A 112,770-nucleotide genomic window follows, 5' to 3' on the forward strand; every position below is an offset into this window, starting at 1 on the left:
TTCCTCGGCCGGCCGCATATCCATAGCCTGCCCGAGGACTGGGCCCGGCAGCTGCATCGCAGCCAACGCACCTTCAATCGGCTGTTCCGTCAGCAGACCGGTCTGTCGTTCGCGGTGTGGCGCCAGCAGGCTGCCTGATGGCAGCCCTCCCCAGGCTGCTGGCCGGTAGCTCCGTTACCCGAACCGCGCTGGAACTCGGCTACGAGAGTCCGGGCGCCTTCTCCAGCATGTTTCGCAAGGTGCTCGGTCAATCCCCGACCGCCTTCGTGAGGGCTGCTACCCGCCAAGCGATAGAAATTGCTCAACCGTAGCTGGTGCAAGGCCTGGTCCTGGGGTCAGGTATCCCGTGGTAAAGGGTTCCCCCGCTCGCGTGTCCGCGCTTGACTTCCTTCCCGATCGGCCCATTATACCATCCATATGGATGGTATATGGATTCTTTATGGATGGTTCAATAAGCAAGTCAACGAGGCATGGACACATGAGCGTGCATGAACTGCGCCGCAAGACCGGCGACTCCAGCGAGAAGATCACCATCAACCTGGGGGTCGTCGACCTGGGGCAGATCGATCTGCTGGTCCAGGAAGGGTTCTATTCCAATCGCACCGACCTGATCCGCACGGCCATCCGCAACCAGCTGGCGACCCATGCCGAGGCGGTCAGGGAGACCGTGACCCGCAAGGCCTTCGTGCTGGGGCTGGAGCACTACAGCCGCCAGGATCTGGAAGCCCTGCAGGCGTCGGGCGAGACGTTGCAGATCCAGGTCCTGGGGATGGCCAGCATTGCCGACGACGTATCACCGGAGCTTGCCCGCGCCACCATCGAGTCGGTGGTCGTGCTGGGTGCCCTGCATGCCAGCAAGGCGGTCAAGGCCGCCCTGGCGGATCGAATCCACTGAATTATTGAATAGGGATATTGACGATGATCGACGCCGCCATGACGAAGCGAATCGAAGAAGCGACGCGGCTGACCCGCGCCGGAAAGCTGCACGAGGCCATGGCCGTCCTGCAGGGCGCGATGCCCAGGGACCCGTGCCGCAACGGCGAGGCCTTCGAGGGGACTACCTTCGAGGGGAATACCTTCGAGGGGAGCTGCCAGGTCGTCGACGAGGAGATGACGGCCTCGAAACCTGATTCGGAATCGCGCCGGACAGATGAAACGAGAACGCAAACGGACACTCTGTCCGCAGCTGGCCCTGCCAATCAGGCTTCAAATTGGGGAGTCCCGAGCGGCGATATTGGCGTGCCCGCCGCATGGCGCGACAAGTGGCTCAAGTTTCGCGGCGCCATAGCGCAGCCCGAGAGCGCGCAGCCCGAGCATGCACGGGGAACCATCGAGGAGGCACGGCCCGGCGCGTTCACTGCCGGTCGATTCACCAACCCGGTCGGCACCCGCGATTACAAGCTGTATATCCCCAGCGGCCATCACGGCCAGGCACTCCCGCTGGTGGTCATGCTGCATGGTTGCACGCAGGACCCCGACGACTTCGCCGCCGGAACCGACATGAATCGGCTGGCCGAGGAGCAGCTGTTCTGCGTGCTCTACCCGGCCCAGCCGATGACCGCCAACAGCTCGAAGTGCTGGAACTGGTTCAAGGCCGAAGACCAGCAGCGCGAGGGCGGCGAGCCGGCGATCATCGCCGGCATGGCCCGTCGGGTGATCGACACGCACGGGCTCGATGCCAGCCGGGTCTATGTCGCCGGGCTGTCGGCTGGCGGGGCCATGGCGACGACCCTGGCGATGACCTATCCGGATCTCTTCGCGGCGGTGGGCGTGCATTCCGGGCTGCCCCACGGCGTGGCGCGAAGTCTTCCCGATGCCCTGGGGGCGATGCAGGGCGGCACGGGCCCCCTGGGAGGTGGTGGCGCGGCGCAAGCAAGCGGGTGGGCGTCGGAGGTGCCGGCCATCATCTTTCATGGCGATCGCGACACCACCGTGCACCCCAGCAATGCGGATCGTGTTGCCGCCCAGTACGCCGCCGCGCGCAAACAGGTCGAGACGGCCAGCGAGCGCGAGGGCAACGCCAGGGTCGCGGTGGAAAAAGGTCAGGTGGCCAATGGCCATGCCTATACGCGCACCACGCATCATGATGCCAGGGGCGACCCGCGTCTGGAGCAGTGGCGGGTACAGGGCGCGGGCCACGCCTGGTCGGGAGGCAGCGCAAAGGGAAGCTATACCGATCCCAAGGGCCCCGATGCCGCCCGGGCAATGCTGCGCTTCTTCCATCGCCATCAGCAGGGCAAACGCAGCGCGAGCTAAGGCGCCACCTGGCGGACGTTGAGTACGTCAGGGGCAAGCCGCTAGCAGTCACGTCAGACCGTGCATCCGGGCCATTTGGTGACCGTCGTGAACGACCTGGCGTGCGCGCCCATACGGCGTTAAAAATCGGCTCGGGCGCGAGTCCGATCAAAATGCTCATTTACACCCCGTAAACTCGCGTGCGAGCCCAGTCCGCTTTTTCGCCAATTTTTTCCTTGTCTTGCCTTCGCTCGCCGACTTTTCGTACAAACCCTAGCCCGCGAAGAACCAAAATTATTATTTGCAAAATAGTGGTGCCTTCTACACTGGGTAGTGACCGTAAGGTTCTCTGGCATAAATCGACAAACAGGAATCGATAGCAAAAAACGGTGGCCGTTGTCGGCAGCATGGTGCGGACGACAAGGAGCTTGAAGTCTTAATCTCATAGACGACAACAGACTTCATTAAAAGCTGATGTTAGCAAGGAGTATCATCATGAATGTTTTTGTAAATTCTTCTCTCCCCGTGCTGGTTGGGGCTTCTCTTCTGTTTGCCTCCTCTGCCATGGCCCAAGAGATAGGCCCGCAGACGGGTGACAGGGAGTTCTCCCTCTCCGGTACCGGTAGCAGCAGCAAGGACTTCGACAACGGCAGCTTCGGCATTTCCGGCGACTACGGCTGGTACCTGTCGGATCGCACGCTGATGGGTATTCGTCAGAGCGTCAATTTTGCTGACGTGGAAGGCGATGACAACGTCTGGAATGGTAGCACTCGGGGCTTTGCCGATTACCACTTCGGCCGAGGCGCGGCCCGGCCTTTCGTGGGTGCCTCACTCGGTGGCATTTATGGTGACGCCGTGAAGGACACCGGCATCGCCGGCCTGGAAACTGGCCTCAAGTACTATATGCTGCCCACCACCTTCGTGCAGGCAAGAGCCGAGTACCAGTTCTTGTTCGATAGCAGCGACAGTGCCGAAGACAACTACGACGACGGCGCCTGGGCCTATACCTTCGGCATGGGTATCAACTTCTGAGGATCAGCACTGATCCCATGCTTGTGAAGTGATCCACTTGGAGCGGACACCCCAGGCGATAGGGGTGTTCGTGGCCAATTCGTGACCGAGAAGCCACGACATCCGTTTCCGATGCTCCGTTCATCGCCGAGTGTATTGCACAGCAGAATGCCCTACCCCCGCCGCTGCGCCGCTTCCTGGATGCCGCCAATCACCCGGGCAAAGAAAGGTGTTGGCGATGGTCGGCACCAGCACCACCAGGTTGCGGGTGCGTTGCGACCGGAACTGCACCGCCATGAGATTCGGCCGGTAACCAGCCTGCTCGACGGCGGCCAGCACCCTGGCGCGCGTTCCCGGCGACACGATGTCAGGGGTCTTCAAGGTGCGCGACACCGTCGCCACCGACACACCGACCAACTCGGCCACCTTACGAATATTGGTCATCCCTGGCTGTGAACCTCCTCGTCTCGTCGCCTACCTCGGCACCCTCATGCGCGCCAGTCTACTGCATCATTGCCCCTGGCTCATCGGTACACCCGCTCGCGCCCCTGCGACCTAGTAGAGCGTTCCAACAATACGCTTACGTATTATGCGCCCTCCAAGTCGAACTGCTTCCAGCGGAAGACAACCGGGGCCGCGTTCATTTCACCGATGCCCTTCAGGATGCGCGCCTTGAGTTCGGCGATCCAATCGATGAATACGCGCAGCTTCGCGCTGACATGCCGGTTTGGCGGAAACGCCAGGTACAACGGCATCGGGTCGAGCTGCCAATCCTCGAAAAGGGCCACCAACTCCCCCGAGGCGAGATGGTCCCTGGCCATGTAGTCCGGCAGCCACAGGATGCCCAAGCCGGCCAGGCCCGCCGCAAGATAGCTATTGCCATCGTCCGTCGACAGGACGTAGCGGCCCTGCACCTTGATGCTCTCCTGATCGCGATGCATGGCGAAGGGCTTGCCGAGACGGGACCCCAGGAAGCCCACGATTCGGTGCTGGGTATTTTCCAGTTCCCGAGGGTGCGAGGGCGAACCGGCACGCTCCAGGTAGCTCGGCGCTGCATAGACCCCCAGCCGCAGGTCGCCGATGCGCCGCGCCATCAGCGATTGATCGGTCAGCTCGCCACCGCGCACCACGCAATCCACCTTCTCGTCGATGATGTCCACCATGCGATCGCTGACGCCCAGGTCCAGCTGGATTTCCGGGTAACGGGCATGGAAGGCAGGCAGTGCCGGTATAAGAATCATGCGAGCCAGTGGACTGGGGACATCCACCCGCAACCGCCCCCTGGGTACGCTCGAGGCGCCAGACAGGCTGGTCTCGGCATCATCCAGGTCAGCCAGCAAGCCTAGCACCCGCTCATAGTAGGCGGCGCCGTCGGCGGTCACGTTGACCTTGCGCGTGGTGCGGTTCAGCAGGCGAACGCGCAAGCGTGCCTCCAACTGCTGCACGAGCTGCGTGACGCTGGTCTTGCTCATGTGAAGGGTGTCGGCGGCCTTGGTGAAGCTGCCGGTTTCCACCACCCGCGCAAACGCCTGCATTGCATCGAAACGGTCCATGGCTTCCCTAAATAGTGACCCAGGGCTCTTCGTGATTGTTCGTGATCTGCAAACAGTGATGGCCAGGCTTGCTCGTTTATCCGCGCCCCCACGGCTCCTAAATTATCACCATCGTTGACACGGGTCGCTTCGGCCCGCTGATGGAGACAAGACCATGACCAAGCGTGACGTCGTTTTCCCGGCCGGGCGCCAGGCGCTCTACGAGCGGAACCGCTATTCGCCGGCGATTCGATCCAATGGGTTCCTGTTCGTCTCGGGCCAGGTGGGTAGTCGGGAAGACGGCTCCCCCGAGCCGGACCTGGAGGCACAAGTCCGGCTCGCCTTCGACAATCTGGTGGCGATCCTGAAAGCAGCGGGATGCACCTTCGACGACGTGGTCGATGTCACCGTGTTCATGGTCGATCCCCAATCGACCTTCGAGACGGCCTGGAAGGTGGTGCCAGAGTTCTGGGGGAGCGCGCCGCACCCGACACTGACCGCCGTGGGTGTCACCTGGCTCTATGGCTTCGATTTTGAAATCAAGGTGATAGCGAAGCTGCCGGAATCGGCCACCGAATGAGCCCGGCATTGCGGGTAGCCTTCGTTGACTATCCTGCACCGTGTCGGATCGACTACCCAGTAGTTTCTCCGCGAGCAATATCGTGCTCGCTAATGACCGTCACCACTCTCGGCCACCACTCGTGCCCCAGGGGTAAAGATGTCGCGCCCGGCAAGGATCTTCGTAGCTCGCTCGCGCAGCGTATCGCTCTCGATCAGTTCGAGACGAAACAGCGAGGTGGACGCCCGGAAGGAGAAGGTCGATGGCTACACGTCGATCGCCGCCTATCTGGGCAATGAAGGCTGGTGCCAGGGCCTGGAGCTGCGTCCCGGCAAGCGGCGCCGGATACGCACCGTATTGCAGGAACTGGTCCATCGTGCCGCCGTGGTAGTCCACAAGGCCCGTCAGATCATCCTCGATGTCGGGCAGGACATTGGCCGCATGAGGGTGTTGAACACCCTGCGGAGCCGGCTGCGTTACCCGCGAGGGTCGCCCTGCTGATCGCCTGTGGGGGAATGTCACTTGGAAGAGGGCTGATGGTCACCAGCAGCCAGCATCGCCATGCCCGGCGGGTAGAAATGCATGACAAAACGGATCATCGTCGCCGGCCGACGCGGCAATGGTTGGCCATCGCAGACATGCGTTCGGCGATTGAGACGGGATCGGAGGTCAAAAAATGCTCGCTGGCGGTGACAGGGAAAGTGCCGATGCCGGCTTCACGGATTCACGGATTCAGGAATACTATTGCTAGTATTTTTCCCCGCCCTATCGACTTGGCTCCCTGATTTTTTCCGATGAGCTGATACCTACGAGTCCTGCATGCCCTGATCAGGGCCCAGGCTGCCGGAGATGGTAATCTAAGCTGGGAGTCAACTGGGCCGGCATTCTCCGGCAGGCGCCACGCCTTCCAAGACCAAGGCCGCGCGCCGCGATGCGACTTGACTGCCACCCGTGGCGGTAGTGTGATGAGGCCCTCTGTCATATCGCCCCGAGGCCTCAATGCGAAAGATTCTGCTCGTCGACAACGGCTCGCTGCGCCCCCAGGCCACGCTCAACCTGCGTCGCCTTGCACATGCCCTGAGCCAGGCCACCGGCGAGGCGGTCGAGGCCACGTCGCTGCTGCATTCGTACAAGATCCCCCCGGAGGAGCTCGGCGGCCACAAGGCCGTGACACTGGGGCCGCTGGCCGAACGGGCCGCCGCCCAGGGCGTGACCGAGCTGGTCATTCTGCCGTTCTTCTTCGGCCCCAGCCGGGCGTTGACCACTTATATGCCGGAGCGCCTGGCCGAGGTACAGGCCAACTACCCGCAACTCGGCGTCAAGGTCGCCCTGCCGCTGGTCGACAGCCAGGCAACGCCGGATCTGCGCCTGGCGCAGCTGTTGGCGGGCAATGTGCGCGAGCGCCTGGCGGGGCTGACGCACCCCAGGGTGGTGCTGGTCGATCACGGCAGCCCGATCCCCGAGGTCACGGCGGTGCGCAACTATCTGGCCGGCCAGTTGAGCGCGCTGCTCGCCGATGAAGCCGGCTGCGTGACATTCGCCTCGATGGAGCGGCGCGAAGGCGAGGCCTACCGCTTCAACGAACCACTGCTGGAAGACCTGCTGGCCTCGCCGGCGCTGGCCGGCAGCGAGGTAATCCTGGCCATGCTGTTCCTGTCGCCGGGCCGCCACGCCGGCGAAGGCGGCGACATCGCGGAAATCTGCGAGCAGGCGATGGCGCGCTCCCCCGGCCTGAGCGTCACCCCGACGCGGCTGGTGGGCGAGAACGACGCCATCGTCGACATTCTCGCCAGCCGCCTGCACCAGGCGCTTGCCGGCGAGCCGCTGCTGCTGGCGATGCCGTCTAAAGGCGCCGCCACCCCCTGATACCATCGCATTATTCAAGCCATTGGCCGGTACACCGGCCAATGCGTTCACCGCCTATTGCTCGCTACGCTCGTTGCGCTCATTACTTGCGCTACTGGCCACGGCCGCCCGCTGGGCCACTGGGCGCGGGCGGCCGACGGGGTTCGGTGGTTATTGGGCGCTACGGTAGTCGTTCAGGGCACCGGAGACGATGTCGCGCGCTTCGCTGGCGTCGCCAAAGCCATTGAGTTCGATGTTGCCGCCGTCGGGCAGATTCTTGTAGACGCGGAAGAAGGCGTTCAATCGCTCTACGTCCATTTTCGGCAGGTCGTCCATCTCGTCGATGTCGGCGTAGGTGGGGTCCACGTCGTCGGCCGGTACGGCGATGATCTTGTCGTCGCTCTCCCCGTCATCGATCATGCGCAGCACCCCGATGGCCTTGGCCTTGATGACCGCGCCCGGGTAAATGGCATCACGGGTCAGCACCAGGGCATCGAGCGGGTCGCCGTCTCCACCCGCCGAGCTGGTGATGGAGCCGTAATTGGCCGGGTAACGCACCGGCATCGAGACGTAGCGATCGACGATCAGCTGGCCGTTCTCGGTATTGATCTCGTACTTGGTAAAGCTGCCAGCAGGGATTTCGTTGACCACATGAAAGGTTGCCGGGGCGTCCTCGGTCTGCGGGTAGTCGAACACATTTTGGGCCTGGGCGGTGGCGGATGCCAGCAGGCTACCGGCGATCAATGTCATTGCGAGTGATTTCAAGTCGAATCTCCTGAGTCTGGGGCGAGGCCCTGAGGCTAGGAGATTTCCATGACAGCCCCATGACAGCCGCCACAGCTACAGCCGAGTCGCTGGCTCGGCGCCCGGCTCACAGCACGAGCGCGAGCATTGCCGCTCGCAGGTCCCAGGCGCCCGCTTGTCGCTCATCGGGTAAGCTGTCATCGTCGGTCGGATCGACTACCCAGCGACCATAAGGACAGTGCCCCGTGTTCATCGCCATGAATCGTTTCCGGGTGAATCCCGAGAGAGTTGATGAGTTCGAACAGATATGGCTCGAGCGGGAGACCCACCTGCAGGGCCTGCCCGGCTTCATCGAGTTTCACATGCTACGCGGCCCCAAGGAGGAAGACCACGTGCTCTACGCCTCGCATACCCTCTGGCGTTCGCGCGAGGATTTCGAGGCCTGGACGCACTCCGAGGCGTTTCGCGCCGCACATGCCAATGCCGGCCAGAGCCGCCGTGAGGGGCTTTATCTCGGCCCGCCGAAGTTCGAGGGCTTCGAGGTCATCCAGACCATCGCCAAGAACAACGATGCCTGAACTCGCCCATGACTGAGCTCCACGATCGGCCGCCGCTGGCGGTCGTCACCGGCGCCAACACCGGGCTGGGTCTTGAAACCGCCAAGGGCCTGCTGAGCGAGGGCTACCGCGTCATCGTGGCGGCGCGCAACCCGGACAAGGGCCACGCGGCGGTCGGTGCGCTTCGCGGTGAAAGCCCGGGAGTCGACGTTCGCTTCGAGCCGCTCGACCTGGACAGTCTGGCCTCGGTGCGTGACTTCGCGGCCACGTTGCGCGCCAGCGAAACCTCGCTGGCGCTGCTGATCAACAATGCGGGCATCATGGCGTTGCCGCTGCGAAAGCTGACCCAGGATGGCTTCGAGCGCCAGCTCGGCGTCAACTATCTGGGCCATTTCCTGCTGACCAGCCTGCTGTTGCCCCTGCTGGTGTCGGCCCCGGCACCCCGCGTCGTGCAACTCTCGAGCCTGGCGCACCGCGGCGGACAGATCGATTTCGACGATCTCCAGGGCGAGCGCCGCTACGACCCCTGGCGTGCCTATCGCCAGTCCAAGCTCGCCATGCTGCTGTTCAGCCAGGCTTTGCAACGCCACAGCGACGATGAAGGCTGGGGGCTGACCAGCCTGGCGGCTCACCCCGGTCTCGCGCGTACGGCGCTGTTCGATCATGGCGTCAAAAGCCGCGCGGTGGTGGGTAGTCTCTTCAAGGTGTTGATGCCGTGGATCAGCCAGACCGCCGCCGCGGGTGAGTAATGACAACCCGTTCAGCGAAAGCCAGTTCAAGACCAGCAAGTACCAGCCCGACTATCCCGGGCGCTTCGAAAGCATTGTCCATGCCCGGCAGTGGTACCGCGCCTATGTCGACTGGTACAACCTGCAGCACCCTCACAGCGGGCTGGCTTCACCCCGGAGCAGGTCTTCACCGGCCGATATCGCGAGATTGCGGAGGTCCGTCGACAGCTTCGAGGCGCACCCCGAGCGGTTCCTACGCGGACGCCCCAAGGTGGCGATGCCACCGGCCAGTGTCTCGATCAATCCGGTACAGCCCGATGACGACGACCCGGCCCCTACAGCGCGGTGAACTTCCCGACACTGGCGGCGGCAAGCGGCACCGCGACGAAATCGACACTAATTTTTAACGATCTGTCCGAATCAGGTTGACAGGTTCCGACTCGGTCGAGAACTGACGACGGGTGCGCTTCTCCAGCTTGGGGTTCGGCGTGACCTGATGGTCGGGCAGCTCGGTTGGCGGTTTAGGCATGATACGGGCTCCTGAACCTCGGGCTCTGATATTGAGCTTAACTCACTGAGCCGGTGTATGGATTCAGGTTGACACACAGGGTCATCAGATGTTGGGTTATAGGCTTAACTGACTGGCATTAGCCAGTAAAGGCAGGCTTTCGTATGAGACGGGCGATGCAGCGGGGCTAGGCGGCTCTCGTCTGCCCTACTCGGCCATTACTCCCACTCGATCGTCGCTGGCGGCTTGCTGCTCACGTCGTACGTCACCCGCGATACACCGCTGATTTCGTTGATGATCCTATTGGAGACTTTCTCCAGCAGCTCGTACGGCAGGTGCGCCCAGCGGGCAGTCATAAAGTCGATGGTTTCCACGGCGCGCAGGGCGATGACCCATTCGTAGCGGCGGCCGTCGCCGACCACGCCGACGGATCTCACCGGCAGGAACACGGCGAAGGCCTGGCTGGTCTTGTGGTACCAGTCGGCGTTGTGCAGTTCCTCGATGAAGATGGCGTCGGCTTCGCGCAGGATGTCGGCGTATTCCTTCTTCACTTCGCCGAGAATGCGCACGCCCAGGCCCGGCCCCGGGAAGGGGTGGCGGTAGACCATGTCGTAGGGCAGGCCGAGTTCCAGGCCGAGCTTGCGCACCTCGTCCTTGAACAGCTCGCGCAGCGGTTCGACCAGCTTGAGCTTCATGGTCTCGGGCAGGCCGCCGACGTTGTGATGCGACTTGATCACATGCGCCTTGCCAGTCTTGCTGGCGGCGGATTCGATCACGTCCGGGTAGATGGTGCCCTGGGCGAGGAAGTCCACACCCTCGATTTTGGCGGCCTCGCGGTCGAACACGTCGATGAAGGTGTTGCCGATCGCCTTGCGCTTGGCCTCGGGGTCGTCCACGCCCTTGAGCTTGTTGAGAAACTCGTCCTCGGCGTCGACGCGGATCACCCGCACGCCCATGTGCCGGGCGAAGGTTTCCATCACCTGTTCGCCCTCGTCCTTGCGCAGCAGGCCGTTGTCGACGAACACGCAGGTCAGCTGGTCGCCGATCGCCTTGTGCAGCAGCGCGGCGACCACCGAGGAGTCCACTCCGCCGGAGAGGCCGAGCAGCACGTGGCGGTCGCCGACCTGGTCGCGCACGCGGGCGGAAAGGTCCTCGATGATCTTGGCCGGGGTCCACAGCTGTTCGGCGCCACAGATGCCCAGCACGAAGCGCTCGAGCAGGCGCTGGCCCTGCAGGGTGTGGGTTACTTCGGGGTGGAACTGTACGCCGTAGAAGCGCTTTTCCGGCCAGGTCATGGCGGCGATCGGGCAGCTCGGGGTACTGGCGGTAATGTTGAACGCCTCGGGCGCCTGGGCGACCTTGTCGCCGTGGCTCATCCACACGTCGAGCAGTGCGCTGCCGTCGTGGTCGACGTGGTCCTTGATGCCGCCGAGCAGGTCGTCGTCGCCGTCGACCTTGACCTGGGCGTAACCGAATTCATGCTTGTTGGAGCCCTCGACCCGGCCGCCCAGCTGCATGGCCATGGTCTGCATGCCGTAGCAGATGCCCAGCACCGGCAGGCCGAGTTCGAACACGCACTCGGGGGCGCGCGGCGAGCCATTGGCGACGGTGGATTCCGGCCCGCCGGAGAGGATGATGCCGTTGGGCGCGTACGCGCGGATCTCTTCCTCGGTGATGTCGAAGGCGCGCACTTCGGAATACACGCCGATCTCGCGCACGCGCCGCGCGATCAGTTGAGTGTACTGGGAGCCGAAGTCGAGGATCAGGATCTTGTGGGCATGAATGTCGGTCATGGAGGGGGCCACCGCCAGAGAAACGAGAAGGGACAAAAGGTAGAAGAAGGAAGGATGAAGGGGGAGAAGCCGTTTCTTCCCTCTTACCTCTTCCTTCTTCTTTATCTATTTTCGGGGCTGGTCAGCCAGCTCTGTAATTAGGAGCCTCTTTGGTGATCTGCACGTCGTGCACGTGGGACTCGGCGAAGCCGGCACCGGTGATCTGCACGAACTCGGGCTTGGTGCGCATCTCGTCGACGGTGCGGCAGCCGGTGTAGCCCATCGAGGCGCGCAGCCCGCCCATCAGCTGGTGGACGATGGCGCTCATCATGCCCTTGTAGGGCACGCGGCCTTCGATGCCTTCCGGCACCAGCTTCTCGGCGCCTTCGGACTTGTCCTGGAAGTAGCGGTCGGCGCTGCCCTGGCTCTGCGACATCGCGCCCATCGAGCCCATGCCGCGGTAGGCCTTGTAGGTACGCCCCTGGTAGAGCTCGACCTCGCCCGGGGCTTCCTCGGTGCCGGCCAGCAGGCCGCCGATCATCACTGTGCTGGCGCCGGCGGCGACGGCCTTGGCCAGATCGCCGGAGAAACGCACGCCGCCATCGGCGATCAGCGGGATATCGTAGGGCTTGAGCGCCTCGGCGACGTTGGAGACGGCGGTGATCTGCGGCACGCCGACGCCGGCGACGATGCGCGTGGTGCAGATCGAGCCGGGGCCGATGCCCACCTTGACGGCGTCCACGCCGGCTTCGGCCAGCGCTTTCGCCGCGTCCGCGGTGGCGATGTTGCCGCCGATCACCTGGATGTCGGGGAAGTGCTCCTTGACCCAGCGCACCCGCTCGATGACCCCGCGCGAGTGGCCGTGGGCGGTATCGACCACCACCGCATCGACGCCGGCCTCGGCCAGCGCGGCGATGCGCTCGGCGGTCTCCGCGCCGGTGCCCACCGCGGCGCCGACCAGCAAGCGGCCGTCGGCATCCTTGGCGGCGTTGGGGTAGGTGCGCGCCTTCTCGATGTCGCGCACCGTGACCAGCCCGCGCAGGCGGAAGGCGTCATCGACGATCAGGATCTTCTCGATGCGGTTTTCCTGCAGCTTGGCCTTGATGGCGTCCAGCGGCGTGCCCTCGGGCACCGTGACCAGCTTGTCGCGAGGCGTCATGATCGCCTCGACGTGATCGCTGTGGTCGGGCTGGAAGCGCATGTCGCGGCCGGTGACGATGCCCACCAGCGTCTCGCCCTCGACCACCGGGAAGCCGGAGTAGCCGTACTCGTCGGCCATCGCCAGCAGGTCGGTGAGCTTGGCCTGCGGGGCGACGGTCACCGGGTCCTTGACGATCACGCTCTCGTGCTTCTTGACCTTGCGCACTTCGGCGGCCTGGGCGGTGATCGACATGTTCTTGTGGATGATGCCGATGCCGCCTTCCTGGGCCATGGCGATCGCCAGCCGGGCTTCGGTCACGGTATCCATGGCGGAGGAGACGAGCGGGATGTTGAGCGTGAGGTTGCGGGTCAGGCGGGACTTGAGGCTGACGTCCTTGGGCAGGACATCCGAGTAGCCGGGAACGAGTAATACGTCGTCGAACGTAAGAGCTTCTTGCGCCATACGTAGCATATCGGAAACACCCAATGAGCAGATGGTGGGAGACGGGGCGTTGGAGAGTTAATCAACCATTATAAACCTCGGCCGTTTTTCACTCAATGCAACCGTCGATCGGCTACGGGCGGGCATCAGCTCAGTCAGCTACACAGATTCCTTCCGAGCCGCGTACATTACTCTGCTGCTATTGCTGCATAGGCGACCATCTCCACCCGCATCTCCTCGCGGGCGAAACCGGAAACGATGATCGCCGCACGGTTGGGATACGGTTCCTGCACATACTCGGCATAGACCCGGTTGACCGTAGCCAGATCGTCGCGGCGGGTCACGTAGATCAGCACCTGGGTCAGGGCGTGCATGCCGGCGCCAGCCTTCCTCAACGTGTGCTCAAGGTTGTCGAGGGTCTGGCGCACCTGGGCCTCGATACCGCCTTCGACCACCTGGCCATCGGCGTCGATCGGAATCTGGGCGGTGAACAGGAGACCGTTGCCGATCACGGCCCACTCTAAAGGGGCCTGGGAGGCAAAAAGATTGGTCTTGACTGGGGTAATCACGATAAGAGGTCTCGTTGGAATACTCGTAGGCTGTGACATGCGCGGGGATAGCCGCACCGCTAATCGTTATCGCTAGTGCCGGCTCCAGCGCCACTGCGAGAGGCATCGCTAGGTTCAACCAGGATCCGCGTGGCCAGCTGCTTCAGACGCGACCAGTGCGCCTCATCCACGGAGATGCCTTCGGCGAAGGCCTGGTCGCGGCAGGCGAGCAGGTCGGATTCCTCGTGTCGAGCCAGCAAGTCAAAGCGAAAGTCCGAGCGCATGGAGGGCAGGAGATCGACATGGTTGGCCATCACCAAGGTGACACCGTCGTTGGGTTCGTTCTCCTCGGGCACGTCGTGCACGGCGTAGACGCGGATTTCCGGCACCGGGCTACCGGCGCGAAAGCCGACAACCTGTTCGGTGAGCGGCATCTGCGCGTTGCGCCAGAATGCTGTGACGTTCATTCCACGGCCTGCCAGTCGCGCGAGATAGCCCATGATCAGCTGGCGGTTGTGACAGTGGCAAATCTTGACCACGGCCAAGCCTCGTGCACGCGCCTTGGCGAATCCCAGTTCCATGGCCAGGCTCGAACTGCGCAAGACGCTGTGACCATGGCCGTCGAGCACCGCCAGGTCGCCGTCCTGATACAAAACGCTGGGTAACGTTTCGGGGTCCTCGCCGAGCAGAAAATCCAGCCCGCGGTTCAGCGCTTCGAGCCCACCCAGGCCATAGCACTGCATCCAGGCCACCATATCCGCGGCATCCGCGGCATCGCCCTCGTCGAAGCCCATCCCTGTGAACGCCTTGCGGCATAGTCCCTGTAGCTCATTGTAAGACACCTTCATCGTTCACCTCCCTGATCACTGGTCCGCTCGGGCTCAACACGGCTCGGTTCCAGCGGAAAACTCCAGTCATCGAAACCGGCTAGATCCGCCGGCTCGGCATTGAGTTCCTCAACCAGCGGCGCGCCCTGAAACAACGTGATGCGTACCCAGCGATCGGACTTGGGGTCGAAGCGACTGGCACCGAAAAACGCCAGCTTGGCGCGTAATAGATGCATGGGTTTCATGTCGTGGTGCCACAGATTGGCGCGAATTTCCCCATAGGGCGTTTCCGCCATGCTCTGGATACGTCGCAGAATGTCCTTGTACCGCGGGCGGGCGATCAGGAACTCCACCACCAGCGCTCGGGGGTTGGCTTCCAGAAAAGCGCACACCGCGTCATACGCCTGGCGCACCCGAGGGGCGATCGCCAGCGGCATCTCTTTCTCGGCCCCGGGCTCGGCATGCCGTACGCCGAGACGCGGCTCCTCCTTCTCCGCCGAGCGATACCAGAACCAATAACAGGCGTCCGGGTCGTTGAAATCCTCGTCCAGCGCCCAGTCGTAATGGGTATCGATGAGCTGCTTCAAGCGTACCAGCGGCATGTCGGGGGTCAGTTCCAGCCCCTCATCGATGCCCATGCGCTCTTCAAGTGGATCCACCAGGCTCGGATAGAGCTCGATCAGCAGGGTATTGATCAACTCCTGGGCTTCCAGCGGCAAGGTACGTTCAGCCCAAGCCACCAGCTGTTGCCAAAGGTCCGGCTCCAGCGCCACTTCCTGCAGCCAGACCAGCACCTCTGGCAAAGCGTTAACGGTCGCCGTGTTGCGCTCACTCTGCTCGGCATCGGCGCTGACGGTTTGTTGCATGTGTCGCATGGCACGCCGGGTCAACTCGATCAATCGCTCGCGCTGTGCTTCGTCGGGCACTTGCTCAAGAGCCAGGGCCAGCGCGGTCTCGCGGCATGTCACCCACTGCTGGACCAGTTGGGGATGGTTGATCAAGAACGGCGCCATCCCCAAGCCGGTGGAATTACCGATGCCCAGATAGCGGCGCAGTTCGCGGCACAACGGCACGGCGGTTAGCGGCGCGCGGGCGCTGGCGATATGCTCCACCTGCTCGATGGAAAAATGCCGCAATAGATACACCGCCAGCATCTGGGCCGAGAACGGGCGACTGAAGTCGGGATTGCGCCGCAGGCGCACGAAATCGGCGATACCGAACTTGCCGTTGCCGTAGACGGCGGTGGTGCGATACAGATAGCCGACTCGGGTCAGCCAGTCCGGCTCCGGCTGTCGCCCCTCCCCCAGGGCTTCCACAAAATGGGCGAAGTTGCGCAGGCTCTTGTTAGCACGCGACAGCACCAGTAGGCGGGGATGCTGACGACCCGCCTCCTGCAACGGCACATTAGCCGCCATCTGCTCGAGCAATACCTCGTCGACATCCCCTTCGACCACGCCGAAGGTGGTGTCCCAGGCCTCGGCAATCACCCGGTCGGAACGGGCGCCCCCCCCCCGGCCCTGGGGCGTCTGCAATCGATAGATGGCGGTACCATAGCCCTCCTCGTCCAGCGCAAAGCGAACACGACTGATCTGCCAGCGCTCCCGCGCCATCTGGCGTACCAGACTACGCACGAAGCTCAGGCGGCTGGCGTGCAGACTCCCCAGACGTTCGAGGTCCATGACCCGCTCGGCGGGTCGATAGTGCAGTTGACGGTCAGTCTGGGGAACGCGTTCAGCCATGTTTTCTCTCCTTGGGTCCGACTATCAGCCCTTGCTCGCGGGCCATGGCATAGGCCGCCTGAGGGCCAGTCCAAAGTGATGGCAGCAATACCAGGGATACCGGGATCGCCGTGATCACGATGAACTGCTGCAGGACACTGATCTGCCCTGACCCCATGTACAGAAGAATCGCCGCCATCAAGGCCATGACGATTCCCCAGAAGGCGCGGATCAGCGGACTGGGATCATCGTGACCGGTGCCGACGACAGCGATGGCATAGCTCATCGAATCGCCGGTGGTGGCGACGAAGATGGTGGTCAACAGCAGAATCGCCAGCGCCATCAGCGTACCGCCCGGCAAGGCCTGAGCCACGGTCAACGTCGCCATGTCGAACTGGAAGTTGTTGAGCGCCTCGGTGAGGTCGATCGCCCCGGTCAACTGATAGTAGATGCCCGAGCCGCCCAGCAGGGTGAACCAGACCGTGGTAGCGAGGGGCGCCATCACCGCCACGCTCAGGATCGTCTGACGGATGGTGCGACCACGGGAAATGCGCGCCACGAAGATCGCCATCAACGGGCCATAGCCGATGAACCAGGCGAAGAAGAACACCGTCCACCACTGCATCCACCAGGCGGGGGCGGTCTCGGCGGTCATGGTCGCCATGCGGAAAAACGACGACAGATATTCACCGAAGCCTTGTGTGTAGGAGTTGGTCAGGAACAGGGTTGGCCCGAAGACGAAGATCACCGCCGCGATCGCCAGCGCCAGAAACACATTGAAGCGGCTGAGCATCTGGATACCACGGTCGATACCAGTCACCGCCGAGGTCACATAGACGGCGCCCAGCACTACCAGGATAACGAGTTGCGTGCCGTAGCCTTGCGAGAAACCGAACAGCTCGTGCAGGCCGAAGCTGACCTGGGTGGCCAGGAAGCCGATCGGCCCGACGGTGCCTGCGACGACCGCGATCACGCACAACGCATCGACGACTCCGCCGAGCCAGCCTTGCATCAGACGCTCGCCAAGCACCGGGATCAGCAGCGTGCGCGGTTGCAGCGGCTGGCCTTTATCGTAGTGGGCGTGCGCCAGGACCACGGCGGTCAGCGAGCCGAGAATCGCCCAGGCGAGAAAGCCCCAATGCATGAACGACTGGGCCAGCGCTCCAGGCACGGCTTCGGCGGTGCCCGCCCCGGTGGAGAATGCCGGTGGCGTGACCACGAAGTGATACACCGGCTCGCCGGCGGCGAAGAACACGCCCCCACCGGCGAGCAGGGTGCACATGATGATCGACAGCCACTTGAAGGTGCTCATTTCGGGCGTATCGCGGTTGCCGATCCGGGCGTTCGCCGCCGGGGTGACGGCCAGCCCCATGCCGATGAAAAACGTCAGCAACAGTAACAGCTGAAAATAGGAACCCAGTGTTCGCGCGGTCCAGGCGAAACCGGCGCCGATGCCGTCCGCCACCATGTCGATATTGTAGAGCGACAGAATCACGAACAGCAGCACAAAGCCAATACTCAGGCCGAGTACCACAGGATCCCCCAAGCGCGAGGTCTTCGCCTGGGAGGACAAAGAAAGTGATGAGCTATCATCTTTCATAAGTAAAAGCCTTTTTGTTGTTGGCGTTATGTCCTGCGCGAGTTCGCTACTGGGCCGGCGTTGCTCAATGCGTGATCGGCGAGGCGGCACGCTCCAGCAGGCCAACCCAGTTACGGCCCATGATGCGAGCCACCTCGGCATCATCGAACCCGCGTTGACGCAAGCCGCCAACTAGAGTGGGAAAGTCTCGATTGTCTCGGAACCAGGCCAGCGGAGGCGGCCATCCCGCGTTCGACGGGCTGCCCTCGCCATAGTCCATTTCCTTGGACCAACGGCCGTTGCGCATCCACTCCAGAACCGAGGGCGGCTGAGCCTGACACAGGTCGGTACCGATGGCGATATGCTCGATACCCATCAGGTCGGCGGTATTGGCGATCATGTCGCAGTAGTCTTCCAGCGTGCAGTCGGGGCCGTTCTTGAGATGAAACGGATAGGCCGAAAAGCCCAGCAGACCTCCGGATTCGGCAATAGCCCGCAGTACCCGGTCCGACTTGTTGCGCTTGGCGGCATGGAAGGAGCTTGGGTTGGCATGCGAGATGATCACGGGGCGTGCGGAGAGCTCGATCGCCTCCAGTGTCGAGCGTTCGGCGCTGTGCGACATGTCGATGACCATGCCGACGCGGTTCATCTCGCGGATCACCTGGCGGCCGAAGCGAGTAATACCGCTGTCCTCGGCCTCGTAGCAGCCACACGCCAGCAGGCTCTGATTGTTGTAGGTCAGCTGCATGATCAACAGCCCCAGCTCGCGCATCACCGCGACCATGTCGATGTCATCCTCGATCGGCGAGCAATTCTGGGCGCCGAGGAAGATCCCGACCTTGCCGGCCTGGCGAGCGCGCTCGATATCCGCCGCCTGCCGGACCGGCATAATCAGGTCATGGTGGGCCTCAAAGCGCCGATTCCACTCCCCCAGGCGCGACAACGTCTCACGGGTCGTTTCGTGATAGACCAGCGTCGCATGCACGGCATCGACGCCGCCCTCGTGCATCTGCTCGAAGATCTCCCGCGACCAGTTGGAATACTGCAGACCGTCGACGATCAGCATCTCTTTAGTCATGATGACGCTCCTCGGGCCTGGGATCAGTGGGCTTTGACATAACAGGTCTTGACCACGGTGTAGAACTCGCGGGCGTAGCGGCCTTGCTCGCGGGGGCCGAAGCTCGAGTCCTTGCGGCCGCCGAAGGGCACGTGATAATCGGTGCCGGCGGTGGCCAGATTGACCATCACGCAGCCGGTCTCGGCACGTGCCTTGAAGTCGTTGGCGAGCTTGAGCGACGCGGTAATGATCCCTGCGGTAAGACCGAAGTTGGTGTCGTTGAGGGTGGCGATGGCCTCCTCGTAGTCTTGCACCTTGATCACGCAGGCGATCGGACCGAAGACCTCCTCGCGATTGATGGCCATGGCATTGGTAGTGTCGGTGAACAGTGCCGGCGCCATGAAATAGCCGTCGGTATCGCGCTCAAGGCGCTCGCCGCCATGGGCCAGCGTTGCGCCGTCGGCCTGGGCGCGCTCGATCCATGCCAGGTTGGATTCCAGCTGGCGAGAGTCCACAACCGGGCCAATGTGCACGCCCTCTTCGAGGGCATGGCCAACCCGGATGCTCTCGAGCTTGGCAATCAGCTTGGCAACGAAGGCATCGTGCACTGCCTCGGTGACGATCAACCGCGACGACGCCGTGCATTTCTGGCCTGTGCCGGAGTAGGCGCCGGCGAAGGCGGCTTCTACGGCCAGCTCCAGATCGGCATCATCGGCCACGATCAACGCATTCTTGGAACCCATCTCGAGCTGACACTTGACCAGGTTTCCGGCGGTTGCCGCCGCCACCCGGCGCCCCACCTCCAGCGAGCCGGTAAAACTCACGGCTTGAATGTCGGGGCTCGCGACCAGCGCATCGCCGACGCTGCCGCCGGGGCCCATCAGCAGGTTGAATGTCCCGGCGGGCAGCTCCTGGCGGCTGATAATCTCGGCCAGAGCCCAAGCGCTGGCCGGCACCAGGTTGGCCGGCTTGAAGACCACCGCGTTACCGAAGGCCAGCGCCGGAGCGATCTTCCATACCGCCGTGGCCAGCGGGAAATTCCAGGGGCTGATGACTCCCACCACACCCACCGGCTCGCGGCGCGTATCGACCTCGACCCCCGGACGCACGGAATCGACGCGCTCGTCAATCTGGCGAAGCACTTCGGCAGCGTAATAGTGGAAGAACTGCCCGGAGCGGTGGACTTCGCCCATGCCCTCGGCCAGGGTCTTGCCCTCTTCGCGAGACAGCAGCCGGCCTAGCTCCTCCTTGCGCGCGATCAACTCGTCGCCGATCGCCATCAGCACGCCGTAGCGCACCTCTAGGCCGCTGTGGCGCCACTGCGCCGCGCCGCGCCTGGCAGCGTCAATGGCTTGGCGTACCTGATCGGCATCGGCCTGGGCAAACTCACCAACCACATCACTGACATCCGACGGATTGACGTTGGCCAGGCTGTTGCAGCCGTCGACCCAGGCACCGTCGATATAAAGGGAATGAACACGGGACATGAAAACCTCCTGAATGACATTACCGCCATCCTAAGAGAGGCTCTTTGATAAATATAATCAATAATAAAAATACTATGATAATATTTATTTACCACCTTTACGGATCGAGAGCGAGATGCTTGCCGAACTCAAGATTCATCAGTTGCGCTACGTTCTGGCCATCGTCGATGACGGCGGGTTTCACGCCGCCGCACGACGCCTGCACCGCACCCAACCGGCACTGTCCATGGCGATCAAGGAATTGGAACAGCGCCTGGGGCAGCGACTTTTCGAGAAAGGCGCGACCCTCACTCCCTTCGGCGAATACTGCGTACCCCGCTTTCGCGAGCTGATGTCCCAGCATGACCGCTTGAGCCGTGATATCGCTGCTCAGGCCGACGTTCAGGCCGGGCATATCGATATCGCCACTGTGCCGTCAGTTGCCAGCCGCGTGATTCCTCGCCTGCTCACCGAATTCATCGCTGCGTATCCCAATATTCAAGTCAGCCTGCATGATGGCAATTCGGACTTCGTGCGCCAGTTGGTCGGCAACGGCGAGGTCGACCTGGGCATCACCAGCCTATGGCAGGACGACGATGCGCTGGACTTCACCCCCCTGATGCACGATGCGATCGGTGTCGTGTGCCGTGAGGATCATCGCTTCGCCGAGCGCAAGACCTTGTCCTGGCAAGACTTGCAAGGGGAATCATTTATTCGCAACGGCACGTCGCGCCTGCTGGAAGATACCGCTGCGGCGCCTCTGCTGGCGCAGAGCGCCTTCTTCATTTCAAACATGATTTCGCTGACAGCCATGCTCGAGGCCGGCATCGGCATTACCACGCTACCGCGCCTGGCCTTTGCCGAGGAACACCGGCAGCTACGCTTCATCCCACTCGAAGTGCCCCGCGTGGAGCGCGAGATCGGCTTGCTGAAACTTGCCAGGCGCAGCCTGTCGCCGGCGGCCCAGGCAATGAAAGGATTTATTCTGGAGAGATTGGTGAATCCCGAGGTCAGAACTGACCCAACATGCCCTCACACTATCAATTGACGCGTGAAGCACTGCAGAAGCTCATGGCACGCCATCATGCACTGGAGAGAATTTATTGCCGATGGCGCTGGCCCGCCAGGCGAGATACCCCAAACAAAAAAACGCCCCGATCTTCGGACCGGGGCGCTGCCACTTCTAGGTGTCTTCGTTGCTACGCAGCGTTATTGCTCGGCAGTGTCTCGTGCTGGGCACCTGATCAGGATTGTTCCTCGATCATCTTCTCGCGCTCGAGCCGCGCCTGCTCTTCCGCGTAGGTGGGGAAGTCCACGTAGCCACGAGCATCGCCGCCATAGAAGGTATTCGGATCGAAATCCGCCAGCGGCCAGCCGTTTTTCATGCGCTCCACCAGATCCGGATTGGACGTGAACGGGCGACCGAACACCGGCAGGTCGATGACTCCTTCTTCGATCAGCTTCTGCGCCTCGGCCTGGTCGAGGTTGCCGGCGAGCAGCAACGTGCCATCGTAGACGTCGCGGAACTGGCGCAGATAATCGCGCGGCATCGGTGCCATGCCCTGGCCGCCCTGATCGTGCAGGTGCACGTAGGCAAGGCCGCGCTTGTTGAACTCACGCGCCAGGTGGAGGTAGGTCTCGCCGTTATCGTCGTACTCCGGCATGTCGAACAGCGTGCCATGCGGCGAGAGACGCACACCGACGCGGCGAGCACCGATCATCTTGCTGACCTCGTCGACCACCTCCAGCAGCAGTCGGCAGCGGTTTTCCCGCGAGCCGCCGTATTCGTCGTCGCGGTCGTTGACGCCGGGATTCAGGAACTGCTCGAACAGGTAGCCGTTGGCGCCATGGATCTCGACGCCGTCGAAGCCCACCTCGCGTGAATTGACCGCCGCCTGGGCGAAATCGCGCACGATGTCTTTGACTTCCCGGGTTTCGAGCCGGCGGGGCCGGCTTGCCTTGAGCATGTCGGGCTGGCCGTTTTCGTTGTAGCCAAAGGCCATGCCGCCGGGCTTGTCGCTGGGGCCGACCGGCGCGGCGCCGGCAACCTGCACGGTAGTGTGCGAAACCCGCCCGACATGCCAGATCTGGGCGAAGAACACGCCGCCGCGCTCATGCACCGCGCGGGTCGCCTTGGCCCAGCCGGCGAGCTGGTCGGGGCCGAAGATACCCGGGTTGTAGAGATACCCCTGCCCCTGGCGCGAGATCGGCGTGCCTTCGGAGATGATCAGCCCGGCACTGGCGCGCTGGCGATAGTAGAGCGCCCCCAGCTCCGTGGGGATGTCCTCCGGGGCGCGGGAGCGGGTCATCGGCGCCATGACGATGCGGTTGTTCAGGCGGGTACCGGCAAGATCGAACGGTTCGAATAACGAAGCCACGTAGCGAACTCCTTTTAACGATGGGGTCTGGCCAAAACGAAAGCGAGCCACGGTGGCTCGCCGATGTAGACCAAAGTCTAGGAACTAATTAGCCAGTTAACAATGAATCTTGCCGACCGCCGCGATGCAGGAAAGCTATGGCCAGGAAAGCGATGGCCAGGAAAGCGATGGCCAGGAAAGCGATGAACACCCTGGAACGGCATGCCGACCGGGTCATTCGGCGCTGGCTATCGGCGCTGACCAATGCACGACTGGAAGGGATGAACAGCTTGTTCCAAGCCGCCCGATCACGGGCTCGCGGGTACCGCAACGAGGGCTACTTCATCACCATGATCTATCTGATTGGCAGCCCGGTGGGGAGCCTGCTGGATCAGGCCAAATCCACATGAAACGACGAAGAGCCCTCAGGCCGTCTCGCCGATGGCCGTGACTTGCTCGGTTTTCTCGGCCTTTTCGATTTCCTCGACGCCGAGCATGCTGACGCCTGTCGCGTCGAGATCCGCCGCATCGGCGACTGCCGGCAACTGCCAGTGATTGGCGCTGAAGCCGCTATCGATCTGGATGCGCTCGGCGACCATATCGACGAAGCTGCGCACCTTGGGCGAGATCAGCTTGCCGCTGGGAAACACCGCGTTGAGCTCGGTTTCCTGCCCCGACCAGCCTTCCAGCACGCGATGCAGCTGTTCCCCTTCCGGGCCCCAGCACGCCACGATCTCGCTGGCCAGCATTAGTCCATGGCCCTCGACGAGCAGGCGACGCAGCACGAAGGGATCGTTGGCCACGGCGATGGGCTCGACCGCGACCTCTTCGTGGTGCGAACCGTTGTGCAATTGCCAGAAGTAACGCTGGTTGCGCCGGTCGCTGCTCTTCGCCAGGACCGGATGCCGGGCCAGCTCGTCGGGAGTGCGCGGCGCGCCGTGCCGGTCGATATAGCGCTCGCTGGCATACACGAACGAGCGGTAGCGGGCCAGCGGCCGGGCGACCAGGCTGGAATCCGGCAGGTTGCCGACCCGCAGCGCCACGTCGATCTGATGGGCGACCAGGTCCAGGTGCTCGTTCGACAGCACCAGGTCGATCCTGACCTCGGGATAGAGCTCGCGAAAATCGCGAACCAGCGTCGAGGTGAATTCCGTGCACATCGTGAACGGCGCGGTGACCCGCAGCCAGCCACGAGGGCTGCCCTCGAGCTGGTGCACGGCGCTTTCCGCCTCGCTCAAGTCCTGGGTAATCCGGCTGCAGTATTCGTAGTAGACGCCACCGGCCTCGGTGAGGCTCAGCCGACGCGTAGTGCGCTGCAGCAGGCGGGCACCCAGGCGCTGTTCGAGCCCCTGGATCTTGCGACTGACCGTGGTCTTGGGGATGCCCAGCAGCCTAGAAGCGGCGGTGAAGCTGCCCTGTTCCACGACCTTGGCGAAGATCAAGGCGTCGTTGAGATCCTGCACCATAGCGTTGTCCTTGCCGTGCGTGGACTTGAGGATACCGCGGGGCAACGGGGGCACGAAGACTATCCCGCCGCTGGAACAGTATTTCCCTCCAAACCCGACTAATCAAGTCGGGTTAATCTGTTTAATCTTTCCGCTCAACCAACACCGACTGTCGATTTTCTCCGCCCCGCAACGACTGTTGCGAAACCCGGGCACGACAACTATTACCCGCCACAAGCTGGCTGGCGTTGGTGCCGATAAGCGACTGGCTACAGAGGCCCACCCATGAACGTCCACAAGATGTTCCGTTCGTTGCGCCATCCGCGCGCGACGCTGACGATTCCCGCCCTGCTGGGGCTGGCCCTGCTCGCGGGTTGCGACACCCAGGCGGAAAGCCCCCAGCAGGCTCCGCCGCCGCCCCAGGTCAGCGTGGCCGAGGTGCTGGTGCAGGACGTGCGTTACTGGGACGAATTCACCGGCCATGTCGAGGCGGTGGAATCGGTCGACCTGCGTCCGCGTGTCGGCGGCTATATCGAGCGCATCAACTACACCGAAGGCCAGCTCGTCGAGGCAGGCGACGTGCTGTTTGTCATCGACCAGCGCCCCTACCAAGCGGAGTTGTCCCGGGCCCAGGCCGAGCTCAAGCGCGCCGAGGCGAATGCCGAGCTCACCCGCGCCCAGGCGGCCAGGGCCGAGACCCTGGCCAAGAGCCGCGCCATCGCCCGCGAGGAACTCGACCAGCGTCGCGCGGCGAGCGCCCAGGCGGCCGCCGACGTGCTGGCCTCGCGGGCCGGTGTCGCAAGGGCCAGCCTGGACATGGCCTACACCGAGGTACGCGCGCCGATCGCCGGGCGCACTGGCCGCGCGCTGGTCACCACCGGCAACCTGGTCTCCGAAGCCTCGCCGCTGACGACCATCGTGTCGATGGATCGGGCCTATGTGTATTTCTACGCCGATGAGCAGAGCTATTTGCGCTACGACGCGATGGCCCGTTCCGGCGAACGTCCCAGCTCCCGCGAGGAGCGCACCCCGGTACGGATCGGCCTGGCCTCGGACAGTGGCTATCCCTACGCGGGGCAAGTGGACTTCGTCGACAACCAATTGAATGCGGCGGCCGGCACCATCCTGATGCGCGCCGTGCTCGACAATCGCGACGGCCACTTCGCCCCGGGCATGTTCGCCCGCGTGCAGTTGCGCGGCGGCAGCAAAGATCGCGCGGTGCTGATCGACGACAAGGCGGTGCTGACCGATCAGGATCGCAAGTTCGTCTACATCGTCGACGCGCAGGGGCTCGCGGTGCGCAAGGACATCCAGCTCGGCCGCAAGGTCGATGGTCTGCGGGTGGTGGAGTCCGGGCTCGAAAGCGGCGATCGCGTCGTGGTGCGCGGCACGCAGCGGATCTTCTTCCCCGGCATGCCGGTGGCCGCGCAAAGCGTCGCCATGCGCGATTCCACGCCCTCGATGGAGCTCTCAGCGGCTCATTGACGAGCGCCTGACCTGTCTCTCCGGCTCGGGGCAAGGCCCGGGCCGACGATGGAGTAATGCCCATGGACTTCGCCAAGTTTTTCGTCGACCGGCCGATCTTCGCCGCGGTGCTGTCGCTCGTCATCTTCATCTCCGGTCTGATTGCGTTGCCGCTGTTGCCGATCAGCGAATATCCCGAGGTAGTGCCTCCATCGGTGGTCGTGCGCACCATGTATCCCGGCGCCAACCCCAAGGTGATCGCCGAGACCGTGGCGACGCCCCTCGAGGAAGCCATCAACGGCGTCGAGGACATGATGTACATCAAGTCCGTCGCCGGCTCCGACGGCGTGCTACAGGTCACTGCGACGTTCAAGCCAGGTACCGACGCCGACGATGCCGCGGTGCGGGTGCAGAACCGGGTCGCCCAGGCCCAGGCGCGGCTGCCCGAGGACGTGCGCCGCCAAGGCATCACCACGCAGAAGCAGTCGCCGGTGTTCCTGATGGTCGTGCACCTGACCTCCAGCGACGGCCGTTACGACTCGCTGTACCTGCGCAACTACATGCGGCTGAACGTGAAGGACGAACTGGCGAAGATCAACGGCGTCGGCGACGCGCAGCTGTTCGGCGGCGGCGACTACGCGATGCGCCTGTGGCTGGACCCCGAGCGCATCGCCGCGCGCGGCATGACAGCGAGCGACGTGCTGCGGGCGGTGCGCGAGCAGAACGTCCAGGTCTCCGCCGGCCAGCTCGGGGCCGAGCCGATGGCGAACGGGAGCGACTTCCTGCTGCCGATCAACACCAAGGGCCGGCTGGAGAGCGTCGAGGAATTCGGCGATATCGTGCTGAAAGCCGGTGCCAACGGCGAACTGGTGCGCCTGGCCGATGTTGCCCGCATCGAGCTCGCCGCCGGCGACTACACCCTGCGCGCGCGCCTCGACGGCAAGAACGCCGCCGCCATCGGCATCTTCCAGGCGCCGGGCGCGAACGCGCTGGAGATCCGCGACAGCGTCGTCGCCAAGATGAAGGAGCTGCGTCCTACGCTCCCGCCCGGGGTCGAGATCCAGTCGATCTACGACACAACGATCTTCGTTCGCGACTCGATCGAGTCGGTCGTCACCACGTTGCTGGAAGCCACGCTGCTGGTGGTGCTGGTGGTGATCCTGTTCCTGCAGACCTGGCGGGCGTCGATCATCCCGCTGCTGGCGGTGCCGGTCTCGGTGGTGGGGACATTCGCGGTACTTTACCTGCTGGGCTTCTCGATCAATACGCTGACGCTGTTCGGTCTGGTGCTGGCGATCGGCATCGTCGTCGACGACGCCATCGTGGTGGTCGAGAACGTCGAGCGCCACATCGAGCTGGGCGCCACGCCACTGGCCGCCGCGCACCTGGCAATGAAGGAAGTCAGCGGGCCGATCATCGCGATCGCGCTGGTGCTGTGCGCGGTGTTCGTGCCGATGGCGTTTTTGACCGGCGTCACCGGCCAGTTCTACAAGCAGTTCGCCGTCACCATCGCGATTTCCACGGTGATCTCGGCAATCAACTCGCTGACGCTGTCGCCGGCCCTGGCGGCCATCCTGCTCAAGTCTCACGATGCGCCCAGGGACCGGGCCTCGCGGCTGATCGACCGGCTGTTCGGTTGGCTGTTCCGTCCGTTCAATAGATTCTTCAGCGCCAGCTCCTCACGCTACGAGAACGCCGTGTCGCGCACGCTCGGCCGTCGCGGCGTCGTGTTCCTGGTCTACGCGGTACTGCTGGTGGGCGCGGGCCTGATGTTCAAGACCGTGCCCGCGGGCTTCATCCCGGTACAGGACAAGCTGTACGTGATTGCCGGCGTAAAGATGCCTGAAGGCGCCTCGATCGAGCGCACCGATGCAGTACTCAAGAAGATGGCGGCGCTGGCCGACGAGACCGATGGCGTCGCCAGCGAGATCGCCTTCCCGGGCCTCAACCCGCTGCAGTTCACCAACACGCCGAATAACGGCGTGATCTTCTTTACCCTCGAACCCTTCAGCGAGCGCTCGCGCACGGCCGAGGAGATCACCGCCGAGCTCAATCGGAAGTTCGCGACGATCCAGGAAGGCTTCACCTTCGCGTTCATGCCGCCACCGATCCAGGGGCTGGGCAACGGCTCGGGCTGGTCACTGTTCGTCGAGGATCGCACACGGCTGGGCTACGGCGAGTTGCAGAGCGCGGTGCAGGCGTTCCAGGGCGCGGCGGCGCAGACCCCTGGGCTCGGCTATCCGATCAGCAGCTATCAGGCCAACGTGCCGCAGCTCGACGTCGACGTCGACCGCGCCAAGGCCAAGGCGCAGGGCGTGCCCTTGACCGAGCTGTTCGACACCCTGCAGACCTACCTCGGCTCCGCCTACGTCAACGATTTCAACATGTTCGGTCGCACCTGGCAGGTCATCGCGCAGGCCGACGGTGCGTTCCGCGACGAGGTGTCGGACATCACCAACCTGCGTACGCGCAACGCCGCGGGCGAGATGGTGCCGGTGGGCTCCATGGTCGAGGTGCGCCAGAGCTATGGCCCGGACCCGGTGATCCGCTTCAACGGCTACCCGGCCGCGGACCTGCTGGGCGATGCCGACCCGCGCGTGATGTCCTCGGGCGAAGCGATGGCCGTGGTCACGGCACTCGCCGAACAGACTCTGCCGGCGGGGATGGGAATCGGCTGGAGCGACCTGAGCTACCAGCAGTCCACCCAGGGCGGCACGGCACTGGTGGTGTTCACGCTGGCGGTGCTGCTGGCGTTCCTGGTGCTGGCCGCGCTCTATGAAAGCTGGACACTGCCGTTGGCGGTGATCCTGATCGTGCCGATGAGCATGCTTTCGGCGCTATTCGGAGTCTGGCTGGCCAGTGGCGACAACAACGTGTTCGTGCAGGTCGGGCTGGTGGTGCTGATGGGCTTGGCGTGCAAGAACGCTATCCTGATCGTCGAGTTCGCCCGCGAACTGGAGATGCAAGGCAGGACGATCGCGGGGGCGGCGCTGGAAGCCAGCCGTCTGCGCCTGCGGCCGATCGTCATGACTTCGGTCGCCTTCATCGCCGGCACCGTGCCGCTCGTGCTGTCGTCCGGCGCCGGTGCGGAGGTGCGCTCGATCACCGGCATCACGGTGTTCGCCGGCATGCTCGGGGTGACCCTGTTCGGGCTGTTCCTGACCCCGGTGTTCTACGTGGCGCTGCGCAAGCTGGTCGAACGCGACCAGCGCGAACCGCAGGCGAGCGATCTGCCGGCTAGCGATCTGCCGGCGAGCGGCGAATACCGGGCTTGACGGGGCATGGTGCCGCGCTTGAGACATCGGGCCGATGCCCGATGTCTCAAGCGCGTGTCGCCGGTTACCCCTGCCGGGTCAGGCGCTCCACCCTCGACGCCCCTCGGTCATCGCTTGAAGGGTCGCTCCTCCAGCGTGATCTGCACGGCCCGCCCGCTCTCCCAGCTGTTCGCGCCGGGCGCCACCACCGGAGTGGCGATGTCGCCACGTTGCCGGCGTCGCTCGGCACTCGAGATGCCCAGCCGCCGGTCGCGGGCCGCGACCAGCTCGGGATCGGCCTGATCATCGTCGGTGAAGCCCATCATCAGTTGCGGCACGCCGTAGGGGAAATCGTCGCGGTCGTACTGCCAGGTATGGAAGGTCTTGCCGTAGGTGGTGACGAGGTCCTCGAAATAGGCATGCTCGGCCATTTCGGGGATGCCCGGCGCCACCAGCAGACCCGATTTCACCTCATAGTGATGGCTGTGGCAGAGCCGCTTCTCCTCCTCCGGCAGCGCGCGAAAGCGCGCTTCGCTGATGATGTACTCGATGCCGATCAACCGGGCGTCGGGTCGGTTGGAGTCGAAGATCACGCACTGATGGAGATCCGGCTCGAGGTGGATGCAGAAGTGCGAGGCCTCGACCTGTCGCCCCATCTCGTCGGCGTACATGTGAAAGCCGTTGAGATAGGTGCTCATCGCTTCCAGCGGGACCTTGCGTTGCAGGGCGCCGGAAGCCACGTCGAGCATGCGGTGCTTGAGCGGGTGGCCCTTGCCCAGCCGCGCCGAGGTGGTGGCCTTGCGGCCCACCAGGACGCCCGCCGCCGCGGCCACGCCGGCCACCAGGCCCAGACCGACGGCCCCGGCCGTACCGATTCCCGAGCAGCGTACGCACTCCCTGTCGTGACGAATTGACATGGTTGGCTCCTTGTCGCCGATGAAGGTCTTCCCTGAAGAGGCAGTTTCGTGATGACGTCTTTCGCCGCTATTTCGCGTTCGCGGCTATCTCACAGGGTAGCCGTTCACACGCTCGTTGCCCGGACAATCCCGTCCGGCCGCCGACTGGCGATCTCCCCCCTTTTCGGGTTATTCATGTCGGTCCATTCAGAGTCCGGGAGCCTCACATGAGCCGCGACGCCGTTCGCACCTTCCTCGCCGCTACTGCCTCCGCTCCCGAGATCATCGAGTTGGTAAGCAGTACCGCGACGGTGGCGCTGGCCGCCGAGGCGCACGGGGTCGAACCCGGGCAGATCGCCAAGACGCTGGCCTTTCGCGTCGGCGAGCGGCACGCCCGTCACGATACCCAGGGCCGATAGACATGCTCGTAGCCGATCGAGAGCGCCACGCCGGCCAGCAGGATAGCCATCGCCAGGTTGAAGCCCCGAAAGACGCGGGGATCGGCGACCCGCCGCCCCACCAGGGACCCCACCAGCGCATAACTGCCGGGCGCGCCGACCGCCAACACGGCCAGGCCCAGCGACCAGAGCACCAGGCTGACGCCGTGGATGCCCACGGCGGGGAACTGCAGGGTGGCGATCGGCAATGTCGCGACCACCCCCTTGGGGTTGCACAGTTGCATGACCAGGCCATCGCGAAAGCGCATCGTCCGCGGCGCCTGACGCACGGCCCCCAGGTCGATGCTCGAGCGGGCGATCTTGATGGCCAGGTAGAGGATGTATCCGCAGCCCAGCGCGCCCACCATGGCGAGCATGTCGTCCTGCACCCAGGCGGCGCCGGCCCAGCCGAACAGCAGGAACAGGATCAGCATGGCCAGCCCCACCCCGAGGTAGAACCCCAGCGAGGCCCTGGCCTGGCCTTGGAGCCCGGCATTCAGGCCGAGCAGATTCACGGGCCCAGGCGTGTACATGACGCCCAGGGCATAGGCGACGATCGCTAACATGGCGGGCTCTCGGTTAGGGGGTGACGCTGCGCTGGTACTGGTACGGCGTCATGCCGTAGATGCGCTTGAAGCGGCGATTGAAGTGGCTGAGGTCGGCGAAGCCGTAACGGAACGCCACCTCGCTGGGCGGCGCGCCGGTTTCCAGGGCATGACGCGCGGCGTTGATGCGGCAGTTGATGACGTACTGGTGCGGCGTCATGCCGAACTGCTGCCGGAACAACCGCAGGAAATGGTATTTCGAGAGATGCGCGGCCTGGCTGAGGTCATCAAGCGACATATCCTCCTCCAGGTGAGTGAGCACATAGTCCTTGGCGCGTTTGAGCAGCGCATCGGGCCGGCCGGCGGTAGCACCCGGCTGGAACCGGCCGGCACGCTGGACGAGGCGTCCGGCGATTCGGTAGAGGGCATATTCCTGATCGATACGGCTGCCGACCTGCTGGGTGACCAGACGCACCAGTTCCAGAATGGCGTCGCGTAACGCGGGGTCCTGTATCAGGGTGTCGCGGCTTCTGAAACGGCCGGCACTCGCGCGCCCCGCCGCATCGGCAAATACCGCCTCGAGCTGGGCGGGCGATACATAGGCCATCACGTAGCCCAGCGTGCTGTCGCCGCCCGGCTGGCCGTCGTGCACCTCGCCGGGATTGAACTGGATGACGTTGCCGGGCGGGCTGCGATGAAACCGGCCGCCGCTGAAGAAATCCTGGCGCCCGGCGAGAGTGACGCCGAAGGCGTACTCGTCATGGGCGTGGGGATCGTAGCGAAAATCGCTCATCGCCGCCCGCAGCACGGTAAGCTCGGGCACGTGCCGACTCTTGAAGAACCGAAACTGGCTGGTCTGCTTCGCCATGCCCCACCTCCCTGAATGCTGACCTGCCTAGCTTGGGCCGACCGACATGCCGGCGGCTTGGACATTATTGCGCAAATGGCATACGGACAGGATAAGTGCCTCCACGGTGCGTATGCTGAATAAACCACACGACGCAGGGAGCGGGAGCGCACATGGCCACTTCTTCATACCAAACTCGGCCGCGCGGAGGGCGCTGGCCAAGGCTTCTGGCCTGGCTGAGCGTGCTGGTGGCGATCTCTTCGGCGCTATTGCTCGGCGTCACGGGGCCGGCCCACCGGCTGGAACTGATCGACCTGGGCGCGGCTTTCGGACTGTTGCGCCAGGGGGCGTACCTGGCCCTCGGCGCGGCGGTTCTGGGGCTGACGACGCTGCTGGTGGCAAGCCTGTGCAGGCGGCTCAAGCCGGCGCTGGTGGGCGCCCTGGTGCTCGTCGCGGTGACAGCGATGATGATCGTGCCCTGGCAGATGCAGCAGCGCGCCCGAGAGGTACCGCCGATCCACGACATCACCACCGACATGCAAGACCCGCCCGCCTTCGTCGCCCTGGCGCCGGCGCGCAAAGCCGCGCCCAACGCCGTGGCCTACCCCGGCGACGCGACCGCGCGCCAGCAGCGCGAGGCCTATCCGGACATCCAGCCGATCACCCTGGATCTGCCGCTGGCCGAGGCGATGGACGCCGCCGAGGCGACCGCGCGGAATCAGGGCTGGGAGGTGATCAGGGTCGGCGATACCACGCTCGAGGCCACCGCGACCACCCGCTGGTTCGGCTTCAAGGACGACGTGGCGATCCGCCTGAGCGAGGTCGCGGACGGCGTGCGGGTGGACGTACGCTCGGCCTCGCGGGTCGGACGCAGCGACGTCGGCACCAACGCCGCGCGGATTCGCGCGTATCTGGCGGCGCTGAACCGACGCACTGAATAGGGACGCACTTCGGCTCACGAGACAACGCCCGGCTCCTGCAGCGCGGCGGCCTGGGCCACCATGCTCGTCACCGTGGCGCCGACCACGCGGATGGCCTCGGCCACCTCGGCGGTCATCGGCGAGGCGTAATTCAGACGCAGGCAGTGGCGGTACTTGCCGGAGGCGGAGAACAGCGAGCCCGGTGCGATGCGAATCCGCGAGACCGCCAGCCGCTCGTTGAGGCGCACGCAATCGACGCCGGCCGGCAACTCCAGCCACAGCAGGAAGCCACCCTGGGGGTAGCTGACGCCGGTCCCGGCGGCACGTAGCGTTCGCCGATGATCTCGACGTTGTGAGCGCGCTGGAATACCCGCCCGCCGCAGCGCTCCCAGCCTCAGACATAGTTCGAGCCGACCAGGTAGGCCCGCTTCAGCTCCTGCGTCTTGTCAGCTTGGCCGCATGTCAGTTCTTCTTGCCCTCCGCGGCTTCATCCTACTCCTCGATCTTGTCGCCGGAGGGCGCCACCAGGTACCACTCGGCGCCAAAGCTGTCGACGTCCTGGCCATTTGTGTCGCCCGGGTTCTGGTCCTTATTATAATAATATACCGGCCAGCCGCCATAGGTGACCTGCATGGTGCCGTCGTCGCGCTCGACCGTGCCAATCCTGTCGGCCTGCACCTTGTCGCCGCCGGCCTGCGCTGGGTCCTGGACGATCAGGGGCGGCCAAACCGTGGCGCAATAGCCCTTGCATGTCGACTTCGCCTGCGAGCTGCCCCCACCCTGGGAATCGGCTTCGAACATGTAAAGGGACATGCCCTTGCCGTCCGTGACGTAGTCGCCGTACTCGGAACTGTTCTTCATCATGAGCTTGGTCTGGTCCTGCGCCCAGGATGGCGCGGCGGACAAGACGCCGAGCGCCAAGGCGGCGACAGAAATGAACATCGTGGTGCGCATGGGTGACTCCTTGGATTGGAACGGAGCAGGAACAGCTAGAATAAAGTATAAGAAGGATAAGCGCCCTTTTCCAACCCGGGTCAACAGACAATTCACGGGCGACGAAGGATCCTGCTGCTGCCACAAAATCTTGCTCGGCTCAGTCTCCGTATCGAAATTCCCCCTTGCCAGCACCGCTTTCCAGTCCAACCCAGACATCGAGCCAAAGGCTCTCCTGCCGTGCCCTGAGATGACAGCGTCAGAAGCATCGACACCTCGAATGAGCGTTACAACCCTTCGACGGCCAGCGCCAGGTTGGGCGTCAAGGGCAGTCGCGGCAGCAACGTGGCCTGGTAGGCGTGGTAGAGATCGGGCTTGACGTCGCTTTCGGCCGGATCGATCGCCAGCTGGCTATCGAGTTCCTGCTGCCAGCCGCCCCGCGCGCGATCGATGAACGTCGTGGCGATGAAATCCCACAATTGCCGATACCAGCGTTCGTAATGGGCCTCGTTGGTGCGCCTCAGGAACGCGGCCGCGGCGGTCAGTGCCTCGGCATGAGTCCAGTGGCGCCGCCGACGGGAATTCGGCCGGCCCTGCCAGTCCACGGTATAGGCCAGCCCCGACGCGCCGTCGCTAGCCCAGCCATCGCGCAGGCTGGCGTCGAACAGCTCCGCGGCGTCGGCAAACAGCCAGGGCGGTGCCGCCCGGCCGCGAGACTCCAGCGCCGCTTCCAGGTGCAGCATCAACCGCGACCACTCGAAGCCGTGCCCCGGCGTGGCGCCATAGGGGTAGAAGCCGTCGTCGGGCCGGTCGACGTTATAGTCCGGCCACTCGGACCAGTCGCCATGGAAATGTTCGAGAATCCGGTAGTCGCGGGCGGCGGCGTGACGATGAATCAGCCGCTCGACGATGGCCAGCGCCCGGTCGAGCCACGCCAGCTCGTCGCGCACATCGGCCAGCGCCAGGCACAACTCGACGCCGTGCATGTTGCTGTTGCCGCCGCGGTAGTCGGAGAGCTCGCTCCAGTCCTGGCTGTAACGCTCGACGAAAGCCTGCTCGTGGGCCGACCAGAAGCGGGTCTCGATCACCTCGACGACCTCGTCGAGCAGCGCGGCCGCGCCGGGGATGACGGCGTGGGCCGCGGTAGCGGCGCCGAGAGCGACAAAATGGTGGAGATAGCACTGCTTGGTGCGGTCCTCGGTGACGGCGGGATCGGCCGCGAACCAGCCGCCGTGACGCTCGTCGCGCAGCACCCCGCGAAGCGCGCGGATGGCGTGCTCGGCCAGCGCCGCGGCTCCCGGGACGCCCTGCAACGCCGCCAGGGCGTAGCTGTGCGCCATGCGCCCGGTGATCAGGGTGTCCGCCCCGGCGCCAGCGGGAATGCGCCCGTTGCCGTCGAGCGCCGCAAAGCCGCCGGACGCCAGCCGCGCCTGGCGGTGAAAGTCGAGCAGCGCCAGCCCTTCGCGGGTCAGCCAGTGGTGATGGATGGCGCTATCGAGCCAGCGTCGGGGCTGTTGAGTAATCTTGTGGTTCATCGCAATCATGCCTTGTGCAACGAGCGGAACTCGGCCTCGTCTCGGCCGTTGACCACACTACCACCGTTGGAGTGAGGCGTCTGGCCGCGGTGAACGAGGCATCCTGGCTCGCCAGGAACACGAACACCGGAATGCCCTCCAGATGCGCCTCGCGATTGGCCAGGCGCCGCTCGAGCGTCTCATCGTCGGTGTAGTCGTAAGCCACCACGGCGTATTGCTTCATCTCGCGCCCCGTTCTTGCATCGTGAATGTATCGGCTAGCATAGCGCTCCAGGCTGGCGCCAGCCTAAGCGCGCTTTTCATCTTCGCCACGTCGCGGCTCACGTTATAGTCTTGGCTCGTCTTTCACTGGCCGCTTGATTAGGGGAGCACATGGCGGATCTGTTGTGGTACCAGTACGCGCTGATCGGCTTGATCTTCGCCTGGAGCGGTTTCGTGCGCACCAGCCTGGGGTTCGGTGGCGCGGTACTCGCCCTGCCCTTCCTGCTGCTGGTCGTCGATGAGCCGCTGTTATTCCTGCCGATCATTGCCATTCAACTGCTGATCTTCTCGAGCTGGATCGCCTGGCGCGGTCATCGCCAGCTGCGTGCCGCCAGCGGATCGACCGCGCCCGAAAGCAACATCGACTGGCGCTATCTGACCAAGGCACTGAAGATCATGATCGTGCCCAAGCTGATCGGGGTGGTGGGCCTGCTGACGCTGCCAGGCAACATCATGACCACGGTGATCTTCGTGATCGTCATCGTCTACGGGGCGAGCTATGCGCTGAACAAGCCGTTTCGCAGCCAGAGCAAGACCCTGGATTGCGTATTGCTGGCCCTCGGCGGCTACGTCAGCGGCACCTCGCTGATCGGCGCGCCGCTGATCGTCTCGGTCTTCGCCAGTCATGTCGCCAAGCATCAATTGCGCGATACGCTGTTCGTTTTGTGGTTCATCCTGGTGGTGATCAAGATGGTGTCGTTCGTGATCGCCGGCGTGGACCTGCAGTTGATCCATCAGCTATGGCTGCTGCCCTGCGCGCTGGTCGGCCACCTGCTCGGCGAGCGCGTTCACCGCTACATGCTCTCGGCCGACGCCTCGCTGTTCTTCCGCGTGCTCGGGGTGGTGCTGATTCTGGTCAGCGTGGTGGGGCTAATCACCGGTATGGGGTGAGAGCCGATCGCAATGCCCGGGGCCGCAGAACAGGAACGGTGAGCCGCACAAGTGCTCCGCGTGACACGCCAGGCCGGCGCCGGGGCATCTCGATAAGATCCGCTTACTCGATCAGCCGGAACAGGGCGTCGATGACCTTCTGCCTGACATCGTCGTGCAGCCGGTAGCGCGGCACGCTCATGCTGATCCCGCCGGCGAGCGTCCCGTCGGCGGCGCGGATGGCACGCCCGAAGCAGATGATGCCCTGTTCGTTCTCCTCGTCATCGATGGCGTAGCCGCGCTCCCGAGTGATGGCGAGTTCGTCGCGCAGCGCGTCCAGTGAGGTGAGCGTGCGCTCGGTGATCGACTCCAGGCGCAGCTTCTCCAGGTACTGCTCGCATTCAGCGTCGCCCAGCGCGGCGAGATACGCCTTGCCCACCGAGGTCGAATGCATGGGGATGGGCATACCGACATAGGAGGCCATGCGCACCATGTCGGTGGATTCGACCTTGTCGATGAACGTCATGTGGCAGCCGTACGGCACGCCGAGGTGAACGGTCTCGCCGGTGGCCTTGCCGATCGCCTGCAGCGTGGGCCGAAAGCGCGCCTGCAGGCTGCCCTGCGTCATCGATTGCCGGGCCAGCCGCAGGATTTCCCGCCCCAGCACGTACTCGCCACCCAGCGGATTGCGCTCGATGAAGCCTTCCTGCTCCAGCGTGTTCAGCAGCCGGTAGACGGTCGGCCTGGGCATTTCCAGGCGCTGCTGGATGGCCCGGGCGCTGGCCGCCTCACCCAGTTCGGGGATCACCTGCAAGAGTCGCAACCCCTTGGTCACGGCCGCTGCGCCCTGCACCTGGGCCGGCCGCGATGGCTCGTTTCTATCCGCGCTCATGTGGAGTCCTACTACAAATGTCTAGGTCACGAAGCCTCGAGACGAATTGACGGGCTGATGGTCCCCGCTTACCTTGATTCCACATTGTCCATATTGTGATCTAATGTCCATATAGTGGACGGAGGAAACATGCCTGTCAACTACGACCAACACAAGCGCATGCCCTATCAGTATCCGCAGCCGGCAGAGGCCTCTGCCGACATCGTGGTGCCGAACGCGCTGCCCGACGACGAACGGATCTGGGTGCCACAGGCGGAGAACGTCGATTTCCGCCCGCTGTGTCTCAACGTCTCCCAGGGCTACTGGGTAAATCTGCTGCGCGTTCGCAAGTCGGGCGTGCTGAGCCGCCATCGCCACCCCAACCCCGTCCACGGCATGGTGCTCAGAGGCAAGTGGCGTTACCTGGAACACGACTGGGTCGCTAGCGAAGGAAGCTATGTCTACGAGCCCCCCGGCGAAACCCATACCTTGGTCGTGGACGAGGACGTGGAAGAGATGATCACCCTCTTCCAGGTCAACGGCGTGATGTATTACGTCGACCCCTGGGGCGAGCATCTGGGCTTCGAGGACGTCTTCACCAAGGTCGACATGTGCCGCAAGCACTACGAGGCGTGCGGACTGGGGCGGGAATACGTCGACCAGTTCATTCGCTGAATGCACGGTACAGGCACTCTCCCTTCGGGGAATACAACAAGTACTCAAGGAGACTCTCTGATGACCTTCAAGATAACCCCGCTCGCACTCTCCGCCGGACTGATCGCCCTGGGTCTGTCGATCGGCGCCGCCCATGCCGACTATCCCGAAAAGCCCATCCAGTTGATCGTGCCCTGGTCCGCCGGCGGCGGCACCGACGCAGTCGCCCGGCAACTGGCCAACGGTCTGCAGGAGCAGCTCGGCCAGCCGGTCAACGTGCTCAACCGCACCGGCGGAGGCGGTATCGTCGGGCATACCACCATGACCATGGCCGAACCCGACGGCTATACCCTGGGGCTGGTGACGGCCGAAATCAGCACCTATCGCAATATAGGCACCTCCAACATCTCGTATGAGGACCTGACGCCCATCGCCATGATTAATTTCGACTCGGCGGCGTTCAATGTCAGCGCCGACTCCGAGTGGGATACGCTGGATCAGGCCTTGGCCGACATCAAGGCGAATCCCGGTGAGTACACAGTTTCCGGCTCCGGTCCGGGAGCGGCTTATCATCTCGCCTTCGCCGGCTTTCTGGACCAGCAGGGCATCGACCCCAACAGCGTCGCCCTGGTACCCAGCGAGGGTGCTGCGCCGGGCTTTCAGGAACTGGCCGCCGGCGGCGTGGATATCGTCTTCTCCTCTCTGCCGGAAGCCGAGTCAATGCGTAAGGCCGACCGCGTCGAGGCCTTGGCGGTGTTCGCCGACGAGCGTCTCGAGGCTTTCCCCGACGTGCCCACCGCCGAGGAACTGACCGGCCAGGCCTGGGCCGCCGGTACCTGGCGCGGGGTCGTGGGGCCGGAAGGCCTGCCCGAGGACGTCGTCGAGACCCTCGCCGAGGCGACCCACAAGGTCTGGGAGTCCGACGACTTCCAGTCGTTCATGGCCAAGCGCGGCTTCGGCACCGAGTGGAAAGGGCCGCAGGAATTCGCCGACTTCATGGCCGAGCAGGACGAGCAGAACGGCAAGATCATCGACAAGCTGGGGCTGGCCCAGTAACCCCCGCCACCGTATGAGACAGGAGTCGTCATGCGCGTCAATGATCTCCTGCTCGGTGTGGTGATGGCACTGCTGGGTGCCATCACCATCTGGGCCTCGCGAGACTTTCCCGCACTCCCGCGCCAGGACTATGGCGCGGGGACCTTTCCCACCCTGATCGGCGGCCTGTTGATCGCGCTCGGCGCCCTCCTGACGTTACGCGGCTGGCGCCTCGGCGGCGCCCTGCTCAGTTGGCAGGGCGAACTCTCGGCACGCCGTGTCATGACCTGCATCGCGGTGCTCATCGCCGCCGTCGCCGGTTATGTCCTGCTGACTCCGGTGCTGGGCTTTCCGATCATGTCGTTGGTGATGCTGACCCTGATGATCGGTTGGCTCACTGCGGGCCGCTGGCTTCTCGCCATGTTCATGGCAGCGGTGACAACCGCCCTGGTGTGGCTGTCATTCGCCGAACTACTCCACGTACCACTGGCGCTGGGTGTTCTGGAGAAGGTGATCTACTGATGGCAGAACTTCAACAAGCCCTGTCGATGGTCTTCTCCTGGGACGTGCTAGCGGTGATCCTGGGCGCCTCGCTGTTCGGCCTTTTCATCGGCGCCATCCCCGGGCTGACGGCGACGATGGGAACCGCGCTACTGGTGCCAGTGACGTTCTTCATGGACCCGCTACCGGCGATCAGCGCCATCGTCTCGGCCACGGCGATGGCGATCGTGGCGGGTGACATTCCCGGCGCGCTGTTGCGCATTCCCGGTACGCCGGCCTCAGCCGCCTACACCGACGAGGCCTACCTGATGGGTCGCCAAGGCAAGGTCGGCCAAGCGCTGGGAATCAACCTCACCTGCTCAGTGGTGGGCGGCGTGATCGGGGTGATCATACTGGCCTTCTTTTCGCCGCTGATCGCCGAGTTCGCGCTGCAGTTCACCAGCGACGAGTACTTCTGGCTGGCCCTGCTGGGGCTGTCCTGCGCGGTGCTAGTCTCCGGCGGCGATGCCCTGAAGGGGGCGATCTCGATGCTGCTGGGCCTGTTGATCTCGATGGTGGGCATGAGTTCGGTATCGGGCCAGGCCCGATTCACCTTCGGCGTTCCCGACCTGCTGGGCGGCATCTCGATCCTGCCGGTGCTGATCGGGCTGTTCGCGGTGGCCGAGTTGATGCGCCGGATCCCGGAAGTCGGCCGGATCTCGATCCCTCGCCCGCCGCCGGTGAAGAAGCCGTTCGCCGGCGTGGGCGAGGCAATGTGGCGCTACAAGGGCGGCGTAATGCGCAGCGGTTTTTTGGGCACGCTGATCGGCGCGCTGCCCGGCGCCGGCGCGGACATCGCCTCGTGGATCTGCTATGCCTTGTCGCGCAAGCTCTCGCGCACGCCCGAGAAGTTCGGCACCGGGCACCCCGAGGGGCTGGTCGCGGCCAGCGCGGCCAACAATGCGGCGCTTTCCGGCGCCTACATCCCGGCACTGGTGTTCGGCATTCCCGGCGACACCATCACCGCGATCATCATTGGGGTGCTGATGATGAAGGGGATCACCCCGGGCCCTGACGTCTTTACCAACGACGCGGCCCTGGTCAACGCCATCTTCATCGTCTTCCTGCTGGCCAACCTGTTGCTGCTGCCGCTGGGCCTGCTGGCGGTGCGCGGCGCCCGGCACATCCTGTCGATCCCGTCGGGGGTGCTCTACCCTCTCATTCTGCTGTTCTGCATCGTTGGCGCCTACGCCACCAACAACAGCATGCTGGACGTGTGGATCATGCTCGGGCTGGGGGTGCTGGCCTACTTCATGGTGGAAAACGACTTCCCCATCGGCCCCATGATCTTGGCAGTGATCCTTGGCCCAATCATCGAGAGCAACTTCCTGCGCTCGATGATCAAGGCCCAGGGCGACCTGCTGACCCTCTTCGACCGGCCCATCGCTGCCACCCTGGGCTGTCTGGCCTTGCTGGTCTGGGCGGGCATCCTGCTCTCCAGCGTCTGGGGCATGCGCAAGGCACGTCACGAAACCTCTTCCACCTGAAGCCGGTACAAGGAAACGTCTATGAGAAACGTTATCGTAGTCGGCGGCAGCACGGGCATCGGCCGCGCGATCGCTCAGGCGTTCGTCGCCCAGGGTGCCGACGTGCACATCACCGGAATCGAAGCGCCCGAGGCGATGTCCCTCGACGCCGTCGCCGGCAAGCACCAGCTCGACGTCCGCGATCCAGGCGCGGTGGAGGCGTTCTTCGCCGGCTTCGCGCGGATCGACGTGCTGGTCAACTGCGCCGGGGTGATCCGCCGCGGCGGCGAGGAGTTCTCCCCACAGGGCTTCGCCGATGTCGTCGACATCAACCTCAACGGCACCCAGCGCTGCTGCCAGGCGGCCTACCCCGCGCTCAAGGCCGCCCGCGGTTGCATCATCAACACGGCCTCGATGCTGTCGTTCTTCGGCAGCGGCTTCGTGCCCGCCTACTCCGCCTCCAAGGGCGGCGTCGCCCAGCTGACCCGCTCGCTGGCGATCGCCTGGGCCGACGACGGCATTCGCGTCAACGCCCTGGCGCCCGGCTGGATCGCCACCGAGTTGACTTCGGCGCTTACCGCCAACGAGGAGCGCTCGGCCGAACTCGTCGGGCGCACGCCGCTGGGCCGCTGGGGCACGCCGGAGGATCTGGCCGGCCCGGCGCTGTTCCTCGCCTCCAACGACGCCCTCTTCGTGACCGGCAGTGTCCTGCCGGTGGACGGCGGCTACTCGGCCCGCTGATTGCACGCAACTTGCCGAACGGACCCTGAAACGATGACAACCTCAATTCCCGACGACGCGATCTATGAGTCCCGCCTGCCGCGCTACGACTTCCACGGCAAGGTCGCTGCGGTGACCGGCGGCAGCCGAGGCATGGGCCGGGCCATAGTAGAGCGGCTAAGCCGCGACGGCGCCACGGTGTGGGTGCTGGACATCGCCCCCGACGACACGCCGCGCCAGCTAGCGGTGGACGTCACCCGTCCAGAGACGCTCGCGCGCGCCGCCGAGACGCTGATCGCCGAGAGTGAACGCCTCGATATTCTGGTACACAACGCCGGCCTCTCCGGGCCGACCCTGGCGCTGGTCGACTACCCGCCGGGGACTTGGCGGCAGATCATCGATGTCAACCTGACCGGCACCTACGAGGTGTGCAGGCATTTTGTGCCGCTGCTTGTGCACCAGCCGCGCAGCTGGCTGGTCAACATGGCCTCGCTAGCCGGCAAAGAGGGCACACCCAGCGCCTCGGCCTACAGCGCCGCCAAGGCGGGCGTGATGGCGCTGACCAAGTCTCTGGCCAAGGAGTGCGCGGCGACGGGCCTGCGCGTCAATGCGCTGGCGCCGGCCGCCATCGACACCGAGCTGCTCAAGCAGATGAGCCGCGAGCATGTCAAGACGATGATCGGCAAGTCGCCCCAGGGCCGGCTCGGACGTCCCGACGAGGTCGCCGAGATGGTCGCCTGGATGGTCTCCGACGCCTGCACCTTTCAGTCGGGAGCGACCTTCGATCTCTCCGGTGGGCGCGCTACTTACTGACGCTCATGGCTTTAACAATGCAGCAGACTAATCCAGCCACATCGACACAATCGACAACTCACTAACTCGGGAGATTTCAAAATGGATCTGGGAATCGCCGGCCGCTGGGCCGTGATCGGTGCCGCAAGCCGCGGCTTGGGCCAGGGATGCGCCAGAGCGCTGGCCCGAGAAGGTGTCAATCTGGTGATCAATTCGCGCAGTGCCGAGGCCCTCGAGGAGACGGCCCGTTCGCTGCGCGAGATCAATGCCGGGATCGCGGTCCGCGCCGTCGCCGGCGACATCGGCGACGATGCTATCCGCGCGGCCATTCTCGAGGCCTGCCCGCAGGTCGACATTCTCGTCACCAACAACGGCGGGCCACCGCCCGGCGACTTTCGCGACTGGACGCGGGACGATTGGCTGCAAGCCGTGGAGGCCAACATGCTCACGCCGATCGAGCTGATCAAGGCGACGGTGGACGCCATGGCTGCGCGCGGCTTCGGCCGGGTGGTGAACATCACCTCGGGCGCGGTCAAGGCGCCGATCGACGTACTCGGGCTTTCCAACGGCGCGCGCAGCGGACTGACGGGCTTCGTCGCGGGCCTAGCCCGCCAGCCGCAACTGGCGAGCCTCAACGTCACCATCAACAACCTGCTGCCCGGCGCCTTCGATACCGAGCGCCTGCGCGGCGGACTCGATGCGGCATCGAAGGCCTCAGGAGAGGACGTGGCGCGGATCCGTGAGCAGCGCCTGGCGGGCATCCCGGCCCGGCGCTTTGGATCGGCCGAGGAGTTCGGCGAGGTCTGCGCCTTCCTGTGCAGCCAGCAGGCCGGTTATCTGACGGGACAGAACATCCTGCTCGACGGAGGCAGCTATCCGGGCACCTTCTGAGTTCCGCTCGACACGCTCGTAGCCATCACTTCGCCAAAGGAGCGACCATGATTGCCGATGACGACACGACGCTATTGGTGCAGGTGAGGGAACGGCTGACGTCGTCCCTGATCGGCGATATCCTCGACAACCTCGGCTACCGACAGCAATTCCTGCCGCCGCGGATTCGCGCGCTGGATCCCGACAAGCCCCTGGCCGGCCGGGCGATGCCGGTGCTGGAGAGCGATTACCTGACGCCCGAGGACGCTTCAAGCGTCAATCCGCTGGGCCTGAAACCGTTCGGCCTGATGCTCGAGGCCCTGGACGACCTGCGCCCCGACGAGGTGTACATCGCCTCCGGCAGCTCGCCCCGCTACGCCCTGTGGGGCGGTCTGATGACGTTGCGCGCCCTGCAGCTCGGCGCCGCCGGTGCGGTGCTCAACGGCTATTCCCGCGATACCCGGGAGATTCTCCCGACGGCGTTTCCGGTCTTCTCCTACGGCAGCTACGGACAGGATCAGGGGCCGCGGGGCAAGGTCATCGATTACCGGGTACCGATCGAGATCGAAGGGGTCCGGGTCGACCCGGGCGATCTTCTCTTCGGCGATGTCGACGGGGTCGTCGTCATTCCGCAGGCCATCGAGCAGGAGACCATCGCCCGGGCCCTGCAGAAGAGCGACGCCGAGGATCAGGTCAGGGACGCCATTCTTCAGGGCATGAGCACGGTCGAAGCGTTCAGGACCTTCGGCGTCATGTAATCCATCCGCTCCGACTTCCCGGAGCGTGGCACACGACAGCGGGGGCGTTGAGTGCCCCGCCCCGTCACAGGTATTGATTCAGGCGCGGGAAGACGCGCCGCGCGTTGCCCTCGAAAATCGCCTGCTTCTGCCCGGCATCCAGGTCCTGGTTGGCATCGATGTAGCGCTTGGTGTCGTCGAAGTAATGGCCGGTCTGGGGATCGACACCGCGTACCGCGCCGATCATCTCCGAGGCGAACAGGATGTTCTTGTCGGGGATCACCTCGAGCAGCAGATCGATGCCCGCCTGATGGTAGACGCAGGTATCGAAGTAAATGTTGTCGAGCACCCGCTGCTCGAGATCGCCGAGCTTCATGTCCTGGGCCATGCCGCGGAAGCGCCCCCAGTGGTAGGGCACGGCGCCGCCGCCGTGGGGGATGATGAAGCGCAGCTCGGGGAAGTCCTTGAACAGGTCGGACATCATCAGTTGCACGAAGGCGGTGGTATCGGCGCTCAGGTAGTAGGAGCTGGTGGTATGGAAGGCCTCGTGGCAGGCGCCGCTGACGTGGATCATCGCCGGTATGTCCAGTTCGACCATCTTTTCATAGATGGGGTACCAGAACCGGTCGTGCAGCGGCTTGTCCTTCCAATAGCCGCCGGACGGGTCGGGGTTGAGGTTACAGCCGACGAAGCCCATCTGGTTGACGGTGCGCTCGAGTTCGGCGACGCACGCCTCGGGCGTCACCAGCGGGCTCTGGGGCAACTGGCAGACCGGCGCGAAATTCTCGGGGAACAGCCCCACCACCCGCTTGATCAGGTCGTTGCAATGCTCCGTCCAGGCGAGGCTGGTGCTCTCGTTGCCCAGGTGGTGGCCCATCCAACTGCCGCGCGGCGAGAAAATCGTCATGTCGGTGCCGCGCTCGCGCTGCAACCGCAGTTGGTTGTTCTCGATGCTTTCGCGGATCTGGTCGTCGGAGATGGCCAGCTGCCCTTTCACGGAGCGATGGTCCGGGTCCGCCGCAAGTGCCTGACGCTGCTGTTCGCGATAGTCGCCCAGGCTCTGGGGCGCGGTGGTGTAGTGGCCGTGACAATCGATGATCATGGGAAATCCCTTGTTGATGGCGGACGGGCGAGCCGCCCCGTTGACCTCGTTGATGTCGCCGGGCGACGCTAGCCAGCGTCGCTCCAGTAAAGGCGCATCGGGTTGTCGACCAACAGGCACTGCTGGAGCTCGGCGGTGACGGCAATCCGCGGAATCACCTCCACCAGCTCGCCGTCGTCGGGCATGTGGCTCTTCATGTTGGGATGCGGCCAGTCGGTGCCCCACAGCACGCGCCCGGGAAACGCCTCGACGAGCGCGCAGGCGAAGGGCACCACGTCGGTGTAATCCGGCCCCTGACGAGTCAGCCGCTCGGGACAGCTGACCTTGGTCCAGATATTGTCGTGCTCGCCGAGCAGCGCCATGAACGCCTGGAAATCGGGGTGATCGACGCCCTTGGCGACATCGGGTCGGCCCATGTGATCGATGACCACGATGGTCTCCAGGCGCCGCAGCAGCGGCTTGATCTCCTCGAGATCGTCGGCCTCGAAATACACCACCACGTGCCAGCCCAGCGGCTTGATCTTGTCGACGATGCGCAGGCAGTCATCCCACGAGGTGTTGTCGACCAGGCGCTTGACGAAGTTGAAGCGCACCGCCCGCACCCCGGCGGCGTGCATCGCCTCGAGCTCGTCCGCGCCGATGCACGAATCGACCACCGCCACGCCGCGCGCCCGATCGCCGGAAGCGGTCAGCGCATCGAGCAACGCCCGGTTGTCGGTACCATGACAGGAGGCCTGGACGATGACGTTGCGCGCAAAGCCGAGATGATCGCGCAGGGCGAATAGCTCGTCCTTGCCGGCGTCGCAGGGCGTGTATTTGCGGGCGGGCGAAAACGGGAACTCCGACGCGGGGCCGAAGACATGACAGTGGGCGTCCACCGCCCCGGCCGGCGGCTGAAAAGCCGGCTTTTTGGGATTGGCGTGAAACGCCAGGTAATCGGTATCCATAACGACTCCAACGATCAGTGCGCAAAGACCACGCCATCAAAGAGTTTGCGCGCCGTGCGCAACACCGCCGCGGACGCCACCTGGCCGGCGGCGTCCCGCGTCAGCACGATCTCGGTGCGCCCGCTGGGCTGCTCGATGTACAGCGGCTTGGCGTCATCGCCATTCATGACGGCCAGGTCGTAAGCCACCGAGCCCGGAATGGCACAGGCCATGGCCACCGAGACCGCGCACAGCACGCCGATGGAGGCGTGGCAACGGTGCGGAATGAAGGTTCGCGTGCACAACGTGCCGTCCGTCCCGTTGGGCGGACTGACGATGACCATCTTGGGCACGGTCGTTTCATGCACCTCGCCCAGGTTCATCAGCGGCCCGGCCTTGAGGCGGATCGCTTCCAGGCGCGCTTTCAGCGCCTCGTCGGCATCGAGCGTTGCGCGCTCCTCCCGCCCGCTGATGCCCAGATCCTCGGCGCGCAACAGCACGCTGGGCATGCCATTGTCGATGCAGGTGACCGGCGTGGCGTCGATTTCGTCCCGGGCATTGCCGGTGGGCAGCAGGGCTCCGCAGCTGGAGCCGGCGGTGTCCTCGAAGGTGATGAGTATCGGGCTCGCCGTGCCGGGCACACCGTCGATCGCGGTGTCGCCGGTGTAGGCAATCTTGCCGCCCCGCGTCTGCACCCGGCTGGTCGCGACCTGGCCGGTATTCTTCATGTGGACGCGCACATCGGTCGTTTCGCCCTGCACCGAGACCAGCCCTCGTTCGATGGCGAACGGAGCGACGGCGGCAAGCATGTTGCCGCAGTTCTGGGCGTCGGAGACGAGGGCCCGGTCGACATGGACCTGTAGAAAAAGGTACTCGACGTCCGCATCGGGGCGATTGGAAGGCGCCACCACGGCGACCTTCGAAGTGAGCGGATCGGCGCCACCCATGCCGTCGATCTGGCGCGGGTCGGGCGAGCCCATGATGCGCAACAGGCAGGCATCGCGGGCGTCGCTGTCGGCGGGCAGATCGCTCGCCAGGAAGAAGCCGCCCTTCGAGGTGCCGCCGCGCATCCATAGGCAGGCAATACCGTCAGACATACTTGAGCCCCCTCTCCTTCAAGCGTGCGCGCATGGCGTAGATATCCAGTCCCAATTCGCCGGCGGCAAGTCGCTGACGCATCTCCTCCTCGCGGGCCAGGCGCTCGCGGGCCTTTTCCAGTACCTCCACCGCTTCTTCACGACGCACGACACAGACGCCGTCGTCGTCGGCGACAATGATGTCGCCGGGGTTGACCAGCGCGCCGGCACAGACGACCGGTACATTGACCGAGCCCAGCGTTTCTTTCACCGTGCCCTGGGCGAAGATCGCCTTCGACCAAACGGGAAAGCGCATCTCGGTGAGATCGCGGATATCGCGAACCCCGGCATCGATGATCAACCCGACGCCGCCGCGCGCCTGCATCGAGGTCGCCAGCAGGTCGCCGAAGTAGCCGGCGCTCGATGGCGAGGTCGGCGCCAGCACCAGAATGTCCCCCGGACGTACCTGCTCGATGGCGACGTGAACCATCCAGTTGTCCGCTGGCGCGGCGGAGATCGTCACCGCCGAAGCCGCCACTTGCGCGCCCGAGTAGAGGGGACGCAGATACTCCGCCAGCAATCCCTTGCGGCCCTGAGCCTCATGCACTGTGGCGACGCCGCATTCGGTGAGCCCCTTGATAACCTCGGAATCGGCCCTTTCGATATTCTGCACAACTACATTCATGACTCTTTCCTCAGTGAGGTCTTGTCGAGCGCTCCCACCGGCGATACCTGCGACGACTTTGTCGCCGTGTGGGCCAGGTAGATTCTTGCCAGCACCACGACCAGCACGACCAGCCCGGCGCCACGGATCGCCAGAATCAGCGGGTCGAAGTCCGTGGCCGGAACCGGCCAGGCCACCGCGATCGAAGCGGCGAGCAACAAGAGCCGCTCCACCGCGGCCAGCGGCCGCGACAGCCAGCCGGCGAAGGCGATGGTGATGCCGATCACCGCGGGGAACGACAGGGCGACGGCGACGCCGATATCCAGCGGCTCACCGAGCATCAGAAGCCCCGGCATGTTGACGAACAGGAAAGGCACCAGCAGCTTGACGAAGCCCAGCCGCATGGACTCCACGGCGGTGGCATTGGCCGGCGAACCGGCGATGCTCGCGGCCGCGTAGGCGGCCAGTGCCACCGGCGGAGTGATCGCCGACACCAGGCCGAAGTAGAAGATGAACATGTGCGCGGCGATCGGCTGCATGCCCAGTTGGGTCAGCGCCGGGGCGACCAGCACGGCCAGCAGCAGATAGGCCGCCGAGGTCGGCAGCCCCATGCCCAGCACGAACGACGCCACCGCCGTCAGCAGCAGCACCGCCCAGAGGCTCGCCCCGCCCACCTCGACGATCAGCCCGGAGACCATCAGCCCCATGCCGGTGAGGTTGAGCACCCCGATGACAGTGCCCGCGGCGGCTACGGCGGCGACGATCGGCAATGTGGCCAGCAGGGTGTCCTTGCACACCTCGACCAGGTCGACCGGGCCGATGCGGGTCAGCTTCTGCCAGGGGCTGATCAACAGGCCGACGACGATCGACAGCACCGCCGCCTGGGTCGGCGACTTGCCCATCACCATCAGCGCGATGAGGCAGATCAGCGGCAGTAGCAGGTAGCCGCGCTTGCGCAGCGTCTCGCCCAGAAAGCGCAGGCCGCCCGAGCTGTCGCGCGCCAGGTTCAAGCGCCCAGCCTCCAGGTACACGGCGGTCATCAGCGCCGCCACGTAGAGCAACGCGGGTATCAGCGCCGCCAACGCGATGGTGGCGTAGGGCACGCCGATGATCTCAGCCATCAGGAAGGCCGCGGCGCCCATCACCGGCGGCATGATCTGCCCCGCCGAGGAGGCGGCGGCCTCGATGGCGCCGGCCAGCGTCGGGCTGTAGCCGACCCGCTTCATCAGCGGAATGGTGAAGGTGCCAGTGGTGACCACGTTGGCCACCGCGCTGCCGTTGAGCGAGCCCAGCAGGGTGCTCGACAGCGCCGCCGACAGCCCCGGGCCGCCCTGCACGCGGCCGGTCAGCCCGCGGGCGATGTCGACGAACACCTCGCCGGTGCCGATCTTGGTCAACAGCGCCCCGAACAGTGCGAACAGGAAGATGTACTCGGCAGCCACGCCCATCGGCACGCCGTAGAAACCCTCGGTCGACAGCAGCAGCGTCGAGGTCAGCCGCGACAGGTCGTAGCCGCCGTGACCGTACTTGCCGGGGATCAGATAGCCGAAATAAGCATAGCCCAGCGCCGCGGCGATCAGCACCACCAGCGCCCAGCCCACATACAGCCGCACCAGCATCACCACCACCAGCATCAGGCCAACGAACAGGTAGCGATCCAGCGCGGTGGACATGGCCCCGCGCATGATGATGTCCATGTAGGTCTGCCACAGGTAAGGACCGGGAATCAGCGCGATGGCCACCAGCGCGTAGCAGAACAGCTTCAGGGCGATCGGCCGGGCGCGGAGCCCGGCGTACAGCAAGCCGGCCGCCGCCACCGCCGAGAAGAACAGCGAGCGCAATATCAGGGCGGTGATGCCGCCGTAATAGGCGCCGTAGATGACCAGTGCCGTGACGGCCACGGCCAGCAGGGCGAACAGCAGTGAGATCACCACCCGCTCTCCCCGCCGGGATGCGCCGTCGTCGAGCAACAGTTTTTCGATGAGTTGCATGACTACGCCTCGATCACAGCGTGATCATTGCTGGGCTTCCTGGAAATAGCGCTGGGCGCCCGGATGCAGGTCGATCGGCGTATTCTCGGCAGTTTCCCGGGAAATCTTCTTGGCCTGCGGGTGCACCGCCCCCAACTCGTCGAGATGGCTGAACAGCGTCTTGGTCACGCCGTAGACGGTGTCCTCGGCGACGTCCTCGGCGGTGAACAGGATCGCCGGGTCGTTGATGGCGGTAATCGGCTCATCCTGATCTTCGTAGGTGCCGGCGGGGATGTCATACAGCTGGTAGTAGGGGTATTGGTCGAGCATCGCCTGCACCTGGTCCTTCTCGATCGGCAACAGCCGCATGTCGCGCTGCGAGCTCAGGTCGATCAGCGCCGCGGTCGGGGCGCCGGCCAACACGGCCGTCGCATCGACCTGCTCGTCCATCAGCGCGCCGACCCCTTCGGTGTACGACAGGAACTGCGGTTCGATGGAATCGAAGACCCCGTAGGCCTCGAGGATGCGCTTGGCAAGGACCGCCGAGTTGCTGCCTGGAGGCCCCAGGCTGACTCGCTTGCCCGCCAGGTCGGCGATGCTCTTGACCTCGGTGTCGGCGGTGGTCGCGAGTTGCAGCACCGCGGGATACAGGTAGGCGATGCTCTGGATCGCCTGCGGCTCACCGTCGAACGGCCCCTCGCCATGGACGGCCTCGTAGAGCGTGGACGAGGACGAGAAACCCAGGGCCATCTGCCCGGCCGCGACCCGCCGCACGTTCTCGATCGAGGCGCCGGTGACTTCCGCCCGGGCGGTGGTGTCCTGCATGTGCTTGTTCAGGGTGTCCGCCACCCCGGCGCCGATCACGTAGAACAGCCCCCCGGTACCGCCGGTACCGATAGAGAGACGCTCGTCGGCGCTGGCGACGCCGCTGGCCAGCATCAGGCCGGTCGTCAGCGTGGCGATGGATTTCCAGAATTTCATGATGCACTCCTCTCTCGATTAACGTGCTCGCGATTCGTTGGCTCGCGGTTGTTGTACTCGATCGGTCTGGCCGAGCGGATGTCGCTCTCAGCGGGACGACAGGTTGCGGAAACTGGCGAAGCTGGCATTGACCAGCGCGTCGATGGCCGCATCACGGTCGTGTCCGTCGACCTCCCCGCCCGACAGACGGGTAATGCGCTCGGGGTTGATCAGCGCGTAATACAGCGAGCCGAGCAGGAACTGGCTGCACCACAAAAGCCCTTCCTGGCTGGCGCCGGGTACGCAATCGGCGATGGCGCGCATGAAGGCATGGCTGGTTTCGTCGAACGACTCGGCGATGATCGCGCTGGCGTCCTTGTTGCCTTCCGCCGAGAGCACCGCGCGCATGCGCGTGAACTCGGCGCCGCCCCCGACGCTGTTTTCCGACATGGAGAACGCCGGAAGGATGTAGGCCCGCAGTACGAACCTGAGTCGTTCATCGTCGTCCTTGAGCAACACGGCCTGCTCCAGCAGCTCTCCGCGCCGCTGGTTCATGGGCGCCGTATGGCGCATGTAGATCTCGCGCAGCAGGCTCGCCTTGGAGCCGAAGTGGTAGGTCAGGCTGCCCACGTTGGCATCCGCTTCCTTGGCGATGGCGCGCATCGAAACGGCGTTGTAGCCGCTTTGCGAAAACAGCCGCTGCGCCGAAGCGAGCAGCCTTTCCTTGACTGAGGGTGTTGCTACTGTGGTCACCAGGCCCGCCCATGTTCGTCCGTACTAAGTTCTTGTACAGTTGTATAAGAGCGGTTCGAGCAATGCAATTTTCAGGGAACTAGACATTGGTCGCAGTTCCATTCCCGCGAGGGGGCGCCCGCCGGCGAGACGTGCGCACGGCGAGGCCCGAAGCCATGCATCGTGCAGCGTTGGAGGAAGCAAGATCAGGCCGATGGGCGACCCCGGCTCAGGGAAACGACTGACCCCTCGTCACGCCCCTCAGTCTTTGGTCGCCGTTGCGTTCGTACGTGGAGCGCAGGGTATAAGCTCGGCGGACCGGCGGGGGTTCGGTCCTCAGGGCATCGAGCGTTGGCAGCGCGAATGGCCGTTGGCCACCGGGCCACGTAGGATTGCGCTACGCCTCGACGAGAAACCGACATGCCCGTGCGCCGTTATTCCGTGTTGCTGAGTCTGACCCTGAGCGTGACACTCCCATGGATGGCTGCGGATCCCGCCTGGGCCAGCGAAACCCAGATGGCCGAGACCGCCGAGCGGAAGGCCGAAATACTCGAACAGAAAGCTTTGGCCGAGCCCAACGAGACGCCGCCCGCCCCCCGCCAGGCATTGACGCCAAGCGGCATACAGGCGGTCGACCCGCAGGGTGACGCCCCGCTCGACGACCCCATTACCTGCCTGTCGCGAACCATCTATTGGGAGGCTCGCGGTGTCGGTGCCAGCGAGATGGAAGCGGTCGCCAATGTAGTGATGAACCGGCTCGGCGATGCCGATTTCCCCAACACGGTCTGCGAGGTCGTCCGCCAGGGCTCCGAGCAGGGCAATTGCCAGTTCTCCTGGTGGTGCGACGGCCGTTCGGACAGCGCCTTCGAGGAACGGGCCTACGCCGAGTCCAAGAAGATCGCCCGTCGCGCGCTCAACGGATCGCTCGCCGACGCCACCAATGGCGCGCTGTTCTTCCATAGCAAGAGCGTCACGCCCAGCTGGGCGAGCCAATTCACCAAGACCGCCGAGACCGACGCGTTCGATTTCTATCGACCGGATGACGGCTAGCCGGGCTTGAGCCGCCCAGGCGACTTCATGATCGCTCGACGTCCGGCTGCGCGCACTCACGGGCCGCTGTCTTTGGCGGGTTAATTTATTAGCCAACAAACGATATACTCACTAGCGACTAGCGCGTTACCGGAGGCGGCTCCGGAACGCCGGCAGCTGAATACGCTCCACGGCCCGACCGACAAGGCCGTGGAGCGTCGTTTATGCGCCCATCCCAGCAATACAACGCCCAAAGGAAGACCGTGTTCGTTCCCGATACGCAGGCGGCGCGCCCGCGCCGCAGGTTCAGGTCATGAGTCAGGTGGAGCAGCTGTTCGAGCGTTACGGCCCGCGCTACAAGCTGTGGGTCACGCTCACCGTCATGCTGGGCCTGGTGGCGCTGGGCATGTCGATCACCATCGTCAACGTGGCGATTCCCTACATCAAGGGCGCCTTCGGCATGAGCGATTCCCAGGTGCAGTGGCTTTCCACCGGCTTTCTGGCCTCGACCACGGTATCGCTGCTGGTCGCGCCGTGGCTGGTGTCCGCCATCGGCCAGCGCGCCACCTTCATCGGCCTGCTGGCGGTGTTCATCGGCGCGTCGATCCTCGGCGGCCTGGGCCAGGGGATGATGGCGCTGATCGCCGCGCGGGTCGTCCAGGGAGCGATGACCGGGCTGATTCGTCCGGTCGCCATGCAGGCGCTGTTCGCCGCCTACCCGCCCGAGGGGCGCGGCATGGCCATCGCCATGTACGGCATGTGCCTGGGTCTGCCGCTGACGCTGGCCACCGTGATCGGCGGCTGGCTGGTGGAGAACTTCACCTGGCGCTACGTATTCTTCATCACTCTGCCGATCTGCATGGCGGCGGCGGTGATGGGCTACTTCTTCCTGCCCACCCGCGAACACAAGGGGCCGCGCCCGCCCTTCGACTGGGCCGGCGTGGTGCTGCTGTTCGCCGCGGTGTTCGCGCTGCTGGCGGCGCTCTCCAACGGCCAGCGCTGGGGCTGGTACGACCCGCGCGTGCCCGAGCTGGTGCTGTTCGCGCTGGTCTGTGCCACGGTATTCGTGGCCTGGCAGAAACGTACCGCGCATCCGCTGCTCGACCTGTCGATCTTCGGCTACCGCATCTTCGTGGTCGGCACCCTGGCGATGCTGCTGTTCGGCGGTTCCTTCTACGGCATCATGTACCTGCTGCCGCAGTTCGTGCAGTCGGTCCTGCATTACAGCCCGGTCACCGCCGGGCAGATATTCCTGCCCTCCACGGCGGTACTCGGCGTGCTGGTGCCGCTGGTGGGCTGGCTGAGCGATCGCTACCCGCCGCACTGGATCACCCTGCCGGGGCTGGCCTGCACGCTATTCTCGGTATGGCACATGGCGCAGATGGACTGGAACACCTCGTTCGCCTACCTGGCCGGTGCGATGGCGGTGATGTCGGTGGGCATGGCGTCCTTTCCCCCGCCGACCCTGTCAAACGCCATCGCCGCCCTGCCGCGCCATTTGACCGGCCATGGCTCGGGGGCGATCAACTTCGCCATGCAACTGGGCGGGGCACTGGGCACCGCCGGGCTGGTGATCCTGCTCGATCGTCAGACCGTTCAGCACGGCCAGCATCTCAACGCCGGCGTGACTGCCGGCAACGCCATGGCCCAGCAGCAACTCGGCGAGCTGGCCGAGCTGGCCGCTCGCCTGGGCGTGTCGGCCACGCATCAGCAGGCCATGGCCGGCTACCTGATGGGGCGCGTGGAGGCGATCTGGGCATCGATTCTGGCCTATCAGGATGGTTTCTGGCTGCTGGTCGGCAGCCTGATGATCGTCACCATTCCTTCCATACTGCTAAGCCGCTGGCAACGGGCCGGTCAGGTTTGACCCGCACTCGTGATTGTCTCAAGGATCCCTGAACATGACATCGTCGTCGACCAACCCGCTACGTCGTTTCACCACCAAGGCCAAGTATCAGCTCGCGGGTCTCGCGATCGTGCTGATTCTGGTGCTGCTGTGGGGCGCCCAGGCGATCTATTACGGCCTGTCCCACGTCAGCGCTCAGGACGCCCGGGTCATGGCCAGCCAGGTCACCGTCAGCAGCCGTCTGTCGGGGTGGGTCACCGGCTTCTCGATCACCGAGGGCGACCGGCTCGCCAAGGGCGATACGGTGGCCCGCCTCTACAGCGAACCCGACGCGCAGGAGCTCGCGATGCGCAAGGCCAGTGTGGCGGCCATGCAGGCGCGACGCGATTACGAGCAGGCCCGGCTCGAGCTCGCCGAGAAGCAGTTCCAGGGCGGCTTGAACATCGCCGCCCAGCAGCTCGAATCGTTCAAGGCCGCCGAAGCCGCCGCCAAGGCGCGGCTGGTCCAGGCGCGCAAGGATTATCAGCGCTCGGATGCGCTGCTCGACAAGCGCTCGATCTCGCAGCAGCAACGCGACGAGAACTATTATGCCTATCTCGCGGCCCAGGCCGAGTACCGCCAGGCGCAACAGCAAGTGGCCGTCGGCCAGGCGCAATCCGACAACGCCCATGTGGGCTTTCTCAACGGCGCGCAGATGCCACTGCCCAACCCATCGGTGCTGCGTATCCAGCTACGAATCGCCGACCAGGAACTGGCCCAGGCCCAGGCAAAGCTCGAGCAGGAAAAGCTGCGCATCGCCGATCTTCAGGTACCCAGTCCAATCGATGGCGTGGTCAACAAGACGCTGATCGACGAGGGCGAATACGTCAGCGCCGGCCAGCCGATCCTGATGATGCACGACCCCGATAAGCTGTGGGTCGAAGCCAACATCAAGGAAACCGACATCGGCGAGTTGCGTGTCGGTCAGCCGGTGGCAATCAGCGTCGACGCCTACCCCGACGCGACCTTCGCGGGCCACGTCAGCGTCATTGGCCGCGCCGCCACCAGCCAGTTCGCGTTATTGCCGAACCCCAACCCCTCGGGCAACTTCACCAAGATCACCCAGCGCATCCCGGTGCGCATCGCCCTCGACGACGGCCCCATCGAGCTGATCGGCCCGGGGATGATGGTGGAGGCGAACATCGACGTCAGCGACGCCAAACCTCGCCAGCATGCAGGCTGAGCGGGCCGGCATCGACCTGCGCCCGCCTGACCGATTGCTATCCGACACTCTGACGCCCGGGCTGGGCGTCACGGGCCGTCGTCGGACGCCGCTTCGTCACCCTGTGTCCGCCGGTCAGGCGTCCTTGCCCTTCTTCTCGCTTTCGCTTTCGCCTTCACCCTCCGGCTTGGCCGAGCCCTGGTGGCTCAGCGGCGTGGCGCGGTCGAGACGCGGGTGGTTGTTGCGGAACTCTTGATGCGGATCGTCTAGGGCATCCAGCGCCTGGACGGTATAGGTCAGCGCATGGATCGCTGCCAGCACATCCTGGGTATTGCCGGTCTCGGAGATGGTGTGCATGTTACGGATCGGAAAGCCGATCGAGGTGGCGGCGCAGTCCACCGCCGCCAGCACCCCGGCCATGCCGTCGGTGCCGGTATCGACACCGACCATGTCGCGCTGCATGGGGATGTCGTGTTGCTTGGCGGTGCTCTCGACGATTCGGTTGAGCTGCTCGCTGACGATCGCGCCCACCGCCATGGTGAAGCCCTTGCCCATTTCCAGCGGCTGCATGCGCCGGTCGCCGATGCCCGGCGCCGCCACGTAATCGTGGTTGACGTCGACGCCGATCAGCACGTCCGGCTCGAGCTCCCCGGCCAGCACGCGGCTACCGAAGCGGCCGATCTCCTCGTAGCTGGCGATGGCGAACAGCACCCGCACCTGCCGGGTGCCGCCCGCCTCGGCGATCAGCCGCGCGACCTCGCTGGTGACGAAGCAGCCCAGGCCGTTGTCCAGGTAGGCGCCGTAGAAGGTGTTCGGGCTGAAGCCGCGGCGGATGGGACGATCCATGATGATCGAGTCGCCGGGGCGCACGCCGAGATTCAAGACCTGCTGCTTCTTGTGCTCGCCGTGGATCTGCAGCTCCAGGTAGAGCTGCTCCTTCTTGATGCCCTTCTCGCCGGAGCGCACCGCCGGGTCGGCGAAGTGGATGGCGCCCAGCGCCTCCACCGTGCCGCCCTGGATCACCCGGTAGCTGCCGGGATTCTCGGGATCTTCGCTGAACAGCTTGACCTCGTGGCCAATCAGTACCGTAGGCAGGAAGGAGTCGCTGTTGATCCAGATCTTGCCGTCGTCGCCGATCGAGCGCACCTGCATGCGGATCTTGTCGGCATGCCCGATCAGCATCACCTTGAACAGGTCGTCACGGCCGGGATGGGTATCCAGCACCACGCCGGCATGGCCCTGATACTGGTGCAGTTGCCAGTCGCCGGGCGCGAACGACTCGAACTGCGGCTTGAGCACGCCGTAAGTCATCGCGCCTTCCAGCCCCACCGGGCTGGGTGCGTCGAGGATCTCGCGCATCAGCTTGAACTGCTGCTCCGGCATCGGCCGGTTCCAGGGTTGATTCGTCTCGCTCATCGACTCGCTCTCTTGCGGATTCATGTTCTTCACTGCAAACGCTAGCGTAGAGCGATCCTCAGCGCGAGAAAACGATTTATGGCAGCGGGGGCCTGCTCCCGATCAAGGTCCCGAATCGCTCATGCCGGCTCGTCTTCGTGCGATGAAGGCTCGAAGAACGACTCGCCGAGCCAGTAGTCCAGCCCTTCGACCCAGCCCGCCGGCCCCGGATTGCGGGTGCGATAAAGGTGCGGATTGGCGATGGTGACCGGCCGGCGATGCGCGCCGCGAATCAATACCGCCTGGTCCACCGCCTCGAGCATCGAGGTGTCGTTGGGGCCGTCCCCCAGGCCCAGGGTCGCGGGCACCTCGCCGCGCAGCGCCTCGAAGCGGGCCATCAGCCAGCGCAGCGAGCGTCCCTTGTCGACATCGCCCACGACATGCCAGAAACGCCCGCCGCGAGTCAGCGTCAGCCCGTCGTTGTGCAAGGCTCTGCGGAAGATCTCCAGCGCCTCGTCGCTATCGTCCCAGAGCAGCGGCTCGCTGCCCTCGCGGATGCGCGACTGACGGGCCTGCGGCTCGTCGAGCCCGGTCGCGCGCATGATCTCATCGACGGTCATCTCGCGCATGCAGCGGTAGCGCAGCTTGAGCCGCTCGCGCAGCACCTCGAGACGCCGCCACAGGAAGTCGCTGTCCACGCTCGGCAGCTTGATGCACAAGCCGTCGAGGTTGCGCGGGTCGCGATCCAGCCGGGCGTGCTGCCAGCTCGCCGGCAAACCGATCACCGCACCGTTTTCGGCGATGAACGGCGCGTCGCCGAGCCCCAGGTCGAGCCGCAGCGCCATCAGCTCGGCGCGGGTCTTGCTGGTTACCGGAATCACCGGGACACCGGCCTGTTTCAGGCGCTTCAGCCACGCCACGGCGGGTGACCAGTCATAGCTGTAGTGATCGAGCAACGAGCCATCCAGACCGGTGAAGATCAGGCGCGGGCGTTGTGGCGTGGGTTGCGTCATTACGGCCTCCAGGAATGCGTGGCGACTCGCGAGCCAGCGGGGATCCGATCACTCCCTCACGATAGCCGATACTTGCGCTTCGTTCAGGTACCCGAAAGCGCCTGCGGATCGGCGCGACGCCAGAGCGGCCACGGCGTCAGTTCGGACCCGGCGCGGCCCGCCGGAACGGAGGGTCGACAGCCCGCCCATTGGGCGCTGAAAAATGCTAGTATCGGGGCCAAATTATCTTCAAGAAACGAGTGATTCCCGACATGGAAAACACATCGCATTGCATCCTGGTCATGGGGGTTTCGGGATCGGGAAAGTCGCATATCGGGCGCGACGTGGCAGCATCGATCGGTGCCGAATTCGTCGACGCCGACGATCACCACAGTGCGCTGAGCATCGCCAAGATGTCGCGGGGCGAACCCCTCAACGATAATGATCGTGAGGGCTGGCTGGCCACGCTAGCCGACATCTTCAAGCGGTATAGAAGCGAGAACCGCCACGTGGTCGTCGGTTGCTCGGCACTCAAGCGTCATTATCGCGACGTGCTGCACCAAGGAGCGCCCAACCTGAAGATTCTCTATCTCCACGGCAGCCGCGAAGTCCTGTTGCAACGCCTCAACAGCCGCGGATCGCACTTCTTTTCCGGCGAGCATATGCTCGACAGCCAGTTGAGCACGCTGCAGCCACCGACTGCCGACGAGGCCTGTCGCATCGATATTCGCGAATCGCCCAAGGCCATCGTCGAGCAGTTCGAAAGCTACCTTCGTCTCGAATGAACTCGCCCACCGGCCATGCAATCTGGTGGTTTTTGAGAGAGGGACTTGCTCCCAAATATCAAGGCACCGAGCCCTGAACCCGGGAGCTTTTGTGGGAGGGAACTTGTTCCCGATTATCAAGGCACCGAGCCCTGAACCCGGGAGCTCTTGAGTGGGAATCTAATGCCCATGCCGTTCCGCCAAGGCACACAGACCGGCCAGCGTCGCCTGGTCGCTATCGATCTCGCGGACGCCGAAACCCACTGCAGTCATTGCCCGACGATAAAGCGCGTTGAGGGTACTCGACCCGACCAGAATCACCTCGCCGGCTTGCGGATGAATACGTCGCTGGCTCAGCACTTCGCTGCCGATGGTCACCCCCGAGAGATAGCTCCCCACCTGCTCGCTGGCCAACCCTGCATAGAGGTGACGACTGCGCGCCTCGAACAGCGCGTGGAGTATGCCCGCCGGGTGACCGGCCGCCTCCAGCCCCTGGTCGAAGGCCGCCGCATCGAACTCGGCCGACTCGCGTGCCGGCTCGCCGGGCAGGGTGTGAAAGCGCACCGCATGATAGAGCTCGCCGGTCATTGCGGTGGTGAAATCGACCAGTTGCGCGTCGGCAAGCCGCGCCCACTTGCTGTGCGTACCCGGCAGGCAACACAGCGCCTCACGGGTAGCGCACAGCGATAGCGCACCGAAGGCCTGGATCTCCTCGCCGCGCATCACGTCGACATGCTCGACAGCGACGATCTTCACCCCGGGCACGATCCAGGCATTGTCGACCCCCGGCGCGGCCACGACATGTGCCGCCAGGTCGGTGGCGCTCACCGGTAGATCCAGCTGCGGGGCCTCGCTCCAGCCGCGCTTGGAACCGACCATCCCGGCCAGATAGATCGGCACGCTTTTAGCGCCCGACGCCGCGCCGCCCTCTTCTTTAGCGCCCGACGCCGCGCCGCCCTCTTCGCGCCAGTCGCCGACCTGGGCGGCGCAGTAGTGCGGGAATTCGGCGCTGGAGAGCGAGCGCAGTCCCGCCTCGGAGCGTCGGCTATCGAGGCATTTACCGCTCTCGCGATCGACCAGGAAGGCGCGAAAGTTGCTGGTCCCCCAGTCGATGGCGATCAAGCGAGCGGGGCTGTCGTTCGCTGCTGCGCTCATGCGTCGGCCTCGCGCTCGAGTTCCGAGGCCTGGCTCAGGCCCTCCTTGACGCGCCGCCACTCACTGATCAGCCCGCGCGCCTTCTCGCCGACTTCATCGGCCGACCAGCCGGGTCTGTAGACACTGCCGCCGAAGCCGAAACCGTCGATCCCGGCGGCGATCCAGTCGCTCATGTTGTGAATGTCGATGCCGCCCACCGCGAATATCGGCAGGTCGAGCGGCATGACCGCCTTGATATCCTTGAAGTAGGCCGTGCCCAGGCTGCCGGCGGGGAACAGCTTCAGCGCCGTCGCCCCGGCCTGGGCGGCGGCCAGGGCCTCGGTCGGGCTCAGACAGCCGATCATCGGTGCCAGCTCGAGCCTGGCGGCTTCGCCGACCACCAGCGGATCGCTGTTGGGAGTGATCACCAACGGGGCATCGAGATCCGCCAGACGCTGGCAGACATTGGGATCGAGCACGGTGCCGGCGCCGATCACCACGTCGTCGGGGCAACGCTTGGCGATCCGCTCGAGGCTTTCCCACGGGCGCGGCGAATTGAGCGGAATCTCGATCATTCTGAAGCCCGCCGTGACCAGCGCATCGAAGATAGCGTCGATCTCGTCCGGCCTGACGCCGCGCAGGATCGCCACCAACGGTAACTTCTCGAAAGCCGCATCGAGTGCGGCCCGGCGTGTCTCGTTCATATCGCCTCCCATTAATGCGTTGTCGAAAAGGCTCGGTTTTCCGCCCTTGCGGAAGCGAATGTATTCCCGATTCGGTCACCACTCCGCTATCGAGCCATCCTCGTGCGTCCACACCGGGTTGCGCCAGCGATGGCCGACCTTGGCGCGCTCCTCGACGAACGCCTCGTCGATCTCCACGCCCAGGCCGGGACCCTGCGGAATCTCGCAGAAGCCGTCCTTGATCGACAGCGCCGACTTGTCCACCAGGTAATCGAGCACGTCGTTGTCCCGATTGTAGTGGATGCCCATGCTCTGTTCCTGAATGAAGGCATTGTGATTCACGGCATCGACATGCAGCGAAGCCGCCAGCGTCAGCGGACCCAGCGGGCAGTGCGGCGCCAGCGCCACATCAAAGCAGGAAGCCAGCGAGGCGATCTTCATGCCTTCGCTGATTCCCCCGCAGTGCGAGAGATCGGGCTGGACGATATCGACCATGCCTTCGGCGAGCAGATCGCGGAACTGAAAGCGCGTGTGCAGCCGCTCGCCGGTGGCGATCGGATAGCCCAGCCCGGTGGCGATGTGCTTGAGGCTCGGCAGGTGCTCGGGCGCCACCGGCTCCTCGACGAACATCGGGTGGTACGGTTCGAGTTCGCGCAGCAGGGCCTTGGCCATCGGCCGATGCACGCGGCCGTGAAAGTCGATGGCGATGCCGACATCCGGCCCCACCGCCTCGCGGGCCTCGGCGACCCGGGCCACCGCTTCGTCGACCTTGGCGTGCGAATCGACGATCGCAAGCTCCGGCGTACCGTTCATCTTGAACGCCGTGAAACCCTGCTCGACCAGCGCCTTGGCGCCGACGCCCACGTCGCTCGGCCGGTCGCCGCCGGTCCAGGCGTACATGCGCATCTTGTCGCGCACCTTGCCGCCCAGCAGCTGATAGACCGGCACGCCCAGGTCGCGCCCCTTGAGATCCCACAGCGCCTGGTCGATACCGGCGATGGCACTCATCAGGATCGGCCCGCCCCGGTAGAAACCGGCGCGATACAGGGTATTCCAGAGATGCTCGATACGATGCGGATCCTCGCCGATCAGGTAATCGGAAAGCTCATGCACCGCCGCCTCGACGGTGGCCGCGCGGCCCTCCACCACCGGCTCGCCCCAGCCGTAGCAACCCGCGTCGGTCTCGATCTTGAGGAACAGCCAGCGCGGCGGCACCTGCCAGGTTTTCAGCTTGGTAATTTTCAAGAGTCACCTATTCAGAAACTTTGCCATTTCGAGAACGAGTTCCCTCCCACAAAAGCCCTCACACCAGCCACATGGCCAGATTGGGGAAGAACAGCAGCATGAACAGCACCACCAGCTGGATGGCGATGAACGGCAACAGCGACACGAAGATGTCCTTGAGACTGATACTCGGTGGCGCCACGCCTTTGAGATAGAACGCGGCCGGGCCGAACGGCGGTGACAGGAACGATACCTGCATGTTGACCGCGAACAGAATGCCGAACCAGATCGGGCTATAGCCGAGCTGCTCGACAATCGGCACGAAGATCGGCAGCGTCAGCATGGCCACCCCGATCCAGTCGAGAAACATCCCCAGCACCAGCAGGATCGCCATCATTACCAGCAGAATCACGATCGGCGCCACGTCGAGCCCCAGGATCACACTCGAGATGAAGCGGTTGCCGCCCATCAGGTTGTAGACCCCGACCAGCGCCGCCGCGCCGATGCCGATCCAGATGATCATGCCGCAGGTCATCAGCGACTGATTCAGGCTGGCATGCAACATCTTGAACGAGAACTCGCCGCGCGCGATCACCGCCAGGAAAACCCCGAATACGCCCATCGCCGCCGCTTCGGTCACCGACGCCACGCCACCATAGATCGAGCCGAGCACCAGAAACGCAATCAAGCCAGGCACGATGATCGCCCGCAGCGCCTGCCAGCGATTGGAGAAAGATTCCTCGCGGTCGGCCTCGGTCAACGGCGGCCCCAGCTTGGGGTTCTTGAGACAGCGCACCAGCACGTAGGCGATATAACTGCCCATCAGCAGCATCGCCGGGGAGATCGCCGCAGTGAACAAGTCGGCGATCGATACGCTGGCGATCAACCCGTAGATGATCAGCACGATCGAGGGCGGCATCATCGTGCCCAGCGAGCCGCCGGCGCACACCACGCCGATCGACAGGTGCTTGTCGTAGCCCAGGCGCAGCATCTGCGGCAAGGCCAGTATGCCCAGCAGCACGATCTCGCCGCCGATGATCCCCGACAGCGCGGCCAGGAAGAACGCCACCACCACGGTCTGGATCGCCACACCGCCGGGCAAGCGGCCGGCGAATACCCGCATGGCGTTGAACAGATCCTTGGCGATTCCCGAGCGGTCGAGCAACGAGGCCATCAACACGAACATCGGCACCGCCACCAGCGAATACTCGGTCACGAAACCGTAGACACGGGTGGTGACCAGCGGCAGGGCCATCTCGCCGAACCAGCCGAAGGTGAACGCCAGCGCCACCAGGCCGGTAATGAAGGCCAGCGGCAGCCCGGTGACCAGCAGGGCGAAGATCGCCACGACCATCAACAGTGTTCCGTCGGCAATACTCATCAGACCGCTCCCTCATCGCTGGGCGCCGGGGCCGGCTTGCCGCGCAGCGACTGAATCAGGTGAATGAAGGCCTGCACGCACATCACCATCAACGCGACCATGATCATGCCCTTGACCAGCGCCGGGAACGGCGGATTCCAGGCCGTGCCGGAGCGTTCCAGCGACCATTCGCCCAAGGGGTTGTGGGAGGCGTCCCAGAACATGGTGTAGGCGGCATAGCTCATCACCAGGCAGAAGCCGAAGGTCACAAGATCATTGAAACGATCGAGCCACAACTTGAAGCGCGGCCCGACACTGTCGTAGAGCACCCGTACGCGAATATGCCGGTTACTGGCCAGCGCCGCCGGCCCGCCCAGCGCAAACGCAATCGCCACCAGCATCACCGTGGACTCGTGAACCCATGAGGTCGGCGAATTGAAGCCATAGCGCATGACCACCTCGAACACACTGATGGCCATGGCAATGAAGATCAGCCAGGCAGCGCCGCGGGCACACCACAGCACGCCACGGTCGAAGGCGCTGCGCGCCACATCCGGCGCCGACTCGGGCTCGCTCGGGACCGCGGCGGCCCGGTCGTCGTTACGGGATTGGGAAGACATGGAATGTACTCTCCACGATGAAAATTCGGGTCGTCGTGACGCGCGACGAGGCCCCAAGGGGCCCCGTCGCGTTCAGCTGTCACGGCATGCCGGGATCAGGATTTGTCGGCGGCTTTCTCGCCTGCCTTGGCGGATGCGCCGCCCTCGGCTTGCAGAAGGTTCTGATTTTCCAGATAGCTCACCACGGACTTGTAGAACTCCTGGGTGATTTCATTCTTGTCGGCCCATTCGCTCCACTCCTTCTTGGCGATGGCGCGAAACTTGGCGCGCTCCTCGGCGGGTAGATCGACAATAGTGATGTCCGGATCCTGGCGTGCTTCGCGTACCGCCTGGAGGTCACGCGTCTTGAGCTCGCCGACCATCTTGTAGGCCATGGCATCCACCGAAGTGGTCAGGATGGTCTTGAGATCCTCCGGCAGCCCCTCCCAGATCTCCTTGTTGAGCGACACGGCGACCATCGGCAGCGAATGGAAGCCCGGATAGCTCGGATAATTGGCGAACTCATGCAACCCCTGTGCCTGGTTGGTGGCGAATACCGTGTAGTCGGCGGCATCGATCACGCCTTTCTCGAGCGAGGTATAGACTTCGGATCCCGGCAGATTGACCGGCGTCGCGCCCGCTTTCTCGAAGACGTTGGAGACCATGCCCTCGGGGGTGCGCAACTTGAGCCCCTGAAGATCCTCGACGCTCTTGATGGGCCGGGTCGAGGGGAGCGACTCGAGGCCGGTCGCGGCGGCGCCGATCAGGTGAACGCCGTACTGTTCGGCCAGCTTGTCGTAGATTGCCTCGCCACCGCCGTTGTTCATGTAATCGAGAAAATTGTAGGGGTCGCTCCAGGCCCCCACCAGGTTGCCCATCATGCCGAACGCCGGGTTCTGGCCGCTGAAGTAGCTGGGATCGGTCAGATGGCCCTGGAGGATGCCGGAGCGCACCGCCTGCAGGGTCTGGTTGGCCTGAACGACGGCACCGACCGGCAGGATTTCAATCGAGATACGGCCGTCGGACATCGTCTCGACGTTCTCGGCCCACTGTTTCTTCATCTCGAACTGCGGCTCGCCCGCGGTCTCGGATGTCTGGAAGGTCCATTCGTATTCGGCGGCCTGGGCACTGAAGGCCATGGCACCGAGAACGGCAGCGGTTAGCGTCTTGAGCGGAGTGCTTAGCGTCATGGGATAGGCGTCCTTTAATCGCTTGTTATTTGGGTTTCGAGAGTGGGAAGTTGACGGGTCAAGTCCTCGAGGCCGAGATCCCGCCCGGTGCGATCCAGCACCACCAGCGCCGCTTGTGCGGCCTGTTCGGGTTGCCGCAGACGGATGGCCTCCATCACGCGGCGATGGCGTTCCATACTGTCGTTGAGTTCGTCGGCGCTATGATTGGAGCGCTCGACCAGCAAGGCGATCGCCGGCTTGAGCACATGGCTGATCTGAGCCCAGACCAGATTGTGCGAAGCGGCGAACACGGCTTCATGGAATGCCACGTCGTATTCATCGTGCGTCTGCCCCTGCCAACATAGGCCCTCATCGTCGAGGGCGCGAATCATGCCCTCGTAGGCGGTCTCGATGGCGAGCAGATCGACGGCGGTGGCGTTCTCCGCGGCCAGCCGGGCGACGAACGGCTCGACGGCGACCCGGAAGGCGAATATCTCGCGCTGAATGCGCGGGTTGGGCTGGGCGAAACGCGCCATCCAGGCGCTGACCTGGGGATCGAGCAGGTGCCATTCCTGCAGCGCCCGCACCCGCGTGCCCTGCCCCGAGATACGCTTGAGCAGACCGGCGGCCACCAGGGTCTGTAGCGCGCTTCGCACGGTACTGCGACTGACCCCGAACTGCTCGCACAGGTCCAGTTCCCTGGGCACGAACTCCCCCGGCGCGTAGCGGCCACTGAAGATGGCTTCGGCGAGGTATTCGGCTATGTCCGGTCGCGGGCTGCGACCTGTGGCGGCAGGGGCGTTGCTCATCGGATCCCGACGTTTCCTTGTAGGACTAGATACTGACTATGTCCGACATAGAATCAAACAATCGCCGGCACAGCGCCTTTATCCTTTGGTCGACCATGGCGGGGCCAGGCCAACCCCATCACGGCTGAATTCGCTCTCGCGAAACCCTTCCGCGAACTCAGCGCTTGAGGTTTTTTTGTGGGAGGGAATTTATTCCCGATAGCGGAGGCACCGGCTCGTAGCTCGTAGCTCGTAGCTCGTAGCTCGTAGCTCGTAGCTCGTAGCCAGAATGCTAGACTGCCCTTCCCACACTGCCCGACCTGCGAGGCCCGCGATGGACGACACCGGCACCCCGACCCTTTCGGTCAGCGAGCTCAACCGCCAGGCGCGGATGCTGTTGGAGCGCGGCTTCGGCGACTGTTGGGTCGAGGGCGAGGTCTCGAGCGTGGCGCGGCCGGCTTCGGGGCACGTCTACTTCACCCTCAAGGACGATCGCGCCCAGTTGAAGTGCGCGCTGTTTCGCAACCGCGCGCGCTTCACCTCGCCGCTCGACAACGGCGACCAGGTGCGGCTGCGCGGCAAGGTGTCGATCTTCGAGCCGCGCGGCGATTACCAGATGATCGTCGAGGCAGTGCAGCCCGCCGGCCAGGGCGCGCTGCTCGCCGCCTTCGAACGCCTCAAGCGCCAGCTCGACGCCCAGGGCGTGTTCGCCAACCAGCGTCCGCTGCCCTGCCCGCCGCGCCACCTGGCGGTGATCAGTTCGGCCAGCGGCGCGGCGATCCGCGATGTGCTGGCGGTCTTGCAGGCGCGCTGGCCGCTGGTACCGGTCACGCTGCTGCCGGTGCCGGTCCAGGGCAAGGAGGCGGTGCCGGCGATCATCCGCGCCATCGCCATCGCCAACCGGCTTGCCGAGATGCCCAACGGTCCGGGCTTCGATGCGCTATTGGTGACTCGCGGCGGCGGCAGCCTGGAGGATCTGTGGGCGTTCAACGACGAGCACCTGGCGCGGGCGATCTTCCATTCGCGGCTGCCGGTGATGGCGGCGGTGGGCCACGAGGTCGACACCACCCTGGCCGATTTCGCCGCCGACGTGCGCGCACCGACACCCTCCGCCGCCGCCGAGCAACTGGTGCCCGACCAGCGCGACCTGCGCCGGCGCCTGCAGGATGCCGAACGCCGCCTGTTGCGCTGCCAGCGCTCGCGCCTGGAGCGCGAGGCGCAGTGCCTGGATCATCTGCGCGCGCGGCTGCGCCATCCCGGCGAGCGGCTGACCCAGCAACGCCAGCGCCTCGCCCAGCTCGAAAGCCGCCTGAGCCGCGTCATGGATCAGCGCCTGCGCGGCGAACGGATGCGTGTCGAGCATCTGCAACGCCGGCTGGCCGGCTACGATCCGTCGAACCGCGTGGCCCGCGCCCGCGGCCAGCTCGACGGCCTGCAGCAGCGGCTGTATCAGGCCATGCCGCGCCAGCTCGAACAGCGCCGCCAACGGCTCGGCGCCCTGGCCCGCGAGCTCCAGGCGGTCAGCCCGCTGGCGGTGCTCGGGCGCGGCTATGCGATCCTCGAGGACGACGAGCGGCAGGTGGTGCGCAGTGCCGCCGACACCCAGCCGGGCCAGATGCTGACCGCGCGGCTTGGCGAGGGACGCCTCAGGCTGGAAGTGAAGCGGCGGCTGCACAAGGGCTGAGCGTCCGACAGACGCTTAGTGACACTCAAGCCTGATTGAGCTGCTCGGCGTCGGCGCCAGGCTTGAAGGCGCCGGGTTCCAGCGAGTGGCGGCCCAGCAGCTTGTAGAAGTCGGTGCGGTTGCGCCCGGCGATGCGCGCCGCCTGGGTGACGTTGCCTTCGGTGATCTTGAGTACCTTGATCAGGTAGCTGCGCTCGAAGCCGGCGCGGGCGTCGTTGAACGACGGCAGCGCGTTCTCCTCGGCGGCCAGCGCCTGGGAGACCAGCGCCTCGGGAATGATCGGCGAACTGGTCAGCGCCACGCATTGTTCGACCACGTTGACCAGTTGGCGGACATTGCCCGGCCAGGCGCTTCCGGCCAGCAGGTTGAGCGCCCCGGAGGAGAAGCCCTTGACGAACGGCTTGTGCCGCGCGGCGGCCTGGGTGACCAGGTGCTTGGCGAGCAGCGGCACGTCCTCGGCGCGCTCCTTGAGCGGCGGCAGGCGCAGGTTGACGACGTTGAGGCGGTAGTAGAGATCCTCGCGGAAGTCGCCCTCGGCCATCGCCCGGTCGAGATCGCGGTGGGTCGCCGAGATGATCCGCACGTCGATGGGAATCGAGGTGGTCGAGCCCAGCGGGCGTACCTGGTGGTCCTGCAACACGCGCAGCAGCTTGACCTGCAGCGGCAGCGGCATGTCGCCGATCTCGTCGAGGAACAGCGTGCCGCCGTCGGCGGCCTGGAACAGCCCTTCGTGCTGGCTGATCGCGCCGGTGAAGGCGCCCTTGGCGTGGCCGAACAGCTCGCTTTCCAGCAACTGCTCGGGCAACGCGCCGCAATTGATGGCGATGAACGGCTTGCCGGCCCGGGAGCTGGCCTGGTGAATGGCGCTGGCGAGCAGCTCCTTGCCCGAGCCGGAGGCGCCGGTGACCAGCACGCTGACGTCGGAGCCGGCGACCATCCGCGCCTGCTCGAGCACCTTTTCCATGTGCGGGCTGCGGGTGATGATCGCCGAACGCCAGGCATCGTCGCCCTCGACGCTGGGACCGGGGGTCTGGGTCAGGGCGTCGTCGATCGCCGCGAACAGCTCGTCGCGGTCGACCGGCTTGGTCAGGAAGCTGAACACGCCCTGGCGGGTGGCGCTGACCGCGTCGGGAATCGAGCCATGAGCGGTGAGGATGATCACCGGCAGGCCGGGAACGCGCTTTTGCAACTGCTGGAACAGCGCCATGCCGTCCATCTCGTCCATGCGCAGGTCGGAAAGCACCAGGTCGGGGCGCGCCCGCTCCAGGCACTCCAGCGCCTGGCGGCCGTTATCGGCGGTGGTCACCCGGTAACCGCGGCTCTCCAGACGCATACCCAGCAATTTGAGCAGGCTGGGATCGTCGTCCACCAGTAGGATGTGGGCTGCGTGCTTCACGGTGTCGCTCCTCCGCTCTGTGAAAAGTGCTCGCCGACTTTTCAGGCAAAGCTTAGTTCAGGGCGCCAGCCGCCCTCTGGGGGCTCGGACTATTGCTGGCGCGAATTGATGCTTTGTTCGATCGCCGTCAGCGCGTCGAGCTTCTCGGCCAGCGCGTCGCGCTCCTGGATCGCCTTGTTGCGCGCGCTCTTGCTGGCAGCGATCTCGTCGAGCAGCGCGCGACGACCCTCGAGGCCGTTAAGCCATTGGCGCAACAGCGGCTGCAATTCACTGGGCGCAGCGGCCAGGTCGGCCTTGTAGAGTTCCGAGGCATCCTTCCAGCGCTCGCGTTCAGCCCACGACAGCACCACTGCGCGGGCCAGGCGCTGGCGCGCGGTATTGCCCTCGAGTTCGGCCAAGGTGTTCTCGCGCCACACGGCATCGCCACGCTGGGCGGCCAGGCCGAAAGCGATCCACGATTCGATCAGGCAGCTGTTGGTTTCGAGGCTGGGTATCTCGGACAGGCACTGGTCGGTCGTCATGTCGAGGGGCTCGTCGCGCTGCGATAACAATTGCTGGCAACCGGCCAGCACAAGCGAAACGCTCAGCACGCCGGCCATGAGTATCGGATGCTTCATTGATCAGTTCCTTGCGTCATTGCTTACCGCTGTGAGCCTGGCTTGCGGCGTATTGGTCTCGTTGCCCGCTTCGGCATTCCACGGCAGCGTCAGCCGAAAACACACGTCGAGCGGGTCATCATCATTGAGCGTGAGCGTCCCGTTCTGGGCTTTGGCGCAATCGGCGGCTACCGACAGGCCGATACCCGAGCCCTTCAGCGCGCCCTTGCGTCGCGCCCGGCCCTGGTAGAATGCATCGAACAGCTGTCCGCGATCCTCATCGGCGATCGGCTCGCCGCTGTTGGCAACCTCGATCGCCAGCGTGCGGCCACGGCGCTGGGCGCGCAGCTCCAGGTCGCCGCCATCCTCGCCGTAGGCAATGGCATTCGACACCAGGTTGTCGAGAATGCGCATGGTGCGGCTGCGATCGGCGCGCCATTCGAGCGGTTGATGGTGGGCGATCACCTGCATGCCCTTCTTCTCCAGCGCCAGCTGATGCTTGGCGAGGACTTCCTTGATCACCGTGGCGATATCGAAACGCTCGTTGATCACGCCCTGATTGTGCTGTAGCAGATTGTAGTCGAGCAGCTGTTCGATCAGGGTCTGCAGCTCCTCGCCACTGGCGTCGATCAGCTCGACGATTTCGCGCTGGCGCGGGCTCAGCGCGCCGGCCACGTCGTCGCTCAATAGCGCCGTGCCTTCGCGCACGCTGGCCAGCGGCGTCTTGAGCTCGTGCGACATGTGGCGCAGGAATTGCTGCTTCTGGGCCTCGAGCTCGTTGAGCCGGGCCGATAACCAGTCCAGCCGCTCGCCGAGGCTGACCAGCTCGGCAGGGCCCTGGATATGGTGCGCCAGGGGCGGCTCCGCCCCGCTGCCCAGGCTGAGAATGCGCCGCTCGAGCTGGCGGATCGGGCGGATGATCAGCCAGGTGAACAGCAGCATCAACAGCAGGCTCGCCGAGACCAGCGCTGCAGTCTGCAGCCATAGCCGCCGCTGAACCTCGCCGGCGCGATCGCTGATCGACTCGATGCGATTGTCGATCTGGCGGTTGGTGGCCTTGCGCAGCGCCTCGGTATGCGTGGCGAAGCTGGCGAACCGGTCGAGTTCTTCACTGACTGCCTCGGGGGTGAGCGCGGGGAGCCCGGTAAGCCAATCGAGCTGTTGGCGCAACGCGATCAGGTCGGGATTGCCGGGCAGCAGGCGTTGATGCTCGTCGAGCAGCTTGGAAAACGCCTCGGCCTTGTCGCTGAAGATCTCCATCAGGCCGGGTTGCTCGACGACCGCATACTGGCGGGCACTGCGCTCCATCTCCACGGCCAGATTGGAGAGTTCGCGGGCCCGGCGCGTCTGATCGACGGCCTGGCGCGCGCTGACGTTGGCCAGTTGCGAGAGTTCCGACAAGACTTCGCCGGCCTGAAACATCAGGACGGCGAGGGGCAGCATCACGACCAGAAAGGCCAGCAATACGAGCTGCAATAGCGAGCGCGGGCGCCAGCGGCGCGAGACCTGGGAGGTCATGGAAACAGTTCTATGCAGAAAGAAGGTCAACGTCATTCATTCTCTCCGCACAGCATAACAGAGTTACCGTTCGGGTAAGCGGTGGGACACCGGTGCCACGAAAAAAGCGGGCCGGCAGAGCCGGCCCAAGGTACGCAGGGAACTGAAGGGTCATGTGAGTACTCACGATGATCTGCCTGGCCAGACACGCATGAGACTCGGAGTCGGCTCCCCGTGGGAGCCCGAAACCGTGAAATCGCCTTGAGTCTGCCAGGGACTGCGATTTCACTTCTGGCGGCGAACCGCCTGGCTTCGTCCGGTTGACGCGTCGCCTGGGCGTCGCGCCGTCAATATGTCCCCCGTGAGGGGGAGTGGCATCCTTGCCTGGGCATCCATGCCCTGCAGGTACACATCCTTGCTGGCTAGCAGTACCCGTCTCATCGCAACCTAAGTCACACATCGCGTGGAGCAGACGCTACCGAGCGGTTGGCGGTCTCGGCACAGGGTCGTGGAAGACCGCCTGGAGCCCGGTCGGGTAGTGGATCGAGCCGTTGAACCACTTCCCGTTGCTCGCCCTATATCATTGCGAATGGCGTGCCAGAACGATAGTTAATTATTTAATTTCAATAACTTAAAAATAGAATATCTGATTGCCGGAAGCTTGGCGCGAAGAAAGCATGGCAAGAAGCGCCATTGCACAGCGCAAACTGTCTGCAATCGAAGACACTCCCAGGAAGCTACGCACAAACACTTTTTAATTCATAAGCTTGGCGCGTATCCATTTAGCAACGATCGGGCAGAAGCGAGCATGACGGGTACAGCCCGAGCGCTGAACGGGCCTCAAGGCGGGCTCAATTCAGGCTTTTGACGAGGATCTTCGACTTGCGGGCATAGTTGTAGGCCTCGCGGCGTAGCGGCGGCAGCGATTCGATATCCGCCAGCCCGAAGCCGTGCTCGAAGAACCAGTGGGCGGTATGGGTGGTCAGCGCGAAGAGCGCGGCGATCCCGTCGCGCCTGGCGCGTCGCTCGAGCTCGGCGAGCAGCAACGCGCCGCGTGCACCGCCACGATAGTCGTCGTGCACGGCGACACAGGCCAGTTCGGCCATGGCGGCGTCGTTGAACGCATGCAATGCCGCGCAGCCGATAATCATGCCGTCGCGCTCGATGACCAGGTAGTCGTCGATCTCGTGCTCGAGGCGTTCGCGCGAACGCGCCACCAGCATGCCGCGCTCCTCGAGCGGGCGTAACAGCTCGAGCAGGCCGGCAATGTCGCCAAGCCCCGCCGGGCGCAGCTGCTCATAGCGATGCTGGGTGATCATCGTGCCCACCCCGTCGCGGGTGAACAGCTCGCCGAGCAGCGCGTCATGGTCGTGCCAGGAGATCAGATGGGTGCGCGCCACACCGTGCCGCGCCGCCTCGCAAGCCGCCGCCAGGTGGCGGGCCAGCTCGCTGCCGGCCGCGGCGGCCTCACCGAGCGGCCGGGCATCGCCCGGGGTCAGCTGGCGCTGCAACGCCCCGCTGTCGTCGCGCAGGCCGTCGGCCTCGCCGAGCAGGATCAGCTTGTCGGCCTTGAGCGCGACGGCGGCCTGCTGAGCCACCTCGGCGGCGTCTAGGTCGAACACCTCGCCGGTGCTGGAAAAACCCAGCGGCGGCAGTACCACCAGTGTGCCGCGGTCGAGCAGCGACTCGATGGCGGCGGCACGCACCCGGCGCACTTCGCCGCTGTGGTCGAAGTCGATACCGCCGCGCACGCCCAGCGGCTTGGCCATTACCAGGTTGCCCGACACCGCGGTCAGCTCGACGCCATGCAACGGCGTGTTGGGCAGCCCCAACGACAGCCGCGCCTCGAGCCACAGCCGCTGTTCGGCGGCGACACGCTCCACGCAGCGCATGATCGCGTGGTCGACGACCCAGCGCCCGGCGTGACGCTCGGCCACGATGCCCGCCGCGTCGAGCGCCGCGTCGACCTGCGGGCGGATGCCGTAGATCACCACCAGCCGCACGCCCAGGGTATGCAGCAATGCCAGGTCCTGGATCAACTGCTCGCCGCGCCCGTTGGCCATCGCTTCGCCTTCGATGAGGATGACGAAGGTACGCCCGCGATGGGCGTTGATGTAGGGCGATGAGTTGCGGAACCAGTCGACGAAGGGAAAGCGCGTGTTCAAGCCGGGCCCCCGGAGGCGGAATGTAGATAGCGACCACGCATCGCGGCGCATGGCGGGTAAGCAGCGACTATATCAGAGGGACTATATCAGAGGCGCGAAAACGGCGGCACCTCTCGGGTGCCGCCGTTCGGGCTTCGAGCGCCAGGTTCGGGGCGCTGTAAAGAGCGGCTTCGGGCTTCGGCAGCATTTAGCTCGCAGCTCGCAGCTCGCAGCTCGCAGCTCGTCGCTCGTCAGCCAAACATCCCCTTGAACATGAAGAAGAACAGGATCGCCAGCCCCGCTCCAGCCGGCAGGGTGATCAGCCAAGACATGATGATGGTGCCCAGCACCCGCAGGTTGAGCGCCGCCATGCCGCGTGCCAGGCCCACGCCGAGCACCGCGCCGACCAGCGTATGGGTGGTGGAAATCGGCAACCCGGTCCCCGAGGCCAGCACCACGGTGGTGGCCGCGGCCAGCGTCGCGGCGAAACCGCGACTCGGGGTGAGCTCGGTGATGCCGGTGCCGACGGTGGCGATCACTCTGTGGCCATAGGTGACCAGGCCGATGACGATGCCGCCACCGCCCAGCACCAGCACCCACCAGGGCAGCGCCGCGGCCTTGCCGATCTCGCCGCTGGACTGGACCACGCTGATCACTGCGGCAAGCGGACCGACGGCGTTGGCGACATCGTTGGAACCGTGGGCGAAGGCCATGGCGCAGGCGGTGAACATCATCAGCACGCCGAATATCCGCTCGACGCTGGAAAAGCCGAAGCTGTCGCCGCGACGCTTCTTGTCGCGATTGACGCGATTCTCGAGAAAGATCCCCAGCACCATGATCGCGACCCCGATGGCGATCGAAATCAGCAGACTCTCGATGAACGAAAAGTCGGCACCGACATGCGACAGCCCCTTGACCAGCGTGACCATCGATATGATGAAGCCGACCAGGAAGATGTAGCCCGGGACATAACGTTTGGCCGCGGCGAACGGGTCGCGGTTTTCGAAGATCAGCAGCTGCACCGAGCGGAACAGCACGAAGCCGATGGTGCCGGCCAGCAGCGGCGACACCACCCAACTGGCGGCAATCTTCCCGACCTTGGGCCAGCTCACCGCATCGAAGCCCAGCCCGACGACCGCGAAGCCGACGATCGCGCCGACGATCGAATGAGTGGTCGACACCGGCCAGCCGCGGGTCGAGGCAATCAACAGCCACAGCCCGGCGGCCAGTAGTGAAGCCAGCATGCCGTAGACCAGCAGTTGCGGTTCCTCGGTCAACAAGGTGGGATCGATGATGCCCTTGCGGATGGTCTCGGTGACCTGACCGCCGGCCAGCCAGGCGCCGAGGAATTCGAAGACCACCGCGATCAGGATCGCCTGGCGAATGGTGATGGCCTTGGAGCCGACCGAAGTTCCCATGGCATTGGCGACGTCATTGGCGCCGATCCCCCAGGCCATGAAGAAACCGAAGATGCTGGCGAGGATGATGAATACATCGCCGTACTGCGCAATGATGGACATAGGCACGCGTTCTTTAGGGTGGCGTGAAGCGAGACCGGTGCGCGTCGAGCGCCGCAGCCTCAGCGTGCGGTCAGGATCTGCAGACGGCTGCCGACGCGTTCGGCGCGGTCGGCGAGATCGCCAATCCAGTCGATGATGTTATAGAGGAACATCACATCCACCGGCGGCAGCTTGGCTTCGAGTTCGAACAGCTGGCGGCGAATGGCGATCTCCTGGTCGTCGGCCTGATGCTCGAGTTCGTGCAACTCGCGGATCAGGTTGTGCATGAGGTCGGAGACATTGCGGCCGAAGCCGGATTCGAGCAGCTCCTCGAGCTCTTCCAGCGCCTTGCGCGCCTGCGCTACGGTAGCCACGGCGGTACGCAGGTAGTCGCGCATCGGCTGGGCCATTTCCGCCGGCACCTGCATGCGCCGGCCCAGCATGATGCCGGTGATGTCCCGCGCCTTGTTGGCGATCTTGTCCTGCACGCTGATCAGTTCCAGCAGGTCGGAGCGCGACACCGGCAGGAACAACGTGTTGGGCAGGTTGAGCCGCAACTGGGTCTTGAGCATATCGGCGTCGTGCTCAAGATCGGTGACCGCTTCGCGATACTTGGCGGCCTCGTCCCAGTCGCCGGCCTGGGAGGCGTCGAAGAAGGGCAACAGTTGATCGGCGCACTCACTGGTCTTGACGATGTGCGCCAGCAACGGCTGAAACGGCGATCGCCCGAACAACGACGAGAAGGGGTTGGAAGTCACCATGAGCATCATTCGTCGGTTGGAAATGGCGGCGACAGTATAGTGACTGCGACACGCAACGTCATGAAAAATTAATCGCTTTTACTTGCAAGAGAGCGTCACGATGGCTAGGGAAATCGAACTCAAGCTGGTCCTGGGCGAAAGCGCAGCCCAGCGGCTCGCCGCTCATCCGCGTCTCGCCGGGCTCAGTGCACGTCGCGAAACGCTGATCAACAGCTACTACGACACGCCCGCCGGCGATCTGCAGCGTCAGCGCGTGGCGCTGCGCCTGCGGCGCACTCCGCAGCGCATCCTGCAGACTCTCAAGACCGCCGGCGAAGGCTCCGGCGGGCTCTCCTCGCGCGGCGAATGGGAATGGCCGGTCAGCGAGCAGGCTCTCGACCTTGCCGGTCTCGCGGCATTGCCGCCGATGCAGGCGCTCGGCCGCGACGTGCTGCTCGCTCTCGAGCCACGCTTTGCCACCGACTTCGCGCGCACCCGCTGGCTGGTCGAAGACGCCGAGACGACGATCGAGGTTGCCCTCGACCAGGGCGAGATCCGCGCCGGACAACGCCGCGTGGCCATCAACGAACTGGAACTCGAGCTCAAGCGGGGCGCGCCGAGCGAGCTGTGGCGACTTGCCGAGGCGCTCGCCGACCATGTCGCGCTGCGTCCGGCCAATGCCAGCAAGGCAGCCCGCGGTGCGCTGCTGTGCGATGGCCGCCGGCCGACCCTGGCCAGCGCCGCCGAGCGGCGCGCCGCCACGCCGCGACAACGTTGCGACCTGGCGATCGCCGCTCTCGATGCCTTGAGTGACAGCGGCGAGCGTGAATGCCTATCCCGGGCCCGGGAGGCCTTTGACTCGCTCGCCGACGATACCAGCCTGACCACGGCGATCCGCCAGCCGGCCCGCCGGCTCATCGACGCCCTCGCCGAGCCGCAATGGCTGACGCCCTCGTTCGGCCAGCACAGCCTCGCCCTGCTCGCTGCGCTGGATGCGCGTTGAGCCGCCCCCATGGGCAGTGCGCTGTGGAGCGCCCTTGTGAGAGCATGCAAGTCATGGAGTGGTTTACGGTGAGCCCAAACGATTGGTTTAGGAAAAACTTATGAAGATCGTTATCCTGGGTGCGGATCAGATTGGCAGCAGCCTGGCCGAGTACCTGGCGCGTGAAGGTAATGAAATTACCGTCGTCGACATTTCTGCCAGCCGGCTGAGCGATCTCACCGCGCGACTCGACATACGCACCGTAGAGGGCAAGGTGTCTCATCCGAGCGTACTCAGGAAAGCGGGATGCGATGAGGCGGACCTGTTGATCGCCGTCACCGATTCCGACGAGCTCAACATGCTGGCCTGCGAGGTCGCCAATACCCTCTTCAACGCCTCGACCAAGATAGCGCGCGTGCGCGACAATGATTACCTGGCGCACGACGAACTATTCTCGGAACGGGCGCTGGGAATCGAGCTTACCATATGCCCCGAGCAACTCGTCACCGATAGCATCTATCGCATTTTCGAATTCCCCGGCACCCTGCAGGTGCTCGATTTCGCCAAGGGCAAGGTCCAGCTCGTCGCCGTCAAGGCCATCTACGGCGGGTCCCTGGTCGGCAAGGAACTCTCCACCTTGAGAGAGCATTTACCCAGCGTGAACACACGCGTGGCGGCCATCTATCGCCGCGGCAAAGGGATCACCCCGCAGAGCGACACCGTCATAGAAACGGATGACGAGGTTTTCTTCATCGCCTCCCGCAAGGATATTCGCGCGGTCATGAAGGAGTTGCGCAGGGCGGAGCAGGGGTATCGTCGTGTGATCATCGCCGGCGGCGGCAACATCGGCGAGCGACTCGCAAAAAAGCTGCAAGGCGACCATCATGTCAAGCTGATAGAGATCGACGCGGCGCGCGCTCAGACCTTGGCCGAGCGCCTGACGGAAACGGTCGTGCTCAACGGCAGCGCGACGCGCAAGAACTTGCTCGTCGAGGAAAACATCGACGACTGCGATATCTACTGCGCGCTGACCAACGACGACGAAGACAACATCATGTCGTCGCTGCTGGCCAAGCGACTCGGCGCGCAAAAGGTCCTGACCCTGATCAACGACCCGGCCTACGTCGAGCTCATCCAGGGCGACAGAATCGACATCGCCATCTCTCCGCAGCAAGTGACCATCAGCAGCATACTGAGACATGTTCGGCGTGGCGATGTGGCGAAGGTTCATTCGCTGCGCCGCGGTGCGGCCGAGGCCATAGAGGCCGTTGCCCATGGCGATGCAGACTCGTCGCAAGTGGTTGGCCGCAGAATAGAGGACATTCCGCTTCCCGCCGAAACGATGATCGGTGCCATCGCTCGAGGTGACGAGGTCATTCTGGACCACAGCGACGTCGTCATCGAAACCGACGATCACCTCATACTCTTCCTTCTCGACAAGCGTCGCATCCAGGAAATCGAACGCCTTTTACAGGTCAAAGCAAGCTATTTTTAAGCCAGCCCAATGAACGGCCTACATGGCGTTGCGGGCAAATAGACCGCAGGAGATCCTCCTTTGCCCAGCCTGACTCGACGGCATGCCTCGAAGGCGGTTCACGCAATCGCCCCGGTCGCGAAAATACTGGCCGTGCTGCTGCTGGTGCTGGCGCTATTCATGTTGGCTCCGCTGATCCTCCTGACCCTGCAGGGCGCTCTGGAAGCCCGGGCGTTCGCGCTGTCGATCGGTATCATCCTGGCGGTTGCATTGCCCACGCTGGTATTGACCCGCGGCATCCCCATCGAGCTGCGCCCCGTCCAGATGTTCATCCTCACTACCCTGAGCTGGGTGATGATCTCCAGCTTCGCCAGCCTGCCCTTCATTCTGGGTACGCCCTATCTCTCCTTGACCAATGCCGTGTTCGAATCCGTTTCCGCCATCACCACGACGGGTTCCACCATCCTGGTCGGCATCGATGGATTGACGGACGGGCTGAAGCTCTGGCGAGGCATGATGCAGTGGCTGGGCGGCATCGGCATCATCGTCATGGCGATCGCCATTCTGCCGTTTTTGAAGGTCGGCGGGATGCGCCTGTTCCAGACGGAGTCCTCCGATTGGTCAGACAAGGTGCTGCCCCGTGCGGGTGGGATCGCCAAGGCGACTGGAGCCATCTACCTGGGCTTCACCGGTATCGTGACGATCTCCTACTGGCTGGCCGGCATGCTTCCCCTCGATGCCATCGTGCATGCCATGACCACGGTCGCCACGGGCGGTTTCGCCAATACCGATGCATCCTTTGGCGCCTATAGCAACCAGCCGCAAATACTCTGGCTGGCTTCGCTGTTCATGTTCTGCGCCTCACTGCCCTTCGTCATCTACATACGCGCGCTGCGCGAGACCCGCAGCGCCCTTTGGCGAGACCAGCAGGTCATCGGCCTCTGTTACCTGCTGCTGGTTGCCATAACGATTCTTACCGGCTACAGGATCGCCCAGGGCACGGAGCCTTTTGCGGCGCTGACCCAGGTCACCTTCAACGTGACTTCCATCGTCAGCACGACGGGTTACGCCTCTGAAGACTATACGACCTGGGGCGCACTGTTCATCGTCGCGTTCTTCTATCTGACCTTTATCGGCGGCTGCAGCGGCTCGACCAGCGGCGGCATGAAGATATTCCGCTTCCAGATCGGCCAGGTCATGCTGACCAATCAGTTGCGTTTTCTGGTGCACGCCAACGGCACCTTTCCCCAACGCTACAATGGGCGGCGCTTGCCGGATGAAGTGATCAGGGGGGTTATCGCGTTCTCGTTCTTCTTCTTCCTGACGATCGCCGGTCTCGCCCTCGGGTTGGCCATGTTGGGACTCGACATGGTATCCGCGCTCTCGGGCGCGGCCACGGCAGTGGCCAACGTCGGTCCCGGGCTCGGCGACGTGATCGGACCGGCCGGAAATTTCGCCTCGCTGCCCGATGCGGCGAAGTGGCTGCTGAGCATTGGAATGCTGATGGGACGCCTGGAGATCCTCACCGTGATCGTGCTGTTCACGCCCACGTTCTGGAAGAAGTAGACGCGCCTTCCCCGACGAGCGACCACATTGACAGGAGAGCGCCCTTGTCTTCTTTACGACCTGCCAAGGCAGGCCTGCGCACGAAGCTATTTCAGGTCATCTTCGAGTCGGACAGCCGCCTGGCCAAGGGCTTCGATGTCGTACTGATCCTGATGATCCTGGCCAGCGTGGCCGTGGTCATGCTGGATAGCGTCGAAGGCTATCGCGGTGCGTTCGGCACGCTCTTCTACGAGGCGGAGTGGGTCTTCACGCTACTGTTCACGCTGGAACTGGCGGCCCGCCTGTACTGCCTGGAGCGGCCCCTCAAGTACCTGACGTCGTTTTACGGCGTGGTCGACCTGCTGTCGATCCTGCCCACCTGGCTAGCCCTGCTGCTCCCCTGGGGCCAGTCGCTGCTGGTGGTGAGGCTGCTGCGTGTGCTGCGCATCTTCCGCGTGCTGCGGCTGATGCAGTTCGTCGGCGAGGGCCGGCTGCTGATCGATGCCCTGAAGAGAAGCTGGCATCAGATATTGCTGTTCCTGTTCGCCGTGCTGATGATCGTGATTATCTTCAGCAGCGTAGTGTATCTGATCGAGCCCCCCGAAGCGGGCTTCACCAATATCCCCACAGCGGTCTACTGGGGCGTGGTCACCCTGACCACGGTGGGCTATGGCGATATCACCCCGGTCACCCCGCTGGGGCAGTTCCTCTCGATGGTGGTCATGCTGGTCGGTTACTCGATCATCGCCGTGCCCACCGGGGTGTTCTCCGCCGAGGTGATTCGTTCGCTGCGCGAACAGCGCTACTCCAACGAGGCCTGCCCCGGCTGCGGCCTCGACCACCACGATCACGACGCCCGCTACTGCCGGCGCTGCGGCACCTGGCTCGACGAGGAGACCGAGGATCCGCGCCTCTCCGCCCGGGAAGACACGGACACCTGAGGCCGGCCCTGCAGAAGCAGGCGTCCCGGCTTGCGCGGGCCACCTGGCCGGGTGCGAGATGAGCCGGGCATCCGCCAAGCCCTCCTGCCCGGGACACCGCGAAACCGCGAAACCGCCTCATCCGACCCGGCGGCGCCCGAGTCCGCAACCGCCCGGGAGCCCGCCCGGAGCGCAACGCGGGCGCCCATGAAGGTCTTCCCTCACGCGACTCGCCGTGACGATCCGGCTCGATCACCCATACCAAAGTCTCGCGCATAAAGTTCAATGCGCAAAACCCCTCGTCCGCGCATATGATGATTCTCAATCACCTATGAACAAGCAGAATCATTCAGGCCAATTCATGAGCGAGTATGCGCGCCAAGCCAAGATCGAGCTGATCCTTCAAGAACGTCCTTTCATGTCGGTGAAAGAGTTAACGCACATGCTGGGCGTTTCGGCGGCCACCATACGCCGCGACATCGACAAGCTGGACGAAGCGGGACTGGCACGCAAGGTGTACGGCGGTATCGCTGCCATCGAGTCGGCGCACCAGCGCGCCGTCGCCCTGCCCTTTTCCGACAACCGCGACATCGCCGTCGACGCCAAGCGGGCCATTGCCCGCGAGGCCAGCCAGCGGGTACGCGAAGGCAGCTTGATCGTCGTTCACGCCGGTTCGACCTGCTTCCACTTCGGCGTGCTCATTGCCGACTGGAACGTGCGCATCCTGACGCACTCGATGCCATTGGCCGCCTATCTGTCCGAGTTCGGAAGCTGCCAGTTGACCTTGGGCGGCGGCGACCTGCATCGCGAGCCGGGGATCCTGCACGATCCGGCCGGCGACGACCAGACCTTCTTCGCTTCGCAGTTCTTTGTCGGCGCCCTCGGGGTCGGCGCGCAGGGCATCCTCGAATCCCATCCGCTGCTTGTCCATTTCGTGCAGCACTTCGCCGACCGGGTCAACGAAGTCGTGCTTCTCGTCGATAGCCGCAAGTTCAAGGAGTCCCCTCCCCTCGTGGCACTGCCCTTCCGGCGTGTGTCGCACCTGATCACCGACGACGGCCTCGACGACAACGATGCAAAGCTGCTGGAGAGCCAAGGCGTTCGCTACACGATCGCCAAGACGGCGGGAGGCGTTGATGAACAAGAGCGATGAACCTCTCCTGGAGATGACCGACATTTGCAAGACCTTCGGAGGCGTCAAGGCGCTGCAGTCCGTGGCGCTGACCGCCTGGGCCGGTGAGGTGCATGCCCTCATGGGCGAGAACGGCGCGGGAAAGTCCACCCTGATGAAAGTCCTGTCAGGTGCCCTCGCTCCCGACAGCGGTGGCGAAGTGCGCGTCGCGGGCCGCGTGATGCCGACCGGCGATACCCGGCTCTCGAAGGCTCACGGCATCGCCGTCATCTATCAGGAGCTCTCGTTGGCGCCGAACCTGACGGTGGCGCAAAACATATTCCTGGGCGCGGAAAAGGCGCGCGTCGGTGTCGTCGACCGTCACGCCATGCAAGCGGAATCACGGCCGATTCTCGACAGGCTGGGCATCGGCTTTTCTCCCGAGACGCCCGTGAGCCGCTTGTCCCTGGGTGAGCGCCAGCTCGTGGAAATCGCAAGAGCTTTATCCACCGATGCCCGAATCATCGTGATGGACGAGCCGACGACCTCGCTGTCGAGCCGCGAGACCGAAAACCTCTTCAGGGTCATAGAAGGGCTCAAGCGCGAGGGCATCGCGATCATCTACATCTCTCACCGCATGGAAGAGGTCTATCGCCTGTCCGACCGGTGCTCGGTACTACGCGACGGCACCTATGTCGGCACGCTTGAACAGGACGAACTCGATGCCGAACGCCTGGTCGCGATGATGGTCGGGCGCGATATCTCGTCCTTCTACAAGAAGGCGCATGAACCTGCCGAAGCGAATCGCAACGTGGTTCTCCGCGTGGAAAACATGGGGGACGGCAAGACGGTCAAAGGCTGTTCCTTCGATGTGCACAGGGGCGAGGTCCTGGGCGTGGCCGGACTCGTTGGTTCGGGGCGTACCGAGCTGCTGCGCCTGATTTACGGCGCCGACCCCGCCACGAGCGGCAAGGTGGTCCTGAACGGTGAAACCGTAACGCCGAAATCGCCGCGTGATGCCCTCGACAAGGGCATCGCTTACCTCACCGAGGACCGCAAGGCCCTGGGGCTCTTTCTCGACATGTCCATCTCCGACAACGTGAGCATGGCCGTGGCCGAGCACGATGCCCGACCTGGCGGCATCCGCAATATCGCCGCCGCCGCCGAACGGGCGAAGAAGGCGATCGGAAACCTCGCCATTCGTACGTCCTCGCCCAGGCAGGCCGTGGGCGCCCTATCGGGCGGCAACCAGCAGAAAGTGTTGCTGGCACGCTTGCTGGAAGCCAACCCGAAGGTCCTCATGCTCGATGAGCCGACGCGCGGCGTCGATGTGGGTGCAAAGTCCGAAATCTATCGCTTGATAGATGAGCTGGCGAAGCAGCAGGACACCGCCATCGGAGGTGATCTCACCGCCGTCGAAACCGGCGGTGACCTGGCGGCCTTTACAGCGTGGAAACGAGGCGGTCGGCATGGTACATTTCGTCATGGCGGTTGATGCGGTTGATTCTTGTGTAGGAGCTTGAATTATAACCGATTTTCAGCCGCTTTTTTCATGTCTGATGAAATATCCGGGATAGCCCGGCGTGGCTGGTGAGGGTACGGCGACTGGCGCGAAACGTGACGTTGGGCATGGCACTGTCTGGGTGAATGACGATATTCGCTATATTGCCATGCAGGTCAGTAGGTTAGAAGCGCTGCAGGGGGTCAGTCTCACGGATTCAGGTATAAGTCAATCAGTTAGGAACATTGAAAGATGTCATCAAATGCTGCGAGAACCGCATGGTCTCGCAGCGCTAGAGCCCGACCGTCCCGTCACCCTCAACCGCCTCGATGCAGCTTGAAATCAGGATCGACCGCAAGGAGAATCACGCGCCGTCAGCCTAAAGGCTTTCGTGGGTGGGAACTTGTTCCCGATTTGGCGCAGGCTTCCATCGCGTATGAATTCGCTTCCACGAAACCCCGATTCGAGGATCTTATGGAAGGAACCTGGGCCCCGATGATGCAAGGTGGAGGGGGGTGAGAGTGACCTCGAGTCCTATCATTGCCAAACCATCTGAGGCAAAATAACATGCACATATACTCCACAAAACTCATATTATGAATAGCCAACCTGAAGCTTGCCCACGAGTCTCCATTGTCATTCCCAGCTACAACCGCTGGCCACATGTATGCGAAGCAATCGATAGTGTTATCAAACAGGACTATGAAAACATAGAGTGCATCGTTGTCGATGATGCATCCACCGATGGTAGCTTCAAGAAAATAGCACAGCACTACTCTTCCGAGGAAAAGGTATCCGTAAGAGAATTATCTAAAAATGCGGGGCAATCTGCTGCTAGAAATTTTGGAGCGCGGCTGGCTACTGGGGAACTGCTATGCTTTCTCGACTCAGACGACCTTCTTCTTGAAGGCTCTATAAAATATAGAGCCTCAGCATACATAGAGACCCAAAATTACAAGGAAATCGTTGTTGGGGGAAACATCACCTCAGAGAACAAGACCCTAACATTGCCCTCACCGAAAGAAAGATTGGACGCAATTTCTCTGAACGAATACCTCTCCGACCGGGGATGGATTCATACCAATACGATAATGATGCCCACACAGGAATTCTTAAAACTCAAGGGCTTTAAAGAAAACTTGCGACAAAAAGAAGATATCGAATTTTTTATTCGCGCCCTTTGCCACATGAAAACTCGATACTGTGGCTATGCTACTTCTCAGATGCGATCAGTTGATCATCACCGTGCAAGACACGATTATGAACATATAGCCAAGCAAGGTTACGGCTTTTTAAACGCAATAAAATCAAATCAACTGCTTAAAGAGCGAGTCTCGCCAAAAATACTGTCCGATTTTTTAAAGCTAAACCTAAACTCCTACTTAAACGCCCTGTACAAGCTTAAAAGATACTCCGAATTTCGTAGCGAGCTTGTAAAGGCCAGGAAAAACGGCGATATAAAAATAACAAAAAAAATTGCAAAGAGATATATGGTATCTCTTGTCAAATAGAATATACTATAGTTACCGAACCATAACCCCTGCACTCTTGAGATATTCAGGGCCAGGCATTAAGAAATCCTCTTCCATATAATTAAGCGTTACAGGGCTCAGGCCAACCCCTGACATGAATTTTCCCTCAAACCCCTCTAATGGCTTAGGCAAATCTATTCCAATAGAAGAATAATAGTCTTTAAATTTCAACAAGGATTCATGAATAGGCTGTACAAACGTAACAGGTCTCTCTAATGCATGCGAAAACACAATGCCATGCAGAGATGAGCTAAATACGTGTTCAGCGCTTAGTATTTCACGGCATATATCTTCAGGAGAAGCATCTATATCAACCATCTTCATATTGCCTTTGCCTTCGATCTTTCTATAATAGGCTCTTCGTCGTTGGGTGTGGAATTCGTCCCTTGAACTGGGCCAGGATATGACCTCCACATGGACAGGAGGCAGGACATGAACAGTACGCAGATTCTGACCCTTGGCCTGGGCCTTGAAGCACCTTGGACTCTCAAGGATCAGCACCTGGATACTGCCGTGTCACCTCACCGTCTGGACCTCCATGTCGAAGCCGAGCGAGGTAGTCTTTACCCCTGCCCTGAGTGCGGCAAGGCCTGTCCTGCGCATGACTTCACCACCAGGACCTGGCGCCATCTGAACTTCTTTCAGCATCACTGTTACCTGCATGCTCGGGTGCCCCGCGCCAAGTGTCCCGAACATGGCATCAAACGTGTCGAGGTGCCCTGGGCGCGTCCCGGGAGCGACTTCACCCTGCTGTTCGAGCAGGCCGCCATGGCCCTGGTCCGGGAGATGCCGGTGCTGGCCGCCGCCCGCCTGATCGAGATCACCGACAAGCGTCTGTGGCGCATCGTGCATCACTATGTCGGTTGCATGCTCGAGCAACTCGATTTATCCGAGGTCAAGGCCGTGGGCTTGGATGAAACCGCGGCCAAGCGCGGCCATCGTTACGTCACCGTGTTCCTCGACATGCAGCGCAAGACCGAGCCCGTGCTCTTCGCCGTGCCGGGCCGTGGCAAGGCCACGGTCGAGGCCTTCAGCGACTTCCTGGCCGCGCATCAGGGCGATCCCGGCAACGTGCTGGAGGTGGTCTGCGACATGTCGCCGGCGTTCCTCAAGGGTGTGGAAGCGCAGTTACCCAACGCCGAGGTCACCGTTGACTGGTTTCATATCGTGCAGACCTTCACGCGCGCCCTGGATGAGGTCAGAAAGCGTGAGCGGCGCGAACAGCCACACCCCAAGCACCTGCGCTGGGCCGTCCTGCGCAACGCGGAATCCGACAACCTGACGCCCCACCAGATCACCGCCTTGCAGGAACTGCTGGCTGACGAAAGCGCCACGGCCGATGCCTGGATCATCAAGGAGAAGCTGCGCTGGATTCAGCAGGCGCCCACCCCTCGCGGGGCCCGCTGGCGGATCACCCACTTCCTTAATTTCGCCCGGGAGGCGATCGCGGACAAGGCCCTGTTGGCGCCGGTCAGGAAGGCGTTGAACACCCTGGAACGGCATGCCGACCGGGTCATTCGGCGCTGGCTATCGGCGCTGACCAATGCACGACTGGAAGGGATGAACAGCTTGTTTCAAGCCGCCCGATCACGGGCTCGCGGGTACCGCAACGAGGGCTACTTCATCACCATGATCTATCTGATTGGCAGCCCGGTGGGGAGCCTGCTGGATCAGGCCAAATCCACATGAAACGTCGAAGAGCCCTATAATATCTCCTCTCTTTATAATGAGGTATAAAAATCACTTTACCTTTCTCCGGCTGGATTGACTCATCACTGTACATAAAACGCACAAGAAGCCCTGGATCCATGAGGAAGCTCACATTAGATACGTCATATCCTTTTTCTTTAAACTCATCATACGTTATTGGTCCTCGAAGGCCAAAAATCTTTACATCGCTCTTTTTTTCAATATCATCAGCTTTCCCTTGAGTACCAACCCCGCAAATTACATCTCCATCTTTAACCCTATGAGAAACGGAGCCTATCATTAGCAACCGCCGCCCTTCCTGTGAGATATTTACCGGGCTGGCGTTATATTTAGACTCAATAATGTTTCTGTTTAAGATATCGCCCGCGTTACCAGTCTCGAAATATTTAAACCCATCCCGCCTGACCACGTCTCTAATCTTTATTTTCCACTTAGGCATTACTCCATGGTGCCAATAATAAGCTCTAACCTTCATAAAATATTTTCTCTATATGGGTCATGTGTATTTTTGATTTATCACTTATCGAAGCTATAACCTGGTGACTTGGTGGTGGAGCAGAATACCAGCGACACCCGCCAAACGTAACCACAAGGCCCCGCTTGAGCCAGACGCAACGTAAGCGCCGTTAAACCGACCCACTTGCCCTAACCGTATTGAGCCACTTTTTTTGAAGCGGGCAGCGTCGCGTTCCAGGGCAAGAGTGTTTCGAGTTGTTCGAGGGTAACCGCATCGGCTATGTGCGTTAGCACATGGTGAATATAAGCGGATGGCTCCAGGCCGTTGGCCTTGGCGGTTTCGATCAGCGAGTAACAGGTGGCACTCGCTTTAGCCCCTTGCGGGCGATGCCTGTCAAGCTTGTTGGCACCTGTAATCAGGCGGCTTCTAATCGCTGATCGCGTTGAACCAGCGGGTCTTCCTGGTCCGGGTTCAGCCAGACCGCCCGGCGCGGTGACCAGTTGCGAGTGGCACCGCTCCAGCGCCCTGGGCTCCGGCGTTTGGCCTCGGCATAAATGGCGTCTCGCCTGGCCAGCACTTCATCATCCTGGCCAGCATGCCGCTCACCCGGGGTGACGAACCGAATGGCGCTGTGGCGATGTTCGTGGTTGTACCAGTGCACGAAGCGCGTCACCCACTGCTGCGCTGCTGACAGGCTCTCGTAGCCGTCCTTCGGGTAGTCGGGCCGGTACTTGCAGGTTCGAAACAGCGACTCCGAGAAGGCGTTGTCATTGGAAACCCGGGGGCGGCTGTACGACGGAGTGATGTTCAGCCGCTGCAGTGTCGCCTGGAGCGTCGAGCCCTTCATGGCGGAGCCGTTGTCGGCGTGTAACACCCGCGGCTGGTTGATGCAGCCCTCCCGCAGCACGGCGCGCTGTATGACCTCGCTGCTGTTGGCCATGGACTCCTGGTCGAAGACCTCGGCATCGACGATCTTGCGGCTGTAGATGTCGACGATCATGTAGAGGTAATAGAACTGCCCACGCACCTGAGTCGGCAGATACGTGACATCCCAGCTCCAACAAGTATTGGGACGTGTCACGCGGTGCCGCTGCGGATCGTCCTTGGGACGTGGGGCACGAGCGCGACCGCGAGGATGCTGTTCGCCATGCGCCCGGAGGATGCGGTAGTAGCTGGACTCTGACGCCACATAGCGGCCGTCCTCGTCCAGCAGCCGCGGCACAATCTGACCAGGCGGCAGGCTGGCGAACTCGGGACGATGGCAGGTCTCCAGTACCTGCTGACGCTCCTCCGGCGACAGCGCGTGGCGCGGGACGGGCCGCACGGCCTGAGGCCGGCGATCCTGATCGCCCCGTATCCAGCGGCGGTAAGTGTGGGTACCGATGCCGAGTTCAGCGCATGCCGGTTGCAGGCGTGCCCCTTGGGCACGCGCTTCATCGATCAGCTTGATGGCATCCTGGCGATCTGAGGGGCTGATCATTCGTCCTCGTCCCCCCAGATCGCTCGGGCCTTTTTTCGCAGCGCCAACAGGGCCGCGGTTTCTGCCAGCGCAGCCTCCTTGCGGCGTAGCTCACGCTTGAGCTCCTTGTTCTCCTGGCGCTCCGCCTTGCGGGCGTCACTCTGCTGCTTCGAAGCGGCATCGCTCCGGTCGTTGGCGCCTTCGCAACTCGCCCGCCAGCGCTGGATCTGCTCGGGATACAAGCCACGCTGCCGGCAATACTCGGCTCGCTCGGTCTCGCTGAGGGCCGCCGTCTCCAGCACGGCATGGAACTTGTCCTGCGAGCTCCAGCCCTCGGGATCATCGCTCTGGTCAGGTAGCAAACGGCCCGCTTGGCGAGCCTTCTTGCGCCAGGTGTGCAGCGTGGCTGCAGAGATGCCTTCTTCCTGGGCGACCTCCGACATCGTGCGGTTGTTCGGCGGGAGCAGCTTCTTGAGGATGGCTTCCCGGCGTTCATCGGAGTACTTCATCGGAACCTCGTCACGCCCCACATCGTTCAGAGTCTAACAGCTGCTGAGGCTCCAACTAGCTTGACAGTGGGGGGATCGTTTGCTGTTTCACGTCTTGCTTTGCCATAAAGTGGCTCCTTGGTGATGATTCGGCAGGATCAATCGCCAAAATCGAAGGTCAAATCGTCGTCATCACCTCCCAACAGGTTATCGATATTCTCGGCTTCCGGCTGGCCTGTCTGCTGCTTGGCGTGAAACTTCGCTCTCTCAGCCAGTTGCGACAGCTGGCTCATGGAAAACAGCTGGGCATAGGCCAACGCCAACGCACCATGACTACGTAGATTGGCGAAGCTTTCTGCGTCCAACTCATTCAAGGCCTTCTCGTTGATGCGATACAGCCCCTGCACCGTGAGCGGTTCCTGCCCTTCCCCGCGTTCGAGCTTGAGCGGCCAAGGCTCGATCAACCCGCTCTCGCCCAATACACGACTGGCCGCATGGGTGACCTGCCGATTCTTGTCGCATTGGGTGAGGAAGTTCAGCGTCTGCTGGACCTTGTCGGTCAGGTTGCCTTCTTCGTCGAACAGCGGTTGGGCGGAAGGCTCGTCGGTCAGACTGTCCTGCTCGATCGCCAGCACCGGCTGGTCGTTGTCGGCCTTGGCCATCCGGAAGGGATAACCCCACAGGATCGACGGCACGTAGCTCGCCAGCCAGCGACCATCGGAATGCACATACAGGTTACGCTCCCCACCCAGCCCGGTCAGGGCGACGGGCTGATAATGTTGATGAGAGCTTTGGTGAGAGCCTTCGCCCTGCTGGATAAAGCCCAGCGTGTAATGCGGCAACAGCTTGGTCAGCTCGGCGATCAGGATCGGCACGACCTGTTCCTGGGCGGCGAAGCCATAGCCCTGGCGGGGCCAGAAGTAGCTGTCGGCGTGTTGGGTGCGGGATACCGCGATCCATTGGCTCATGCGGTTTCCTTTGGGTTGGCGTGGAACGAGAGTTCAGGAGATTTTCGCGAGGTATCGCCATAAAGAAAACCCCCAGCCGAAGCTGGGGGTTTCGTTCGAAAAGTCTGTTTAAAACTTAGCTTATACTGCAGGAGCAGTATATGCGTCGTTGTTAGCAGACAGGTCGTGAGTACCGACGATCTGGATAGCAAAATCAGCGTCGTCATACTGACTGTTGCCGCTAGTGTCGGAGAATGCGTAGGTATTATCTTCGAACTGGAAGAACACACCAGTAGACGCTGCACCGTCAGCCGCTGCGGTGGCGAAAGCGTCATTAAGGCTGGTGGCCTCGGAAGCGTCAACCGAAGCATACGCTCCCGTGATGCCGGTCAGCATATCAGCGGTAATATCCGCATCTCCGTCGATAGTGCTGTCGAAGTTGGTGATGACATCCATGCTGCCGTAGGTAGAACCACCAGCGACGTTCAGCGTGTCGACACCATTGTCGGCGCCCAGCGTGATGGACTCTTCAACAGCCATCACGTTGGTGTAAGTCAGCTCACCGGTCATGGCAGACGCATCGACGGATGCGAAGGTTTCGCCTGCGCTATTATCGAAGCTGAAGTTGCCGTTGCCCGACAGGTTCAGCGTGTCGGCAGTGACTGCAGAATCAGCATCTGCAACAGTCAGCGTGACAGTACTAGCCGTGTTTGCATCAACGGTTGCGTCATACTGAGAGGCCACGTTGACTGTGCTCGCCACATTTTCAGTAAGATTCAGCGTCTGCGCTGTGCCAGCGTTGTCGCCCTCAACAATCACTGATTGTTGAGCTGAAAGGTTGCTGACAGTCACGTTCGCAGCGGAAGCAGTGAAAGTGAACTGGCTATATCCAGACAGCTGAGCGGCATCAACGGTGGCATCCGCAGCGGTGAACTCAAGACTCTCGACATTCTGAAGGACGCTGAACTGATCGTAACCCTGGGTGCTGAAGCTTGAATCGGACAGGACGACGGTGTCGTTGCCTTCACCGCCATCGATGCTGCCTGAAACGGTAGCCAGGCCACCCACAAGAATGCGGTCGTCTCCGGCACCAGCGTTCACGGTAATGCTTTCTGCGCTGTTATTAGACAGGTCGATGGTGTCATCGCCGGCACCGGCTTCGACGGAAGTTGCTGCGTTGAGCGCACCGAAGTCGTCGTTGCCTGCGCCACCCATGACATTGGTCACGTTATCCAAAACAGCATCTGTAACTGTGATGTTGCCAGTTGACTCAGAGGCGTTGAAGGTGACCTCGCCATCCACATCAGAACCAATGCTACCGCCCGCAAGGGTCAGCTCGCCGGAAGCTGCAACAGCAAAAGTAGCCAAGTTAGCTGCAAGAGCGGGAGCTGTCCCACCGGTCAAGCTAAGGGTAGAGGTACCCTTGGTGGTGGCATTCAATGTGTCGACGGCATTGGAAGCTGCGGTGATATTGAAATTCACCATGGAATCCTGCAGCGCCACATTGACAGTCGAGCCGGAAGCCACGGTCAAGTTGGTAAATACAAGACCGCCGGTGGCGTTTGCATCTTCGCTATCGGTAAAGCTAACCGTCTGGTTAGCGGTCAAGCCAGTAACGCTAGGCGCTGACGTCGTACCTACAAAGTTGATCTGCTCAAGGCCATCAAGAGTAGAAACATCGTAAGTAGCGGACGTGTCACCCTCAACACTCAGCACTTCGATGTTGGAAATGTCACCGTTAATAGCATTTGCAGAGCTAGCATCGATGCGAAGCGTGTCACGGCCAGCACCACCATCGATAGAATCGAAATTATTGAAAACGTCGACTTCGGCCGCCAAGAAGGTGTCGTCGCCCTCAGTACCGGTCAGATTATCGACACCTGTAGTGAGCGTCCTAGCATCGGCTTTAAGCAACTAACTGTTTTAATTACCCTTTTTCCCTGCTTCAACAGCCGTTTCTGGCGTTTCCCATCACATTTCCACTTTTATCCGCCACACCGCCTCCCTTCCGAGACCGCTATTTCAGCCTAACCGGCTGTTTTTATTGGATTCCTATCGCTTTCCACTTTTCCATCACATTTCCACTGGGCTGTCCCAGGCCGTTGGCGCCGAAATGTCACGGTTACTCCCTATCGGTGTGTCTTTGACGCTTTTCGACCCGATGGCTCGCCGTGGTCTCACCACGCAGCTTTTCGGCCAGTGAGGTCGGTATTAGTTCCTCGTTCGGTTCGCCGGGTAGCGCCTCACCTTGTTGCAGGGCGTCGATGGCTGCCACCGCGCGCGGACGCACCGTCACCGTCAGATCCTGAACGATGGGTATCCAGTCGATCTGGATGCCACGCTGATTCAGCTCATGGCGCATCGTGACCATGACATCGGAGCGCATGATGCTGGAGGGACGCTCGCCGCGGGTAACGATCGGCTTGGTCAGTCCGAGGGTGTCGGCAAACGCCTGTTGGTTCAGATTGAGCGCGGCACGGGCGACCCGCATGGCGGTGGCATCGAGATGCTCCCCGGTGGTGTACAGCCTTACGCTGTCCAGGGTGCTGAACACATCGATCTCGACGCCGTGCTCGCGCATGACGTAGATCAGCCGCACCAAGGTATCGGCACGCATCGCCATATCGGGTTTTTCGTTGCGAGCGATCACGGTTTTGGTCACCCCCAACGCGGAGGCCAGCTCTTGTTGGGTCAGTTGGCAGGCCGCACGCGCCATGCGCAGGGCGATGGCCAAACGGGTCGTTTCGTACATGGTGTCTTGACTCCAGGATCGATTGGGCTAATATGCCACTAAATACATCGATAGATAGCTTTTGTGACTTATCCGCCAATTTAACAACCGATGGAGATCATAATGCCTAAAGCCGCGCTCAGTCAGCACTTTGTCGAGCATGCCGCCTGCCCCGCCGGGAAGGCGCGCATCGATTACTACGATGACAAGGTGAAGGGGTTATCGCTCAAGGTGCTGGCTTCCGGCCACAAGGCGTTCTATATCCGCTACCGCGATGCCCGAGACACGCTGGTGGAGCGCAAACTGGGCACTACGGCGGTGATGAAGCTGAGCGAGGCGCGCAAGTCAGCGAACGATGTCCTGGCCCAGGTGGCGATGGGAGAAGATCCCTTCGAGCAACGCCGTACCCTGAAGCAGGTTCCGACGTTCGCCGACTTCGTGGAGACGGCGTACATGCCGCACATCAAGGGCTACAAGCGCAGCTGGTCGACCGATGAGTGCCTGCTGCGTAACCATGTGCTGCCCAAGCTCGGCAAGCTGTACCTGGACGAGATCAAGCGACAGCACCTGATTGAGGTGTTCAGCGCGCACCGCGCCACGCATAAACCGGGCTCCACGAACCGGGTGATCATCCTGTGCCGCTATATCTTCAACTGCGCGCTGAAATGGGAGGTGGAGGGCATTAGCCGGAACCCCACGGCGGGGATTCCGCTGTACCCGGAGAACAACAAGCGGGAGCGTTATCTGAAGGACGACGAGGCGCTGCGGCTGTTCGAGGCCCTGGAAGCCTCACCCAACCCACTGCTGCCGTACATCATCGCCATGCTGTTGCTGACCGGGGCGCGCAAGCGCGAAGTGCTGGATGCGACCTGGTCGGATCTGGATCGGGACAAGCGCCTGTGGCGCATCGAGTTCAACAAGACCGGGCGCACGCGACACGTCCCGCTGTCGCAGGGGATGCTGACGTTGCTGGAGAGACTGCCGCGCGTGGCGGGCAATGAGTATCTGTTTCCCAACCCCAAGACCGGCAAGCCGTTCGTGAGCATCTTTCACAGCTGGGACACGGCGCGGTACAAGGCGGGGTTAGGCGACGTGCGTATTCATGATCTGCGCCATAGCTTTGCCAGCTATGTGATCAATGCGGGGCGTTCGTTGTATGAGGTACAGAAGCTGCTGGGTCATACCCAGGTGAAGACCACCCAGCGCTATGCTCACCTCAGCCATGACTCGCTGTTGTCGGCAGCGGACACGGCCGCCATGGCAGTGCCATGGGATCGCGGAGCGCGAGACGAAGAATCTAAGGGAGACCCGGCAGCAACCGTACTGCCGGGGACCCGAACCCAACAGCCGGCTAGGCAACCCGCCCTACCCCGCGATGCCCCGCCCGGTCAGACGCTGTCACCGCCTCCCAGCGGAGAGCCACCGGACGGTGAAACAACAAAATAAAAAAGAAATCAGTCAGATAGCATAAGGGCAGCCACCAGGGCTGCCCTTTTTGCGCGTCAGATAAGGAGGTGAAGGAACAGCCTGTTACTGCTTGAACAGCTCGTCGAGGGAATTGGCAGTCAGGATGGCAGCCGACCAGTCTTCTAACTGCTCAGGTGTCGCTTGCTCCAGACGCTGCTCCGCCCAACCAGGGAGATCCCCAAATTTTAGGCCAAGTTGCTTATGCAGGATGCGCTGGGCTTCCTCCCGGCGAGCATCGTTAAGAAATGACACCTCATCCCGCAGTGCCCGTTCCCGCACAAAGGCCAGGCGACGGGTTTCTTCATCGGCACTGAGCTGACGAATGCGTTTCATAGCTTCAATGTTCCAACTCAGAACGAAGTGCTTTCACTTCAGCCTCACCCAAGCCTGACGCCTCAGCGATCTGAGCATCATTCAATACCTTCATTTTAATCAAATTGCGTGCGACTTCCTCACGGCCTTCCCGCTTCGCATCATTCAACAGCGACACCTCATCCCGCAGCGCCCGCTCTCGCACGAAGGCCAGGCGGCGGGTTTCTTCATCGGCGCTGAGCTCGCGGATACGGCTCATCGCCTTCTTGACCGGTTCATGGGCAACAGTGGCCATGGTGAGTTCCTCCTGCCAGTGCTTGAAGAAGATTATCCAGGCGCGCAACGGCCCCTCTGGCAAGCCCAAGCGATCCGCCTTGTTCAGTTCGATCAGGTTCATCTGCAGGATGTTCCCCAGCGACACATCCGGCTGGCGTTCATCGCGCATCTCAAACCGCCACACAGCCTGCCCGCGTTCAGCGTCTGTCGCCATGAACAGATCGAAATCAAGTAGGTGCAACCCGACAGTCGCCCGCAGCTCCTGATAGTCTTCTCCGGCGCTCAGCTGGCTGCCCAGCGTGCGGGCCAAGTAGAACAACCCCCGCTTATGCCAGGCACCATACCGACGTACCTGAACCTCGACATTGTAGCAGTGGCCGTCGCCATCACGGGCCAATACGTCGAGGATGATGTACTTGCCGGTAAGCTCTGTCGCCTCGATATTCGGATTTAGTATCTCCACCGAGGCAATATCAGGTAGATCCGGGCGCAGATCGTTGATCAGGTCCACCAGCAAATCCGGAGCTTCCGCGAACAGCCGCTTGAAGACGTAGTCATTGGTGGGGTCGAGTAGCTCGCTCATTAATGCTCCTATCTCAATGCCTCGATTCTACCACAGCGCGGCCTGTCAAGTGGTTTTCTCCCTCATTCCATCCCCCAGTTACGTAAAGAAAAAATAGCGCCCGTCAAGGTGCCCCACCCCACGGCGCCGGTTAGGGCAGCCGTGAGGCGGAGACGGTGGCGAGCGGGCCAGTGTCCCCGCTGGATGAGTTGCGAAAGGTGGACACGCTTGTCTTACAGCCACCCCCGTTCAGCGAAGGACACAAAGCCTTCGTGGCCGACCACGATATGATCCAGGACGCGGATATCCACCAGGCCCAGCGCCTCCTTGAGTCGCTGAGTGATGCGTCGATCGGCATCGCTGGGCTCGGGGTCGCCGCTGGGGTGGTTGTGCACCAGGATCACAGCCGCCGCGCTGTGCGCGATGGCGTGCTTGATCACTTCACGGGGGTAGACATTGGCCGAATCGAGGGTGCCTCGGAACAGCTCATCGAAGGCGATCAGCCGGTGCTGGGTGTCCAGGCAGAGCATCCCGAAGACCTCGTGGGGGTAGTCGAGCATCAGGGTCTGCAGGCAGCGGTGGACTTCCTCGGGACGACCGAGCGGGTTGCCCTTGCGCAGTCGCTTCTGGGCGATCAGCTTGGCCAGGTGCAGAAGCTGGGTGTCGGTGATGTCGCCGTTGACGCGGTAGGTGCCGGGCTCCTCCCCGGCCCTCAGTTGGTGGAACCCCGAGTCGGGTAGGCCTGTTGTCGCTGAGGTCATGGTCGGTCTCCTTGTCAGTTGTCGGGATTCAGACGGCGGCCGTCGCGCCCTTGAGTTCGGCGAAGCGCTCGGTGAGCGTCCACAGCGCGCGGTTGAGACGCACGTCTTCGGTGACGCTGTTGATGGGCCGCGTACGGGTGGCCCGGCCGGACTGGGAACGCCCGCGCAGCCCGCCCTTGAAGAGATTTTCCTGGGTGCGGTTGAACACGCTCCACAGCGAGCCGTTGGCATCCTCGCTGCGCCTGGCTTCGAGCACGTCACCCGGCTGAATGGGGCTGGTGGTTTGCCAGTCGTCGCCGTAACGCAGCGACAATGCGACTTCGGCAAACAGCTGGGCTTCGCCCTGGCTGACCAGCGTGGATCGGAACGCCTCTACGCCCTCGGCAATCCGCGGTACCTGCTGGCTGAGCTGGAGCGAGCCGTCGAGGATCTCGTCGACGATCTGCTTGCCATGGCGCACGCGGATACCGCCCACGTCGCCCACCGGCGTGACCATGCCGTTGAGACAGATCAGCCGGAACAGACCCAGATCGAGCTGAAACGCCGCGGTGCGGTCGTGGCTGTTGGTGAGGACCAGTTCGGTGACGCTGTCACCCACGGCGATCTGACGGTCGGGGTCCTGGCGGAAGCGGATCAGGTGCCGGGCCACGCTCTGACGCTCGGCCTGGCGCACGTTGGTCTGCTGGGCCCGCACCGGGTACCAACCCTCGGCTTGCAGGGCGTCGACCACGTTGATGGTGGGCACGAAGCCGTAGCGCTCGGACACGGCTTGATCGGGCTGGCTGGCGAAGATAGCGGGCGCTGCGCGATGCAGCTGGTCGTGAGTGAGAATGCGCATGGTGAGTCTCCTTATCGGTCAGCCACGGCATAACGGCCCGCGCCTTCAAGGGCAGCGGACGTCGTCAGTGCGGTGGCGTGGGATGAATCGAAAGCAGGGGTGAGTCGGGAACGGTTGAGATGCACTCAGACCCGTTTGGCCTGGCGGGGTTGGAATTGCTGGACATCGTTGCTTTGCGAGGTATCAGCCTCTCCGAGGGAAGCCTTGGGGTCGGTACTACCTTGGGGCTGCTGCTGGCTCTTGGCCTGCAGCTTGTCGGCCAGGGTTAGCGGGGCGTTGGCGTCCTGTCCGCCCGGTGGGTGTTGGGGCGCGTCGGGGTAGAACTCCTCCACGACCTCGGCGGATTCTTCGGCGCTGTCCTCGAACGCGCCGTTGGCAAAGCCCGCCTTGGCGGCCCGATCCAGGGCCTTCTGGTCGAAGCCTGTGGCGTGATGTTGTTCATCCAGCCGCTGGGCCTCTGAAAGCGTTTCTTCCAGCGTCCAGCCCTCGCGCAGGGTGATGTCGACGTAGAAGATCGCCGTGCCCCGACTCTGGCGGGTGGACTTGCCACGCAGCCGGAGTTCTAACGGTAAACAGGCCAGGCGGTTGCCGGAGATCGCCTTGAAGTAGGCGAGTCGCGCGGCGAGCGTGCGGATCGAGTTGAAGCCGGTGGTGCGGAAAATGAAGCTGCCCAGCGGGTCGTCATCTCCGATCAGCACGTTCAGGCGGCCATAGGGCTTGCAGGCGCCGCCCTGGGCCAACGGGCAGCCGTCGGGGGAAGGACAGTCCAGCGTCTCCATCCCGTCGCGGGTGCGGCGTTTGCACTGCTCGCCATCACCCACGCACAAGGGGCGGGCGGTCTGGCGATCGAACAGCGCGTACTCGGCACGCAGGTTGAGATCAGGATCGTTGAACAGTAGACGGATGGGAATGCGGCGCAGCTTGCCTTCCTGCTCGCTGCGCAGCTGCTCGTCCAGCGGGTGGCGTATCCAGCCCTCCTTGGTCTGGAGCTGTGAGGTCAGGGTGAACTGGTCGTCCTTCTGGGGCAGGCGCTTGCCGTTATTCTCGACCACCTTGCCGATGGTGATCCGCCCCAGAATCGGTGGGGTAATGGCGAGTCCCTTGAGCATGGGAACCTCCTTGATGACGTGTCGGGTGGCTCATAACGCAAAACGCCCCAGATGGCCCGTAAAGGCGCTCTGAGGCGTTGCGTCGACTGAGGTAAGGCTTTGGTTGTCGCTCCAGTCACTGACGCACTACGAAGCGCCGTGAGCCGGGATGCGAGCGAAGGTACGTCGCGCACAGTTCGGGATGGTCTTGCTGCAGTGCTTTGGTATCGAGCCGATTGACCGGCGCGGTCTGCTTCCAGCTCAGGCTACCGCTGGGGAACGTCGCCAACGTGGCAGTCCCCATGGCCTGCTGCAGGCGGTGCTTGAGCCGCAACTCCGCCTTCTTGGCATCATCCAGGGTCTGGCGTACCTGTTGCAGGTCGACGAACGCCTGGCTGAGCATCACGTCATGGCTTAGATCGATGGTCTCGCCATTATCCTGGGGAAACAGCGCCCGCAGGGCCCGGTCGGCCGAGTCACTGCCATCCGCCGGGGGTGGCGTGTCACGCTCGACGTAATCCCAGAACTGGCGTTCCAGGGCGATGAGTTGTTCGATCATCGCCTCGTCACGCTCGATGCGATGGATCTGCAGCTCATGGCCGCCCAACAGCACGGCCACATCGGCCGCCTGCTGGCCGGTGACGGCCAACTGGTGCATCACCTGCAGCTGGACGTACTCGGGCACCCCCTCCTTCCACAGCCGCGCACCGAATAGCCCGGCGGTCTTGCACTCGAGGATCTGCACGGCGTCGTTGCCCACGACTTCGCGATCCAGGTTGGCAAGCATCCAGGGATGCTCGACATGCTGCAGGATGGCGTTGACCCGCTGTACCCGGTAACCGGTGTGCCGGGCGTAATGATCGGCGACCAGAGGTTCGAGCACCTGGCCCCAATGCAGCGGACTGGTCAGGCTGTCTTCCGCCGATGGTTCCCGGTGGGTGTCGGTCCGCTCGGTCTTCTCCATCCATAGTTCGAGCTGGGATTTGTAAGGGTTGAGGCCCACCGCCGCGGCGGCATCGGAGCTGCCGATCCCGCTCTGGCGGATCGCCAGCCAGGCCTTGCGATCCAGGGCCCGGGTATCGACCAGACGCCGGGCCTGGTCGCGGTAACGGCGCTGAGGGGCCGGAGGACGCTTAATACGGGCGTCCCGGCTGACCGGCGCGGGCATGCCACTCTGCTCGATGGCGTTTAATACCGAGGCCGTCACGCTGCCGGGTTTGGCCTTGGCCGAGAGCGGGATGGCCGCCGACTCGGCGTCGGGTGCTTCCTGCTCCGTCTGATCGAGCGGAAACAACACGGTGCGCTTCACCGGCTCGGCAGACGCTGGGGACGACGGGGTGTGAGAGTAGGTGTTGTGGCTCATGGTCAATCTCCTGAAGGGCAGACACGGTCTGTCTGACACGGTCTGTCTGACACGGCATAACGGCCCGCTCCCCGAAGGAAGCGGGCTGGCCGTGCATGGGGGTGGTTGCAGTGGGACGGTTGCGTTGAACGCGCTTAGCGCTCGAGGAAAGGGGTTGTTCAGAATCGACGCTTTGCACTATTTTATGTACTATGTACACGATGAAGTGCACTGGTCGAAGGATACGCCCGACGTGAGTCATGCCATTGAATTCATCGAAACGCCGACCTTTACCCGGCAGATCCAGGCCATGGCGACGGATGATGAGCTGAAGGAACTCCAGCGCATCCTGATCGCCCAGCCCGACAAGGGCGACCTGATCCAGGGCACGGGTGGGTTACGCAAGATACGCATGGCGCTGGGGCATCAAGGTAAACAAGGCGGTGCTCGGATCATCTACTTCCTGGCCACCGCCGAAGTCGTCTACCTGATACTGGCCTATCCCAAGAGCGTGAAGGACAGCCTGACGCCTGCCGAAAAGGCCACGCTGAAAACACTGACCCATCAGTTGAAGGGGGAGGTTTTAGAATGAGCATTTTTGACGAACTCCAGACATCGCTGCAGGAAGCCGTCGACATCAAGCACGGCAAGGCCCAGCCCGCCCGCGTGACCCACCACGAGGTCGCGGACGTGAAAGCCATTCGGGCTAGCTTGCAGATCTCCCAGATCGAGTTTGCCCACGCCATGGGAACCAGCGTGGATACGATCAAGAGCTGGGAAACCAAACGCCGCAACCCGACCGGCCTGGCGGCCAAGGTGTTGGCGACGATCCAGGACAACCCGGCGTTTTTCAATGAACTGGCCGCTCACTGACCGCTCACGCCGTTTCTAGGCGACGGGGCTACTCGATGTGGGGGCGGAAAGTGCGGCCACAGCCATGGCAGGCGTAGTTATCGAGCACCTGGGTATCCAGTTGCTTGCCGAGACGGGCACCGGCGACACCCCCGGCCGTCCCACCGACTAGACCGCCGAAGACCGCCCCGGCGAGACTGCCAACGGTGATCCCGACCGGCCCGGCCCAGGCACCCACCAGGGCACCGGTCTCGGCCCCGCTGAGCGCTCCGGCTGCGCCGCTGGCCGTTCCCGCCGCACACCCGAGACTGCCGCCGACTTGTCGCCCTCGGTGACGCGGGCGGATGCGACGTGAACCGCAGTTTGGACACGTAATCGACATCGGCTTACCTCCTGAAAGATGGATTGGATGCATCGATCGAAGCGTTCCTTTGGACGCTTCAAGGAGGTAATACAGGGCTGAGATTTTTTTGAATCGTTTCCGCTATCCGTCAGGGCCGGTCCGTGACTGACGGAAAATGCTGGGGATAGGCCCGCCCAAATGCCGACTACGGCACTCACGTATTCTTTGACAGACCGTGCGCATCCCATGAGAAGCATTGCAATCGTAGCGTTCACCCAATGGAAAGTTTTTAGAAAGTGGGCCAATGACCAAACCCCGGTACGCCCCGGGCTTTGAATTCGTTATCCCCAGTCTTTCCGGGACGTATTGATCAGCTTCCATGACGGGTAAGTAGTATACACATAACTCACTGGCTATAGTCACTTAACAAGAGGGATAACAACCTAAGCAATAACTCCTTGATAACTCAATTCCTCCAAGAGGATTGATGTGTCCATTAAGCATCGTCATCGGGTATTGCCGATGACACGCTCTCAAGTGCCAGCCCTCCCCTGAGGGCGTTAATCCATTCCACACATTGACCGCCTATCGCGTCAGCGCCATGCGCTTGACGCTTAATCCTGCACGTCACAAGGAACCACAACATGTTTGAATCACAGCCCAAGCGTCATCCAATGAACACCAAACTGAACTGTTTTTATAATCCATATTATCGGGGTTTCGAAGTCAATCAGCATGCAGAGGCACCCTTGATCGAGAACCACCTGGAGAGAGGACTTCTTACGCAAAACCGAGCGCTTAATCATTACACCCGGGTACTGGCTTTCCGTATTGATCTACGCTTTCCAGAGTGGATGCCTGCCATCGATTTAACGAATGACAACACACGGCTCAGCGCCTTCTATCGCTATTTGAACGAAGAGATCGCCAAGGCCAATACCAAATACTCGACGGTGATTCGCTATGTGTGGTGCCGGGAGCAGGAAAGCAGCGATAAGCCGCATTACCATCTCATGGTGTACGTGAACTACGACGCCTACTATCAACTGGGCACATTGAAGCCCTCGGAAGGCGGCGGGTATGAAGGACGAGGCCTGTATCATCAAATCGTACGCGCCTGGGCCAAGACATTGGATTATATGTCCTGCGATGTCGAAGGGCTGGTTCAGGTCGGCGAGAATCCCATTACAGGTTATCCCTATACGGCTTGCCTGCATCGCGACGACTTCATGGGTCAGGAGGAAGCGGTCTTCAACCTCAGCTACCTGTGCAAGGCGCACAGCAAGCCCTTCAATCAAGGCGTGCATGTATTCGGCACAAGCCGCATTTAACGCATGATCGGGCACGGCAGCGCCGTGCCTTTTTCATTCCGAGGAGAGAACTCATGGACAGTCTTGCCGATCGTTGGGTACGTCAGTTCGAAGCTGAAAACCCCCAAACCGTAGCCGCTTATCACCAGACCCTACGTAAAACATTCAGTCCGGAATTACAGCCCTTTGCAAGCAGGCCGGCCCCAGAGCCCACCACTCATTGTCCCATCTCGGCAACTTCAACGCAGAGCGAGAAGCGCCGTTCCCAGGATATTCAGGCCCTACTCCAAGCTGCAATCAGCCTGCGTCGGGCGCGAGGAGACACCCAGGCCGCCTTTGCCTATCGCTTAGGGATCAACGTGCGCACCTGGCAGGAGTGGGAGCAGGGACGCCGGTGCCCCTCGGGCCCCGCCCGGACCCTGCTGGAACGGGGACTCAAGGAGCTGAGTCCGGGTCGCCCGGGGTAACCCGCCAAGAATGCATGTCCGGCCAACAGTGGCAATAGGGTGTCGCTGCTTGCCTGGGCCGGTTCACGCCTTGCCCAGTATTGACCTTGCATCCAAAAAATAAAAACACAAAAGGCTATAAACACTGCTATAACCGCTATACTCTAGCCGGTATAGCAGGGTAAAAACTGGATAGGAAACAGATAATGGAGAGTAGTGACAGCAGGGCGGACGAGGCTGTTCAGGTTCCCTTCGCCAACACCCGGCCCGATCACTGGCCCGAGTATCGTGAACACAGCCTATTCTGGTCAGCGGTGCTAGAAGCAGAGTCGGCCCTTCAAGTGCCCAGGGAAATGGCCATGATGTCGGCCTTGGGTGCCATGTCTGTCGCCTGCCAAGGCTGGATCGATGTGCAGTACCCGACAGGGAATTGCGTTCAGACCCCGCTGATGCTCCTGACGCTAGCAGAGTCCGGAGAGCGCAAAACAACGGTGCAAAATCGTTTTTTCGCGGCTATCACCACCCTCAACCGGAAGGCGGCCGAGGTCGCGGATGAGCGCCTCGACCATTACATGGATGAGCAGGCTCTCTGGAAGCAAGAGGTACGCGCCTGGGAAGGGACCTACCGAAAAGCCATCAAGAACGGTGATGACGCTACAAGCCAGAAAGCCAAGGAGACGTTACAGCAGCTGAGAAAGAAACAGCCCGCTTTCCCTCAGCGCCCACGATTACTCTACGATGACACAACGCCTCAAGCACTCGTGCAGTTATTGAATGACTATTCTCCCCATGGCTGCCTGTTGACTAGCGAAGCCAACAGCGTTTTTAGCGGGCGCGCACTCCAGGAACTCGATAAGCTGAACACGCTATGGGATGGCGGGGACGTGATCGTGGATCGCATGACACGTCCAAGCTTTATCCTTTCCGGTGCACGTCTCACCATGGCGTTAATGACACAACCGAGCGTGATTAACCGCTTCCTCTCCAAGCGCGGCGAGGAAGCCCGAGGAATGGGGTTTCTCGCTCGTTTTCTGGTCGTCAAACCAGAAGAAAAGGCAGGGACTCGCCAAACACGCCCACTCGGCCCCCTTCCTCATCTTGATGAATTCAATCGCCGTGTCGAAGCGCTTCTAACCGATTCCACGACAGACACCCCGCATCCGGACGACAGGACAAAAAATAAAAAGGTCGTGCAATTCTCGGCGATGGCTAGCAGCCAATGGGAAAAATACCATCAAGGCATTGAAGATGCCATGCAGGAAAATCAGCCCTACTTTTATTATAAAGACCACGCATCCAAACTGATGGAAAACATCACCCGCATGGCGGCTATCCTGCACCACTTCGAGGGGGGTGATGACGAAATTTCTTATGACACCTTGAAGTTCTGCTACGAGTTTGTTCTAAAATGTTCGCAACATTTCCAACGTTATCTTGCCGGAGAGCCGCAAGTCGTCTCCGATGCCAACGAGCTGGCAAAGACGCTGCTCGAATGGGCTGATAAAGGCAACCAACAACCCTATTTATCCTCGCCCGAACTCCCTTCGCATCTCGCTCGTGGTAGGCAGTGGACATTCACCATGACGAACTTAAAGCAATACGGTCCCTACCGTTTGCGTGGCAGAGAAAATGACCAACGCCTACGTGAAGCCGTGAAACTGCTCCAAAAGATGGGTCATGTCAAAATGGATAGACACAAGCAATACACGATGCGTGAAAATATTTTCGCCGGCCCCGACCAGCCTGCCTTACGCAACGGCGTAGAGTACCGTGTCGAAGCCTTACCGTTCTTTGATGAACAACAGTATTACCAAGATCCACACGCGAGAGGGGTAGTCAATGCTAGTGGCTATTATTTGATCAAGCCTGAGTAAGGGGAGCCGCTCCTCGCATTCTTGATGTGGATACTGCTCTCCCCCAACCCGGAATACCGCAAGCGGCTTCAGCGACCCAGCTCCGCCCAGGAATCGTCACCGCTAACAAACGCCTTCAGCTCCTGCTGCAAGGCGCTGGCAACCAATGTCCAGCCTCGGTTTGCTGCCGCCACCCACAATGTCGGGGGACAGGGGTCAGCCTTGTCCCTCTCCCACGTCACCACGGAGTGGATAAAGCGGCGCAGCCAGGGAAAATCGGCCTCCATCGGCACCAAGGGACGGCCCTGCAGCAACGCTGTTAATGGCCAAGTAAAGTGACCCAGTACCGGCCAACGCTTTTGACCCACCCCCGAGGTGGCAGCGCTGCCACCATCCACCTACCGTGTCGGCTCAGCCAAGGGTCGGGATGGGGACGTGAAGGACTGGGGTATGATTCACAAGATCAAAGCGTTACATGATGACGGACAGGGCCTGTCGATCCGCGCCATCGGCCAGGAGCTGGGCCTCTCCCGCAACACCGTGCGCAAGTACCTGCGCCAGGACGAGGCCGCCATCGAGGCGGCGCAGTCGAACCGGGAACGCGAGAAGAAGCTCGACGTCCACCGCGATTACATCGTCTACCTGCTGCGCACCTTCCCTCGGCTGAGCAGCGTCAAGGTCGCCCGCAAGCTGCGCGATAAGGTCGGGGAGCTGGCGGTTTCCGAACGCACCCTGCGCCGTTACGTGCAGCAGGTGAAGAGCACCGTCGCCAGCCGGCAGCGGCGCTACTACGAGCCGGTGCTCGACATGGTGCCCGGTGTGCAGTGCCAGGTGGATCCGGGCGAGCTGCGCGAGGTGATGATCGGCAGCGAGCCGCGCACGCTGTTTTTCGTGGTGTTCGTGCTCGCCTACTCGCGCCTGTCCTACATCGGCGTCAGCCTGGCGCCGCTCGATACCCCCACTTTCATCCGCCTGCACGACGAGGCCTTCCGCTACTTCGGTGGCCTACCCGAGGAGTGCGTTTACGACCAGACCAAGATGGTGGTGATCAGCGAGCAGTTTCGCGAATTGGCGGTCAACCAGCGCTTTCATGAGTACGCCACTACCGCTGGCTTCCGGATCCATGCCTGCTGTGGCTACGACCCGGAGAGCAAGGGCAAGGTCGAGGCCGGGGTGAAGTACGCCAAGCAGGACGCTTTCTACGCCGAGACCTTCCGCGACGAGGCCGACCTGCGCCGCCATGTGCAGCAGTGGCTCGATGAGGTCGCCAACGTGCGCACCCACGGCACCACCGGCCAGCAGCCGAGGGCCCACTTCGAGGCCGCGGAGCGGGCGCATCTTGGACCCTACCTGACGCCGGCCTGTGTGGCGCGAGGCGTCGACGACCTGGCCCCGCGTAAGGTCGACAAGACCGGGCTGATCGCCTGGAAGGCCAACAAGTACTCGGTGCCCATGGCCTACCAGCAGGGGCGTGTCGGCGCCCGGGAAGAGGACGACCGCCTGGCGATTCACGACCTGGAGAGCGGTGACGAGATTGCCACCCATTCGCTGCACCTGGGCACGGGTCGTACGCGGCGCAACGCGAACCACTACCGCGATCACCGCCAGCAGGAGGCGGACCTGGAGCAGGCCATCGAGCGGTGCCTCGGCGAGTCCCTGGGGCGGCAGCTCTGTGCGCGCCTGCGCGAGAGCATGCCGCGCCACTATAGAGACCAGCTGCGGGGCGCCAGGAAGCTGCTGGAAGGCGAGCCCGAGCTGGACCGGGTACTGATCGGCGACTGGGTCACCCGCGAGCGTCTCACCGCCGGCGGGCTCAAGGAGCGCCTGGCGGCGGCCCGGCTGGCCAAGGCACGCGGGCGGGATTGCGACGCCGATGCCCCGGCGGACCCCGTCACGCCGCCCCCGGACCTGAGCCAGTACGCCCGACTTGGCCGCTCCAGCGGCCAGCAGGAGGTGACCCATGGGGCAACTTGAGTTGACCGCCGGGCGCTACCGCAGCCTGCGCCTCGGCGCCATCGCCGGGGATCTCACCGTCCTGCTGGCCCAGGCCGAGGCCAACGAGGTCTCCTACCTGGCTTTCGCCGACATGCTGGTGGAGCACGAACGCCAGATCCGCGAGGCCAAGCGGATCGACCTCTACCGGCGCCAGGCCGGCTTCCCCAGCGACAAGCGGCTGGAGGGGTTCGACTACCGGCACCAGACCACCATCACCAAGCGCCAGGTCAGCGCGCTGCTCGACTTCGCCTTCCTCGACAACCGCGAGAACCTGGTGTTCATCGGCCCGCCGGGCGTGGGCAAGACCCACTTGGCCATCGGCATCGGTCAGAAGGCCATCGAGGCCGGTTACCGGGTGCTGTTCCGCAACGCCCTGGACCTGGTCGAGGAGTTGGAACTCGCCGAGATGAAAGGCGCGCTGAAGAAGACGCTCCACAAGCTTGCCAAGGTCGACGCCCTGGTCATTGACGAGCTGGGGTATTTACCGATGAGCCGGCAGGCGCGCTACGCCCTGTTCCAGCTGATCAACCGGTTCTACGAGCACCACTCGCTGATCATCACCACCAACAAGGACTTTACCAGCTGGGGAGAGTTCTTCCACGACGACAACGTGGCGGTGCCGATCGTCGACCGGATCATCCACCACTCGCACCTCTACCTGCTCGGCGGGGAGAGCTATCGGCTGAAGCAGAAGACGCTCAGCTGACGGTCATGGGTGGGTCAAAACTAATGACCGCAGGTGGGTCACTTCCGATGGCCATTGACAAACGCCTCCCGTGACCGGTACGCCTCCCCCTGGAGCTGATCGAACGGCTTCCAGTTGGCACAGACAAAGTGATTGTTGAGCGCAGCCTCCCGGAAAGCCGTGACTTCCGGCTGCGAAGCCCACTGCATGGTCACGACACGCCCGTCAGGCTGCGCACTGACGTTCAGGAAGTATTGCGGATGCTGGATCGTTGCGCGGGTCAGACGATCGTAGGCCGCCTGCAAGGCCGTGCAATGGCGGATCATGTCCCGCACCTGCGCGGGGCGGACGTGAGTCTGGTAACTGACGGGGGCGTTGGAAATCTTCATGGCTGACAGGATGCCCTACTTCCCACCCTGCTGCACCGCGTTTACCAGGTCGAAGTAGGCCCGCTCCGCGTCGCCTTCCTCGACATTGGCATCGATGAAGTCGTCCAGGGCATCGCAGATGGCGATGGCTTCGGGCGAATCACCCAGCCGTTCGACCCAGTCGGCGTACAGGGCACGAAGTGCGTCGTAATCCGCCTGGCCCATCGACTCGAACAGCAGGTGCTCGTAGCCCGCCAGCGTGGCCAGCAGCGCCTCGCGGGTCTCGGGAGGGATCGGGGCCGCATCGGGGCCCTGGGCATCAGGGGAGTCGGTCATGCCGCCATGATAGCAGCTGCAGCGGCCCGTGGGCCGCGTTTATGCCGTAAGGTAGGGAAATGGTAGGTCGCGGCATAAAGCGCCACATGGGGCAGCACGAGCGGCACGCATCACGTGTACCACCGCAATGATATCAGCCCACCGCCAAGCGCTGCTTCATTGAGGGTACCCTCTCTAAAGCAGGCGATGTGCGCCGCATGCGGCGATGTTCAGCCGGTGCCCGCCCCGGGCCAACCGCACGAAACGGTTACCCACACTGCCAGCGGCTGGTCAGGCTTCCGAACAGCAAGAAACCGTCCTGCCCATCAAAGGCTGTCGAACAGTTCTTCCGGCACGTCTTCGAAGAACCGGCAGAACGGCAGGGACCCAACCAGAGTGACGCTCTGCTTGGCACGTGTCACGGCAACGTACAGCACACGCCGTAACAGGCTGGCCTCCTGTTCCATATCTTCTCGGGCGATACTGTCGAGAATGCGGCCGGGATATTGAGCATCGTGCAGGCCCATGACGACCACATGGTCGAACTCGAGACCCTTCAGCTGGTGATAGGTGGTGACGGCCACCCCTCCTGTAAAGCCGCCAAGTCCTGCGCCCTTGGCCTTCTTGACCTTTACGCCGCGCTTTTCCAATGCCTTCTGAGCGGGATAGAGCTGGCGGGAGAACGGCAGCACCACTGCCACGGACGTCGTGCGCAGCCGCTTGAACTCACTGGCCACAAAATCGTAGCCCTTGTCATAGGCCTGTCTAGCATCAGAGGCCAGCAGCAACCTGACCCTCTCGCCCTCCTTGTTCGGGCGCACCGGCGTCGTATAATCGACATTCTCGGTCACGTCATTGCCCGCCAATAGATATTCGGCCACGTCCATGACCTGCCGCGTAGTGCGATGGCTGGCGGATAGACGCCGGGAACGACCGCCCTGCACCTGAATACCGACCGATGTCCAGGTAAAGCTACGCCGATAGATCTTCTGGGCCATGTCTCCGGCCATACTGAGCGACACACGTGGAATCTTCGCGGCCACCAGCAACCAGCTCTTATCGAAGTCCTGCACCTCGTCGATCATGACATGGTCATAGCGGTATTCATTAGGGAGATCCCCGCCCCGTTCCATCAGGACGCGCAATAACAGGCCGGCCGGATTGTCATAGTCCTCCTGCCGGGTTTCCTCGAGCCATTCCTGATACAGCTCGTAGACACACCAGATGAAGCGTCGATCCTCCTGCGTGACCCGCACCGCGGTGCCCCGCCCCGTGCGCTCAACCGCTAGGTAGTCTTCGAGCCGTGTGACGTGCTGACCGAACAGCCAGGCGATTTCGTCGCCCCACCAGCCCAGCAGATCCGGCGCTTCCTTAAGATCGAAGAGCCGATGGCTGCCGACCTCTTCTTCCGCCTCCTTAACCAGCCGCTTGAGCTGATCGCCACGCGCCTTACCATCGACCCAGCCGGTGAATTCGAATCCCATTGCTTTGGCCGTGCTGCGTGACCAGTCATGGAAGGTTCTGACGTCTACCTCCCCTTTCATCCCCGCCTGGCGAAACGCTTTCTTGACGTAGGCACACAGGGCCGAGTTGTAGGTCAGAAACAGCAGCGACCCCTTGGCCATGGCCGAGAGCAGCCTGCCCGCCCTGGCGGCCAGCACGGTGGTTTTTCCGCTACCCGCCTGGCCACGAACCAGCAAGTGCTGAGTAGGATCGAGATCAATCACCGCCTGCTGCTCATCGGTAAATGCAATGGTCGGCTGAGCAGGTTCAGCAGGCACGGACGCAACACTAGTGTCGGCGCCGTCGCCCGCCTGGGTGGCGGCCCCTGCCAGACGCCAGCGGTATGAGGCATCGATCTCTGCCTTGCCTTCCGTGCGTAGACGGTATAGCAGCGTATTGACGTCGCTTCGATCAACATGCAGGCCGAACTCATCCCCCAGAATGGTCGCTAGCTGGCGTGCCTTTACCGGTGCATGGAGGTGCAGGAGCTTCGTGACTTGCGCTTCAAATACGTCTTGACTCATTTACTCTCCTCTCAGCACCCTGCCTGTATCCCAGCGCAGCCAAAACCTATTTTTGAGTGCCATCAAATAATCGGCACAAATGGGACACAGCCACCCAGCAGGAGTCCGGTGGCGGCCACTGCAATCAATCGCATCATGATCAATGGGTCTCCTTATGGGGCAGTTCTTCGCTCAGCGCCCGCGCATAGGCGGTACGCGCCGTCTGGTAGATGGCCAGCTGTTGCTGCAAACGGGCGATTTCCTGATCGGTGACTTGCAGGTTCACGACTTGGCTACGCGCGTTCTCGGACAAATCCGCCACGTTATAGTCGGTGCCGTCGATGGTCACGGTCTGGTTTGCTTGGGTATCGGTATCTGCCATGGGAAAAACTCCCTATCTGCCTGAAAGTGAACCACCAAGGGTACGGGATCAATCCCCGAAATCGAAGGTCAGATCGTCGTCGTCGCCATCCAGCAGACTATCGATGTCCCGGTTGGCTGATTGGTCGGCCTGTTTGGCATGGTGCTTTTCATGGAACTTCGCCCGCTCGGTCAGCTGCGATAGCTGGTTCATCGAGAACAGTTGGGCGTAGGCCAACGCCAATGCACCGTGCTTGCGCAGCTCGGCGAAGGCTTCTGGGGCAAGCTCGTTCAAGGCCTTCTCGTTGATGCGGTACAAGCCTTGCACACTCAACGGTTCGTGCCCTTCCCCGCGTTCGAGCTTGAGCGGCCATGGCTCGATCAACCCAGTCTCGCCCAGTAGCTGACAGGCCTTTGCGGTCACCTGACGGTTGTTCTCGCATTGGGTCAGGAAATCCAATGTCTGCTGGACCTTCTCGCTCAGGTTGCCGTCATCATCGAACAGCGGATGGGCGGAAGGCTCAACGGTCAGGCTGTCCTGCTCGATGGCTAGTACCTGCTGGTCGTTATCGGCCTTGGCCATGCGAAACGGATAGCCACGCAGCACTGACGGCACGTAGCTGGCCAGCCAGCGTCCGTCGGAGTGTAAATAGAGGTTGCGCTCGCCCCCCAGCCCGGTCAGGGCTACCGGCTGGTAACGCTGGTGAGCGCCTTCGCCCTGCTGGATGAAGCCCAGCGTGTAATGCGGCAACAGCTTGGTGAGTTCCGCGATCAGCACAGGCACGACCTGTTCCTGGGCGGCGAAGCCATAGCCCTGGCGGGGCCAGAAGTAGCTATCGGCGTGCTGGGTGCGGGATACCGCGGTCCATTCCGGCATGCTGACTCTCTCGCGTGATGCATGAACTATCCATGGTAACAAAACCCGGCTCGCATCGGGCCTGACGCCGCGCACTCAACGCGCGAACTCATCGCCCTGTCGGTACCGCTTCCACCGCGTCGCGCAGACATTTTCGCCCGAAGTGGGCATAGCGCGCAGCTGCACCGGTCAATCCAGCCGCAGCGACACATGAAGCACTAGCCGAAGAGGGTTATGATTGCTGGGGCCTCACGGAAAGCCAGTCATGCGTGAGCCCCCCCACCCGGTTACCGGGCATCAATTGCCCTTCGAAACAGCCTTGAAACCACTGAACCCCAGCTCGACAACGTACTCAACGGGTTGGCTCGGATCGTGCTGACGGTCGTCAGGGCCGTACGCCAGCCCTTCGATGTGTACGCTCCCCTCGCTCTTGCCCGCATAAAAATCCGTCACGCGGACAAGGTCTAGTTCAGGTATCGTGTATTCGGTCTTGACGACAGGATCGGCAGAACCAAACCCGCTGCGCTCGACGACCGTAAAATTGGGGCGCTGCGTTCCATTCCCCCCGTAGCAACCGTCGTCCCCTTCCCAATAAACGATATACTGAGCGCCGAATCCGTCCGCTTGGTCCATCCCTTGCCTGACCTGTACGGCCTTGTACTGCAGCGACGTGCTTTCGTCGGGGGCCGGGAGCTGGCAGGCAACGATTTCGCTAAACCGTTGTACCAGGCGAGAGGCGTCGGCTTCATCGAACGCATAGGCATTGATAGAAACCGTCGCCGCAGTCGCCAACACCACGCCTTCGATAAATTTCATTGTTCGTTCCCTTCTCTTGAGACCTTCTGTCGACAAAGCCATCGCTTCCAATCCTCATCGGTATCGATGCGATCAAGCCTTGAACGATCAGCTGGGGATGTCTTTTTTGATCGAACGACCGCCGTGGTCAGAATCACCGCGAGGCGCTGACGCCCTGCCGGTTGGCAACGACGGGTACCGCCTCAGTCCACCGCATAGCTTCCGCGCAGGTTATCCAGCCGTGTGCGGCGGTTGGGCTGCTCGCCCTGGCCGTCGAGTACCACGATCTCGCTGCCCGGCAGGCGCGGCTCGATGCGATTGCGCAGCCATTCGGCAATCGACCAGGTGCGATTGGCGGCGTTCTGATAGTCGTAGTCGTCTACCTGGACATCGACGGTCTCGCGCACCACCAGGCGGATGCCTTCCAGGCGCCAGACGGTTTCTTCGAATTCCTTGATGGTCATGCAATCCTCGTTAGCAAAGAAAACCCCCAGCCGAGGCCGGGGGTTTAGGTACTTTAACCTATCCGAAGATAGGCATCCTTCTCAGGGAGAGCTTTACACCAGAGCGAAAGCAGCTTCGTCGATGGTGGTCACGCCCTGCAGCTGGATGAAGTAGTCGGAAACACCATCATTAGTGTTATCGACGTACAGGTTGCCGGTGCTGGAGTCCAGCGCAGCTACCAGGCCTTCAGCAGAGCCAGCGTTGTTGGACAGGAAGGTTGTCGCATCGGCAGCGCTACCAAGTACGTCAGCCTTAACACCGCCTGCAGCAGCATCGGCATCAGCAGTAAAGCGCAGCACATCACCAGTCCAGTCTGTTTGAGTACCAGCAGCCTCGCCGTCTCCAGCGGCACCGTCAGTACCAGAGCCGAAGGTGTTGGCGTTGAAGTCGGTAATGGTGTCAAAGGCACCAGTACCAATCTTGGATACACCGCCAACATTAAAGTCAACGATATCGTTGCCACCGCCCAAGTTCAGGGTATCGCCGTTTGCACCACCAGTGATGACATCTGCTTCCGCAGTGCCGGTGATGGTCAGCGCCGGAGAACCAGCAACAGACGCTGATGCGTTGATCTCAACACCAGCAGTGTTGGCAGACGCATCGATGGTCTCAAGCTGATCTTGAGATCCAGCAGTAGCGAAAGTCAGAGCCTGATCGCCTGAGATGTTCAGAGTAACGAGGTCATCGTTGGTCAGGGCCAGCGTGTTATCTGCAACATCCAGAGGATTACCATCGCTGATGGTCGCATCCAGAGTGCCGGTGCTCTCGACATTCAGCGTTTCGACACCTGATGTGTCGGCAGTTGCCGTAGCAGCAGTTGTATCAACGTTGCCATCATCAGTAACCGCGATGTCGGTATTGATAACAAAGTTCAGGCTGTCAGCGGAGCCAGAGGTAGAGGCCAAATCGACGTCAAGAGTACCAGTGTTAGTGACAAGATCGCCGGCCAAGGTAACCGTGGCGCCTTCACCGACACCCGATACGGTGGGAGTAAAAGTGGCAGCAACGCCATTGGCAGCAGTGAAGCTATCAACGCCAGAAAAGGCAGAGACGTCGATGCTGGTGCCACCAGACAGAACATCACTGATGCTCAGCGTATCAAAGCCTGTGAAGTTATCAGCAATATTGGCAGTACCTGACACGGTACCTGCCATAGCCGCTGTCATGGACAGGGTATCTTCGCCCTCGCCAGCGTCAACAGACGCAGTAGTATCGTCGGTAGCAGCACCGACTACATAGGTGTCATCACCAGCACCGAGGTCATAAGCAGTGTCTGCGGCGAGTGCAGCGGTCTGGGTAACGGAATCATCGCCGGAACCGGTAGTGATGGCAGTCGCGGTATCATCAACTTGGACCGCCACATCGCCAGTGGTTCCACCTGCGGCTACTGTTTCCAGAGCGCCGGCAGCGAAGGCATCCAGATCAACCGACGCATCACCTGTCACGTTCAGGTCAGTCAAAGCAGTAAAGGACGAGGTAGTCACATCAGCAGTGAGTGAACCTTCCCCTTCCACATTCAGCGTGGTGGCGGCATCATCGACAGTGTTGAAGTCGATCACGTTGTCGCCAGACAGAGTGGCATTGATCGTTACAGCAGAAGCAGCGGCCTGGCTCAGGGTCAGCAGGTTATCGTCATTACCTGTAAGCTCAAGATTCAGAGTTCCTGCAGTAGCATCGTCCAGATCAACGGTC

108 protein-coding genes and 4 pseudogenes (2 of these 112 only partly in view) are annotated in these 112,770 nt (G+C 62.9%); 45 read left to right on the forward strand and 67 right to left on the reverse strand.

The genetic code is table 11. The annotated features are described in order from the left end of the window. Positions 1-24, reverse strand: the 5' portion of a protein-coding gene (locus HALZIN_RS0110140) for a hypothetical protein (RefSeq protein WP_231664187.1). The gene continues 288 nt to the left of window position 1, outside the view; the window shows 24 of its 312 coding nt (coding positions 1-24); its start codon is at positions 22-24; its stop codon lies beyond the left edge, outside the window. A 113-nt stretch (positions 25-137) separates the two neighbouring features. On the opposite strand from HALZIN_RS0110140, the gene HALZIN_RS18395 reads away from it, so the two are divergent. From HALZIN_RS18395 to HALZIN_RS0110160, 4 genes are all read left to right on the forward strand, one after another. After that, a complete protein-coding gene (locus tag HALZIN_RS18395; protein ID WP_231664189.1) occupies positions 138-311 on the forward strand; it encodes a helix-turn-helix domain-containing protein in 174 nt (57 codons plus the stop codon). A gap of 167 nt (positions 312-478) precedes the next feature. Then, a complete protein-coding gene (locus tag HALZIN_RS0110150; RefSeq protein ID WP_031384105.1) occupies positions 479-895 on the forward strand; it encodes a CopG family transcriptional regulator in 417 nt (138 codons plus the stop codon). Between the two features lie 23 nt (positions 896-918). Beyond that, positions 919-2,256: an extracellular catalytic domain type 1 short-chain-length polyhydroxyalkanoate depolymerase gene (locus HALZIN_RS0110155; protein WP_031384106.1), complete on the forward strand. Its 1,338-nt coding sequence runs from the start codon at positions 919-921 to the stop codon at positions 2,254-2,256. Positions 2,257-2,730: 474 nt separating this feature from the next. Continuing rightward, positions 2,731-3,267 carry a hypothetical protein gene (locus HALZIN_RS0110160; RefSeq protein ID WP_084173492.1) on the forward strand — a complete coding sequence of 179 codons (537 nt, stop codon included), beginning with the start codon at positions 2,731-2,733 and terminating at the stop codon, positions 3,265-3,267. 120 nt (positions 3,268-3,387) lie between these two features. Here the strand turns inward: HALZIN_RS0110160 and HALZIN_RS0110165 are convergent, their stop codons facing one another. Both HALZIN_RS0110165 and HALZIN_RS0110170 read right to left on the reverse strand, forming a co-directional pair. Beyond that, complete coding sequence (locus tag HALZIN_RS0110165; RefSeq protein ID WP_031384108.1) at positions 3,388-3,690, reverse strand: LacI family DNA-binding transcriptional regulator; 303 nt, start codon at positions 3,688-3,690, stop codon at positions 3,388-3,390. A 143-nt stretch (positions 3,691-3,833) separates the two neighbouring features. Continuing rightward, on the reverse strand, positions 3,834-4,799 hold the full coding sequence (locus HALZIN_RS0110170; RefSeq protein WP_150113106.1) for a LysR family transcriptional regulator: 966 nt from the start codon (positions 4,797-4,799) through the stop codon (positions 3,834-3,836). Between the two features lie 154 nt (positions 4,800-4,953). Between HALZIN_RS0110170 and HALZIN_RS0110175 the strand changes: the two genes are divergently transcribed. The 3 genes and pseudogenes from HALZIN_RS0110175 (at position 4,954) to HALZIN_RS0110185 (ending at position 7,203) form a co-directional block, all read left to right on the forward strand. After that, positions 4,954-5,358: a RidA family protein gene (locus tag HALZIN_RS0110175; RefSeq protein WP_031384110.1), complete on the forward strand. Its 405-nt coding sequence runs from the start codon at positions 4,954-4,956 to the stop codon at positions 5,356-5,358. Between the two features lie 306 nt (positions 5,359-5,664). Then, positions 5,665-5,838 (forward strand): annotated as a pseudogene (locus HALZIN_RS18400) (IS1380 family transposase); the annotation flags it as partial. A gap of 498 nt (positions 5,839-6,336) precedes the next feature. Continuing rightward, positions 6,337-7,203, forward strand: a complete 867-nt coding sequence (locus HALZIN_RS0110185) for a sirohydrochlorin chelatase (RefSeq protein ID WP_031384112.1) — start codon at positions 6,337-6,339, stop codon at positions 7,201-7,203. 150 nt (positions 7,204-7,353) lie between these two features. Here the strand turns inward: HALZIN_RS0110185 and HALZIN_RS0110190 are convergent, their stop codons facing one another. Further along, positions 7,354-7,947, reverse strand: coding sequence for an inorganic diphosphatase (locus tag HALZIN_RS0110190; RefSeq protein WP_231664797.1), 594 nt, complete (start codon positions 7,945-7,947; stop codon positions 7,354-7,356). Positions 7,948-8,171: 224 nt separating this feature from the next. Between HALZIN_RS0110190 and hmuQ the strand changes: the two genes are divergently transcribed. The 3 genes from hmuQ to HALZIN_RS0110205 are packed head-to-tail and all read left to right on the forward strand — an operon-like array spanning position 8,172 to position 9,560. Beyond that, a complete protein-coding gene (hmuQ, locus tag HALZIN_RS0110195) occupies positions 8,172-8,504 on the forward strand; it encodes a heme-degrading protein HmuQ (protein ID WP_031382555.1) in 333 nt (110 codons plus the stop codon). Positions 8,505-8,512: 8 nt separating this feature from the next. Then, positions 8,513-9,232 (forward strand): SDR family NAD(P)-dependent oxidoreductase, encoded by a 720-nt coding sequence (locus HALZIN_RS0110200; protein WP_084173494.1) that lies wholly within the window; start codon positions 8,513-8,515, stop codon positions 9,230-9,232. Then, entirely contained in the window at positions 9,225-9,560 is a 336-nt protein-coding gene (locus HALZIN_RS0110205; protein ID WP_031384115.1) for an integrase core domain-containing protein, read from the forward strand. The genes HALZIN_RS0110200 and HALZIN_RS0110205 overlap by 8 nt, the downstream gene beginning before the upstream one ends. A 54-nt stretch (positions 9,561-9,614) precedes the next feature. Here HALZIN_RS0110205 and HALZIN_RS18540 read toward each other — a convergent pair whose 3' ends face one another. The 9 genes from HALZIN_RS18540 to HALZIN_RS0110250 form a co-directional block, all read right to left on the reverse strand. Continuing rightward, positions 9,615-9,740, reverse strand: a complete 126-nt coding sequence (locus HALZIN_RS18540) for a hypothetical protein (protein WP_268871179.1) — start codon at positions 9,738-9,740, stop codon at positions 9,615-9,617. A gap of 197 nt (positions 9,741-9,937) precedes the next feature. Continuing rightward, on the reverse strand, positions 9,938-11,512 hold the full coding sequence (gene guaA, locus HALZIN_RS0110215) for a glutamine-hydrolyzing GMP synthase (protein ID WP_031384116.1): 1,575 nt from the start codon (positions 11,510-11,512) through the stop codon (positions 9,938-9,940). Positions 11,513-11,633: 121 nt separating this feature from the next. Beyond that, positions 11,634-13,103, reverse strand: coding sequence for an IMP dehydrogenase (gene guaB / locus HALZIN_RS0110220; RefSeq protein WP_031384117.1), 1,470 nt, complete (start codon positions 13,101-13,103; stop codon positions 11,634-11,636). Positions 13,104-13,261: 158 nt separating this feature from the next. After that, complete coding sequence (locus HALZIN_RS0110225; RefSeq protein ID WP_031384118.1) at positions 13,262-13,642, reverse strand: RidA family protein; 381 nt, start codon at positions 13,640-13,642, stop codon at positions 13,262-13,264. Between the two features lie 59 nt (positions 13,643-13,701). Continuing rightward, positions 13,702-14,469, reverse strand: a complete 768-nt coding sequence (locus HALZIN_RS0110230) for an Ldh family oxidoreductase (protein WP_031384119.1) — start codon at positions 14,467-14,469, stop codon at positions 13,702-13,704. After that, complete coding sequence (locus HALZIN_RS0110235; RefSeq protein ID WP_031384120.1) at positions 14,466-16,187, reverse strand: hypothetical protein; 1,722 nt, start codon at positions 16,185-16,187, stop codon at positions 14,466-14,468. The genes HALZIN_RS0110230 and HALZIN_RS0110235 overlap by 4 nt, the downstream gene beginning before the upstream one ends. After that, on the reverse strand, positions 16,180-17,766 hold the full coding sequence (locus HALZIN_RS0110240; protein ID WP_031384121.1) for a BCCT family transporter: 1,587 nt from the start codon (positions 17,764-17,766) through the stop codon (positions 16,180-16,182). Before HALZIN_RS0110240 ends, HALZIN_RS0110235 begins: the two co-directional genes overlap by 8 nt. Positions 17,767-17,830: 64 nt before the next feature. Continuing rightward, complete coding sequence (locus tag HALZIN_RS0110245) at positions 17,831-18,823, reverse strand: dipeptidase (protein ID WP_031384122.1); 993 nt, start codon at positions 18,821-18,823, stop codon at positions 17,831-17,833. 23 nt (positions 18,824-18,846) lie between these two features. Continuing rightward, positions 18,847-20,289, reverse strand: a complete 1,443-nt coding sequence (locus tag HALZIN_RS0110250) for an aldehyde dehydrogenase family protein (RefSeq protein WP_031384123.1) — start codon at positions 20,287-20,289, stop codon at positions 18,847-18,849. 115 nt (positions 20,290-20,404) lie between these two features. Here HALZIN_RS0110250 and HALZIN_RS0110255 point away from each other — a divergent pair, with 115 nt between their 5' ends. Then, the gene (locus HALZIN_RS0110255; protein WP_035575290.1) at positions 20,405-21,316 is read left to right on the forward strand and encodes a LysR family transcriptional regulator; all 912 of its coding nucleotides are present in this window, start codon (positions 20,405-20,407) and stop codon (positions 21,314-21,316) included. Between the two features lie 196 nt (positions 21,317-21,512). Here HALZIN_RS0110255 and HALZIN_RS0110260 read toward each other — a convergent pair whose 3' ends face one another. Further along, positions 21,513-22,646, reverse strand: coding sequence for an alkene reductase (locus HALZIN_RS0110260; RefSeq protein WP_035575293.1), 1,134 nt, complete (start codon positions 22,644-22,646; stop codon positions 21,513-21,515). 164 nt (positions 22,647-22,810) lie between these two features. On the opposite strand from HALZIN_RS0110260, the pseudogene HALZIN_RS0110265 reads away from it, so the two are divergent. Continuing rightward, positions 22,811-23,035 (forward strand): annotated as a pseudogene (locus HALZIN_RS0110265) (transposase); the annotation flags it as partial. Positions 23,036-23,050: 15 nt separating this feature from the next. Here the strand turns inward: HALZIN_RS0110265 and HALZIN_RS0110270 are convergent. Next, positions 23,051-24,145 (reverse strand): LysR family transcriptional regulator, encoded by a 1,095-nt coding sequence (locus tag HALZIN_RS0110270; protein ID WP_231664461.1) that lies wholly within the window; start codon positions 24,143-24,145, stop codon positions 23,051-23,053. 210 nt (positions 24,146-24,355) lie between these two features. On the opposite strand from HALZIN_RS0110270, the gene HALZIN_RS0110275 reads away from it, so the two are divergent. Together HALZIN_RS0110275 and HALZIN_RS0110280 are read left to right on the forward strand one after the other, a co-directional pair. Then, complete coding sequence (locus HALZIN_RS0110275; RefSeq protein WP_031384128.1) at positions 24,356-25,555, forward strand: efflux RND transporter periplasmic adaptor subunit; 1,200 nt, start codon at positions 24,356-24,358, stop codon at positions 25,553-25,555. 62 nt (positions 25,556-25,617) lie between these two features. Then, positions 25,618-28,809, forward strand: coding sequence for an efflux RND transporter permease subunit (locus tag HALZIN_RS0110280; RefSeq protein WP_031384129.1), 3,192 nt, complete (start codon positions 25,618-25,620; stop codon positions 28,807-28,809). 107 nt (positions 28,810-28,916) lie between these two features. Here the strand turns inward: HALZIN_RS0110280 and HALZIN_RS0110285 are convergent, their stop codons facing one another. Beyond that, a complete protein-coding gene (locus tag HALZIN_RS0110285; protein WP_051907465.1) occupies positions 28,917-29,705 on the reverse strand; it encodes an OBAP family protein in 789 nt (262 codons plus the stop codon). 206 nt (positions 29,706-29,911) lie between these two features. On the opposite strand from HALZIN_RS0110285, the gene HALZIN_RS0110290 reads away from it, so the two are divergent. Next, positions 29,912-30,103, forward strand: a complete 192-nt coding sequence (locus tag HALZIN_RS0110290) for a YbaK/EbsC family protein (protein WP_031384131.1) — start codon at positions 29,912-29,914, stop codon at positions 30,101-30,103. Here the strand turns inward: HALZIN_RS0110290 and HALZIN_RS0110295 are convergent. Both HALZIN_RS0110295 and HALZIN_RS0110300 read right to left on the reverse strand, forming a co-directional pair. Further along, complete coding sequence (locus HALZIN_RS0110295) at positions 30,082-30,687, reverse strand: LysE family translocator (RefSeq protein ID WP_031384132.1); 606 nt, start codon at positions 30,685-30,687, stop codon at positions 30,082-30,084. The two genes, HALZIN_RS0110290 and HALZIN_RS0110295, sit on opposite strands and share 22 nt — an antisense overlap. Positions 30,688-30,700: 13 nt before the next feature. Further along, entirely contained in the window at positions 30,701-31,534 is an 834-nt protein-coding gene (locus tag HALZIN_RS0110300) for an AraC family transcriptional regulator (protein ID WP_031384133.1), read from the reverse strand. Between the two features lie 152 nt (positions 31,535-31,686). Here HALZIN_RS0110300 and HALZIN_RS0110305 point away from each other — a divergent pair, with 152 nt between their 5' ends. Further along, positions 31,687-32,454, forward strand: coding sequence for a DUF1499 domain-containing protein (locus HALZIN_RS0110305; RefSeq protein WP_031384134.1), 768 nt, complete (start codon positions 31,687-31,689; stop codon positions 32,452-32,454). Between the two features lie 14 nt (positions 32,455-32,468). On the opposite strand, the gene HALZIN_RS0110310 is transcribed toward HALZIN_RS0110305, so the two are convergent. The 4 genes from HALZIN_RS0110310 to HALZIN_RS17515 all read right to left on the reverse strand — a co-directional run bounded on the left by HALZIN_RS0110310 (position 32,469) and on the right by HALZIN_RS17515 (position 35,124). Beyond that, positions 32,469-32,681 carry a hypothetical protein gene (locus HALZIN_RS0110310; protein WP_236254981.1) on the reverse strand — a complete coding sequence of 71 codons (213 nt, stop codon included), beginning with the start codon at positions 32,679-32,681 and terminating at the stop codon, positions 32,469-32,471. A gap of 244 nt (positions 32,682-32,925) precedes the next feature. After that, positions 32,926-33,387, reverse strand: coding sequence for a COG4315 family predicted lipoprotein (locus HALZIN_RS0110315; RefSeq protein WP_051907466.1), 462 nt, complete (start codon positions 33,385-33,387; stop codon positions 32,926-32,928). 266 nt (positions 33,388-33,653) lie between these two features. Beyond that, positions 33,654-34,901 carry an AGE family epimerase/isomerase gene (locus HALZIN_RS0110320; protein WP_031384137.1) on the reverse strand — a complete coding sequence of 416 codons (1,248 nt, stop codon included), beginning with the start codon at positions 34,899-34,901 and terminating at the stop codon, positions 33,654-33,656. Then, positions 34,858-35,124 carry a YciI family protein gene (locus HALZIN_RS17515; RefSeq protein ID WP_084173502.1) on the reverse strand — a complete coding sequence of 89 codons (267 nt, stop codon included), beginning with the start codon at positions 35,122-35,124 and terminating at the stop codon, positions 34,858-34,860. The genes HALZIN_RS0110320 and HALZIN_RS17515 overlap by 44 nt, the downstream gene beginning before the upstream one ends. A gap of 149 nt (positions 35,125-35,273) precedes the next feature. On the opposite strand from HALZIN_RS17515, the gene HALZIN_RS0110330 reads away from it, so the two are divergent. After that, entirely contained in the window at positions 35,274-36,053 is a 780-nt protein-coding gene (locus HALZIN_RS0110330; protein WP_031384139.1) for a sulfite exporter TauE/SafE family protein, read from the forward strand. A 103-nt stretch (positions 36,054-36,156) separates the two neighbouring features. Here the strand turns inward: HALZIN_RS0110330 and HALZIN_RS0110335 are convergent, their stop codons facing one another. Continuing rightward, complete coding sequence (locus tag HALZIN_RS0110335) at positions 36,157-36,924, reverse strand: IclR family transcriptional regulator (protein ID WP_031384140.1); 768 nt, start codon at positions 36,922-36,924, stop codon at positions 36,157-36,159. Positions 36,925-37,053: 129 nt separating this feature from the next. On the opposite strand from HALZIN_RS0110335, the gene HALZIN_RS0110340 reads away from it, so the two are divergent. From HALZIN_RS0110340 to HALZIN_RS0110375, 8 genes are all read left to right on the forward strand, one after another. Continuing rightward, positions 37,054-37,578 (forward strand): 2,4'-dihydroxyacetophenone dioxygenase family protein, encoded by a 525-nt coding sequence (locus HALZIN_RS0110340; RefSeq protein WP_031384141.1) that lies wholly within the window; start codon positions 37,054-37,056, stop codon positions 37,576-37,578. A gap of 60 nt (positions 37,579-37,638) precedes the next feature. Then, positions 37,639-38,613 carry a Bug family tripartite tricarboxylate transporter substrate binding protein gene (locus tag HALZIN_RS0110345; protein WP_031384142.1) on the forward strand — a complete coding sequence of 325 codons (975 nt, stop codon included), beginning with the start codon at positions 37,639-37,641 and terminating at the stop codon, positions 38,611-38,613. A gap of 30 nt (positions 38,614-38,643) precedes the next feature. Continuing rightward, a complete protein-coding gene (locus tag HALZIN_RS0110350) occupies positions 38,644-39,114 on the forward strand; it encodes a tripartite tricarboxylate transporter TctB family protein (protein WP_031384143.1) in 471 nt (156 codons plus the stop codon). Next, the gene (locus HALZIN_RS0110355) at positions 39,114-40,619 is read left to right on the forward strand and encodes a tripartite tricarboxylate transporter permease (RefSeq protein ID WP_031384144.1); all 1,506 of its coding nucleotides are present in this window, start codon (positions 39,114-39,116) and stop codon (positions 40,617-40,619) included. Before HALZIN_RS0110350 ends, HALZIN_RS0110355 begins: the two co-directional genes overlap by 1 nt. Positions 40,620-40,640: 21 nt before the next feature. Then, positions 40,641-41,339 carry an SDR family NAD(P)-dependent oxidoreductase gene (locus HALZIN_RS0110360; RefSeq protein WP_031384145.1) on the forward strand — a complete coding sequence of 233 codons (699 nt, stop codon included), beginning with the start codon at positions 40,641-40,643 and terminating at the stop codon, positions 41,337-41,339. Between the two features lie 33 nt (positions 41,340-41,372). Beyond that, positions 41,373-42,131 carry an SDR family NAD(P)-dependent oxidoreductase gene (locus HALZIN_RS0110365; protein ID WP_051907467.1) on the forward strand — a complete coding sequence of 253 codons (759 nt, stop codon included), beginning with the start codon at positions 41,373-41,375 and terminating at the stop codon, positions 42,129-42,131. An 81-nt stretch (positions 42,132-42,212) separates the two neighbouring features. Continuing rightward, a complete protein-coding gene (locus tag HALZIN_RS0110370; protein WP_031384147.1) occupies positions 42,213-43,001 on the forward strand; it encodes an SDR family oxidoreductase in 789 nt (262 codons plus the stop codon). 47 nt (positions 43,002-43,048) lie between these two features. Next, complete coding sequence (locus HALZIN_RS0110375; protein ID WP_051907468.1) at positions 43,049-43,738, forward strand: RraA family protein; 690 nt, start codon at positions 43,049-43,051, stop codon at positions 43,736-43,738. A 64-nt stretch (positions 43,739-43,802) separates the two neighbouring features. Here the strand turns inward: HALZIN_RS0110375 and HALZIN_RS0110380 are convergent, their stop codons facing one another. From HALZIN_RS0110380 to HALZIN_RS0110410, 7 genes are all read right to left on the reverse strand, one after another. After that, positions 43,803-44,819, reverse strand: coding sequence for an amidohydrolase family protein (locus tag HALZIN_RS0110380; protein ID WP_031384149.1), 1,017 nt, complete (start codon positions 44,817-44,819; stop codon positions 43,803-43,805). Between the two features lie 68 nt (positions 44,820-44,887). Beyond that, the gene (locus HALZIN_RS0110385; protein ID WP_031384150.1) at positions 44,888-45,766 is read right to left on the reverse strand and encodes an amidohydrolase family protein; all 879 of its coding nucleotides are present in this window, start codon (positions 45,764-45,766) and stop codon (positions 44,888-44,890) included. 14 nt (positions 45,767-45,780) lie between these two features. Further along, positions 45,781-46,842: a 4-oxalomesaconate tautomerase gene (locus HALZIN_RS0110390; protein ID WP_031384151.1), complete on the reverse strand. Its 1,062-nt coding sequence runs from the start codon at positions 46,840-46,842 to the stop codon at positions 45,781-45,783. Beyond that, a complete protein-coding gene (locus HALZIN_RS0110395; protein ID WP_031384152.1) occupies positions 46,835-47,506 on the reverse strand; it encodes a 4-carboxy-4-hydroxy-2-oxoadipate aldolase/oxaloacetate decarboxylase in 672 nt (223 codons plus the stop codon). The genes HALZIN_RS0110390 and HALZIN_RS0110395 overlap by 8 nt, the downstream gene beginning before the upstream one ends. Continuing rightward, a complete protein-coding gene (locus tag HALZIN_RS0110400; protein WP_084173504.1) occupies positions 47,503-49,476 on the reverse strand; it encodes a TRAP transporter permease in 1,974 nt (657 codons plus the stop codon). The genes HALZIN_RS0110395 and HALZIN_RS0110400 overlap by 4 nt, the downstream gene beginning before the upstream one ends. A gap of 24 nt (positions 49,477-49,500) precedes the next feature. After that, complete coding sequence (locus tag HALZIN_RS0110405; RefSeq protein WP_031384154.1) at positions 49,501-50,436, reverse strand: TAXI family TRAP transporter solute-binding subunit; 936 nt, start codon at positions 50,434-50,436, stop codon at positions 49,501-49,503. 87 nt (positions 50,437-50,523) lie between these two features. Then, complete coding sequence (locus HALZIN_RS0110410) at positions 50,524-51,168, reverse strand: TetR/AcrR family transcriptional regulator (protein WP_150113107.1); 645 nt, start codon at positions 51,166-51,168, stop codon at positions 50,524-50,526. A gap of 399 nt (positions 51,169-51,567) precedes the next feature. Between HALZIN_RS0110410 and HALZIN_RS0110415 the strand changes: the two genes are divergently transcribed. The 3 genes from HALZIN_RS0110415 (at position 51,568) to HALZIN_RS0110425 (ending at position 55,244) form a co-directional block, all read left to right on the forward strand. Then, on the forward strand, positions 51,568-52,197 hold the full coding sequence (locus tag HALZIN_RS0110415) for a cell wall hydrolase (RefSeq protein WP_031384156.1): 630 nt from the start codon (positions 51,568-51,570) through the stop codon (positions 52,195-52,197). Positions 52,198-52,489: 292 nt separating this feature from the next. Beyond that, positions 52,490-54,043 (forward strand): DHA2 family efflux MFS transporter permease subunit, encoded by a 1,554-nt coding sequence (locus tag HALZIN_RS0110420; protein WP_031384157.1) that lies wholly within the window; start codon positions 52,490-52,492, stop codon positions 54,041-54,043. Between the two features lie 34 nt (positions 54,044-54,077). Then, entirely contained in the window at positions 54,078-55,244 is a 1,167-nt protein-coding gene (locus HALZIN_RS0110425) for an HlyD family secretion protein (protein ID WP_031384158.1), read from the forward strand. Between the two features lie 114 nt (positions 55,245-55,358). Here the strand turns inward: HALZIN_RS0110425 and HALZIN_RS0110430 are convergent, their stop codons facing one another. After that, positions 55,359-56,639, reverse strand: coding sequence for a M28 family peptidase (locus HALZIN_RS0110430; protein ID WP_031384159.1), 1,281 nt, complete (start codon positions 56,637-56,639; stop codon positions 55,359-55,361). A gap of 119 nt (positions 56,640-56,758) precedes the next feature. Next, positions 56,759-57,631: an HAD-IIB family hydrolase gene (locus HALZIN_RS0110435; RefSeq protein ID WP_051907469.1), complete on the reverse strand. Its 873-nt coding sequence runs from the start codon at positions 57,629-57,631 to the stop codon at positions 56,759-56,761. A 251-nt stretch (positions 57,632-57,882) separates the two neighbouring features. Between HALZIN_RS0110435 and HALZIN_RS0110440 the strand changes: the two genes are divergently transcribed. After that, on the forward strand, positions 57,883-58,395 hold the full coding sequence (locus HALZIN_RS0110440) for a gluconokinase (RefSeq protein WP_031384161.1): 513 nt from the start codon (positions 57,883-57,885) through the stop codon (positions 58,393-58,395). 159 nt (positions 58,396-58,554) lie between these two features. On the opposite strand, the gene HALZIN_RS0110445 is transcribed toward HALZIN_RS0110440, so the two are convergent. From HALZIN_RS0110445 to HALZIN_RS0110475, 7 genes are all read right to left on the reverse strand, one after another. Further along, positions 58,555-59,529: a 2-dehydro-3-deoxygalactonokinase gene (locus tag HALZIN_RS0110445; protein WP_031384162.1), complete on the reverse strand. Its 975-nt coding sequence runs from the start codon at positions 59,527-59,529 to the stop codon at positions 58,555-58,557. Next, a complete protein-coding gene (locus tag HALZIN_RS0110450; RefSeq protein ID WP_035575297.1) occupies positions 59,526-60,212 on the reverse strand; it encodes a 2-dehydro-3-deoxy-6-phosphogalactonate aldolase in 687 nt (228 codons plus the stop codon). Before HALZIN_RS0110450 ends, HALZIN_RS0110445 begins: the two co-directional genes overlap by 4 nt. Positions 60,213-60,287: 75 nt before the next feature. After that, positions 60,288-61,436 (reverse strand): galactonate dehydratase, encoded by a 1,149-nt coding sequence (gene dgoD, locus HALZIN_RS0110455; RefSeq protein WP_031384164.1) that lies wholly within the window; start codon positions 61,434-61,436, stop codon positions 60,288-60,290. A 58-nt stretch (positions 61,437-61,494) separates the two neighbouring features. Next, entirely contained in the window at positions 61,495-62,796 is a 1,302-nt protein-coding gene (locus HALZIN_RS0110460) for a TRAP transporter large permease (RefSeq protein WP_031384165.1), read from the reverse strand. Next, positions 62,796-63,395: a TRAP transporter small permease subunit gene (locus HALZIN_RS0110465; protein ID WP_031384166.1), complete on the reverse strand. Its 600-nt coding sequence runs from the start codon at positions 63,393-63,395 to the stop codon at positions 62,796-62,798. Before HALZIN_RS0110465 ends, HALZIN_RS0110460 begins: the two co-directional genes overlap by 1 nt. A 95-nt stretch (positions 63,396-63,490) precedes the next feature. Next, positions 63,491-64,564, reverse strand: a complete 1,074-nt coding sequence (locus HALZIN_RS0110470; protein WP_031384167.1) for a TRAP transporter substrate-binding protein — start codon at positions 64,562-64,564, stop codon at positions 63,491-63,493. Between the two features lie 14 nt (positions 64,565-64,578). Beyond that, a complete protein-coding gene (locus HALZIN_RS0110475; RefSeq protein ID WP_031384168.1) occupies positions 64,579-65,352 on the reverse strand; it encodes a FadR/GntR family transcriptional regulator in 774 nt (257 codons plus the stop codon). Between the two features lie 313 nt (positions 65,353-65,665). On the opposite strand from HALZIN_RS0110475, the gene xseA reads away from it, so the two are divergent. Further along, positions 65,666-67,015: an exodeoxyribonuclease VII large subunit gene (gene xseA, locus HALZIN_RS0110480; protein WP_031384169.1), complete on the forward strand. Its 1,350-nt coding sequence runs from the start codon at positions 65,666-65,668 to the stop codon at positions 67,013-67,015. Positions 67,016-67,040: 25 nt separating this feature from the next. Here xseA and glrR read toward each other — a convergent pair whose 3' ends face one another. The 6 genes from glrR to HALZIN_RS0110510 all read right to left on the reverse strand — a co-directional run bounded on the left by glrR (position 67,041) and on the right by HALZIN_RS0110510 (position 74,908). Further along, positions 67,041-68,411 (reverse strand): two-component system response regulator GlrR, encoded by a 1,371-nt coding sequence (gene glrR / locus HALZIN_RS0110485; RefSeq protein ID WP_031384170.1) that lies wholly within the window; start codon positions 68,409-68,411, stop codon positions 67,041-67,043. Between the two features lie 89 nt (positions 68,412-68,500). Then, positions 68,501-69,028: a hypothetical protein gene (locus HALZIN_RS0110490; RefSeq protein WP_031384171.1), complete on the reverse strand. Its 528-nt coding sequence runs from the start codon at positions 69,026-69,028 to the stop codon at positions 68,501-68,503. Between the two features lie 3 nt (positions 69,029-69,031). Beyond that, positions 69,032-70,525, reverse strand: a complete 1,494-nt coding sequence (locus tag HALZIN_RS0110495; protein WP_035575300.1) for a sensor histidine kinase — start codon at positions 70,523-70,525, stop codon at positions 69,032-69,034. An 830-nt stretch (positions 70,526-71,355) separates the two neighbouring features. Continuing rightward, positions 71,356-72,669: an amino-acid N-acetyltransferase gene (argA, locus tag HALZIN_RS0110500; RefSeq protein ID WP_031384173.1), complete on the reverse strand. Its 1,314-nt coding sequence runs from the start codon at positions 72,667-72,669 to the stop codon at positions 71,356-71,358. 230 nt (positions 72,670-72,899) lie between these two features. Next, positions 72,900-74,168: an inorganic phosphate transporter gene (locus tag HALZIN_RS0110505; RefSeq protein ID WP_031384174.1), complete on the reverse strand. Its 1,269-nt coding sequence runs from the start codon at positions 74,166-74,168 to the stop codon at positions 72,900-72,902. Positions 74,169-74,227: 59 nt separating this feature from the next. Beyond that, entirely contained in the window at positions 74,228-74,908 is a 681-nt protein-coding gene (locus HALZIN_RS0110510; RefSeq protein ID WP_031384175.1) for a TIGR00153 family protein, read from the reverse strand. Between the two features lie 100 nt (positions 74,909-75,008). Here HALZIN_RS0110510 and HALZIN_RS0110515 point away from each other — a divergent pair, with 100 nt between their 5' ends. The 7 genes from HALZIN_RS0110515 (at position 75,009) to HALZIN_RS17520 (ending at position 83,931) form a co-directional block, all read left to right on the forward strand. Then, positions 75,009-75,890, forward strand: coding sequence for a CYTH domain-containing protein (locus HALZIN_RS0110515; protein WP_031384176.1), 882 nt, complete (start codon positions 75,009-75,011; stop codon positions 75,888-75,890). Positions 75,891-75,990: 100 nt separating this feature from the next. Next, a complete protein-coding gene (trkA, locus tag HALZIN_RS0110520) occupies positions 75,991-77,364 on the forward strand; it encodes a Trk system potassium transporter TrkA (RefSeq protein WP_031384177.1) in 1,374 nt (457 codons plus the stop codon). A 60-nt stretch (positions 77,365-77,424) separates the two neighbouring features. After that, on the forward strand, positions 77,425-78,909 hold the full coding sequence (locus HALZIN_RS0110525; protein ID WP_031384178.1) for a TrkH family potassium uptake protein: 1,485 nt from the start codon (positions 77,425-77,427) through the stop codon (positions 78,907-78,909). Positions 78,910-78,953: 44 nt separating this feature from the next. Continuing rightward, on the forward strand, positions 78,954-79,829 hold the full coding sequence (locus tag HALZIN_RS0110530; protein ID WP_031384179.1) for an ion transporter: 876 nt from the start codon (positions 78,954-78,956) through the stop codon (positions 79,827-79,829). A 214-nt stretch (positions 79,830-80,043) separates the two neighbouring features. Next, a complete protein-coding gene (locus tag HALZIN_RS0110535; protein WP_231664776.1) occupies positions 80,044-80,961 on the forward strand; it encodes a DeoR/GlpR family DNA-binding transcription regulator in 918 nt (305 codons plus the stop codon). Next, positions 80,945-82,414: a sugar ABC transporter ATP-binding protein gene (locus HALZIN_RS0110540; RefSeq protein WP_084173506.1), complete on the forward strand. Its 1,470-nt coding sequence runs from the start codon at positions 80,945-80,947 to the stop codon at positions 82,412-82,414. Before HALZIN_RS0110535 ends, HALZIN_RS0110540 begins: the two co-directional genes overlap by 17 nt. 602 nt (positions 82,415-83,016) lie before the next feature. Continuing rightward, positions 83,017-83,931, forward strand: a complete 915-nt coding sequence (locus HALZIN_RS17520) for a glycosyltransferase family 2 protein (protein WP_084173508.1) — start codon at positions 83,017-83,019, stop codon at positions 83,929-83,931. 12 nt (positions 83,932-83,943) lie between these two features. On the opposite strand, the gene HALZIN_RS17525 is transcribed toward HALZIN_RS17520, so the two are convergent. Then, positions 83,944-84,453: a polysaccharide pyruvyl transferase family protein gene (locus HALZIN_RS17525; protein ID WP_328286632.1), complete on the reverse strand. Its 510-nt coding sequence runs from the start codon at positions 84,451-84,453 to the stop codon at positions 83,944-83,946. Here HALZIN_RS17525 and HALZIN_RS0110545 point away from each other — a divergent pair. Next, entirely contained in the window at positions 84,385-85,641 is a 1,257-nt protein-coding gene (locus HALZIN_RS0110545; protein ID WP_031384182.1) for an ISL3 family transposase, read from the forward strand. The genes HALZIN_RS17525 and HALZIN_RS0110545 overlap by 69 nt on opposite strands. Here HALZIN_RS0110545 and HALZIN_RS17895 read toward each other — a convergent pair. The 6 genes and pseudogenes from HALZIN_RS17895 to HALZIN_RS0110570 all read right to left on the reverse strand — a co-directional run bounded on the left by HALZIN_RS17895 (position 85,577) and on the right by HALZIN_RS0110570 (position 91,747). Continuing rightward, positions 85,577-86,137: a hypothetical protein gene (locus HALZIN_RS17895; protein ID WP_150113108.1), complete on the reverse strand. Its 561-nt coding sequence runs from the start codon at positions 86,135-86,137 to the stop codon at positions 85,577-85,579. The genes HALZIN_RS0110545 and HALZIN_RS17895 overlap by 65 nt on opposite strands. A gap of 170 nt (positions 86,138-86,307) precedes the next feature. Further along, positions 86,308-86,499, reverse strand: a pseudogene (locus tag HALZIN_RS17530) (transposase domain-containing protein); the annotation flags it as partial. A gap of 35 nt (positions 86,500-86,534) precedes the next feature. Further along, positions 86,535-88,087, reverse strand: a pseudogene (locus HALZIN_RS0110550) (IS3 family transposase). Positions 88,088-88,224: 137 nt separating this feature from the next. Beyond that, positions 88,225-89,034: a SapC family protein gene (locus HALZIN_RS0110560; RefSeq protein ID WP_031384185.1), complete on the reverse strand. Its 810-nt coding sequence runs from the start codon at positions 89,032-89,034 to the stop codon at positions 88,225-88,227. A 120-nt stretch (positions 89,035-89,154) separates the two neighbouring features. Then, positions 89,155-90,927 carry a beta strand repeat-containing protein gene (locus HALZIN_RS0110565; RefSeq protein WP_031384186.1) on the reverse strand — a complete coding sequence of 591 codons (1,773 nt, stop codon included), beginning with the start codon at positions 90,925-90,927 and terminating at the stop codon, positions 89,155-89,157. 208 nt (positions 90,928-91,135) lie between these two features. After that, positions 91,136-91,747 (reverse strand): helix-turn-helix domain-containing protein, encoded by a 612-nt coding sequence (locus tag HALZIN_RS0110570; RefSeq protein ID WP_150113109.1) that lies wholly within the window; start codon positions 91,745-91,747, stop codon positions 91,136-91,138. A gap of 120 nt (positions 91,748-91,867) precedes the next feature. Here HALZIN_RS0110570 and HALZIN_RS0110575 point away from each other — a divergent pair, with 120 nt between their 5' ends. Next, positions 91,868-93,190, forward strand: coding sequence for a tyrosine-type recombinase/integrase (locus HALZIN_RS0110575; protein WP_084173510.1), 1,323 nt, complete (start codon positions 91,868-91,870; stop codon positions 93,188-93,190). Positions 93,191-93,274: 84 nt separating this feature from the next. On the opposite strand, the gene HALZIN_RS17110 is transcribed toward HALZIN_RS0110575, so the two are convergent. From HALZIN_RS17110 to HALZIN_RS0110605, 6 genes are all read right to left on the reverse strand, one after another. Next, entirely contained in the window at positions 93,275-93,544 is a 270-nt protein-coding gene (locus HALZIN_RS17110; RefSeq protein WP_051907471.1) for a DUF4351 domain-containing protein, read from the reverse strand. Positions 93,545-93,548: 4 nt separating this feature from the next. Further along, positions 93,549-94,382, reverse strand: coding sequence for an Rpn family recombination-promoting nuclease/putative transposase (locus tag HALZIN_RS0110585; RefSeq protein WP_031384190.1), 834 nt, complete (start codon positions 94,380-94,382; stop codon positions 93,549-93,551). A 212-nt stretch (positions 94,383-94,594) separates the two neighbouring features. After that, positions 94,595-95,122 carry a RadC family protein gene (gene radC / locus HALZIN_RS0110590; RefSeq protein ID WP_051907472.1) on the reverse strand — a complete coding sequence of 176 codons (528 nt, stop codon included), beginning with the start codon at positions 95,120-95,122 and terminating at the stop codon, positions 94,595-94,597. Between the two features lie 28 nt (positions 95,123-95,150). Next, positions 95,151-95,960, reverse strand: coding sequence for a DUF932 domain-containing protein (locus HALZIN_RS0110595; protein ID WP_051907473.1), 810 nt, complete (start codon positions 95,958-95,960; stop codon positions 95,151-95,153). 125 nt (positions 95,961-96,085) lie between these two features. Next, positions 96,086-97,069: a recombination directionality factor gene (locus tag HALZIN_RS0110600; protein ID WP_201448191.1), complete on the reverse strand. Its 984-nt coding sequence runs from the start codon at positions 97,067-97,069 to the stop codon at positions 96,086-96,088. A 115-nt stretch (positions 97,070-97,184) separates the two neighbouring features. Next, entirely contained in the window at positions 97,185-98,411 is a 1,227-nt protein-coding gene (locus HALZIN_RS0110605; RefSeq protein WP_231664688.1) for a YqaJ viral recombinase family nuclease, read from the reverse strand. Between the two features lie 232 nt (positions 98,412-98,643). Here HALZIN_RS0110605 and HALZIN_RS0110610 point away from each other — a divergent pair, with 232 nt between their 5' ends. Then, the gene (locus HALZIN_RS0110610; RefSeq protein ID WP_031384195.1) at positions 98,644-98,982 is read left to right on the forward strand and encodes a type II toxin-antitoxin system RelE/ParE family toxin; all 339 of its coding nucleotides are present in this window, start codon (positions 98,644-98,646) and stop codon (positions 98,980-98,982) included. Next, a complete protein-coding gene (gene nadS / locus HALZIN_RS0110615) occupies positions 98,979-99,263 on the forward strand; it encodes a NadS family protein (protein WP_031384196.1) in 285 nt (94 codons plus the stop codon). Before HALZIN_RS0110610 ends, nadS begins: the two co-directional genes overlap by 4 nt. Positions 99,264-99,291: 28 nt before the next feature. Here nadS and HALZIN_RS0110620 read toward each other — a convergent pair whose 3' ends face one another. Next, positions 99,292-99,624 (reverse strand): hypothetical protein, encoded by a 333-nt coding sequence (locus HALZIN_RS0110620; RefSeq protein WP_031384197.1) that lies wholly within the window; start codon positions 99,622-99,624, stop codon positions 99,292-99,294. A gap of 605 nt (positions 99,625-100,229) precedes the next feature. On the opposite strand from HALZIN_RS0110620, the gene HALZIN_RS0110630 reads away from it, so the two are divergent. The 4 genes from HALZIN_RS0110630 (at position 100,230) to istB (ending at position 105,895) form a co-directional block, all read left to right on the forward strand. Beyond that, positions 100,230-100,916: a YagK/YfjJ domain-containing protein gene (locus HALZIN_RS0110630; RefSeq protein WP_084173512.1), complete on the forward strand. Its 687-nt coding sequence runs from the start codon at positions 100,230-100,232 to the stop codon at positions 100,914-100,916. A 631-nt stretch (positions 100,917-101,547) separates the two neighbouring features. Then, the gene (locus HALZIN_RS0110640) at positions 101,548-103,215 is read left to right on the forward strand and encodes a YfjI family protein (protein WP_031384199.1); all 1,668 of its coding nucleotides are present in this window, start codon (positions 101,548-101,550) and stop codon (positions 103,213-103,215) included. A gap of 429 nt (positions 103,216-103,644) precedes the next feature. Then, complete coding sequence (gene istA / locus HALZIN_RS0110645) at positions 103,645-105,168, forward strand: IS21 family transposase (protein ID WP_031384200.1); 1,524 nt, start codon at positions 103,645-103,647, stop codon at positions 105,166-105,168. Then, the gene (istB, locus tag HALZIN_RS0110650) at positions 105,155-105,895 is read left to right on the forward strand and encodes an IS21-like element helper ATPase IstB (RefSeq protein WP_031384201.1); all 741 of its coding nucleotides are present in this window, start codon (positions 105,155-105,157) and stop codon (positions 105,893-105,895) included. Before istA ends, istB begins: the two co-directional genes overlap by 14 nt. A 38-nt stretch (positions 105,896-105,933) precedes the next feature. On the opposite strand, the gene HALZIN_RS0110655 is transcribed toward istB, so the two are convergent. The 8 genes from HALZIN_RS0110655 to HALZIN_RS0110690 all read right to left on the reverse strand — a co-directional run. Further along, positions 105,934-106,263, reverse strand: a complete 330-nt coding sequence (locus HALZIN_RS0110655) for a hypothetical protein (protein ID WP_031384202.1) — start codon at positions 106,261-106,263, stop codon at positions 105,934-105,936. A gap of 15 nt (positions 106,264-106,278) precedes the next feature. Further along, positions 106,279-106,578 carry a hypothetical protein gene (locus tag HALZIN_RS0110660; RefSeq protein ID WP_031384203.1) on the reverse strand — a complete coding sequence of 100 codons (300 nt, stop codon included), beginning with the start codon at positions 106,576-106,578 and terminating at the stop codon, positions 106,279-106,281. A gap of 305 nt (positions 106,579-106,883) precedes the next feature. Continuing rightward, the gene (locus HALZIN_RS0110665; RefSeq protein ID WP_031384204.1) at positions 106,884-108,584 is read right to left on the reverse strand and encodes a UvrD-helicase domain-containing protein; all 1,701 of its coding nucleotides are present in this window, start codon (positions 108,582-108,584) and stop codon (positions 106,884-106,886) included. 139 nt (positions 108,585-108,723) lie between these two features. Further along, positions 108,724-108,945: a DUF6447 family protein gene (locus tag HALZIN_RS0110670; RefSeq protein WP_031384205.1), complete on the reverse strand. Its 222-nt coding sequence runs from the start codon at positions 108,943-108,945 to the stop codon at positions 108,724-108,726. A gap of 48 nt (positions 108,946-108,993) precedes the next feature. Then, the gene (locus HALZIN_RS0110675) at positions 108,994-109,800 is read right to left on the reverse strand and encodes a SapC family protein (protein ID WP_035575304.1); all 807 of its coding nucleotides are present in this window, start codon (positions 109,798-109,800) and stop codon (positions 108,994-108,996) included. A gap of 276 nt (positions 109,801-110,076) precedes the next feature. Next, positions 110,077-110,595: a hypothetical protein gene (locus tag HALZIN_RS17115; protein ID WP_051907474.1), complete on the reverse strand. Its 519-nt coding sequence runs from the start codon at positions 110,593-110,595 to the stop codon at positions 110,077-110,079. Between the two features lie 182 nt (positions 110,596-110,777). After that, positions 110,778-111,038 carry a hypothetical protein gene (locus tag HALZIN_RS0110685; RefSeq protein WP_031384208.1) on the reverse strand — a complete coding sequence of 87 codons (261 nt, stop codon included), beginning with the start codon at positions 111,036-111,038 and terminating at the stop codon, positions 110,778-110,780. Positions 111,039-111,131: 93 nt separating this feature from the next. Then, positions 111,132-112,770, reverse strand: the 3' portion of a protein-coding gene (locus HALZIN_RS0110690; protein WP_031384209.1) for a DUF4214 domain-containing protein. 986 nt of this gene lie beyond the right edge of the window; 1,639 of the gene's 2,625 nt are visible here — the last part of the coding sequence; its start codon lies off the right edge, out of view; its stop codon occupies positions 111,132-111,134.

Source organism: Halomonas zincidurans B6 (assembly GCF_000731955.1).
GTDB classification, from domain to species: Bacteria; Pseudomonadota; Gammaproteobacteria; order Pseudomonadales; family Halomonadaceae; genus Modicisalibacter; species Modicisalibacter zincidurans.

Bases quoted from the DNA above. Each gene is read 5' to 3' on its own strand.
- HALZIN_RS18395 (WP_231664189.1), top strand. From the start codon at position 138: ATGGCAGCCCTCCCCAGGCTGCTGGCCGGTAGCTCCGTTACCCGAACC.
- HALZIN_RS0110150 (WP_031384105.1), top strand. From the start codon at position 479: ATGAGCGTGCATGAACTGCGCCGCAAGACCGGCGACTCCAGCGAGAAG.
- HALZIN_RS0110155 (WP_031384106.1), top strand. From the start codon at position 919: ATGATCGACGCCGCCATGACGAAGCGAATCGAAGAAGCGACGCGGCTG.
- HALZIN_RS0110160 (WP_084173492.1), top strand. From the start codon at position 2,731: ATGAATGTTTTTGTAAATTCTTCTCTCCCCGTGCTGGTTGGGGCTTCT.
- HALZIN_RS0110165 (WP_031384108.1), bottom strand. From the start codon at position 3,690: ATGACCAATATTCGTAAGGTGGCCGAGTTGGTCGGTGTGTCGGTGGCG.
- HALZIN_RS0110170 (WP_150113106.1), bottom strand. From the start codon at position 4,799: ATGGACCGTTTCGATGCAATGCAGGCGTTTGCGCGGGTGGTGGAAACC.
- HALZIN_RS0110175 (WP_031384110.1), top strand. From the start codon at position 4,954: ATGACCAAGCGTGACGTCGTTTTCCCGGCCGGGCGCCAGGCGCTCTAC.
- HALZIN_RS0110185 (WP_031384112.1), top strand. From the start codon at position 6,337: ATGCGAAAGATTCTGCTCGTCGACAACGGCTCGCTGCGCCCCCAGGCC.
- HALZIN_RS0110200 (WP_084173494.1), top strand. From the start codon at position 8,513: ATGACTGAGCTCCACGATCGGCCGCCGCTGGCGGTCGTCACCGGCGCC.
- HALZIN_RS18540 (WP_268871179.1), bottom strand. From the start codon at position 9,740: ATGCCTAAACCGCCAACCGAGCTGCCCGACCATCAGGTCACGCCGAAC.
- guaA (WP_031384116.1), bottom strand. From the start codon at position 11,512: ATGACCGACATTCATGCCCACAAGATCCTGATCCTCGACTTCGGCTCC.
- guaB (WP_031384117.1), bottom strand. From the start codon at position 13,103: ATGCTACGTATGGCGCAAGAAGCTCTTACGTTCGACGACGTATTACTC.
- HALZIN_RS0110230 (WP_031384119.1), bottom strand. From the start codon at position 14,469: ATGAAGGTGTCTTACAATGAGCTACAGGGACTATGCCGCAAGGCGTTC.
- HALZIN_RS0110235 (WP_031384120.1), bottom strand. From the start codon at position 16,187: ATGGCTGAACGCGTTCCCCAGACTGACCGTCAACTGCACTATCGACCC.
- HALZIN_RS0110240 (WP_031384121.1), bottom strand. From the start codon at position 17,766: ATGAAAGATGATAGCTCATCACTTTCTTTGTCCTCCCAGGCGAAGACC.
- HALZIN_RS0110245 (WP_031384122.1), bottom strand. From the start codon at position 18,823: ATGACTAAAGAGATGCTGATCGTCGACGGTCTGCAGTATTCCAACTGG.
- HALZIN_RS0110250 (WP_031384123.1), bottom strand. From the start codon at position 20,289: ATGTCCCGTGTTCATTCCCTTTATATCGACGGTGCCTGGGTCGACGGC.
- HALZIN_RS0110255 (WP_035575290.1), top strand. From the start codon at position 20,405: ATGCTTGCCGAACTCAAGATTCATCAGTTGCGCTACGTTCTGGCCATC.
- HALZIN_RS0110275 (WP_031384128.1), top strand. From the start codon at position 24,356: ATGAACGTCCACAAGATGTTCCGTTCGTTGCGCCATCCGCGCGCGACG.
- HALZIN_RS0110280 (WP_031384129.1), top strand. From the start codon at position 25,618: ATGGACTTCGCCAAGTTTTTCGTCGACCGGCCGATCTTCGCCGCGGTG.
- HALZIN_RS0110285 (WP_051907465.1), bottom strand. From the start codon at position 29,705: ATGTCAATTCGTCACGACAGGGAGTGCGTACGCTGCTCGGGAATCGGT.
- HALZIN_RS0110290 (WP_031384131.1), top strand. From the start codon at position 29,912: ATGAGCCGCGACGCCGTTCGCACCTTCCTCGCCGCTACTGCCTCCGCT.
- HALZIN_RS0110295 (WP_031384132.1), bottom strand. From the start codon at position 30,687: ATGTTAGCGATCGTCGCCTATGCCCTGGGCGTCATGTACACGCCTGGG.
- HALZIN_RS0110300 (WP_031384133.1), bottom strand. From the start codon at position 31,534: ATGGCGAAGCAGACCAGCCAGTTTCGGTTCTTCAAGAGTCGGCACGTG.
- HALZIN_RS0110305 (WP_031384134.1), top strand. From the start codon at position 31,687: ATGGCCACTTCTTCATACCAAACTCGGCCGCGCGGAGGGCGCTGGCCA.
- HALZIN_RS0110315 (WP_051907466.1), bottom strand. From the start codon at position 33,387: ATGCGCACCACGATGTTCATTTCTGTCGCCGCCTTGGCGCTCGGCGTC.
- HALZIN_RS0110320 (WP_031384137.1), bottom strand. From the start codon at position 34,901: ATGAACCACAAGATTACTCAACAGCCCCGACGCTGGCTCGATAGCGCC.
- HALZIN_RS17515 (WP_084173502.1), bottom strand. From the start codon at position 35,124: ATGAAGCAATACGCCGTGGTGGCTTACGACTACACCGACGATGAGACG.
- HALZIN_RS0110330 (WP_031384139.1), top strand. From the start codon at position 35,274: ATGGCGGATCTGTTGTGGTACCAGTACGCGCTGATCGGCTTGATCTTC.
- HALZIN_RS0110335 (WP_031384140.1), bottom strand. From the start codon at position 36,924: ATGAGCGCGGATAGAAACGAGCCATCGCGGCCGGCCCAGGTGCAGGGC.
- HALZIN_RS0110340 (WP_031384141.1), top strand. From the start codon at position 37,054: ATGCCTGTCAACTACGACCAACACAAGCGCATGCCCTATCAGTATCCG.
- HALZIN_RS0110345 (WP_031384142.1), top strand. From the start codon at position 37,639: ATGACCTTCAAGATAACCCCGCTCGCACTCTCCGCCGGACTGATCGCC.
- HALZIN_RS0110350 (WP_031384143.1), top strand. From the start codon at position 38,644: ATGCGCGTCAATGATCTCCTGCTCGGTGTGGTGATGGCACTGCTGGGT.
- HALZIN_RS0110355 (WP_031384144.1), top strand. From the start codon at position 39,114: ATGGCAGAACTTCAACAAGCCCTGTCGATGGTCTTCTCCTGGGACGTG.
- HALZIN_RS0110360 (WP_031384145.1), top strand. From the start codon at position 40,641: ATGAGAAACGTTATCGTAGTCGGCGGCAGCACGGGCATCGGCCGCGCG.
- HALZIN_RS0110365 (WP_051907467.1), top strand. From the start codon at position 41,373: ATGACAACCTCAATTCCCGACGACGCGATCTATGAGTCCCGCCTGCCG.
- HALZIN_RS0110370 (WP_031384147.1), top strand. From the start codon at position 42,213: ATGGATCTGGGAATCGCCGGCCGCTGGGCCGTGATCGGTGCCGCAAGC.
- HALZIN_RS0110375 (WP_051907468.1), top strand. From the start codon at position 43,049: ATGATTGCCGATGACGACACGACGCTATTGGTGCAGGTGAGGGAACGG.
- HALZIN_RS0110380 (WP_031384149.1), bottom strand. From the start codon at position 44,819: ATGATCATCGATTGTCACGGCCACTACACCACCGCGCCCCAGAGCCTG.
- HALZIN_RS0110385 (WP_031384150.1), bottom strand. From the start codon at position 45,766: ATGGATACCGATTACCTGGCGTTTCACGCCAATCCCAAAAAGCCGGCT.
- HALZIN_RS0110390 (WP_031384151.1), bottom strand. From the start codon at position 46,842: ATGTCTGACGGTATTGCCTGCCTATGGATGCGCGGCGGCACCTCGAAG.
- HALZIN_RS0110395 (WP_031384152.1), bottom strand. From the start codon at position 47,506: ATGAATGTAGTTGTGCAGAATATCGAAAGGGCCGATTCCGAGGTTATC.
- HALZIN_RS0110400 (WP_084173504.1), bottom strand. From the start codon at position 49,476: ATGCAACTCATCGAAAAACTGTTGCTCGACGACGGCGCATCCCGGCGG.
- HALZIN_RS0110405 (WP_031384154.1), bottom strand. From the start codon at position 50,436: ATGAAATTCTGGAAATCCATCGCCACGCTGACGACCGGCCTGATGCTG.
- HALZIN_RS0110415 (WP_031384156.1), top strand. From the start codon at position 51,568: ATGCCCGTGCGCCGTTATTCCGTGTTGCTGAGTCTGACCCTGAGCGTG.
- HALZIN_RS0110420 (WP_031384157.1), top strand. From the start codon at position 52,490: ATGAGTCAGGTGGAGCAGCTGTTCGAGCGTTACGGCCCGCGCTACAAG.
- HALZIN_RS0110425 (WP_031384158.1), top strand. From the start codon at position 54,078: ATGACATCGTCGTCGACCAACCCGCTACGTCGTTTCACCACCAAGGCC.
- HALZIN_RS0110430 (WP_031384159.1), bottom strand. From the start codon at position 56,639: ATGAGCGAGACGAATCAACCCTGGAACCGGCCGATGCCGGAGCAGCAG.
- HALZIN_RS0110435 (WP_051907469.1), bottom strand. From the start codon at position 57,631: ATGACGCAACCCACGCCACAACGCCCGCGCCTGATCTTCACCGGTCTG.
- HALZIN_RS0110440 (WP_031384161.1), top strand. From the start codon at position 57,883: ATGGAAAACACATCGCATTGCATCCTGGTCATGGGGGTTTCGGGATCG.
- HALZIN_RS0110445 (WP_031384162.1), bottom strand. From the start codon at position 59,529: ATGAGCGCAGCAGCGAACGACAGCCCCGCTCGCTTGATCGCCATCGAC.
- HALZIN_RS0110450 (WP_035575297.1), bottom strand. From the start codon at position 60,212: ATGAACGAGACACGCCGGGCCGCACTCGATGCGGCTTTCGAGAAGTTA.
- HALZIN_RS0110460 (WP_031384165.1), bottom strand. From the start codon at position 62,796: ATGAGTATTGCCGACGGAACACTGTTGATGGTCGTGGCGATCTTCGCC.
- HALZIN_RS0110465 (WP_031384166.1), bottom strand. From the start codon at position 63,395: ATGTCTTCCCAATCCCGTAACGACGACCGGGCCGCCGCGGTCCCGAGC.
- HALZIN_RS0110470 (WP_031384167.1), bottom strand. From the start codon at position 64,564: ATGACGCTAAGCACTCCGCTCAAGACGCTAACCGCTGCCGTTCTCGGT.
- HALZIN_RS0110475 (WP_031384168.1), bottom strand. From the start codon at position 65,352: ATGAGCAACGCCCCTGCCGCCACAGGTCGCAGCCCGCGACCGGACATA.
- xseA (WP_031384169.1), top strand. From the start codon at position 65,666: ATGGACGACACCGGCACCCCGACCCTTTCGGTCAGCGAGCTCAACCGC.
- HALZIN_RS0110490 (WP_031384171.1), bottom strand. From the start codon at position 69,028: ATGAAGCATCCGATACTCATGGCCGGCGTGCTGAGCGTTTCGCTTGTG.
- HALZIN_RS0110495 (WP_035575300.1), bottom strand. From the start codon at position 70,525: ATGACCTCCCAGGTCTCGCGCCGCTGGCGCCCGCGCTCGCTATTGCAG.
- HALZIN_RS0110505 (WP_031384174.1), bottom strand. From the start codon at position 74,168: ATGTCCATCATTGCGCAGTACGGCGATGTATTCATCATCCTCGCCAGC.
- HALZIN_RS0110510 (WP_031384175.1), bottom strand. From the start codon at position 74,908: ATGGTGACTTCCAACCCCTTCTCGTCGTTGTTCGGGCGATCGCCGTTT.
- HALZIN_RS0110515 (WP_031384176.1), top strand. From the start codon at position 75,009: ATGGCTAGGGAAATCGAACTCAAGCTGGTCCTGGGCGAAAGCGCAGCC.
- trkA (WP_031384177.1), top strand. From the start codon at position 75,991: ATGAAGATCGTTATCCTGGGTGCGGATCAGATTGGCAGCAGCCTGGCC.
- HALZIN_RS0110540 (WP_084173506.1), top strand. From the start codon at position 80,945: ATGAACAAGAGCGATGAACCTCTCCTGGAGATGACCGACATTTGCAAG.
- HALZIN_RS17520 (WP_084173508.1), top strand. From the start codon at position 83,017: ATGAATAGCCAACCTGAAGCTTGCCCACGAGTCTCCATTGTCATTCCC.
- HALZIN_RS0110545 (WP_031384182.1), top strand. From the start codon at position 84,385: ATGAACAGTACGCAGATTCTGACCCTTGGCCTGGGCCTTGAAGCACCT.
- HALZIN_RS17895 (WP_150113108.1), bottom strand. From the start codon at position 86,137: ATGAAGGTTAGAGCTTATTATTGGCACCATGGAGTAATGCCTAAGTGG.
- HALZIN_RS0110560 (WP_031384185.1), bottom strand. From the start codon at position 89,034: ATGAGCCAATGGATCGCGGTATCCCGCACCCAACACGCCGACAGCTAC.
- HALZIN_RS0110575 (WP_084173510.1), top strand. From the start codon at position 91,868: ATGCCTAAAGCCGCGCTCAGTCAGCACTTTGTCGAGCATGCCGCCTGC.
- HALZIN_RS17110 (WP_051907471.1), bottom strand. From the start codon at position 93,544: ATGAAACGCATTCGTCAGCTCAGTGCCGATGAAGAAACCCGTCGCCTG.
- HALZIN_RS0110585 (WP_031384190.1), bottom strand. From the start codon at position 94,382: ATGAGCGAGCTACTCGACCCCACCAATGACTACGTCTTCAAGCGGCTG.
- radC (WP_051907472.1), bottom strand. From the start codon at position 95,122: ATGACCTCAGCGACAACAGGCCTACCCGACTCGGGGTTCCACCAACTG.
- HALZIN_RS0110595 (WP_051907473.1), bottom strand. From the start codon at position 95,960: ATGCGCATTCTCACTCACGACCAGCTGCATCGCGCAGCGCCCGCTATC.
- HALZIN_RS0110600 (WP_201448191.1), bottom strand. From the start codon at position 97,069: ATGCTCAAGGGACTCGCCATTACCCCACCGATTCTGGGGCGGATCACC.
- HALZIN_RS0110605 (WP_231664688.1), bottom strand. From the start codon at position 98,411: ATGAGCCACAACACCTACTCTCACACCCCGTCGTCCCCAGCGTCTGCC.
- nadS (WP_031384196.1), top strand. From the start codon at position 98,979: ATGAGCATTTTTGACGAACTCCAGACATCGCTGCAGGAAGCCGTCGAC.
- HALZIN_RS0110620 (WP_031384197.1), bottom strand. From the start codon at position 99,624: ATGTCGATTACGTGTCCAAACTGCGGTTCACGTCGCATCCGCCCGCGT.
- HALZIN_RS0110630 (WP_084173512.1), top strand. From the start codon at position 100,230: ATGTTTGAATCACAGCCCAAGCGTCATCCAATGAACACCAAACTGAAC.
- HALZIN_RS0110640 (WP_031384199.1), top strand. From the start codon at position 101,548: ATGGAGAGTAGTGACAGCAGGGCGGACGAGGCTGTTCAGGTTCCCTTC.
- istA (WP_031384200.1), top strand. From the start codon at position 103,645: ATGATTCACAAGATCAAAGCGTTACATGATGACGGACAGGGCCTGTCG.
- istB (WP_031384201.1), top strand. From the start codon at position 105,155: ATGGGGCAACTTGAGTTGACCGCCGGGCGCTACCGCAGCCTGCGCCTC.
- HALZIN_RS0110655 (WP_031384202.1), bottom strand. From the start codon at position 106,263: ATGAAGATTTCCAACGCCCCCGTCAGTTACCAGACTCACGTCCGCCCC.
- HALZIN_RS0110660 (WP_031384203.1), bottom strand. From the start codon at position 106,578: ATGACCGACTCCCCTGATGCCCAGGGCCCCGATGCGGCCCCGATCCCT.
- HALZIN_RS0110665 (WP_031384204.1), bottom strand. From the start codon at position 108,584: ATGAGTCAAGACGTATTTGAAGCGCAAGTCACGAAGCTCCTGCACCTC.
- HALZIN_RS0110670 (WP_031384205.1), bottom strand. From the start codon at position 108,945: ATGGCAGATACCGATACCCAAGCAAACCAGACCGTGACCATCGACGGC.
- HALZIN_RS0110675 (WP_035575304.1), bottom strand. From the start codon at position 109,800: ATGCCGGAATGGACCGCGGTATCCCGCACCCAGCACGCCGATAGCTAC.
- HALZIN_RS17115 (WP_051907474.1), bottom strand. From the start codon at position 110,595: ATGAAATTTATCGAAGGCGTGGTGTTGGCGACTGCGGCGACGGTTTCT.
- HALZIN_RS0110685 (WP_031384208.1), bottom strand. From the start codon at position 111,038: ATGACCATCAAGGAATTCGAAGAAACCGTCTGGCGCCTGGAAGGCATC.